At 25.3% G+C, this 115,343-nt stretch carries 127 protein-coding genes and 1 riboswitch (2 of these 128 only partly in view); of the genes, 13 read left to right on the top strand and 114 right to left on the bottom strand.

Annotation, left to right across the window (positions count from 1 at the left end):
- The 4 genes from NBW53_RS04545 to NBW53_RS04530 all read right to left on the bottom strand — a co-directional run.
- Nucleotides 1–761, bottom strand: the 5' portion of a protein-coding gene (locus tag NBW53_RS04545) for a DNA polymerase III subunit (protein ID WP_250278901.1). 220 nt of this gene lie to the left of the window's left edge; the window shows 761 of its 981 coding nt (coding positions 1–761); it begins with the start codon at nucleotides 759–761; its stop codon lies beyond the left edge, outside the window.
- A gap of 1 nt (nucleotide 762) precedes the next feature.
- Entirely contained in the window at nucleotides 763–1,203 is a 441-nt protein-coding gene (locus tag NBW53_RS04540; RefSeq protein WP_250278900.1) for a YaaR family protein, read from the bottom strand.
- Between the two features lie 93 nt (nucleotides 1,204–1,296).
- A complete protein-coding gene (gene tmk / locus NBW53_RS04535) occupies nucleotides 1,297–1,917 on the bottom strand; it encodes a dTMP kinase (RefSeq protein WP_250278899.1) in 621 nt (206 codons plus the stop codon).
- A 66-nt stretch (nucleotides 1,918–1,983) separates the two neighbouring features.
- Nucleotides 1,984–2,658: a YoaK family protein gene (locus NBW53_RS04530; protein ID WP_250278898.1), complete on the bottom strand. Its 675-nt coding sequence runs from the start codon at nucleotides 2,656–2,658 to the stop codon at nucleotides 1,984–1,986.
- A 185-nt stretch (nucleotides 2,659–2,843) separates the two neighbouring features.
- Between NBW53_RS04530 and trhA the strand changes: the two genes are divergently transcribed.
- Complete coding sequence (gene trhA, locus NBW53_RS04525) at nucleotides 2,844–3,494, top strand: PAQR family membrane homeostasis protein TrhA (RefSeq protein WP_250278897.1); 651 nt, start codon at nucleotides 2,844–2,846, stop codon at nucleotides 3,492–3,494.
- 56 nt (nucleotides 3,495–3,550) lie between these two features.
- Here trhA and NBW53_RS04520 read toward each other — a convergent pair whose 3' ends face one another.
- From NBW53_RS04520 to NBW53_RS04395, 26 genes are all read right to left on the bottom strand, one after another.
- Nucleotides 3,551–4,087 carry a putative phage tail protein gene (locus NBW53_RS04520; RefSeq protein WP_250278896.1) on the bottom strand — a complete coding sequence of 179 codons (537 nt, stop codon included), beginning with the start codon at nucleotides 4,085–4,087 and terminating at the stop codon, nucleotides 3,551–3,553.
- The gene (locus NBW53_RS04515; RefSeq protein ID WP_250278895.1) at nucleotides 4,077–5,171 is read right to left on the bottom strand and encodes a baseplate J/gp47 family protein; all 1,095 of its coding nucleotides are present in this window, start codon (nucleotides 5,169–5,171) and stop codon (nucleotides 4,077–4,079) included. Before NBW53_RS04515 ends, NBW53_RS04520 begins: the two co-directional genes overlap by 11 nt.
- 2 nt (nucleotides 5,172–5,173) lie before the next feature.
- Nucleotides 5,174–5,572, bottom strand: a complete 399-nt coding sequence (locus NBW53_RS04510) for a DUF2634 domain-containing protein (RefSeq protein WP_250278894.1) — start codon at nucleotides 5,570–5,572, stop codon at nucleotides 5,174–5,176.
- Nucleotides 5,559–5,846 carry a DUF2577 family protein gene (locus tag NBW53_RS04505; RefSeq protein WP_250278893.1) on the bottom strand — a complete coding sequence of 96 codons (288 nt, stop codon included), beginning with the start codon at nucleotides 5,844–5,846 and terminating at the stop codon, nucleotides 5,559–5,561. Before NBW53_RS04505 ends, NBW53_RS04510 begins: the two co-directional genes overlap by 14 nt.
- Before the next feature lie 8 nt (nucleotides 5,847–5,854).
- A complete protein-coding gene (locus NBW53_RS04500; protein WP_250278892.1) occupies nucleotides 5,855–6,748 on the bottom strand; it encodes an XkdQ/YqbQ family protein in 894 nt (297 codons plus the stop codon).
- 78 nt (nucleotides 6,749–6,826) lie between these two features.
- Nucleotides 6,827–7,435, bottom strand: coding sequence for a LysM peptidoglycan-binding domain-containing protein (locus NBW53_RS04495; protein ID WP_250278891.1), 609 nt, complete (start codon nucleotides 7,433–7,435; stop codon nucleotides 6,827–6,829).
- Nucleotides 7,436–8,313: 878 nt separating this feature from the next.
- Nucleotides 8,314–8,469: a hypothetical protein gene (locus NBW53_RS04490; RefSeq protein ID WP_250278890.1), complete on the bottom strand. Its 156-nt coding sequence runs from the start codon at nucleotides 8,467–8,469 to the stop codon at nucleotides 8,314–8,316.
- The gene (locus NBW53_RS04485; RefSeq protein ID WP_250278889.1) at nucleotides 8,469–8,879 is read right to left on the bottom strand and encodes a phage tail assembly chaperone; all 411 of its coding nucleotides are present in this window, start codon (nucleotides 8,877–8,879) and stop codon (nucleotides 8,469–8,471) included. The genes NBW53_RS04490 and NBW53_RS04485 overlap by 1 nt, the downstream gene beginning before the upstream one ends.
- Nucleotides 8,880–8,891: 12 nt before the next feature.
- Nucleotides 8,892–9,356 carry a phage tail tube protein gene (locus NBW53_RS04480; protein WP_250278888.1) on the bottom strand — a complete coding sequence of 155 codons (465 nt, stop codon included), beginning with the start codon at nucleotides 9,354–9,356 and terminating at the stop codon, nucleotides 8,892–8,894.
- A gap of 11 nt (nucleotides 9,357–9,367) precedes the next feature.
- Nucleotides 9,368–10,657, bottom strand: a complete 1,290-nt coding sequence (locus NBW53_RS04475; protein ID WP_250278887.1) for a phage tail sheath family protein — start codon at nucleotides 10,655–10,657, stop codon at nucleotides 9,368–9,370.
- A complete protein-coding gene (locus NBW53_RS04470; RefSeq protein ID WP_250278886.1) occupies nucleotides 10,657–10,818 on the bottom strand; it encodes a hypothetical protein in 162 nt (53 codons plus the stop codon). The genes NBW53_RS04475 and NBW53_RS04470 overlap by 1 nt, the downstream gene beginning before the upstream one ends.
- A 9-nt stretch (nucleotides 10,819–10,827) precedes the next feature.
- Nucleotides 10,828–11,187: a phage tail terminator family protein gene (locus NBW53_RS04465; RefSeq protein WP_250278885.1), complete on the bottom strand. Its 360-nt coding sequence runs from the start codon at nucleotides 11,185–11,187 to the stop codon at nucleotides 10,828–10,830.
- Between the two features lie 65 nt (nucleotides 11,188–11,252).
- A complete protein-coding gene (locus NBW53_RS04460) occupies nucleotides 11,253–11,627 on the bottom strand; it encodes a hypothetical protein (protein WP_250278884.1) in 375 nt (124 codons plus the stop codon).
- A complete protein-coding gene (locus tag NBW53_RS04455) occupies nucleotides 11,628–12,008 on the bottom strand; it encodes a hypothetical protein (protein WP_250278883.1) in 381 nt (126 codons plus the stop codon).
- Nucleotides 12,009–12,018: 10 nt separating this feature from the next.
- On the bottom strand, nucleotides 12,019–13,056 hold the full coding sequence (locus NBW53_RS04450) for a major capsid protein (protein WP_250278882.1): 1,038 nt from the start codon (nucleotides 13,054–13,056) through the stop codon (nucleotides 12,019–12,021).
- A gap of 11 nt (nucleotides 13,057–13,067) precedes the next feature.
- On the bottom strand, nucleotides 13,068–13,499 hold the full coding sequence (locus NBW53_RS04445) for a phage scaffolding protein (RefSeq protein WP_250278881.1): 432 nt from the start codon (nucleotides 13,497–13,499) through the stop codon (nucleotides 13,068–13,070).
- 60 nt (nucleotides 13,500–13,559) lie between these two features.
- Nucleotides 13,560–14,957: a phage portal protein gene (locus tag NBW53_RS04440; RefSeq protein WP_250278880.1), complete on the bottom strand. Its 1,398-nt coding sequence runs from the start codon at nucleotides 14,955–14,957 to the stop codon at nucleotides 13,560–13,562.
- Nucleotides 14,958–14,976: 19 nt separating this feature from the next.
- A complete protein-coding gene (locus NBW53_RS04435) occupies nucleotides 14,977–16,221 on the bottom strand; it encodes a PBSX family phage terminase large subunit (RefSeq protein WP_250278879.1) in 1,245 nt (414 codons plus the stop codon).
- 6 nt (nucleotides 16,222–16,227) lie between these two features.
- Nucleotides 16,228–16,620 (bottom strand): terminase small subunit, encoded by a 393-nt coding sequence (locus NBW53_RS04430; RefSeq protein WP_250278878.1) that lies wholly within the window; start codon nucleotides 16,618–16,620, stop codon nucleotides 16,228–16,230.
- Nucleotides 16,621–16,712: 92 nt separating this feature from the next.
- Nucleotides 16,713–17,105, bottom strand: coding sequence for a hypothetical protein (locus NBW53_RS04425; protein ID WP_250278877.1), 393 nt, complete (start codon nucleotides 17,103–17,105; stop codon nucleotides 16,713–16,715).
- A 20-nt stretch (nucleotides 17,106–17,125) separates the two neighbouring features.
- Nucleotides 17,126–17,314, bottom strand: coding sequence for a helix-turn-helix transcriptional regulator (locus tag NBW53_RS04420; RefSeq protein WP_250278876.1), 189 nt, complete (start codon nucleotides 17,312–17,314; stop codon nucleotides 17,126–17,128).
- Between the two features lie 593 nt (nucleotides 17,315–17,907).
- Nucleotides 17,908–18,153 carry a hypothetical protein gene (locus NBW53_RS04415; RefSeq protein WP_250278875.1) on the bottom strand — a complete coding sequence of 82 codons (246 nt, stop codon included), beginning with the start codon at nucleotides 18,151–18,153 and terminating at the stop codon, nucleotides 17,908–17,910.
- 1 nt (nucleotide 18,154) lies between these two features.
- Nucleotides 18,155–18,616 (bottom strand): NUDIX hydrolase, encoded by a 462-nt coding sequence (locus NBW53_RS04410; RefSeq protein ID WP_250278874.1) that lies wholly within the window; start codon nucleotides 18,614–18,616, stop codon nucleotides 18,155–18,157.
- Nucleotides 18,617–18,801: 185 nt separating this feature from the next.
- Nucleotides 18,802–19,479: a PrsW family intramembrane metalloprotease gene (locus tag NBW53_RS04405; protein WP_250278873.1), complete on the bottom strand. Its 678-nt coding sequence runs from the start codon at nucleotides 19,477–19,479 to the stop codon at nucleotides 18,802–18,804.
- Nucleotides 19,480–19,532: 53 nt separating this feature from the next.
- The gene (locus tag NBW53_RS04400; RefSeq protein WP_250278872.1) at nucleotides 19,533–20,534 is read right to left on the bottom strand and encodes an ATP-binding protein; all 1,002 of its coding nucleotides are present in this window, start codon (nucleotides 20,532–20,534) and stop codon (nucleotides 19,533–19,535) included.
- Nucleotides 20,527–21,597, bottom strand: coding sequence for a DnaD domain protein (locus tag NBW53_RS04395; RefSeq protein ID WP_250278871.1), 1,071 nt, complete (start codon nucleotides 21,595–21,597; stop codon nucleotides 20,527–20,529). Before NBW53_RS04395 ends, NBW53_RS04400 begins: the two co-directional genes overlap by 8 nt.
- A 131-nt stretch (nucleotides 21,598–21,728) precedes the next feature.
- Here NBW53_RS04395 and NBW53_RS04390 point away from each other — a divergent pair, with 131 nt between their 5' ends.
- The 4 genes from NBW53_RS04390 to rpoD all read left to right on the top strand — a co-directional run bounded on the left by NBW53_RS04390 (nucleotide 21,729) and on the right by rpoD (nucleotide 26,332).
- Nucleotides 21,729–22,298, top strand: a complete 570-nt coding sequence (locus NBW53_RS04390) for a manganese efflux pump MntP (protein ID WP_250278870.1) — start codon at nucleotides 21,729–21,731, stop codon at nucleotides 22,296–22,298.
- A 56-nt stretch (nucleotides 22,299–22,354) separates the two neighbouring features.
- Nucleotides 22,355–23,344, top strand: a complete 990-nt coding sequence (locus NBW53_RS04385; protein ID WP_250278869.1) for a deoxyguanosinetriphosphate triphosphohydrolase — start codon at nucleotides 22,355–22,357, stop codon at nucleotides 23,342–23,344.
- 64 nt (nucleotides 23,345–23,408) lie between these two features.
- A complete protein-coding gene (dnaG, locus tag NBW53_RS04380) occupies nucleotides 23,409–25,178 on the top strand; it encodes a DNA primase (protein WP_250278868.1) in 1,770 nt (589 codons plus the stop codon).
- 29 nt (nucleotides 25,179–25,207) lie between these two features.
- The gene (rpoD, locus tag NBW53_RS04375; protein ID WP_250279001.1) at nucleotides 25,208–26,332 is read left to right on the top strand and encodes an RNA polymerase sigma factor RpoD; all 1,125 of its coding nucleotides are present in this window, start codon (nucleotides 25,208–25,210) and stop codon (nucleotides 26,330–26,332) included.
- Nucleotides 26,333–26,415: 83 nt separating this feature from the next.
- Here rpoD and NBW53_RS04370 read toward each other — a convergent pair whose 3' ends face one another.
- The 7 genes from NBW53_RS04370 to nrdD form a co-directional block, all read right to left on the bottom strand.
- Nucleotides 26,416–30,192 carry an EAL domain-containing protein gene (locus tag NBW53_RS04370; protein ID WP_250278867.1) on the bottom strand — a complete coding sequence of 1,259 codons (3,777 nt, stop codon included), beginning with the start codon at nucleotides 30,190–30,192 and terminating at the stop codon, nucleotides 26,416–26,418.
- Nucleotides 30,193–30,202: 10 nt separating this feature from the next.
- Complete coding sequence (gene proC / locus NBW53_RS04365) at nucleotides 30,203–31,009, bottom strand: pyrroline-5-carboxylate reductase (protein ID WP_250278866.1); 807 nt, start codon at nucleotides 31,007–31,009, stop codon at nucleotides 30,203–30,205.
- Between the two features lie 81 nt (nucleotides 31,010–31,090).
- On the bottom strand, nucleotides 31,091–31,330 hold the full coding sequence (locus tag NBW53_RS04360; protein ID WP_250278865.1) for an RNA-binding S4 domain-containing protein: 240 nt from the start codon (nucleotides 31,328–31,330) through the stop codon (nucleotides 31,091–31,093).
- Between the two features lie 139 nt (nucleotides 31,331–31,469).
- A complete protein-coding gene (locus NBW53_RS04355; protein ID WP_250278864.1) occupies nucleotides 31,470–31,748 on the bottom strand; it encodes an HU family DNA-binding protein in 279 nt (92 codons plus the stop codon).
- A gap of 150 nt (nucleotides 31,749–31,898) precedes the next feature.
- Nucleotides 31,899–32,411 (bottom strand): dUTP diphosphatase, encoded by a 513-nt coding sequence (locus tag NBW53_RS04350; protein ID WP_250278863.1) that lies wholly within the window; start codon nucleotides 32,409–32,411, stop codon nucleotides 31,899–31,901.
- A 9-nt stretch (nucleotides 32,412–32,420) separates the two neighbouring features.
- Complete coding sequence (gene nrdG / locus NBW53_RS04345) at nucleotides 32,421–32,909, bottom strand: anaerobic ribonucleoside-triphosphate reductase activating protein (RefSeq protein WP_250278862.1); 489 nt, start codon at nucleotides 32,907–32,909, stop codon at nucleotides 32,421–32,423.
- Nucleotides 32,910–32,920: 11 nt separating this feature from the next.
- Nucleotides 32,921–35,071 carry an anaerobic ribonucleoside-triphosphate reductase gene (nrdD, locus tag NBW53_RS04340; protein ID WP_250278861.1) on the bottom strand — a complete coding sequence of 717 codons (2,151 nt, stop codon included), beginning with the start codon at nucleotides 35,069–35,071 and terminating at the stop codon, nucleotides 32,921–32,923.
- A gap of 423 nt (nucleotides 35,072–35,494) precedes the next feature.
- On the opposite strand from nrdD, the gene nifJ reads away from it, so the two are divergent.
- A complete protein-coding gene (gene nifJ / locus NBW53_RS04335; protein WP_250278860.1) occupies nucleotides 35,495–39,001 on the top strand; it encodes a pyruvate:ferredoxin (flavodoxin) oxidoreductase in 3,507 nt (1,168 codons plus the stop codon).
- A gap of 43 nt (nucleotides 39,002–39,044) precedes the next feature.
- Here nifJ and galE read toward each other — a convergent pair whose 3' ends face one another.
- The 8 genes from galE to NBW53_RS04295 form a co-directional block, all read right to left on the bottom strand.
- On the bottom strand, nucleotides 39,045–40,061 hold the full coding sequence (galE, locus tag NBW53_RS04330) for a UDP-glucose 4-epimerase GalE (protein ID WP_250278859.1): 1,017 nt from the start codon (nucleotides 40,059–40,061) through the stop codon (nucleotides 39,045–39,047).
- An 11-nt stretch (nucleotides 40,062–40,072) separates the two neighbouring features.
- Nucleotides 40,073–41,566, bottom strand: coding sequence for a UDP-glucose--hexose-1-phosphate uridylyltransferase (gene galT / locus NBW53_RS04325; RefSeq protein WP_250278858.1), 1,494 nt, complete (start codon nucleotides 41,564–41,566; stop codon nucleotides 40,073–40,075).
- Nucleotides 41,567–41,575: 9 nt separating this feature from the next.
- Nucleotides 41,576–42,748, bottom strand: a complete 1,173-nt coding sequence (locus tag NBW53_RS04320; protein ID WP_250278857.1) for a galactokinase — start codon at nucleotides 42,746–42,748, stop codon at nucleotides 41,576–41,578.
- A 92-nt stretch (nucleotides 42,749–42,840) separates the two neighbouring features.
- Complete coding sequence (gene gtfA, locus NBW53_RS04315; RefSeq protein WP_250278856.1) at nucleotides 42,841–44,292, bottom strand: sucrose phosphorylase; 1,452 nt, start codon at nucleotides 44,290–44,292, stop codon at nucleotides 42,841–42,843.
- Between the two features lie 3 nt (nucleotides 44,293–44,295).
- Nucleotides 44,296–46,491 (bottom strand): alpha-galactosidase, encoded by a 2,196-nt coding sequence (locus tag NBW53_RS04310; RefSeq protein ID WP_250278855.1) that lies wholly within the window; start codon nucleotides 46,489–46,491, stop codon nucleotides 44,296–44,298.
- Nucleotides 46,492–46,503: 12 nt separating this feature from the next.
- On the bottom strand, nucleotides 46,504–47,328 hold the full coding sequence (locus NBW53_RS04305) for a carbohydrate ABC transporter permease (protein ID WP_250278854.1): 825 nt from the start codon (nucleotides 47,326–47,328) through the stop codon (nucleotides 46,504–46,506).
- Nucleotides 47,329–47,343: 15 nt separating this feature from the next.
- On the bottom strand, nucleotides 47,344–48,237 hold the full coding sequence (locus tag NBW53_RS04300) for a carbohydrate ABC transporter permease (RefSeq protein WP_250278853.1): 894 nt from the start codon (nucleotides 48,235–48,237) through the stop codon (nucleotides 47,344–47,346).
- A gap of 84 nt (nucleotides 48,238–48,321) precedes the next feature.
- Complete coding sequence (locus NBW53_RS04295; RefSeq protein ID WP_250278852.1) at nucleotides 48,322–49,581, bottom strand: ABC transporter substrate-binding protein; 1,260 nt, start codon at nucleotides 49,579–49,581, stop codon at nucleotides 48,322–48,324.
- Between the two features lie 227 nt (nucleotides 49,582–49,808).
- On the opposite strand from NBW53_RS04295, the gene NBW53_RS04290 reads away from it, so the two are divergent.
- On the top strand, nucleotides 49,809–50,657 hold the full coding sequence (locus NBW53_RS04290) for an AraC family transcriptional regulator (RefSeq protein ID WP_250278851.1): 849 nt from the start codon (nucleotides 49,809–49,811) through the stop codon (nucleotides 50,655–50,657).
- Between the two features lie 298 nt (nucleotides 50,658–50,955).
- On the opposite strand, the gene NBW53_RS04285 is transcribed toward NBW53_RS04290, so the two are convergent.
- The 27 genes from NBW53_RS04285 to NBW53_RS04155 all read right to left on the bottom strand — a co-directional run bounded on the left by NBW53_RS04285 (nucleotide 50,956) and on the right by NBW53_RS04155 (nucleotide 72,802).
- Nucleotides 50,956–51,183 (bottom strand): KH domain-containing protein, encoded by a 228-nt coding sequence (locus tag NBW53_RS04285; RefSeq protein ID WP_250278850.1) that lies wholly within the window; start codon nucleotides 51,181–51,183, stop codon nucleotides 50,956–50,958.
- A gap of 27 nt (nucleotides 51,184–51,210) precedes the next feature.
- Nucleotides 51,211–51,453 (bottom strand): 30S ribosomal protein S16, encoded by a 243-nt coding sequence (rpsP, locus tag NBW53_RS04280; protein WP_250278849.1) that lies wholly within the window; start codon nucleotides 51,451–51,453, stop codon nucleotides 51,211–51,213.
- A gap of 37 nt (nucleotides 51,454–51,490) precedes the next feature.
- The gene (gene ffh / locus NBW53_RS04275) at nucleotides 51,491–52,831 is read right to left on the bottom strand and encodes a signal recognition particle protein (RefSeq protein WP_250278848.1); all 1,341 of its coding nucleotides are present in this window, start codon (nucleotides 52,829–52,831) and stop codon (nucleotides 51,491–51,493) included.
- 13 nt (nucleotides 52,832–52,844) lie between these two features.
- Nucleotides 52,845–53,198: a YlxM family DNA-binding protein gene (gene ylxM, locus NBW53_RS04270; protein ID WP_250278847.1), complete on the bottom strand. Its 354-nt coding sequence runs from the start codon at nucleotides 53,196–53,198 to the stop codon at nucleotides 52,845–52,847.
- A 120-nt stretch (nucleotides 53,199–53,318) separates the two neighbouring features.
- Nucleotides 53,319–54,251, bottom strand: a complete 933-nt coding sequence (locus NBW53_RS04265; RefSeq protein WP_330651639.1) for an alpha/beta hydrolase — start codon at nucleotides 54,249–54,251, stop codon at nucleotides 53,319–53,321.
- A gap of 40 nt (nucleotides 54,252–54,291) precedes the next feature.
- Nucleotides 54,292–55,359 carry a peptide chain release factor 1 gene (gene prfA, locus NBW53_RS04260; protein WP_250278846.1) on the bottom strand — a complete coding sequence of 356 codons (1,068 nt, stop codon included), beginning with the start codon at nucleotides 55,357–55,359 and terminating at the stop codon, nucleotides 54,292–54,294.
- Between the two features lie 29 nt (nucleotides 55,360–55,388).
- The gene (prmC, locus tag NBW53_RS04255; protein WP_250278845.1) at nucleotides 55,389–56,237 is read right to left on the bottom strand and encodes a peptide chain release factor N(5)-glutamine methyltransferase; all 849 of its coding nucleotides are present in this window, start codon (nucleotides 56,235–56,237) and stop codon (nucleotides 55,389–55,391) included.
- Nucleotides 56,230–57,186, bottom strand: coding sequence for a DUF1385 domain-containing protein (locus NBW53_RS04250; RefSeq protein WP_250278844.1), 957 nt, complete (start codon nucleotides 57,184–57,186; stop codon nucleotides 56,230–56,232). Before NBW53_RS04250 ends, prmC begins: the two co-directional genes overlap by 8 nt.
- A gap of 163 nt (nucleotides 57,187–57,349) precedes the next feature.
- Nucleotides 57,350–58,900 (bottom strand): cardiolipin synthase, encoded by a 1,551-nt coding sequence (gene cls, locus NBW53_RS04245; RefSeq protein ID WP_250278843.1) that lies wholly within the window; start codon nucleotides 58,898–58,900, stop codon nucleotides 57,350–57,352.
- A 92-nt stretch (nucleotides 58,901–58,992) separates the two neighbouring features.
- Nucleotides 58,993–59,148 carry a hypothetical protein gene (locus NBW53_RS04240; RefSeq protein WP_250278842.1) on the bottom strand — a complete coding sequence of 52 codons (156 nt, stop codon included), beginning with the start codon at nucleotides 59,146–59,148 and terminating at the stop codon, nucleotides 58,993–58,995.
- A gap of 246 nt (nucleotides 59,149–59,394) precedes the next feature.
- A complete protein-coding gene (locus NBW53_RS04235; RefSeq protein ID WP_250278841.1) occupies nucleotides 59,395–59,868 on the bottom strand; it encodes a cupin domain-containing protein in 474 nt (157 codons plus the stop codon).
- Nucleotides 59,869–59,878: 10 nt separating this feature from the next.
- Nucleotides 59,879–60,967 carry an ethanolamine utilization protein EutH gene (eutH, locus tag NBW53_RS04230; RefSeq protein WP_250278840.1) on the bottom strand — a complete coding sequence of 363 codons (1,089 nt, stop codon included), beginning with the start codon at nucleotides 60,965–60,967 and terminating at the stop codon, nucleotides 59,879–59,881.
- 15 nt (nucleotides 60,968–60,982) lie between these two features.
- The gene (locus NBW53_RS04225) at nucleotides 60,983–61,531 is read right to left on the bottom strand and encodes a BMC domain-containing protein (protein WP_250278839.1); all 549 of its coding nucleotides are present in this window, start codon (nucleotides 61,529–61,531) and stop codon (nucleotides 60,983–60,985) included.
- Complete coding sequence (locus NBW53_RS04220) at nucleotides 61,528–61,794, bottom strand: EutN/CcmL family microcompartment protein (RefSeq protein WP_250278838.1); 267 nt, start codon at nucleotides 61,792–61,794, stop codon at nucleotides 61,528–61,530. The genes NBW53_RS04225 and NBW53_RS04220 overlap by 4 nt, the downstream gene beginning before the upstream one ends.
- Nucleotides 61,795–61,798: 4 nt before the next feature.
- Complete coding sequence (locus NBW53_RS04215; protein WP_250278837.1) at nucleotides 61,799–62,383, bottom strand: hypothetical protein; 585 nt, start codon at nucleotides 62,381–62,383, stop codon at nucleotides 61,799–61,801.
- A gap of 15 nt (nucleotides 62,384–62,398) precedes the next feature.
- A complete protein-coding gene (gene eutD / locus NBW53_RS04210) occupies nucleotides 62,399–63,022 on the bottom strand; it encodes an ethanolamine utilization phosphate acetyltransferase EutD (RefSeq protein WP_250278836.1) in 624 nt (207 codons plus the stop codon).
- A gap of 11 nt (nucleotides 63,023–63,033) precedes the next feature.
- Nucleotides 63,034–63,822, bottom strand: a complete 789-nt coding sequence (locus tag NBW53_RS04205; RefSeq protein WP_250278835.1) for a cobalamin adenosyltransferase — start codon at nucleotides 63,820–63,822, stop codon at nucleotides 63,034–63,036.
- Between the two features lie 318 nt (nucleotides 63,823–64,140).
- Complete coding sequence (locus NBW53_RS04200; RefSeq protein WP_250278834.1) at nucleotides 64,141–64,431, bottom strand: BMC domain-containing protein; 291 nt, start codon at nucleotides 64,429–64,431, stop codon at nucleotides 64,141–64,143.
- 31 nt (nucleotides 64,432–64,462) lie between these two features.
- Nucleotides 64,463–65,929, bottom strand: a complete 1,467-nt coding sequence (locus tag NBW53_RS04195; RefSeq protein WP_250278833.1) for an acetaldehyde dehydrogenase (acetylating) — start codon at nucleotides 65,927–65,929, stop codon at nucleotides 64,463–64,465.
- Nucleotides 65,930–65,939: 10 nt separating this feature from the next.
- A complete protein-coding gene (locus NBW53_RS04190) occupies nucleotides 65,940–66,467 on the bottom strand; it encodes a BMC domain-containing protein (protein ID WP_250278832.1) in 528 nt (175 codons plus the stop codon).
- A 24-nt stretch (nucleotides 66,468–66,491) separates the two neighbouring features.
- Nucleotides 66,492–67,145, bottom strand: coding sequence for an ethanolamine utilization microcompartment protein EutL (gene eutL / locus NBW53_RS04185; protein WP_250278831.1), 654 nt, complete (start codon nucleotides 67,143–67,145; stop codon nucleotides 66,492–66,494).
- Nucleotides 67,146–67,155: 10 nt separating this feature from the next.
- Complete coding sequence (gene eutC, locus NBW53_RS04180) at nucleotides 67,156–68,043, bottom strand: ethanolamine ammonia-lyase subunit EutC (protein ID WP_250278830.1); 888 nt, start codon at nucleotides 68,041–68,043, stop codon at nucleotides 67,156–67,158.
- Nucleotides 68,044–68,064: 21 nt separating this feature from the next.
- Nucleotides 68,065–69,426, bottom strand: coding sequence for an ethanolamine ammonia-lyase subunit EutB (locus NBW53_RS04175; RefSeq protein ID WP_250278829.1), 1,362 nt, complete (start codon nucleotides 69,424–69,426; stop codon nucleotides 68,065–68,067).
- 18 nt (nucleotides 69,427–69,444) lie between these two features.
- A complete protein-coding gene (gene eutA / locus NBW53_RS04170) occupies nucleotides 69,445–70,875 on the bottom strand; it encodes an ethanolamine ammonia-lyase reactivating factor EutA (protein ID WP_250278828.1) in 1,431 nt (476 codons plus the stop codon).
- A gap of 7 nt (nucleotides 70,876–70,882) precedes the next feature.
- A complete protein-coding gene (locus NBW53_RS04165; protein ID WP_250278827.1) occupies nucleotides 70,883–71,311 on the bottom strand; it encodes a EutP/PduV family microcompartment system protein in 429 nt (142 codons plus the stop codon).
- A 17-nt stretch (nucleotides 71,312–71,328) separates the two neighbouring features.
- The gene (locus NBW53_RS04160) at nucleotides 71,329–71,670 is read right to left on the bottom strand and encodes a BMC domain-containing protein (RefSeq protein ID WP_250278826.1); all 342 of its coding nucleotides are present in this window, start codon (nucleotides 71,668–71,670) and stop codon (nucleotides 71,329–71,331) included.
- A gap of 1 nt (nucleotide 71,671) precedes the next feature.
- Complete coding sequence (locus tag NBW53_RS04155) at nucleotides 71,672–72,802, bottom strand: 1-propanol dehydrogenase PduQ (RefSeq protein ID WP_250278825.1); 1,131 nt, start codon at nucleotides 72,800–72,802, stop codon at nucleotides 71,672–71,674.
- A gap of 214 nt (nucleotides 72,803–73,016) precedes the next feature.
- Nucleotides 73,017–73,193, top strand: a riboswitch (cobalamin riboswitch).
- Between the two features lie 593 nt (nucleotides 73,194–73,786).
- Here NBW53_RS04155 and NBW53_RS04150 point away from each other — a divergent pair.
- The gene (locus tag NBW53_RS04150; protein ID WP_250278824.1) at nucleotides 73,787–74,548 is read left to right on the top strand and encodes an ABC transporter ATP-binding protein; all 762 of its coding nucleotides are present in this window, start codon (nucleotides 73,787–73,789) and stop codon (nucleotides 74,546–74,548) included.
- Between the two features lie 71 nt (nucleotides 74,549–74,619).
- On the opposite strand, the gene NBW53_RS04145 is transcribed toward NBW53_RS04150, so the two are convergent.
- The 11 genes from NBW53_RS04145 to NBW53_RS04095 all read right to left on the bottom strand — a co-directional run bounded on the left by NBW53_RS04145 (nucleotide 74,620) and on the right by NBW53_RS04095 (nucleotide 86,473).
- Nucleotides 74,620–75,105 carry a hypothetical protein gene (locus tag NBW53_RS04145; RefSeq protein ID WP_250278823.1) on the bottom strand — a complete coding sequence of 162 codons (486 nt, stop codon included), beginning with the start codon at nucleotides 75,103–75,105 and terminating at the stop codon, nucleotides 74,620–74,622.
- Between the two features lie 553 nt (nucleotides 75,106–75,658).
- Nucleotides 75,659–77,557 (bottom strand): ABC transporter ATP-binding protein, encoded by a 1,899-nt coding sequence (locus NBW53_RS04140; RefSeq protein WP_250278822.1) that lies wholly within the window; start codon nucleotides 77,555–77,557, stop codon nucleotides 75,659–75,661.
- Entirely contained in the window at nucleotides 77,550–79,283 is a 1,734-nt protein-coding gene (locus NBW53_RS04135) for an ABC transporter ATP-binding protein (RefSeq protein WP_250278821.1), read from the bottom strand. Before NBW53_RS04135 ends, NBW53_RS04140 begins: the two co-directional genes overlap by 8 nt.
- Nucleotides 79,284–79,568: 285 nt before the next feature.
- Nucleotides 79,569–80,528 carry a tRNA dihydrouridine synthase DusB gene (dusB, locus tag NBW53_RS04130; protein WP_250278820.1) on the bottom strand — a complete coding sequence of 320 codons (960 nt, stop codon included), beginning with the start codon at nucleotides 80,526–80,528 and terminating at the stop codon, nucleotides 79,569–79,571.
- Nucleotides 80,529–80,543: 15 nt separating this feature from the next.
- A complete protein-coding gene (locus tag NBW53_RS04125; RefSeq protein WP_250278819.1) occupies nucleotides 80,544–80,867 on the bottom strand; it encodes a DUF6145 family protein in 324 nt (107 codons plus the stop codon).
- A gap of 11 nt (nucleotides 80,868–80,878) precedes the next feature.
- The gene (locus NBW53_RS04120) at nucleotides 80,879–81,859 is read right to left on the bottom strand and encodes a biotin--[acetyl-CoA-carboxylase] ligase (protein WP_250278818.1); all 981 of its coding nucleotides are present in this window, start codon (nucleotides 81,857–81,859) and stop codon (nucleotides 80,879–80,881) included.
- Nucleotides 81,860–81,873: 14 nt separating this feature from the next.
- On the bottom strand, nucleotides 81,874–82,416 hold the full coding sequence (locus tag NBW53_RS04115) for a hypothetical protein (protein ID WP_250278817.1): 543 nt from the start codon (nucleotides 82,414–82,416) through the stop codon (nucleotides 81,874–81,876).
- 22 nt (nucleotides 82,417–82,438) lie between these two features.
- Nucleotides 82,439–83,596, bottom strand: a complete 1,158-nt coding sequence (locus NBW53_RS04110) for a murein hydrolase activator EnvC family protein (protein WP_250278816.1) — start codon at nucleotides 83,594–83,596, stop codon at nucleotides 82,439–82,441.
- A gap of 17 nt (nucleotides 83,597–83,613) precedes the next feature.
- A complete protein-coding gene (locus NBW53_RS04105) occupies nucleotides 83,614–84,684 on the bottom strand; it encodes a permease-like cell division protein FtsX (RefSeq protein WP_250278815.1) in 1,071 nt (356 codons plus the stop codon).
- Nucleotides 84,674–85,357 carry a cell division ATP-binding protein FtsE gene (ftsE, locus tag NBW53_RS04100; protein WP_250278814.1) on the bottom strand — a complete coding sequence of 228 codons (684 nt, stop codon included), beginning with the start codon at nucleotides 85,355–85,357 and terminating at the stop codon, nucleotides 84,674–84,676. The genes NBW53_RS04105 and ftsE overlap by 11 nt, the downstream gene beginning before the upstream one ends.
- Before the next feature lie 24 nt (nucleotides 85,358–85,381).
- Nucleotides 85,382–86,473 carry a PucR family transcriptional regulator gene (locus tag NBW53_RS04095; RefSeq protein WP_250278813.1) on the bottom strand — a complete coding sequence of 364 codons (1,092 nt, stop codon included), beginning with the start codon at nucleotides 86,471–86,473 and terminating at the stop codon, nucleotides 85,382–85,384.
- Between the two features lie 267 nt (nucleotides 86,474–86,740).
- Between NBW53_RS04095 and zapA the strand changes: the two genes are divergently transcribed.
- The 4 genes from zapA (at nucleotide 86,741) to NBW53_RS04075 (ending at nucleotide 93,428) form a co-directional block, all read left to right on the top strand.
- Nucleotides 86,741–88,090, top strand: coding sequence for a cell division protein ZapA (zapA, locus tag NBW53_RS04090; RefSeq protein ID WP_250278812.1), 1,350 nt, complete (start codon nucleotides 86,741–86,743; stop codon nucleotides 88,088–88,090).
- A gap of 181 nt (nucleotides 88,091–88,271) precedes the next feature.
- Nucleotides 88,272–90,656: a U32 family peptidase gene (locus NBW53_RS04085; protein WP_250278811.1), complete on the top strand. Its 2,385-nt coding sequence runs from the start codon at nucleotides 88,272–88,274 to the stop codon at nucleotides 90,654–90,656.
- Between the two features lie 9 nt (nucleotides 90,657–90,665).
- Complete coding sequence (locus NBW53_RS04080) at nucleotides 90,666–92,012, top strand: FtsW/RodA/SpoVE family cell cycle protein (RefSeq protein ID WP_250278810.1); 1,347 nt, start codon at nucleotides 90,666–90,668, stop codon at nucleotides 92,010–92,012.
- Nucleotides 92,013–92,048: 36 nt separating this feature from the next.
- Nucleotides 92,049–93,428 (top strand): peptidoglycan D,D-transpeptidase FtsI family protein, encoded by a 1,380-nt coding sequence (locus tag NBW53_RS04075; protein WP_250278809.1) that lies wholly within the window; start codon nucleotides 92,049–92,051, stop codon nucleotides 93,426–93,428.
- Between the two features lie 267 nt (nucleotides 93,429–93,695).
- On the opposite strand, the gene NBW53_RS04070 is transcribed toward NBW53_RS04075, so the two are convergent.
- The 14 genes from NBW53_RS04070 to NBW53_RS04005 are packed head-to-tail and all read right to left on the bottom strand — an operon-like array spanning nucleotide 93,696 to nucleotide 103,234.
- The gene (locus tag NBW53_RS04070; RefSeq protein ID WP_250278808.1) at nucleotides 93,696–94,181 is read right to left on the bottom strand and encodes a phage holin family protein; all 486 of its coding nucleotides are present in this window, start codon (nucleotides 94,179–94,181) and stop codon (nucleotides 93,696–93,698) included.
- An 8-nt stretch (nucleotides 94,182–94,189) separates the two neighbouring features.
- Complete coding sequence (locus NBW53_RS04065; protein WP_250278807.1) at nucleotides 94,190–94,990, bottom strand: M15 family metallopeptidase; 801 nt, start codon at nucleotides 94,988–94,990, stop codon at nucleotides 94,190–94,192.
- An 11-nt stretch (nucleotides 94,991–95,001) separates the two neighbouring features.
- Nucleotides 95,002–95,241, bottom strand: a complete 240-nt coding sequence (locus tag NBW53_RS04060) for a phage holin (protein WP_250278806.1) — start codon at nucleotides 95,239–95,241, stop codon at nucleotides 95,002–95,004.
- A gap of 14 nt (nucleotides 95,242–95,255) precedes the next feature.
- Nucleotides 95,256–95,399 (bottom strand): hypothetical protein, encoded by a 144-nt coding sequence (locus tag NBW53_RS04055; RefSeq protein WP_250277201.1) that lies wholly within the window; start codon nucleotides 95,397–95,399, stop codon nucleotides 95,256–95,258.
- Between the two features lie 2 nt (nucleotides 95,400–95,401).
- Nucleotides 95,402–95,683, bottom strand: coding sequence for a hypothetical protein (locus tag NBW53_RS04050; protein WP_250278805.1), 282 nt, complete (start codon nucleotides 95,681–95,683; stop codon nucleotides 95,402–95,404).
- Between the two features lie 16 nt (nucleotides 95,684–95,699).
- The gene (locus NBW53_RS04045) at nucleotides 95,700–96,398 is read right to left on the bottom strand and encodes a hypothetical protein (RefSeq protein ID WP_250278804.1); all 699 of its coding nucleotides are present in this window, start codon (nucleotides 96,396–96,398) and stop codon (nucleotides 95,700–95,702) included.
- Nucleotides 96,399–96,411: 13 nt separating this feature from the next.
- A complete protein-coding gene (locus NBW53_RS04040) occupies nucleotides 96,412–96,792 on the bottom strand; it encodes a phage tail-collar fiber domain-containing protein (protein ID WP_250278803.1) in 381 nt (126 codons plus the stop codon).
- Complete coding sequence (locus NBW53_RS04035) at nucleotides 96,792–97,625, bottom strand: phage tail protein (RefSeq protein WP_250278802.1); 834 nt, start codon at nucleotides 97,623–97,625, stop codon at nucleotides 96,792–96,794. Before NBW53_RS04035 ends, NBW53_RS04040 begins: the two co-directional genes overlap by 1 nt.
- A gap of 5 nt (nucleotides 97,626–97,630) precedes the next feature.
- Nucleotides 97,631–98,746: a baseplate J/gp47 family protein gene (locus tag NBW53_RS04030; protein WP_250278801.1), complete on the bottom strand. Its 1,116-nt coding sequence runs from the start codon at nucleotides 98,744–98,746 to the stop codon at nucleotides 97,631–97,633.
- Between the two features lie 15 nt (nucleotides 98,747–98,761).
- A complete protein-coding gene (locus NBW53_RS04025) occupies nucleotides 98,762–99,142 on the bottom strand; it encodes a DUF2634 domain-containing protein (RefSeq protein WP_250278800.1) in 381 nt (126 codons plus the stop codon).
- Between the two features lies 1 nt (nucleotide 99,143).
- The gene (locus tag NBW53_RS04020) at nucleotides 99,144–99,431 is read right to left on the bottom strand and encodes a hypothetical protein (protein ID WP_250278799.1); all 288 of its coding nucleotides are present in this window, start codon (nucleotides 99,429–99,431) and stop codon (nucleotides 99,144–99,146) included.
- Between the two features lie 4 nt (nucleotides 99,432–99,435).
- The gene (locus tag NBW53_RS04015) at nucleotides 99,436–100,191 is read right to left on the bottom strand and encodes a hypothetical protein (RefSeq protein WP_250278798.1); all 756 of its coding nucleotides are present in this window, start codon (nucleotides 100,189–100,191) and stop codon (nucleotides 99,436–99,438) included.
- Nucleotides 100,192–100,193: 2 nt separating this feature from the next.
- Nucleotides 100,194–100,847, bottom strand: a complete 654-nt coding sequence (locus tag NBW53_RS04010) for a hypothetical protein (protein WP_250278797.1) — start codon at nucleotides 100,845–100,847, stop codon at nucleotides 100,194–100,196.
- An 11-nt stretch (nucleotides 100,848–100,858) separates the two neighbouring features.
- Nucleotides 100,859–103,234: a phage tail tape measure protein gene (locus tag NBW53_RS04005; protein WP_250278796.1), complete on the bottom strand. Its 2,376-nt coding sequence runs from the start codon at nucleotides 103,232–103,234 to the stop codon at nucleotides 100,859–100,861.
- An 86-nt stretch (nucleotides 103,235–103,320) separates the two neighbouring features.
- On the opposite strand from NBW53_RS04005, the gene NBW53_RS04000 reads away from it, so the two are divergent.
- The gene (locus NBW53_RS04000; protein ID WP_250278795.1) at nucleotides 103,321–103,587 is read left to right on the top strand and encodes a hypothetical protein; all 267 of its coding nucleotides are present in this window, start codon (nucleotides 103,321–103,323) and stop codon (nucleotides 103,585–103,587) included.
- A 25-nt stretch (nucleotides 103,588–103,612) separates the two neighbouring features.
- On the opposite strand, the gene NBW53_RS03995 is transcribed toward NBW53_RS04000, so the two are convergent.
- The 17 genes from NBW53_RS03995 to NBW53_RS03920 all read right to left on the bottom strand — a co-directional run.
- Complete coding sequence (locus NBW53_RS03995) at nucleotides 103,613–103,756, bottom strand: hypothetical protein (RefSeq protein WP_250278794.1); 144 nt, start codon at nucleotides 103,754–103,756, stop codon at nucleotides 103,613–103,615.
- 59 nt (nucleotides 103,757–103,815) lie between these two features.
- Nucleotides 103,816–104,166 (bottom strand): DUF6848 family protein, encoded by a 351-nt coding sequence (locus NBW53_RS03990; protein ID WP_250278793.1) that lies wholly within the window; start codon nucleotides 104,164–104,166, stop codon nucleotides 103,816–103,818.
- Between the two features lie 29 nt (nucleotides 104,167–104,195).
- Entirely contained in the window at nucleotides 104,196–104,633 is a 438-nt protein-coding gene (locus NBW53_RS03985; RefSeq protein WP_250278792.1) for a hypothetical protein, read from the bottom strand.
- An 8-nt stretch (nucleotides 104,634–104,641) separates the two neighbouring features.
- Nucleotides 104,642–106,018 carry a DUF2586 family protein gene (locus NBW53_RS03980; protein WP_250278791.1) on the bottom strand — a complete coding sequence of 459 codons (1,377 nt, stop codon included), beginning with the start codon at nucleotides 106,016–106,018 and terminating at the stop codon, nucleotides 104,642–104,644.
- A 12-nt stretch (nucleotides 106,019–106,030) separates the two neighbouring features.
- A complete protein-coding gene (locus tag NBW53_RS03975; RefSeq protein ID WP_250278790.1) occupies nucleotides 106,031–106,246 on the bottom strand; it encodes a hypothetical protein in 216 nt (71 codons plus the stop codon).
- The gene (locus NBW53_RS03970; protein ID WP_250278789.1) at nucleotides 106,227–106,721 is read right to left on the bottom strand and encodes a hypothetical protein; all 495 of its coding nucleotides are present in this window, start codon (nucleotides 106,719–106,721) and stop codon (nucleotides 106,227–106,229) included. Before NBW53_RS03970 ends, NBW53_RS03975 begins: the two co-directional genes overlap by 20 nt.
- Before the next feature lie 6 nt (nucleotides 106,722–106,727).
- The gene (locus NBW53_RS03965) at nucleotides 106,728–107,219 is read right to left on the bottom strand and encodes a phage virion morphogenesis protein (RefSeq protein ID WP_250278788.1); all 492 of its coding nucleotides are present in this window, start codon (nucleotides 107,217–107,219) and stop codon (nucleotides 106,728–106,730) included.
- Entirely contained in the window at nucleotides 107,219–107,698 is a 480-nt protein-coding gene (locus tag NBW53_RS03960; RefSeq protein WP_250278787.1) for a DUF1320 domain-containing protein, read from the bottom strand. Before NBW53_RS03960 ends, NBW53_RS03965 begins: the two co-directional genes overlap by 1 nt.
- Before the next feature lie 11 nt (nucleotides 107,699–107,709).
- Nucleotides 107,710–108,093 carry a Mu-like prophage major head subunit gpT family protein gene (locus NBW53_RS10115; protein ID WP_330651638.1) on the bottom strand — a complete coding sequence of 128 codons (384 nt, stop codon included), beginning with the start codon at nucleotides 108,091–108,093 and terminating at the stop codon, nucleotides 107,710–107,712.
- A gap of 32 nt (nucleotides 108,094–108,125) precedes the next feature.
- Nucleotides 108,126–108,584, bottom strand: coding sequence for a Mu-like prophage major head subunit gpT family protein (locus NBW53_RS10110; RefSeq protein WP_330651637.1), 459 nt, complete (start codon nucleotides 108,582–108,584; stop codon nucleotides 108,126–108,128).
- A 103-nt stretch (nucleotides 108,585–108,687) separates the two neighbouring features.
- Nucleotides 108,688–109,050, bottom strand: a complete 363-nt coding sequence (locus tag NBW53_RS03950) for a hypothetical protein (RefSeq protein WP_250278786.1) — start codon at nucleotides 109,048–109,050, stop codon at nucleotides 108,688–108,690.
- A gap of 2 nt (nucleotides 109,051–109,052) precedes the next feature.
- Nucleotides 109,053–110,075: a phage protease gene (locus tag NBW53_RS03945; RefSeq protein ID WP_250278785.1), complete on the bottom strand. Its 1,023-nt coding sequence runs from the start codon at nucleotides 110,073–110,075 to the stop codon at nucleotides 109,053–109,055.
- Between the two features lie 111 nt (nucleotides 110,076–110,186).
- Nucleotides 110,187–110,897, bottom strand: a complete 711-nt coding sequence (locus NBW53_RS03940; protein ID WP_250278784.1) for a phage head morphogenesis protein — start codon at nucleotides 110,895–110,897, stop codon at nucleotides 110,187–110,189.
- Nucleotides 110,890–112,380 (bottom strand): DUF935 domain-containing protein, encoded by a 1,491-nt coding sequence (locus tag NBW53_RS03935; RefSeq protein WP_250278783.1) that lies wholly within the window; start codon nucleotides 112,378–112,380, stop codon nucleotides 110,890–110,892. Before NBW53_RS03935 ends, NBW53_RS03940 begins: the two co-directional genes overlap by 8 nt.
- A 2-nt stretch (nucleotides 112,381–112,382) precedes the next feature.
- Nucleotides 112,383–114,122 (bottom strand): phage terminase large subunit, encoded by a 1,740-nt coding sequence (gene terL, locus NBW53_RS03930; RefSeq protein ID WP_250278782.1) that lies wholly within the window; start codon nucleotides 114,120–114,122, stop codon nucleotides 112,383–112,385.
- Nucleotides 114,115–114,675: a phage protein Gp27 family protein gene (locus NBW53_RS03925; RefSeq protein WP_250278781.1), complete on the bottom strand. Its 561-nt coding sequence runs from the start codon at nucleotides 114,673–114,675 to the stop codon at nucleotides 114,115–114,117. The genes terL and NBW53_RS03925 overlap by 8 nt, the downstream gene beginning before the upstream one ends.
- A 21-nt stretch (nucleotides 114,676–114,696) precedes the next feature.
- Nucleotides 114,697–115,343: the 3' portion of a DNA adenine methylase gene (locus NBW53_RS03920; RefSeq protein WP_250278780.1), read on the bottom strand. Its footprint extends 109 nt past the window's final position; only the last 647 of its 756 coding nucleotides appear in the window; the start codon falls outside the window, past its right edge; it ends in the stop codon at nucleotides 114,697–114,699.

Below are 115,343 nucleotides of genomic sequence, written 5' to 3'. Positions count from 1 at the left end.
AAATATATATCTAAAATTTCAAATATATTTTCCTTCATATTTTCATATTTATCAATTAGATTATACATTTGTATAAGGTCTAATCCATCTAATTTTTCTACATCATTTATTATATCTTGTCTAAAAGCAAAAAATTTTTCAGAATGTGCTATATCAAAAGCTCTACCTATGCTACCTCTAGAATATGTTGCATAAAATTTTGCTATAGTTTCATTTATACCATTAGTTATTAAAAATTTTTCTATTAAATTTGGTGACAAGGGCTTTATTCTAAATAAAATACACCTTGATAAAATAGTAGGTAAAAAACTTTTATAGTTTTTAGATAACAATATAATAATTACAAAACTAGGTGGTTCTTCTAAAGTTTTTAATAATGCATTTTGTGCTTGAAAAGTCATATTATGTGCATCTTTTATAATAAAAACTTTATATTTATATTTAAAAGGCTTTGTTTCTATATTTTTTATAATTTTATCTCTAATATCTGATATACCCAGATTCTTTTTATCACTTTCTATAAAAAAGAAATCTGGGTTATTACCACTTTCAAAACTAATACAAGATGAACATTTTAAACAAGGCTCTGTTTTACTATTTTCACATAATAAAAGTTTAGCAAATGTCTTTGAGATTAGTTGTTTACCAGACTTTTCTTTACCATCTAAAATATAAGCATGTAATACAGTGTCATTTTTATTTGATGTTATTAAACTATTAATTATATGTCCATTACCAATTATATTTTGAAACTTATACATTTTATATTATAAGGTCTAATAAAAGACCTCTTATTTCTCCCGTTTTATCTAATATTGCTATATGATTTTTTTCAGTTTTTATTAATTCTTGAGCTAATTCATCTAACTCTTTATTTACTAGCTTTACTATACCATATACTCTATGTCTACCTCTTCTATCTAAAAAATTTTCTCTAGAAAACTGGTGGCTATTAGTTACAACTTCATTCATAAATTCTGTTATAAGGCTTCTATATTTTTTCATATCTTTTATATCCATATGTTCAGATATTTTTTTACCTTGAACAGTTATTTCATCTATTAATCCATTTAATTTTTGCATAAGGTTATCAGTTTCAACCTTATTTAATGTAAATTTAAAATCTTCGGTTTCTTGAACATCCTTTTTAGGTTCTACAGTAGGTAAATTTTCTAACCTTACATCACTTACCTTTAAATCCATATTATTTCTCCTTCTATCATTTAATTTTCACATTAAAATTTTATAGTAATTGTTAAAATATGTTTAAGTATAAAATTAAGTTATTTATCGTAATTAAATAAATAATTGTTCAATATATTTTATTATTTTTGCATGAATTTCTTCAATAGATAAAGTTGCATCTATAACTTTTATTCTTTCACTATTTTGTTTTATTAATGTTTTATATCCATTATAAACTTTTTTGTAAAAATAATCTTTTTCACTTTCTATTCTATCTAATTGTTTTTGTTCTTTTTTTCTTTCAATAGCTTTTTCAGGAGATAAATCTAAAAAAAATGTTATATCTGGTATTAATCCACCTGTAGCAATATTATTTATTTTTTTTATTACTTCTGTTCCAATATTTCTGCCAATTCCTTGATATACAATACTAGAATCTACAAATCTATCACAAATAACAATGTCTCCTTTTTTTAACTTAGGTACAATAATTTCATTTACTAACTGAGCTCTAGATGATGCATATAATAATGCTTCTGTCATATAATGCATTTCTTTATTTTCTATATCTAAAATAATTTCTCTTATTTTTTCACTAATTTTAGTTCCTCCTGGCTCTCTAACAAAAACAACATTAAATCCTTTTTTTTCAAGATAATCTTTTAAAAGGGTTAACTGTGTGCTTTTACCAGCTCCATCTGTACCTTCCATAGTAATAAATAGTCCTGACATATTTTCTCCTAAATTAAATTATTTTATTTTAATTATATCATAAAAAAATATATTTTAAAAGTACAATTATATTTTGTCAAAATTCTTATGATATATAATTATTAATAGTACAGATATAAATAATATTGTACATATGTATATAGATGATATACGAAAATAATTTACTAATATAATACCTAAAGATACACCTAACATAAAAGTAATAATTATAAATAAATATTTTAAAACAACTTTTTTTGCACTTTTTTCTTTATATATAGTCCATTTACAAAAAAATTCCATTAATGACCTTAAGTTTCCTGTGCACATAATAGGAGCAAATACATCTCCTTTAGACTTTTTAAATGTTGCTATCATTAAAGAGCATATAAAAGATATTAAACATATAATTATTACCATATAATCTTTTAATAATCCTAATCCTATTATAGCAGTACATACTATATTTATAGATAATACTATATTTATCCACTTTTTATTTTTATTAAACTTATATATTAAAATTTGAGCTATAATAATACCTAAACAAAAAGAAATTATTGGCAAAAGTCTTAAAAAAGCATTATAAAATTCCCCTTCAACTAAAAATATAGAAAAAAATATTATATTTCCTGTTTGTGTATTGGCAAATATTTTATCATATAAAACATAAGTATACGAATCTAAAAAACCACCTATAAAAGTTAAAATTAAGCTAATATAAATGTTTTCTTCTATGTGGCAAGCTTTTTTATTTGTCATAATAAATCCTTTCTAAAAATAAATATTATTTATGATATTATCATATTTTTTTTAATTTTGTCAACATTTTAGTATTAACATATAATATATATGTAATATTAATAAAAATATTGCGCTCATAATATTTTTATGTTATTATATTAATATATTATTATATAGTTTTTGAAACTAGATAGGAGGTTTTTATGAATATTTTTAAATCTTGGCGTGAACCTGTAAACGCTCTTACTCATCTTATTGCTTTCTTATTTATATGCCCTATTACTATGTTTTTATCTTATATTAGCTATATTAAAGGAGGGTTACAACATTTAATACCATTTTTTATATTTAGTCTATCTATATGTTTATTATATATATCTAGTACAATATACCATATGCTACCTGTTAAAGAAAATATAATAAAAATACTAAAAAAAATTGACCATATTATGATATTTATATTAATAGCAGGAACATATACACCTATATGTTTAATAAAACTAAATAATTCATTTGGATATACTATTTTAACTATTATTTGGATAATAGCATTATTAGGTATTATTTTAAAAATTTTTTGGATAAATGCACCTAGGTGGTTTTCCACATTAATTTATGTAGGTATGGGTTGGCTATCTTTATCAGCTTTTTTTCCTTTAATACAGAGTATCCAATTTAATGGTATATTACTTCTTATATTAGGTGGTATTATATATACTATTGGTGCTATTATTTATGCTACAAAATCTCCTAAATTTTCATTTAAGTTTTTTGGCTTTCATGAAATTTTTCATCTATTTGTTATTGGAGGTAGTATTTGTCATATAATTTTTATGTTTAAATATGTTTTATAAATTTCTATATAAAAAGCCCAATTAATCTAATTTTAATTGAGCTTTTTATATATTTTTTATTTTATTTCTTGACTTTCTTTTATATCACACCATTTATATTTTTTAATATCTTTCCATTTAAATTTATTTAAATCTTTCCATACATTATAATCTATACTAAGATTTATTATTAAATTCATAGGTACAATACGTTCTAATAAGTTATTAACTACTTCAAATAATTCTTTTTTATTTAAAGCTAATATTATGTTTAATATAAACTTATCATATATCATGTTAATACTATAATTTTTTTCACCGCATATAGAATCTAAGCTATTTTGTAAATTTTCAAGTGTAAATGGTAAAGTTTGATTATATATAGCTAATATATCATATTGCCTTTTTTCTATACTATCAGTTAATTTAGGAGTTATTTCTAACATTTTTTCATAATGCTTTGTAGCTATTTTACTCGAACCTATAATAAAAAAATCATTTAAAATACTTTCTATATCTTGGTTTAAATAATTAACTTCTTCTTCAGTAACAAACATTATAGACTTAATTTCTTCTATATCTTGCATAAACTGAGGTAAATAATTAATTAACATTTATTTCACCTCTTAATGGTATAGAAAACTCATCTAAAATAAAATTTTTATTACTATTATTTATTTTAGTATTTTTTACATCTTCTACCCCAAAAATATTTAATATACTGCTTTCTATATGGCTTATTCTAACAACAATATTATTACCCTCTTCCCAAGTTTTACAAAGCTCTTCAAGATATTTTGATATGCTTTCTTCTATATATTCTTTTACATCATTTACTTCATATCCAGATTTTAATTCTATTTCTGTATCTATATTTATTTTAATACATTTTGCAGGCTCAACAGTTACAAAATGTCCTATAGGAGCAATTCCCACCCCTTCTCCTGTGTGTTCTAAAGGGTCAATTTTTTGTTGTACTATGTTTAATAATTCTTTTGTAGGTTCGTTATAGCTATTATTAGTTATAAGTATTTTAACAGTTCCTCCACCATTAGGTACACGATATACTTTTATACCACCTATACCACCATTTGATATAACATTTTCATCTTCATTTAATAGCTTTACTTTTTCTATATAATCTGCTTTATTTCCTCCAAAAGCCTGACTTTTAAAGCTTTTAAAATATCTTTTTCTAAAACTTTCTGTTTCTTCTTCATCAATACCAGATATATATATTTTATGTATCTTAGCTTTTTTTAAGTTAGGTATATTGTCTATAGGCATTAAATCTCCATATGAAATATTACCTACACTACCTAGTTGTTCACATTTTAATTTATAATAATTTTCTTCTTTCTCTCCAGTATAAAAAAAGTTCACTTCTTTATCCGTAGAAAATCTTTCTCCACCTTTTAAATTAATATCTCCTTCAAAACTAGCTAAAATGGTTGAATATGTAGCACTAAAAGGTTTTAAACCTCTTTCCATAGCTCTTTTTATAAGGTAATATCTACTGGAAGTGTCTGCAAACCCCTCTTTTAAAACTCTGTCTAGTTCAATATATGCTTGTGCTAGTTCTGCACATATAGGAGCTAAAGCATCATATATAACAGAGCCTTGCCTTTTATCAAAATTATCCGAAACTTTTCCCATAGCTCTTTTTAATATATTATAAAATGTCATCTCTTCATACATAATTACACCTCCAATCTAAAATCAAAGTTGCCAAAAATAGATTTAACAATAAATTTAACACCCAAACTACACTTGTCATTATGTATATCAAAAAATTCAAAATTATATACATCTTTTATTCTATCATCTATAGATAAAGCATCTATTATACGATTTTCTATTTCTATTTTTACATATTCTTTAGGCATTCCTATTAAATCATCTATTTCCATACCATAGTTCCAATCGTATATTTCATATTTATACCTTTTAGTTAATAATATTTTATATATAGCTTGTTTTAAAGATTTTATTTCATCAAATAATCCTTCTGCTCTATTTTTACCAAAATCTATTCTATATGTTTTAGAAGGCATTGTTAAAATTTTAATATCTTCAATATTGTTTCTAATAGGTAACATTTTCCCTCCTTATATCTTCATTATCTAATATAGTGTCTATGATGAAAAATCTTTGACCACCACTTTCTCTTAATATAAGTAAATTTGTCCCTCTTTTAATATTTCCGTTAAACCTGCTTGTTCTCACTATTTCATTTTCTGTAATAAATAATTTTTCATCTAACTTTATTTTTAAACTATCTTCTTCAATAACTTCTCCTATATAAATATCTACAAATTTTAATGATTGTATTGTATGCAAAATGCTAGGCTTTATTATATCTAAAAAGTTCATATTCCCTCCTAAATATTTCTTAAACTAATTTTCATTGTATGTTCATCATTTTTTATTGTGTGAGTACATTCTTCAACAATCATTGTTTTAATTTTTTTATTTATACATACATTTATTAAGTTTCCAGATGATACTGTTTTATCACCAAAACATATAATTTCTATTTTTTCATTAATTTTATTATAACTATCAAGAACATTTTTAGCATAATTTTTTGCCTGAACCATATTAAAATCATTAGGCAAACGTTCAAATTTTCTAAGAGTACCCCATTTTTTCTTATTTTCATTATTTTCCATTAAATATGTAGATATAACTTTTGTTTTTCTATTTTTTACAGAAACTTTTACAGAATTATAAACATTTTTATCTATAGATGTTGTACTACAATAACTAATAATAGATTTATCACAATCTATCAAAATAGGTAATTTCATATTTTCATAACTTTTTAAAGATATCTTTCCAAAATCATCAAAGAGTATATATCTTTTATTATTAAAATTTTTTGTCAAATCAAGTGCAGTATATATAATATCTAATATACTTTGATTTTCTTCTATTCTATATGGTATAATATATCCTGTTTCTTCTATATTTCCTGTTTTTAATCCAAAATCAGAACAAATCATTTTTAATATCTGGCTTGCTGTTTTATTTTTGTATATATATGTATCTCTAGTCATAAAATATCTTATAGAGTTATAAGCTACTATATTAATAATCTCATTATCCACTACCTTTATAGTAAATATATATCCAAAAAAGATATTATGTTTATCAAGTTTTATACAGATATTATCTCCTTCATAAAATTTAATTTTATTATCTAATAATATACTTAATTGTAGCTTAGTTGGTTGATATTTATAACTACTTTTTATAACTATTTTGTCTATCACTCTATTTGTTATATCAATAATACTATCTTTAGAATATATAACTATCTCTATAAAAATCTAACCTCCTCTATTTAAGATTTAAGGTAACTTTAAAATGCTCCCAACTTTTAAATTTTTAGCATCTGTTATATTGTTTATTTTCATTATTTCATTATATTTTTTTTCATCATTAAGCTCTCTTTTAGCTATTTTCCATAAAGTATCTCCAGCTTTAACTGTATATACTTTAGGTGTATCTTTAACAGTTCTGTTGGTATTAACTGTAAAAGTATTATTGTTTTCATTTACAGAAGTTAAAACTTTTTCATTTATGTTTATATATTCTCTAAATGTTAAATCAACTAAAAAATCTCCCTCTTCTCCAGCATTTTCATATACTATATATTCTTCTAAAGTTACATTTATATTTCCTTTAAATATTTCTTCTCCACTAGATAAAGTTCTTGTTATTAAAAGCATTAAAGGTTTTTTGTTTGCTTTAAATTCTCTAAATTTAGATAAATATAATATAGGTTTTCCAATAATAACATTAGGAGAATATTTAGGTTGAACAAAAGGTAAAGATAAATCGTTAGGTAATAAAATAGACATTGTTATTTCTCTAAGCCCAATTCCCTTAATGATATTTACTTCTCCCATTCCAATACTATTATATCTTTTGTTAGTATTAAAAGATTTTGTTATCATTTTTTCTGGTGGAATGGGTAACTGATATATTTCTTGTTGGTGTTCATACTTTAATAAATATGTGTATATATAATCACCTCCTATTTAATACCACATATAAAAACTATATCTTCTAAAATCATTTCTTTTAATCTTTCAAATATATATTCATAATCCAAATTTTTAGTTTGCTCTAAAATTTCTTGATATATATTTTTATAGGTATTTTTACTTTTTTCTATATGTTTTCTTTCTGTTAAAGTTTTATTTTCTATATTTTTTATATGTTGTATATATTTTGATATATATCTAAAATCATTTTCTTTGTTAAATAATATATCTATATTAGTTAAATTTTTATTATCTAGTTTTATCCCATTATAAAAATTAGTTAAATAACCCTTTATTTTAATATATTTTTTATTTAAAGTATAAAAATCTAAATATTCATTATTTTTTAAATTTATTATATGTTTTGTTTTAAAATCTTTAAAATTTTTAATTTTTTTATTGTATATATAGCGATTATAAATATTATCTAAATTTTTAAAATTTAATATATTATTATCTAAATATTTTACATTTTTATAATATTTGCTATTTAATATATTATTTGATATATCAATATTTTTATTATTTACATATATTTTTTTATACTTTATATTTTTATAATAAATAATGTTTTTTCTACTGTATTCTTTTAGATAATTATTATATATTCCATGGTTATTATTAAAATATCTATTTAATATATTAAAAAAATATTTTTTATTGTTAAATGTTTTATTATAAAGATATATATTTTTATATAAATTTATATTTCCAATATTATAAAAAGAAAAAAATTTTGCTTTAAAACTATAAAAATTTATATAAACCCACCTCCCACCTCATATTAATTATTCTAGTTCTTTTTGTTCATCTATAAACTTATCTATAAAAGCTATTATTAAAGCTTTTTCTCTAATGTCCATCAAAGTAAATTCTTTTGGTTTAATGTTTAGTTTAAAAAGGGCAAAGTAAGCATAATTAAGCTCTGCATCACCCTTTTTCATTAGTTTTTTATATCACAAACCAACTCATCAATACTTTCTATAAACCCACTTATATTAAGTATTTCTTTTATAAGCCTGTCAATTTCTCCAGCTAATAATACTTTATTTAAATATTGTTCAGGTGTATTCACATTTAATTTTTCCATACTTTTAATATCTTTAAAAGTAGGCTCTAAGGTAGCTTCAATAATACAAAGTGTATTTAACTTTCCTTCATCTATTATAACTTGTCCATTTTTATCTATAAAAGTAGCTTTTTTCTTTAATCGATTTAAATCCTCAAATAAAATTGGTTTTATTTTAAATTTAATATTATTTCCATTTTCATCTTTCAAACGATTAGATATTTCAACATAATGAGTTATATTATCAACTATGTTAAGGTTAAGTATTTCTTGTAAACTAGACATATATACTCCTTTCTATTCACCAACAACTGGTTTAAAACTTTCTAATATATCTAAATCATTAAAAGTAAATGTCATTTCTTCGTCAAGCTCAGTGCTGTTAATATCAAGCTTTGCCATAGTTATATTATCTATATTTACTTGTTTTAAGGCTATGCTTTGTCTTTGAATATCACTAGAAGGGTCATTATTTTCTATTATTATTTCAAAATAGGTATCTTTTCCTTCTTTTATATACTTAAGCATAAGCTCTCTAAATTTAGATGTAGAGTAATAAACAGTCATTTTGCCAGTCCCGCTCCAACCACTAGCTTTATGTTTAGTTCCAGTCTGACCCAAAACTTTTATTTCTCTTTTAGTTTTTTTTATTTTTGCTTCTATATTTTTTAAATATAAAATTTCTTCTTTTTTTCCATCAATATTAACATAACAAGTGCCTAAAGCACCATTTATGGTGTCCCAAGCTTTTAAAGTAGCCATAAATTTACCTCCTATTCAATAATGCATTTCATATAAATTTTATCCATACTAGCCACAGGCTCTATCATTAAATCTACTATAACATCACCTTTTTCAGTTCCCTTTTTAATTTTTATATCATTAGCAGAAAAATTATCAATAGCTCTTATAGCTTGTAATTGATTAAAATAACTTATAAGTTCAGATTTAAATATATCTCTACCTAAAGCATCATTTTGCATTTTACCAAGATAATAGTTATTAAAAATTCTAGCAATATCATTAGCGGTAGAATCTAATACACGTATAATTTGATTATTACTAAAATCTGAATTTTTATCTGTAGAAAAACTAACAAAGGTATTAATATCTTTCAAAACTCTTATATCTAAATTGTCATAGTAAAATACAAATTCACCATTTTCTATAGCTTCTTTTAGCTCACTGTTAGAATATTTAGCTTCAAATGCATATTCACCATCATACACCTTGTTTGTGACACTTTGGTTTATTTCAGCTCCAGCCAAAACTCCACCAACCCAATATACAAGGTTTTTATCATTTTTAACACTAATTATACCTTCAAAGTCTGCTTTTTTATAGTTGTATAAAACAGTACATATTTTTACACCCTCATCATCTCTAAGTCTTTTTGTAAAACTTTCAAAAAGTCCTTTTGTTTGTTCATCTTCTCCATCATAAATAAGAACATTAAAACTTTCCTTTTCTACAAGAGATAAAAATTTACTATATTCAAGGTTTGTTACATTGCCCTCTGTTCCTCCTGTAAGGCTAGTTCCAGCGTTTTCTTCTAAAGCTCCAGTTCCAGAAAAGCTAACAAATTTATTTTCTTTTAATTCATCTATGCTACTAGCTATTACTTCATCTACCATAATATTTTCTATATATGTATAAACTGTAAAGTTTTCTTTGTCCACATTAGAAGCTATCTTTATTTTTATGTCATTTCCTCTGCTACCAGAATACTTAGCAATAACATTTAATCTACCAATTGTAGCTTTTGCTTTTTCACCAGTTCCTAATCTATAAAATTTTATTTCTTTTGCATTTTTAAACACTTCTCTAAACGGTTTTAATTTTTCGCTTGTATAATCATATCCTAATATATCTAAAGAATTTTTTTGAAAATCTTCATTTGTTATGCTAACTATTTTGTTTTCAACACCCCAATTATTTTTTAAAGCCATTGCCATAACACCTCTGTCGGCAATAGTTCCTAAAGCTCTTGCTTTAGATACAAAGTTTATATAAGCTCCAGGTAAAACTTTATTATAAGTTAAAAATTTTCCTCCTTTTGCCATTACAAAATTACCTCCAAATATTTTTTAATTATTTCTTCAACTTGATTTTTGCTATAAATTTCATTATCTTTTAATAATGCACTTACTAAATCTTTTTTATTTTTATATTCATCACTTTTTAAAAATTGCTCTTTATAAAATTTTTTAACTTTTTCACTCATAATATCTCCTTAAATATATAACTTTTGCATTTTACTTGTTTCTTCTCTTTTAAAAACGTAAAAATTATATTCTATATAAAATTTTAAAATGCCATTTTCTATAAACCCTTTTAAATTTTCTCCTTTTATAAACCCTTTTTCAAATTTTAACATTAAAAACTTATTATATAATAAATCAAGTATTTTATTACACTCTTCGTTTATATTATCAGCTTTTTTAGGTAAATATGTTATTTCTATCTTATTAAAAAGTTTGAATCTATTAGATATACAAGCTTTTTCTTGTGTTTCAATACACCTTATACAAAAACAGGGCAATAAAAATCCCTGTTTTATGTGTTCTGCATATATGTTACATTTTCCAAACACATTGTATAATTGATTACTAATAGCATTTATAATCTTAATTTTGATAAATATCCCTCCTAAATAAGTTATCCTATATCGTCAAATATATCTAACATTATTTCTTGATGGCTTGTATATATAACGGGTTCTCCACTATTTTTATACTTAGTTGTTTTTCCATTTTGAGTAACAATAATTACAGACCCAGCCTTTATTTTTATATTATTTTCTAAAAAAATTTTTACTTTTTGAGTGATAATATTATTAAATAAATTTTCTTTAGATGCTACAATATTAGCACTATTGTTATAATAAGATACTCTACAAGGTATATTTTCATATTTAATAATAGATTTTTGCTTAGTTATATAGCTTTTTTCATCTATAAAACTTTCATATTCATATATATCACAAAAACCGGTATATAATTTTTTAATTATATTTTTATTATTTATAAACATCTACCATACAACCTTTTTATAATTATAAAGTAATCTTTTTTTGTCTAAAAAATAATTAATAACATTATCAAAGCTTTTGTCTTTATTTTCAAAATATGTTATAGACACATCACCTTCTTTGATAGACTTTATAAAATTATCCAAAGAAATATCATTTTTTAAGTTAGATGATTTAATAAGTAATAAATATTCACCTATAACAGTATCAATAAAAATATCTTTTATACTATAAAAATCAATAAAAGGGTTTATCTCGGATTTAATAAAATTTTTAATAGAATTAATAGCAATAAGAATAATTTTTTTAGATAAATTATTATCTTCAATAGAAAGATTTAAATAATTGAGCTTATTAGTTATTTCTTCAATAAGATTATCCATATGATACCTCTTAACCTTTAGATATAACTCTTGCAATAGGTATAGCTTTGTCTTCAATATATACACCTTTTTCATTATCCATTACTAAAGACCAATTTTTACCATTTGCAAGTTCTTCATCTGTTGGTGATAAGCTAGCTTGTTGTTTTTTAAGATATGATATACCAAAAGGTGCAAAACATTTTCTAGTTCTTGCATATAAGGTATCTTGTCCACCATTAGTTTTTGGGTCTCGGTTTATTTCATAAGGCACTTTAACACCAATATCTTCAAAATCAATAGCACCTTTTCCTAATATGTATGTTGTATATAATTTACTACCGCTATCACCATCTTCAACAGGCATACTGTCATCAATTAAAACTATTTTTCCATTTAGCGTAGCAAGTCCTAAATCTCTTTGTATACCATTTTTGTCTGTATATTTTAAATAATTAAGTAAATTTATATTTTCTAAATTAGTTGCAACAACACTGTGCATAATAACAATATCAAACTTACTTTTATTGTCACCACAGGCTTGCTGTATAGCAGTATTAATAGTAGTAACATCTATTTTAGAATTTTCAAGAGAAGATATATTATAAGTATGATTTGTTACAAATTCGCCATTTTTACCACCAGTCATAGAAAAAATACCTTTTAAGATAGAAAGTAATGTTTTTTGGTCAACTTCATCAAAATATTCTTTTATTTGTTTTGCCACATTAGACATAAATCCAACGCCACCAGTTATATCTTCAGAAAAATCATCTTCAATCCAAGCATTAGCTCTACCAACTACAACGACACCTCTTTCAAAAGTTTTTGTAGCACTAGGTACAATGTCAGTTTTTCCATCATAATTTAATGCGCTACCCTCTATTCTTCCATACATAGGTAAAATAGCATATCCTGTTCCACCTTGATAAGAAAAAGCTCTTCTTATCTCTGCATTAGGCTTAAGTATATTAAATTTAATTAACTCATTTTTTCTAACATTAGGTAAACTTTCAATATATTTTCCAAAAGCTACCTGATTAAAACTCTTATGATTAAATTCTCCCATTATTATACCTCCTAAAAAATACCTTTTTCATAATGTCTACAAAGTTCTTCATAGCTCATTTGTCTATTTATTGTATTGTTGTTTAAATTTGTTTCTAATGGTTTAAACCCTTTTAATTGTAGATTATTTTGTTCAAAAAATAAAAATTTAGTTTCCTCATTATTTTTAAGTTCTTTTATCATTTCATTAATAAGATTTTCATCAATATTTTTGTTGTTAAGTTTATCAAAATCTATTAAAGCTTTAGTGGCCTTAATATTTTTAGCTCCAGCCATAAATAACTGTCTTTCAACAATAATATTAAGCTCTAAATCTAAAATTTTATTTTCATATTCTTTAGTTTTATTTTTAACTTCCTCAAAAATATATTTTTGAATTTTACTATAAATTTGTTTAGCTTTATCTTCATCTAAACCAAAATTAACTAATTGTTTAACGTCCATAATTAGACCTCCTTTATATATTTTTCTCCCACCATCCCAAGTCCCAACCTTTAAAATTATTTATTGTTTATTAATTTTGTTTAATTCTTGTTTTATATTAGATACCCACGGGTGTTGACTAATAATAGTCTCTTTAGATATAATATCCATAGATTTTATACAATTATTAATAGCTTCTGTTTCATTTATTAAAATATCTTTATTAAAAATAACTTCTATATTAATATTATTAAAATCTTTTTTTAGTATGTAGCTAAAATATTTTTTAATAAACCAAAATAACATTTCAAATGATGCTTGAAATTCAGTTTCCATAAGGCTAGCATCAAGGTCAATATCGGCATATACACTTTGGATATTCATTTGATTAGGATTTTGTCCTATTTTTTCGTCTTTACAATCATATCCTCTAGCATTTTCTATTATAGCCTTTTTAAATGCTTTAGCTAACACCTCATAGTTGTTGCTATCTATATTTATTTTTAATGTTTCAACGCCACCTTCACTGCCGTCTATTGTTTTAACTTTTACAACGCCATATTCAGATAAATTTTTTCTAAATTCAGCTAAATTAGTTCCGTCATAATTTTTTAAAATTAAAATAGTGTTTCTAGCATCTTCTTGCATATTATTCATAAAATCACTTCTTATGGTATTTAAAGAATCTTGTAAAGTTTTTACTCTTTTTATAAGTGGAATTTCTTTAGAATTAAATTTAAAAGATATCACAGGGATTTTATCCCAAGATAACGGAAAGTTATAAGAATTATATATATAAGGTTTAAATCCTTTAGAAGTATCTAATATTAATTTTTGATTATGTAAAATATAGTATTGTATCCCTGTTTTTGTGTATAACTCAACTTGTGTTACTATATTTATTTTATTTTGTTCATATTTTTCTATGTCATATATTCTAAGTAAATATTCTAAAACAGTGTGCTCTTCATCGGCCCAAATAGGCAATATTTCATAAGGCTTAAATTTTTTAAACTTTATATTTCCTATTTCATCAAAAAATATATAAATCCAACTTATACCACAGTTAATAGCATCTTCTCCTATATTTTTTATAAGCCTATAAAAAGATTTATCAAATATTTTTTCTATGTTTTTAATAAATAACTCATCTTCACAATAAAAAGTTATGGGCTTTGATAATAAATAACTATTTTTTTGGTCTACAACTCTGGCATATTGATTATCTACAATTTTATTGTTAGGTAAATTGTCTATTATTTCTTTATTTCCATCACTACCTATTATAGTACGATTTCTTTTTAAAATATCATGATTACCAAAATAATATTGTTCACCAACTATCATATTTTTTCTTTCTTCAGAGTTTAAAAAGTTTATTATATTTCTCTCTAAAAAATCAATAAAAGACTTTTCATTACCAAATTTATATATTATTTTGTTTATTTCATCTGTTTCAAAATTATATTCAAGGTTCATAAAAACCTCCTTTATAAAATCATTTAAAGCTAAATCTATCATAATTTTTTATAGATTGTATAGCATAACGCATAGCATCTAATAAATGGTTAAAATCATCTATAGGCCTGTTTATAGGTTTACCAAATTCATTCTTACTCCAAGTATAATTACATATTTCATTTAAAAAGTTTTTGCATTTAGGATGTATAATTATTTTAAATCCTTGTATATATTGTATACCATTGTTTAAGCTATCTTTTCCTTTTTTAGCTGGTCTTATTCTATTTATTCCAAGCTCTCTAAGTTCTTCTATACTTTTAGGCTCTGCCGAATCTGCTATAATAGTTTCTTTAACATATCCCATATTTAATATTTCATTATATATATCAAAATTTGTTAAAGATTTTTTATAAAGTTCGTCAAAAACATAAATTTCTTTAAGACTAATATCTACTAACCCACAAAATAAAGCTGTAGGGTCATTAGTATATCCAAAATCTAAGCCAAAAATAGCAAATACATTATTTCTTTTTTTAATTTCTTGAATATTAAATGATAATTCAATAAAATTTTCATATACAAGTCCATCACTAACTCCCCACTCTCCAAGCCCAGCTACTTGATACCTTCGTGGATTGTTTTTTTTCATACTTTCAAACATTTTTATATCTGCTTCATCAAGCCATTCATTAATTAAATAATTAGTAGTAATAGCTAATATATCCTTATCTTTTTCACAATCAAAAAACCTTTTTTTTAACCAATGTTTTTCATTCCAAGGATTAAATGTTAATGTAATCTGTTTAAAAAGCCCTTCTGGTACATTACCTCTAATGCTCTCTTGTAAAACTTCAAAATCTTCTTCTTTGTCTATTTCATAGGCTTCTTCTATCCATAGCCAACATAAAACACCTTTTTGAGTTGTAATAGATGTTATTTTTAAAGGGTCATCTAAGCCTCTAAAATATATTTTTTGATTAGTAGGTAAATATGTAATTTCAAGTGGATATGTTCTACATTCCCAAAATTTGGTAACACCAAGAGTGTTAATGGCCCAGCTAAGTTCAGCAAAGCAACTGTCTTTAAGAGTAGCATAAGTTTTTCTAACTACTAAAAGATTTGCATCTTTATATTTCATCATTCTAACAATAAAGTTTAATGCAGTTGTTTTAGATTTTTTACTTGCTCTAGAGCCTTTACATACTCTAAATCTCCCTTTAAAGTTCCAATAAGATTTATATCCTTTTCCTACTATTTTAGGTAAATAAATTTTTTTATCCATATATTTTTATTCTTCAATAAGATTATCTCCTAAAATATAAACTGTTTGCTCCTCACATTTTTCTTGTTTAGGAGAAAATATAGAATACATTTTTCCAAGTAACTCTGCCGCCTTTAGTTTTTCTTTAACAGATATTCCTTTTGATGATTTATTATCTAAATTATCATTTTCTTCTCCACGCATTATTTTAGTAAGACATTCTATAATTTCATTAGATTTAGCTATATTTTTGTTTTCAGTGTTACTCTCTTTTGTGCTTTGTTCAATATAAGTTTTAATTTTTTCATTTTTCAATAACTTTATTCCAGTTTTTTCCATATATCCTGCCTTTTTAGCGGCAATTTTAACATCACTTGTTTCTATATAATATTCACAAAATAATTTTTGTTTTTCATTCAAAGTTTCACCTCCAATTAATAAATAATAATTTTAAAGGATAATTATATTATACATAAACTAATAAATAATAAATGTAAAAAAAATGTAACCCACTAAACTTCTTGTAATATTTTGTTTATTACAAAGTTTTTTATATTAAAGCATTGTCTAAGGCTAATATGTACTTTTAAAGCAATAGATTGCCAACTATTTTTATAAATATATCTAAGTTTTATGATATCTTTTTGATATTCTTCTAATCCATCTATGATGTCATCTATAAATTTATACTCATAAATTGTATTTTTAAGTTTTTCTAGCTTTTCATTTACAACACTATTATATATACTGACAATATCATTTTTATTATCAATTTGTATATTTTCAAAAATATTATTCTCTTTTCTTATTTTGTTTATTTCCATTTGTAAATTTTCTATATCTAAAATCCCTTGTCCCCATTTTCTAAGATAATTTTCTCCTTTTTTTCTTTTTTCTTTATCCATAACAACCTCCTTTTTATTAATTAACCTAAAAATATATTTTCCATTTCAATATTATAAATTTCACTTAAAACTTTTAAAGGTGCATAACCAACATTTGTTTTTCCTTTTTCCCAGTTTATAATAGTGTGTTTACTTACTTTTAATTTGTCTGCTACTTCTTGTTGAGTTAAGTTAGCATTTACTCTAGCTGCTTTTAAAGATATTTTCATATTTTTTCACCCCTTTCAAATCAAAGTATAGTCTACTTTTTATGTACTGTCAATACTTTTTGTTTTTTTTTTTTTTGAGAATAATTGAATTTTTTTAATTTTAAATGTATAATAATACCTGAAGTGAAAAAATTTTACTACCATTTTTTTACATTTTTATTGCATTTTTTATAACAAAATTTATTATTTAAAAACAAAATAAAATAAATAACTTAATTTTAATAAAAACAAAATTTTTTAATTTAAAAATATTTTAAGTATATATAAAAATTTATTTTTTATTAAAATTTAATAATATGATTAAATACTATAAGATTTAATTCTATATAAAAATAGCCACCTTAATTGGTGACTACTTGAGATAAAAAATAAAATATTTTTAAATTAATTTTAATATATTTTTATATTTTTGTTAAACTCCTAATTACAAGTTAATTTTTTTGATTTATATAAAATGATATTTTTAAACCTTACATACTAAAATTATCCTTTTTCATTTAGTTTAAATTTTATATTTTTAAAGTGTATTTATAAGTTTTATAACCTAAAGTGGCCACCTTAATATGGTGGCTACTTTTAGTGATAATAAATAATTATTCCTCACTATCTTCATAATCTAAAGCATAGTAATCTTCGTAGAAATCATCTTCGTCATAATAAAAATCATCTTCGTCTGCTAATAGCTCTGCTCTATTTTTAACTTTTATAAATAAAAATATAACACTAACTAATGCTATTACAAACCCCAATATAATAAATAATGCTGTTCTATTACTTATTTTTTTTGAAAACTTTTCTAATTCTCTTTTTAATTCTTGAACTGAATATTGTGTTTTCATATTAAACCCTCCTTATATGATTTTTATTTTTGGTAAAAAATCTTTTTCTATGCTCCATATATTCAGCATAAGCACGCTTCATAATCTGCCTTTCATCATTAAACTTAAGCAAATAATATGCCTCATGCTCTTTGTAGTATCCTGCATCAACAAAAAATTCTTCTGCTTGTGGCTTGCAATAAAAAGAATCTGTAGTCATAAGATACCAATGTACTGTTTTATTTATAATATCTGAGCCACCTCTAAAGGTATAAACGGTTTTGCCAATATATTTAATAATTTTAGCAGAAACACCTGTTTCTTCTTTCACTTCTCTAAGTGCTGTCTGTTTAAAAGTTTCGCCTTCTTCAACAGTACCTTTTGGCATAACCCAACCCATATATCGCCCATTTTGATTTTTATAGAGCAATAAGACTTTTCCACGATGAATTACAACACCTCCGCAACTAATAGCTTCTATCACAATTAATTCCTCCGATGTTATAGCATTGGTAGCATAGCTAATTAATTATCATAGATAATTAAAAATTATGTTTATGTTTCTATGCTTATAAAATTAGTTAATGAACTTTTAAGCTCTTAGTAAAAGTATACTCCTTTTACAACAATTTTTCAATAAAAAATTTATAATTTTAAAAATATTTTATTTTATAAAGATATATTTTTAAAAGGTGAAATTTTTATATATTCATTAACTCTTTTTAAACTTATAATAACTATATAACAAAAAAATATTATAAAAAATATATTACTATATTTAATATCGGTAAATAACAATAAATCATATAAACCGTGTATGAGTATAGGCACTAATATAGAAAACATTTTTATTTTAAATTTAAAAAATTTTTCTTTTGATAAATAATATCCCATATACACACCAAATATAGCATGGGCTGGTATAGAAAAAATAGCTCTAGATATAGCTGTATACATACCTCCTATTACTGGATTAAATACATATAGAATATTTTCAATAGTTGCAAACCCAAGAGAAATATATACAGCATATAAAATACCATCAAAAGGTTCATTATAATTGTTATTTTTCCATATTAAAAATTTTAATATAATATATTTATATGTTTCTTCTACAAATGATGCTACTATAAATGATATATAAAAAGGATAATATATAGATGTTGGTTGTGGTGCAAAATTTAAAATATATTTTTCACTAAAAGTTATAGGTATAGATATTATAATACCATATAATGTACCTGTTAATGCTAATTTAACTGGTTCTTTTTCATATTTATCTTTAACATATATAGTTAATAAAATTATAACTATAGGAGCAAGTGCTATATATATTAATTTTTCCATTTTTTCTCCTTAAAAATAATTGTATAACTATATAATTGTTATTTTTATATTTTTTATACATTCTTTTTTATTTTTTTCATTATTCTTATATCATCACCCAAAAATTCAAACATATCATATTCTCCATATAATCTAGAAATAATTCTTCCCGAATAATTTGACATAAGACCATCTGGAGATAAATTAGTTGATATTATTGTATGCTTTTTATTTAATATACGGCTATTTATAATATCAAAAAGCTCTGTTGTAGAAAGTGATGTAATAAATTCTGTTCCTAAATCGTCTATTATTAATAAATCTGCATTTCTCGTAAAATTTAAAATTTCCTTATTTATATCTTCACTATTTTTATTAAATTTTTCTTTTTCAAATATAGTAAATAAATTAAATGCTGTAACGTATAAAACAGTTTTTCCTTTATCTAAAATATCTTTAGCTATAGACCTACATAAAAATGTTTTTCCAAGTCCAGTTTCTCCATAAAAAACCATATTTCTAAATTCTTCATCAAATTCTTCTACAAATAAAGTACATCTTTTTATTATTAATTTCATATTTTCATAAGGTGAAATTCCATTTTTTTCGTCTAAATCTTTAGAGTAATAATCTAAACTAAATTTAGAAAAATTTTCAGTTTTTATTATTTCAGATAAATTAGACATATTATAGGCTTTGTTTATCAGCTTTTGTTTAAAACAATCACACTTTTCATTATTTACAAATCCAGTATCTTTACATTTTCTACACTCAAAAATATCATCAAAATATTCTTTAGAAAACCCATTTTCTACCATAAGCCTTTCTTTTTCTTTTTTTAGATTTTCTGTTAACAGTTTTATTTCTTCTATATATTCTTTCTTTTCTTCTTTTTTTGCATTTATAATAGCTTTAGATATTTTAATAGCTGTCATATTAAGTTCTTCATCTATTTCTTTTATACGATGACACTTTTTATAGCATATATTTTTTCTTATCTCTAGTTTTTTTTTAGATTCATCGCTTAATTTTTCATATTCTGATAATATTTCCTTATGCATCATTTGGCTAATCATTACTTCCAACCTCTTCTCTTAATGCCTTTAATTGTATTTTTTTAAGTAGTTCATAATCTGGTTCTTTTTGTTTATAATTTACAAATTTATTAGTTTTATAGTTATTAAAATTATTATTTGAAGATATCTTATTTTTGTATATTTGTTCTAATTTTTTTTGTTTTTCTTCTTCTTTTGCCTTCAAAGAATTTTCATAATCACTATCTAATCTTTTAACTTCTTCTAAGGAAGTAATATTTTTATCTTTCCAATCTTTTAATATAGAATTTGCATATTCAAAGCTAACTTTACCAGTTTTTAATACTGTTCTTGTACAAGCTTCTTCTATAAGTTTCATAGGCATTTTATAATCTATAAGCCATATCTTCATAATATCTTCTTCTTTTTTTATAGGAGTTCTGTTAGATTGACCAAAAAATCCCATTATAGTTTTAAAATCATTATTATATACTTTTAAATAAGCTTCTACTTTTTCTATAGAATCTATGTTATTCTCACACCAATCAATAGCAACTTTTTCTATATATTTAAGATTAGTTTTTCCATTTTCTATACAATATGTAAATAAAACAGCTAAAATCTCTATTGACATACCATAATTTTCATATAAACTTATTAATATTTCTCTATCTTGATATGAAAGTGTTTTAGCAAATTTTTTTTCTGCTAATCTAAAAATTTTTTGAATATCTTCTTTTTGACTATTAATAGTAATTTCATCTTCTTTATAATTTAAATTTTGTGATTTTTTTAAATTATTTTCATTAATTTCGTCATTTTTAAAGGGAAAAAATAATATTTCTACTTTATTTTGCATTTGTTTATATGATATAATATTTTCAGATTTCCAATAATCTAACGCTTTTATAATATCTGATGCTAATATATTTAGTTTAGCTGATACTTTATCTAAATATATATCCTCTTTATTAATATAACATTTTAATAAAAAAATATATATTACAACAAAGCTTGAATTTGCTTTTATCATATATTTTTCTATAAAATCATTATATAGAGGTACAAAAGAAAAATAACTATTTATATTTTCAAATTTATTCATAATATTTACCTCTTTTACAAATACTAATATAAATATAATAACATCTATAAAGATAGTTTTCAATATTTTTATGTATAAATAACAGGTAATATAGATAAATTTAATAAATATGAAAATTAAAGGAGAAAAAAATGAGTACTTTAGAAATTATATTTATATCTATTAGTTTAGCTATGGATGCTTTTGCTGTTTCCATATCAAATGGTATACTATTAAATAAAATTAAAATAAAATATGCCATAAAATTTGGTATATTTTTTGGAACATTCCAATTTATTATGCCTATAATAGGATATTATTTAACTAATTTATTAGGAGATGCTATACTAGCTTTTGATCATTGGATAGCTTTTATATTATTAAATATAATAGGATTTAAAATGATAATAGAAACGTTTAAAAAAGATGAAGAAAATAAAATATGTGACGATAAAAATATCTTATCTATAAAAAATTTAACAATTTTATCAATAGCTACTAGTATAGATGCATTAGCTATTGGTGTTAGTTTTTCTTTAATAAAAGTTAATATAATAAGCTCTTCATTAATAATTGGATTCATAGCTTTTGTATTTTCTTTTTTAGGAGTTTTAATTGGTAAAAAACTTGGAAATTTATTATCTAAAAATGCTGAAAGATTTGGTGGTTTAATCCTTATTTTTATAGGATTTAAAATTTTAATACAACATTTAACAAGTTAATATTATTTTATAATAATGATAATATTAAATACAAAAAATTATTTTGGAGGTGTTTTATGAATATTAGGTTAAAGAAAGAACTTTTAGAAGATAAAAATTTAAGCGCCTTTGCAACTAAAAGCAAAAATAGTTTAGGACGTTATAATATAGAAAAAGAATGTGATATAAGAACTTGTTTTCAAAGAGATAGAGATAGAATAATACATAGTAAAGCGTTTAGACGATTAATGCATAAAACACAAGTATTTATATCTCCAGAAGGAGATCACTTTAGAACAAGAATAACGCATACTTTAGAAGTTTCTCAAATAGCTAGAACAATAGCAAGTTCGTTATTTTTAAATGAAGATCTTACTGAAGCAATAGCACTAGGACACGACTTAGGTCATACACCATTTGGCCATTTAGGTGAAGAGGTTTTAAATGAAATTTTAAAAGATGGATTTAATCATAATGAGCAAAGTGTTAGAGTAGTACAAAAAATAGAAAAAAATGGTAATGGGTTAAATTTAACTAAAGAAGTTTTAGATGGTATTTTAAATCATAGAGGTAGATGTAATCCTTCTACATTAGAAGGAAAAATTGTTCAAATTTCTGATAAAATAGCATATATAAACCATGACATAGATGATGCTATAAGAGCTGGCATATTAAAAAAATCTGATTTACCTAGAGAATGTCTTGATACATTAGGAGAAACACCTAGAGAAATAATAAACTTTTTAATAAGAGATATAATAAAAAATAGTGCTAATAAAAATGATATTATTATGGATAAATATGTTAAGTCTTGTATGTATAAACTTAGAAAATTTTTATTTGATAATGTTTATACATCTGGTGTATTAGCAGAAGAAAGAAAAAATTATAAGTTTATGCTAAAAGAAATTTATGAATATTATTATAATAATTTTGATAAAGTTCCACAAGAATTTACAAATATTTGTAATACAGGAGAAAGTAAAGAACGCGCTATATGTGACTATATAGCTGGCATGACTGATAGATATGCTATAAAAATATATGAAAAATTAATTATAAAATAATAATATTTATTTTATAAAAGGATTTTTTAAAACATTGTCGAATAAGTATATATAAAGAGTATAAATGGAGATAATAGATTTTATGAGATATTCTGATGATATTATAGAAGATATTAGATTTGGTAATGATATAGTTGAAATTATAAATAGCTATACTCCCTTAAAGCAAAGAGGTAATTCATATGTAGGTTTATGTCCTTTTCATAAGGAGAGTACCCCCTCTTTTTCTGTTAGTGCCGATAAACAGCTTTACCATTGCTTTGGTTGTGGAGCTTCTGGCACTGTATTTAACTTTATTATGGATATAGAAAATTATGATTTTATAGATGCTTTAAAATATCTAGCAGATAGAATAAATTATACCTTACCAGAAGATAACGGTTCATTTGATAATAAACTGTCAGAAGAAAAGCAAGTTTTATACGAAATTCATAAAATAGTAGCGAAAAAATTTTATGAAAATTTAGCTAATCCACAAGCTAAAATAGCAAATGATTATCTAGACTTTCGTGGTATAAAACAAAATGCTAGGATAAAGTTTGGTCTTGGATATTCTTTGTTTAAAAAAAACGATATTTACATATTTTTAAAAGAAAAAGGATATAATGATGATATAATTTTAAAAAGTGGACTTGTTGTAAAAAATAAAGATAATACTTATTTTGATAGATTTTTTGGGCGACTTATGTTCCCTATAATAGATGTTCAAGGTAGAGTTATTGGATTTGGTGGAAGAGATTTAACAAATAATAAAAATACAGCTAAATATTTAAATTCACCTGATACTCCTATATTTAATAAAAGTTATAATTTATATAGTATGAATATTGCTAAAAACAATAAAAATAAAGAGTTAATATTAGTTGAAGGTTATATCGATGTTATTTCTCTTTATCAAATAGGTATAACAAATGTTGTAGCTTCTTTGGGTACTGCTTTTAATGAAAACCACATAAAATTATTAAAAAAATATGCTAATAAAGTTATTACATTATTTGATAGTGATGATGCAGGTATAAAAGCAACTCTTAGAGCTATCCCTATATTAATACAAAATGGTATATATGTAAAAGTTGCTCAGGTAAAAGATGCTAAAGATCCAGATGAATATATAGCAAAATTTGGTTATAATAATTTTATTAAATTTTTAAATAATGCAAAAAGCTACATATCTTTTCAAATTCAAGAAAAACTTAAAGAATATAACTTAAATGACCCTATACAAAAAGTAGAATTTACTAAACAAGTATCAACCATTATCTCATCTTTATCTAGCCCTGTGGAAAGAGATGTATTTATTAACGAAGCTAGTCAAATAACCTCAATTTCTAAAGAAGCTATATCTCAAGAAATAACTCTTATTTTATCATCTAATAATAATATACAAAAGCTATCTAGTAAAACACCAAAACAAGTTGTTCAAAATAATAAATTAGATGAAGCACGACAAAGTATATTATATATTTTAGCTACAAATATTAATCTATATAATAAAATAAAAAAATATATTACACCAGAAAATTTTTTGGATAATTTATATGTAAAACTTGCTAAAATTATATTTGAATATAATGAAAATAATAAACCTATATACCCTGCCGAACTAACTTTAAAATTTAATTTACCAGATGAGCAAAAAAAAATCTCTAAAGTTTTTATGCTAAAAATCGATTTTTCTAATAGTGATAAATTAGAAAAAATTATAAATGACCAAATTAAAATTATAAAAAAAGCCTATTTCGATAAAGTTATATTAGAAGATACAAATCCAGAAAATATCCAAAAAGCTTTAAAAGAAAAGAAAATATTTGATAATTTATATATTAATATTTAATTTTGAAAGGAAGAAAAAAATTGAAAACTATAGATGAAACTTTGTTTACAAAAAAAATAAAAGAACTTGTTTCTTTAGGTAAAAAACATAAAGGTGTTATAAAATATAAAGAGATGATGAAAATTTTGTCTGATATAGAACTAGAGCCTGAACATTTAGATAAAATATATGAATATTTAGAAGTTCAAAATATAGAAGTTATAGATATAGAATTAATGGAAGATAATAAAGATGATATTATCACAGGACTAGACGATATAGATTCTTTAGATTCTCTAGAAAATTTAGAAAAAGATATAGATTTATCTTTAATAGATGCTAGTATAAATATTGATGACCATGTTAGAATGTACTTAAAAGAAATAGGAAAAGTTGATTTATTAAGTCCAGATGAAGAAATGGAACTAGCAAGAAAAATGGCAGAAGGAGATGAAATGGCTAAAAAGAGATTAGCCGAAGCAAATCTTAGGTTAGTAGTAAGTATTGCTAAAAGATATGTTGGTAGAGGTATGCTATTTTTAGACCTTATTCAAGAAGGTAACTTAGGGCTTATTAAAGCCGTTGAAAAGTTTGATTATAAAAAAGGCTTTAAATTTAGTACCTATGCAACGTGGTGGATAAGACAAGCTATAACAAGAGCTATAGCCGATCAAGCAAGAACTATAAGAATACCTGTGCATATGGTAGAAACAATAAATAAACTTATACGTGTGTCTAGACAACTATTACAAGAGCTTGGTAGAGAACCTTCAGATGAAGAATTAGCAAAAGAAATGGATATGCCTGTAGAAAAAGTTCGAGAAATAAGAAAAATAGCACAAGAACCTGTTTCACTAGAAACTCCTATTGGTGAAGAAGAAGATAGTCATCTTGGTGATTTCATACCAGATGAAGATATACCAGCTCCTTCTGATGCAGCTGCTTTTACTTTATTAAAAGAGCAATTAATAGAAGTTTTAGACACTTTGACAGAGCGTGAAGAAAAAGTTTTAAGGTTAAGATTTGGTCTAGATGATGGTAGAGCAAGAACTCTAGAAGAAGTAGGTAAAGAATTTAACGTTACTAGAGAAAGAATAAGACAAATCGAGGCAAAAGCTTTAAGAAAACTTAGACATCCTAGTAGAAGTAAAAAACTTAGAGACTATTTAGAATAATTAATTATAATACTAATTGTTTGTTAGTAAATATTAATTTTATATTTTTAATATTTACCAACAAACAATTTTTTATTTAAAACTTAATTGTTATAGTAAAGGTTTAAAAATTCATTAACAGGTAAAGGCTTAGAATGTAAATAACCTTGTGAAATATCACAATTCATTTTTTCCAAAATATTTTTTTGTTCAATTGTTTCTACACCTTCAGCAATAGTTTTAATATTTAAATCTTTACACATGCATATTATATTTTTCATTATAATTTCATTTGTAGTATTTTCGCCTAAATTTTTAACCATACTTTTATCTAATTTCAAACCATGAAAATTAATATCTGACAAAATTGAAAGATTACTGTATTTAACTCCAAAGTCATCTAAAAGAATGCTTATACCTATATTTTCTATTTCTTTTAATACTTTACATATAGCTTGTTTTTCTAAATTTTCAATACTTTCTGTAACTTCTATTTCAATATATTTTAAATCTATATTATGTTTATTTTTTATATCTAATATTGATTTAACAATGTCATCTTCCTTTAAAGTATTTCTAGAAAAGTTTAAAGAAATAGGTATTAAATTTTTATTTTGACTTTTTAAAATTTCAAGGACTTTAAAAACTTCTTCTAAAACAAATAAATCTATATATTGTATTAAATAATGATGTTCCAATATAGGTATAAATTTGTCTGGGGGTACATATCCACCTTCACTATTTCTTTTACGTATCAATGCTTCTGCACCACATAAACTATTATCGGTTAAAGATATTTTAGGTTGTAAAAATATTTCATATTCTTTACTTTCTATATCTAACATTAATTGAGTCAATAATGTATTTCGTTTATATAGATTGTTATTATTAACAAGCTGCTTGTTTTTTTGATTTTTCATTTTTCTAAAATAAATTGCGGAGTTAACAAGGTAATTTAACTCTTTTTCATCACTACTCCAAGCTTTTCCGTAAATAATTGATAAACCTACATTTTCTAATTTCTTTATTAGCTTTTCTATTTCTTTTATAAAATTTTCATAATCAATATTTTCCATAATAACTAAAAACTCATTACCATTTAGCCTAAATATTAATTTATCAAAAAAATGATTTTTCAATATTTCTACTAAATTTAATAAAACATTGTCTCCAGCTAATATGCCAATACTGTGATTAACGCTATTTAACTCATTTACTGATAAGCATAATACACCAATATTTTTTATCTTGTCTGCATCATAAGAATTTTCATAGCTTCTATAAGAATCTCTGTTTAATACCCCTGTTAAACTATCATAATTTTTTTCTAAATCAAGTTCTTTTTTAATATTGTTTTTAATAATCTCTTCACCTATCAAATAAGCTATATTATATAAATATTCTTTAAAATTATTATTTTCAATGTATTGTTCAAAATTGTTATTGTTTATACACACTATATAACCTATAATGTTATTTTTGTTTTTTATAGGTACTATAATCATATTTAATAGATGATATTTAGACATAAGATTATATAAATTATACGATATAGTTATAACTTCTTGCTCACATCTAAAATATTTAATTTTATCAACATTAGAAAATATAAATTCATCTAAAACTATTTTTTCTAACTCCTCTTTCAACTTATTATTTGAAAAAGAATTATTAATAGAATGTGTAATAATTGAATTATCTGTATCTAATTCAAAAACAAATGCAAATTTAGATTGATGAAAAGAGCTTATTAATTCTAATATAAAACCAATATTGTTTTCATAGCTATATCTTTTAGTTAAATGATACATAATATTTCTCATAATTTTACTTATGTCTTCTTTTACAAATGTACTTTTTTTCTTATCATTTAAAGAAATATTAGTTGCTAATGTAAGCATACATTTTTTATTATTAAATGAGATTAATTTGTTTTTTAATAAAAAATCTTTTTCTAAAAATTTATTATATTGTTTCCAAACAAAAAAATCTTTTGAATTCCAAAACATATTTTTACAAAAACTACAAGGTTTATTCTTGTTATGTATAACTTTATAGCATTCTCTCCCTAAACATTCCTCCTTGGTTTTGTTTAAAACTTTAAAGAAATTTTCATTAGCATCTAAAATTTTATAATTAAAAGCATCTATAACGTATGAAAATAAGTCTACTTCATTTAATAATATTTCATCAATACTTGTATAAGTCTTACTAAATTGTTTATCTATTTCTAAACTTTTTGAATTATCATTTAAATAAATCTTTCTTAATTCTTTATCTTTAATATTAAATAAATTATTACTACAATTAGTATATAAGTCTATATAGCTACCTTTATCTGATATATAATATGCTATATCACAAGAAATTTCTATTTTATCAAATTCTTTAATTCTCAAAGAAAATTCATAAATTTTATTTTCTACATCTTTTTTACTGTCAATTTTAAAAAATATTACAAATTCACATTCATTAGTTCTAGATATTATTGCATTTTCATCAAATATATATCTTGATAAATGACCAATATACTTTAAGGTTTCGTCCCATAAATAATTTATATTTTCAAAGTTTTCTATTTTTATTAAAATCATACTAAATAAATTATTTTCTTTATTTTCTTTTAGTATACTATCAACTTGTTTTTGAATATATGATTTATTAAATAATCCTGTTAAGTTATCTTTCATATTTTTGTCATTTAATAGTAATTCTTCTCTTTTTTTACTATCAATATCTTTTAAATATAAAAGTCCCAATATATCTTTTTTGTATGGATTTTGAAATAAATTTATAGTAAGTTCTAACCATTTTATATTATCATCTGGCATAATTCTTCTAACTTCGCATTTTAATGTAGTTATACCCTCATCATATGCTTTTAATAACTTTTTATGGTCTAAAATTTCCTCATATTTTTTTCTATCTTCAAGATATATAAATTTATATATATTTCTTTGCATTATTTCAGTAATAGTTAATTTATTAAAAATATTATTATATTCTGTCCATATACCACCAACAGATAATAATTTATTTTCGGTAATATTAGCTTCTCCATAAGCTATCATTTCTTGTAAAATAGATTTATAAAATTTAGAGCCTATGACATAAGATATTTCTAGTTGTTTTAAATTGTTTATATCTTCCAAAGTGCCAATTACTATACCTGATGATAAATAATTAGCCTCTTTTGATAAAATCATTCTAAACCATATATATTCGCCATTTTTATTTTTCATTTTAAGCTCACAAAATGATTTTTTACTTCCTTTATTAACTCTCTCAAAAGTTTCTAAATATAAATCTTTAAAATCTTTGTGTACTATTTTGTTATCTATCCAAACTTGTGGAAAATTTTCAATATTTACTTTGTCTTCATACAATTGTTTATATTCTGTACGTATATAAGCTGTTTTACTATCTTGATACCATTCAAACACTTCATTTTCTGTTTTAGGTAAATCAATTTTCATTTGTTCTAAATCATATATATTTTGGTGATAACCTTCTATAACTACTATACCATTATTATTACTAATAAATTTACCAGAACACCTTACATTTATATCACCTTTTTGTGGATGTTTCCATATATATTGAATTTCGATTAGTTTATCAGTAGTTCCTATTTTTTGTATAGCGTTTTCAACATAAGAATAATATCCTTTATGAATTCTAGAATACCAAAATTCAAAAACTTTTTCAGGAGAAATTAAAGTTTCAATACCCATTAATTGCATCATTATATCGTTACAATACATTCTATTTATACCAGTATTATTGTCTATTTCTATACTCCATAAACCAATTTTACTATTTTCTAATATATCTATAATATTAATGTTATTAAAAACTTCACTAAATTTACTTTTCTCCATATAACTCTCCTTAAGATTTTTTCTTTAATAATATATCCTTTTTAATACTATTTTCTACTGCTTTAACTACAGCTTGTTGAAAATTATTTTCTTCTAATGTACAAATACCTTCAATAGTTGTTCCTCCTGGTGAACAAACAGCATCTATAAGCTCCCACGGGTGTTTTTTGCTATGTTTTAACATTTTAGCACTTCCAATTAATGTATCTATTGCTATATCTAAAGCCTCTTTTTTATTTAGGCCCATTTTTTGAGCACCTTTTGCTAAAGAATCTAAAAATAAATAAATATAAGCGGGAGAACAACCAGCTATTGCCGTAAATATATTAAATTTATTTTCAGGAATATAAAATACTGTACCTATTTTTCTAAATAAATCTAAAACTTTATTAACACTTTCTTCTTCTAAGTTTCTATAACAATATGCAGATGTAGATAAATTAATTTCTGCATTAATATTAGGCATAATTCTAACTATACCTATTTCTGGATTATTTATTATATTAGATATACTATCTAATTCTACACCAGCAGCAATAGACACAACAATAGGTTTATATAAATTAATATAACTTCTAGTTTCTGATATAACATTTAATATAACATCTGGTTTAATAGCAAAAATTAATAAATCTGATGCTGAAATTAAACTTTCATAATTATCACAAATATTAATATTGTAAATACTTTGTAGGCTTTTGCATTTCTCTATATCTAAATCATATATATATACATTTTTACTACTTAACCCACTATTTAAAACACCTTTTAATATGGCACTCCCCATATTACCTGTACCTATAAATCCTATTTTCATTTCATCACCCTTTTTAATATCTTAATATATTATATATAAAAACTTACAATAAGTCAATTTTTATAATTTAACTATATTAGTTTATAACCTTTCATATAATGTGTTAGCTTCATCTTTTTTAACCACTTCTTTAACTATCAAAACTCTTATTTTTATAGTGTTATTTCCTAAATTAACTTGTATAATATCCCCTACTTTTACATCTAAAGATGCTTTAGCAACTTTATCATTAACTAACACTCTTCCAGCATCACAAGCTTCGTTAGCAATAGTTCTTCTTTTTATTATTCTAGATACTTTTAAATATTTATCTAACCTCATATCGTATCTCCTTTGTTATATTATTTTTATAACTATATTATAGCAAATTAAATGTATTTAGTATATATTATTATTAAATATAAATTTATATATTTATAAAATAAAATCTCTCTTTATAAAAAGAGAGATTTTATTTTTGTTACTTTTTATTCACTGCGTCTTTTAATGCTTTTCCAGCTTTAAATCTTGGTGCTGTAGAAGCAGGTATTTTCATAGGCTCTTTAGTTTGAGGGTTTCTTCCCATATGTTCTGCTCTTTCTATAACATCAAAAGTACCAAAGCCAACTAATCTAACTTCACCTTTTTTAGAAAGTTCTTCTGTAACTACCTCTTCAAAAGCTTTTAATGCTTTTTCTGCATCTTTTTTTGTTAACTCTGATTTTTCAGCAATTGCTGCAACAAATTCTGCTTTATTCATATTTAAAGCCTCCTAAAAAATATTTGACACAATAAATGTATCTCTATCTATTTATAACCGTTAAAAAGCAATTTGTCAAGAATATTTTAATGTTTATATGTAAATTTTAAAAATATTTCTATAAAATATACAAAAATTAATAAAAAAATTTTATTTTCCACTACTTCCTAACTTTCCACTTCCTCTTTTAGAAGGTATTTTTAAAACATCTTCATAAGTTATTTCGCATCTTTCTAGCTCATTATGAACACAATGAACAACCCCTTGAAAAAGGGCCTTATCATATGGATAAATAATATAAGCATTTTTTATAATATTTTTAATATTTTCATCTAATTCTTCAATATTTATTTTAGTTATTAATAAAGGTTTTTTATTTGCATTAGTTGTTGCTAAAAACCATTCACCTCTATAAGAGCTATCAATTACTCCAGCGCTATATTTTATACCTTTGCTTCCACTAGAGCCTCTCTCATGTATTTGTATATAATAATTAATAGGTATTGCACTTGCTATGCCTGTTGGCACAAGCTTAGTTTCACCAGGATTTATTATCATATATTCTTCATCAAAACAAGGATATATGTCAAGCCCTGCATTATATTCTTCTCTTGTAGGTATAATAGCTTCTTCTCTAATTTTTGCAAAATAAATTTTATCCATTTGTATCTCCTAACAATAATTTATAATTTTATTTTCTAATAATGACTTTTGTACATCTATAACTCTTTGGTTAGAAGAACCTCTCCACTCTAAATTTGTATTAGCCAGTTCTTCTATAAATCTTCCGTCAACTAATATATCAATATATTTAATAACATCTAAATTATTTATTTCTTCCCATATGTATCCTGTATATAACCAAATATCTTTTTTAGGAAATTTATTTTTTATTTCTTTTATGAGATTAAATATCTCTTCTCTATTTTTCTTATGTAGCGGGTCTCCACCACTAAATGTTATACCTTTTATATAATCTTTTTCTAATTCGGTAAATATTTCTTTTTTAGCTTCTTCATCAAATATTAATCCACTATTAATATCCCAAGTTATTTTATTATGACAATTATGACATTTATGTTCACAACCAGATACCCATAAAACAACTCTAAGTCCCATTCCATTTAGCATATCATCGTGCGTAATATTATGATATCTCATTTTTATCCCTCTTACATACTTATTCTATCTTTTATTTCATACATTTTAGCTTCATTTAATCTTGTATCACCGTTTACTCTAGAATAACTTAAATAACCGTTCATTCTTTCTATTTTAGTTAAATTATTACTTCCACATTTAGGGCAAATATCCATATCTAATTGGCTATGTCCACATTTATTGCAGTATGATAAGCTAAGATTAACACCTTCATAAAATCCTAAATCCATAGCTCGTTTTACAAGGGTTTTAATAGCCTCTTTATTATATTCAATTGGATATTTTACATATTGTATTTTACCCCCGTTTAATAAATCCCAAAAACGCTTTTCTGTATCTTGCTTTTGTATTGGTGTAATATTTTCGCTAACGTGTGCGTGGAAAGAATTACTTACATATTCTCTATCCGATACATTTTCTATAATACCATATTTTTTTCTAAATTGCTCCACTTGTAAGCCACATAAACTTTCTGCTGGCGTTCCATATATAGCATACAATACTTTGTCTTCAGTTTTAAATTCATCTATTTTTTTGTTTATATATTTCATTACCTCAAGGGCAAATTCACCATCTTCATAAAGTGATTTTTTATTATGTAATTGTTGTAATTCATTTAATGCTGTTATACCAAAACTAGCTGTTACAGATTTTAAAATAGGTTTTATTTTATCCGATGGTTTCAAATTTCCACCATAAAATCCACCTTCACAATATGCAATAGGATTTGTAGATGCTTTCATTTCTCCTAAATAATCTAAAGTTTTTAAATGTATTTTTCTAATCATTTCTAAATAATAATCTAAAACTTCATAAAAAGGTTTACTTTCAGATTTTGCTTTTGCATATATCATAGGTAAATGTAAAGATACAGCGCCTATGTTAAATCTTCCAACAGTTACAGGCTTATCATTTTCATCTATAGGTTTCATGCCACCTTTTTCAAACCATAAACTTAAAAAAGCTCTACATCCCATAGGTGATATGACAGTGTTATATTTTTTATAAGCATTAGCAACATAGCTATCACCTGTTAAGCTTAAATAATCTGGATACATAGTTTTTTTAGAACATTCAATAGCTTCATCAAAAATATCTTCTAGCTCTTTTCCTTCACCGTGTAAATTTTCATCATATAAAAATACAATTTTAGGAAAAAGAACTGGTTTTTTGTTACCTTCTTTTCCTTGTCCACCTTTGTGTACTTTAAGTATAATTTTATTAGCCATTTTTGCAAATCTAGTTTTTCCAAGTCCTATAGTAAATGTAACAAAAGGATAATCTCCCCTAGATGAGCCTACAGAATTTAATTTATATTCTAATCCTTGAAACCCTTGTTCAAAATCCCTTTCTAATTTTTTAATTGCTTTTTCTTCTATATATTTCATATCTTCATCTGTTAAATTTGTACCTTTAGCAAAAGATATATATTCTTTTATTTCTTCTAGATACTTAACATAGCTTTTTTTAGCATATTTTTCTAAAATTTTATCAATTTCAGGTACTGTAAATCCTCCATATTGTTGAGATGCTGTAGATAAAATTATATCCCCTATTACATCAAAAGCAACAGAAAGAGTCTTAGGTTCATTATACCAAAGATTGCCCATTTCAAATCCATTTTCTAATACTCTGCCCATGTCAAATAAACAACAATTCATAGTATCTCGTCTTGCTGTCATATCGTGTATATATATATATCCATCATTACAAGCTTGTTTTTCTTCAGTAGTAAGAAAAAATTTTTTATATAACTCTTTATTAAGTTGGTTATATATCAAACTTCTTTTGGTTGCTACTAAAGCACTGTCTGTATTGCTGTTTTCTTTATCCCCAATATACATTATAGATTGTGCTTTTTGGTACACATCATCTAACATATGGACAAAATCTTGTTTATAGTTTCTATAATCTTTGTAACTTTTAGCAACACTTGGGTTTATAGTTTCTAACGCGCTTTCTACGAGATTATGCATAATCTCAATAGGTATTTGTTCTAACTGTTTTTTGTTTATTTCTTGTTTTATTATATTACAAATATTTTTATAATCTTCTTCATCAAAACAGTACATAACTCTATTTGCTGATTTTGATATAGCTTTAATTATTTTTCCTTCATCAAAATCTTCTAAAGTCCCATCTTTTTTCACAACCTTTGTCAATTTAAACCCTCCTAAAACTTTAAGCATAATATACATAATAGTATATAATTGGTATATCTAGTTGTTTTAATAATAATTATACACAACTTATAGTTTTAGTCAAGATATTATCTATCACCTTTTTTTAAATCCCAAATAAAATTAATACTAAAATTAATATAAATTGGTATACTATATTTGTTGTTACTCTATAGATATTAATAATATTTTAATTATTTATGCTACTATAACTATATGTTAATATGTTATATGTAAAAAAACTATTGTTAAAATAATATTTTTTATTTACTAAATAGTATAATATTGGTATAATGTTTATATAGTATACAAACTATAATTATTGTATTTAATTTTAATTATTATGTTTAATTAAATATTATTAAATTTAATTTAAGCTTTAATATTATAAAGGAGGACTATAAAATGTCTAAAATTATGAAAACTATGGATGGTAATCAAGCTGCTGCTGAGGTATCTTATCAATTTTCAGAAGTAGCTAACATATTTCCTATTACACCATCATCTCCTATGGCAGAACATGTAGATGAATGGGCTGCTAAAGGCAAAAAAAATATGTTTGGTCAAACTGTAAAAGTTGTAGAAATGCAATCTGAAGGTGGTGCAGCTGGTGCTCTTCATGGTGCTTTAGCTACTGGTGCTTTAGCTACTACATACACAGCATCTCAAGGTTTACTTCTTATGGTGCCTAATATGTATAAAATAGCTGGTGAGCTTTTACCTTGCGTAATTCATGTTAGTGCTCGTACAATAGCAGCACATGCGCTTAGTATTTTTGGTGACCATTCAGATGTTATGGCTTGTCGTCAAACTGGTTTTGCAATGCTTGCATCTTCAAATGTACAAGAGGTTATGGATTTATCTACAGTTTCTCACCTTTCTACTTTAAAAGCTAGAGTTCCATTTTTAAATTTCTTTGATGGATTTAGAACATCTCATGAAATACAAAAAATAGAAGTTTTAGATTTTGATAAAGTAAAAGAGCTTGTTGATATGGATGCAATAAAAAGATTTAAAGACAATGCTCTTAATCCACAAAGCCCTGTTACTAGAGGTACTGCTCAAAACCCTGATGTATTTTTCCAAGCAAGAGAAGCATCTAACAAATTTTATAATAATGTTCCTGCTATTGTAGAAGAATACTTAGGAGAAATAAATAAATTAACTGGTAGAGATTATAAATTATTTAATTATTATGGTGACCCAGAGGCAGAAAAAGTTATCATTGCTATTGGTTCTGTGTGTGATACAATCTCTGAAACAATTGACTTTTTACGTGCTAAAGGTGAAAAAGTTGGTTTAGTAAATGTACACTTATTTAGACCTTTTGTACAAGAAAAATTATTAGAAGCTATTCCTACTACTGCTAAAAAAATAGCTGTATTAGATAGAACAAAAGAACCGGGTGCTCTTGGCGAACCTTTATATCAAGATGTTTGTACAGCATTCTTTAATTCAGATAGAAAAGCTACTATCGTTGGTGGTAGATATGGTCTTAGCTCAAAAGATACTACACCTGCTCAAATTATAGCTGTATATGAAAATCTTGATTTAGACCAACCTAAAAATGGATTTACAGTAGGTATTAATGATGATGTTACTCACCTTTCATTAAAAGTTGGTAAAGAAATAGATGTTACAGATGAAGAAACAATTAGTTGTAAATTCTGGGGCTTAGGTGCAGATGGTACTGTTGGTGCTAATAAAAACTCTATTAAAATTATTGGTGACCATACAGATATGTATGCTCAAGCATATTTTGCATATGACTCTAAAAAATCTGGTGGTTTAACAACTTCTCACTTACGTTTTGGTAAAAAACTTATTCGTGCTCCATATCTTGTTACTACTGCAGATTTTATAGCTTGTCATCAACAATCATACCTTGACAAATATGATATATTAGAAGGTTTAAAAGAAGGCGGTAGTTTCTTATTAAACACTAAATGGAATGATGAGGAATTAGATAAAAACTTACCAGGCAACATAAAAAGATATATAGCAGAAAATAAAATTAATTTCTACACTATAGACGCTGTTGCTATTGCAAAAGAAATTGGTCTTGGCAAACGCTTTAATGCTGTTTTACAATCTGCTTTCTTTAAAATAGCAAATATTATTCCTGCTGATGAAGCTATCAAATATATGAAAGAAGCAATTGTTAAAGCATACGGCAAAAAAGGTGAAAAAGTTGTAGCAATGAACCAACAAGCTGTAGAAAAAGGTATGGAACTTGTTAGAAAAATAGAAGTTCCTAGTAGCTGGGCAAATGCTGAAGATACTAATAAAATTCAAACTAGCATTGATAAACCAGAGTTTATAACAAGAATATTAGAACCTATTAATAATATGAAAGGTGATTTATTACCTGTTTCTGCATTTGTAGGATATGAAGATGGTACATTTGAAAATGGTACAGCTGCTTATGAAAAACGTGGTGTTGCTATCGAGGTTCCAGAATGGAATATTGACAACTGTATACAATGTAACCAATGTTCTTATGTATGTCCTCATGCAGTTATTAGACCATTCCTTGTTAATGAAGATGAAGCAAAAAATGCTCCAGAAGGATTTAATACTAAAAAAGCTATTGGTAAAGGATTTGAAAACTATACTTATAGAATACAAGTATCCGTGCTAGATTGTACTGGTTGTGGCAACTGTGTAGAAATATGTCCTGCTAAAGAAAAAGCTATTGTTATGAAACCTATAGATACTCAAATGAATGAAGTTCCTAATTGGGAATATGCAGTATCTTTATCACCAAAAGAAAATCCTATGGATAAAAAATCTATTAAAGGTAGCCAGTTTGAACAACCATTATTCGAGTTTTCTGGAGCTTGTCCTGGTTGTGGTGAAACTCCTTATGCAAAACTTATTACTCAATTATTTGGAGATAGAATGTATATAGCTAATGCTACTGGTTGTTCATCTATTTGGGGTGGTTCTGCACCTAGCACACCTTATACTAAAAATCATAATGGACACGGTCCTGCTTGGGCAAACTCTTTATTTGAAGATAATGCTGAATTTGGTTTAGGTATGGCTATAAGCGTTTCTAAACAAAGACAAACTTTAAAAGAAAAAGCAGAAGAAATTATTAAAGCTACAAGTAACCAAGAATTAAAAGATACATTACAAGCTTGGATTGATACAATGTACAAAGGTGAAGAATCTAAAGCTACATCTGCTAATGTTATTAAAGCTCTTGAAAATGAAACTAGTGAAGAAGCTAAATATATATTAGAGCATAAAAAACATCTTGTTAAAAATTCTCAATGGATATTTGGTGGAGACGGTTGGGCTTATGACATTGGTTATGGCGGTTTAGACCACGCTCTTGCTTCTGGAGAAGATATCAACGTATTTGTATTTGATACTGAAATTTACTCTAATACTGGTGGTCAAGCTTCTAAATCTACACCAACTGCTGCTATAGCTAAATTTGCTGCTTCTGGTAAAAGAGTTCGTAAAAAAGATCTTGGTATGATGGCTATGAGCTATGGTTATGTATATGTTGCTCAAGTTTCTATGGGAGCTGATAAAAATCAAGTGTTAAAAGCTATTGTAGAGGCTGAAAGCTATCCAGGTCCATCATTAATCATTGCTTATGCGCCTTGTATAAGCCACGGTATTAATATGACTTACTCTTTAGAAGAAGCTAAAAAAGCTGTTGAATGTGGATATTGGCAATTATATAGATTTAACCCAACTCTTGAAGAAGAAGGTAAAAATCCATTTATATTAGATTCTAAAGAACCTACTGCTTCATTTAAAGACTTCTTATCTGGTGAAGTTCGTTATACATCTTTACAACGTGCTTTCCCTGAACTTGCAGAACAATTATTTGATTTATGTGAGCAAGATGCAAAAAAACGTTTAGATACTTACAAAAAACTTGCTGATGCTTAATTATAAATAAAAACGTTTGTGGTATAACCACAAACGTTTTTATTTATTCATCATATCCATTAGGATTATTAGTTTGCCATCTCCACGTATCTTCGCACATTTTTTCAAGACTTCTTTCAGCTTTCCATCCCATTTCTATTTCTGCTTTTTTAGGATTTGCATAATATTGTGCAATGTCTCCATTTCTACGTGGTTTAAATTCATAATTTATTTTTATATTACAAGCTTTTTCAAAAGCATTAACCATATCTAAAACGCTATATCCTATCCCTGTTCCTAAATTATATATTAAAACACCTTTGTCTGTTTCTAATTTTTTAAGTGCTTTAATATGTCCTATAGCTAAATCTACAACATGTATATAATCTCTAACTCCAGTCCCATCTTTTGTATTATAATCATTTCCAAAAATACCTAAACATTTTAATTTCCCAACTGCAACTTGTGATATATATGGCATAAGATTATTAGGTATCCCTTTAGGGTCTTCTCCTATAAGCCCACTTTCATGAGCTCCAACTGGATTAAAATATCTAAGCAAAACTACATTAAAAGTTGGGTCAGATACATTTATATCTGTTAAAATTTGCTCTATCATTGCTTTTGTTTGTCCATAAGGATTTGTTATTTTACCTTTTTTACACTCTTCTGTAATAGGTATAAATTCTGGTTCTCCATAAACAGTAGCAGATGAGCTAAAAACTATATTTTTTACATTAAATTGTTGCATTACTTCACATAAAATTATAGTTCCAGTTATATTATTATAGTAATATTTTAAAGGCTCTTTTACAGATTCGCCAACTGCTTTTAGCCCAGCAAAGTGTATAACTGCCTCTATTTTTTCTTTTTTAAATATATCTATAAGTTCATCTTTATTTAATAAATCTTCTTTATAAAATTTAACTTCCTTGCCTGTTATTTGTTTAACTCTATCTAAAGATTTTTTACTAGAATTACATAAATTATCAACTACGACTACATCATATCCTTGATTTAAAAGTTCAACACAAGTATGGCTACCTATATAACCTGATCCACCAGTAACTAAAATACTCATATTAATCCCTCCTAATTTAAACTATTTATAAATTTTTCAAATCCTTCTTTGCCTTTTTTATCTCTTTTAAATACTCCAGCATGCTCCAAAACAGTTAAAAAAGTTTTTCCTATTTCTATTTTTATTATTTCATCAATATTTTGCCTTGTTATTTCTTCATAATTACTTATAAATTTTTCTACCCATTTACTATGTTTTTTAATTTGTTCATTTTCTTCAATATTTTTATTTTCTAAAATATATTGTTTTAAAATTTCCATTTCTGTTTTTAATCTAGGAGGCAATATAGCAAGCCCCATAACTTCTATTAAACCTATATTTTCTTTTTTAATATTATGTAACTCTTGGTGTGGATGATATATCCCAAAAGGATATTCATCTGTTGTTATATTATTTCTTAAAACTAAATCTAACTCGAAAAAATCTCCTTTTTTTCTTGCAATAGGTGTTATAGTATTATGTGGTTCTTTACCTGTATATGCAAATATAAAATTTTCTTCATCTGTATATTCTCTCCATTTATTTAATATCCTATCTGCTAATTCTATCAATCTTTCAGAATTATTACTTATTAATCTTATAACAGACATAGGCCATTTTACAATACCTACTTCTATTTCTTCAAAATTTTTTATAATAAATTTTCTTTCAATAGGAGCTTTTTCCATAGCAAAAGTATAATTTCCACCTTGAAAATGGTCGTGTGATAATATAGACCCTCCTGTTATAGGTAAGTCTGCATTAGAACCTACAAAATAATGTGGAAATAGATTTAAAAAGTCTAACAATTTTGCAAAAGTACTTTTTTCTATTTTCATAGGTATATGTTCCCCACTAAATACTATACAATGTTCATTGTAATAAACATATGGTGAATATTGAAAAAACCACTCCGAATTATTTATTGTTATAGGTATTATTCTATGATTTTGTCTTGCTGGATGATTTAATCTTCCCATATACCCTTCATTTTCTTTACATAATAAACACTTTGGATAACTACTTGCTTTAATATTTTTTAAAAGTGCTATTTCTTTAGGGTCCTTTTCTGGTTTAGATAGATTTATACTAATATCTAGTGTACCATATTCTGTTTCAACATTCCATTTAATATCTTTTTTTATTCGGTATTCTCTTATATAGTCTGATGCTTGGCTTAATTTGTAGTAATAATCTGTTGCTTCTTTAGGGCTATTTTTATATTTTTCAAAAAAATTTTTTATAATATTACTTGGTCTATCTACTAAAATTCCCATTATTTTTGTATCAAATAAATCTCTTTCTGTTATAGTATTATTTATTATCCCATTTTCACAAGCATAATCTAAAATACATTTTAAAATATTTTCTAAATCTGTTTCTATAATTCCATTGCTTTCTTCTATTTCTGTTATTAACAATATTTCAGATATTTTATTTTTCATAAAATTAAAATCATCTTTATTTATAAGTTGCTTATCTACCGCATATGTAACTAAACTTTCAATAGCATCAAAAATCTTCATAGCAACACCTCATAATTCTATTTGTTTTGGAGTGTTTCCTATTTCTGCCACATAAAAATCTGCATCATATCCTATTTTTTCTCTATAAGACTTTCCTACATTTTTTATAAAATTTTGTACACAATCTTCTCTAACAATACTTACTGTACATCCTCCAAATCCTGCACCTGTCATTCGAGACCCTAAGACCCCATCTTGTTGATAGCTTATTTCTACAAGTGTATCTAACTCTTTTCCTGTTACTTCATAATCTTCTTTTAAAGATTTATGAGATAAATTTAAAAGTTCTCCAAACTTTTTAATATTATTTTCTTGCAAAAATTTATAAGCCTTTTTTGTCCTATCATTTTCATAAACAACGTGTTTAACTCTTTTTTGCCAAATTTCATTTTTTATAATATCTTTAATTTTTTCAAACTCATCTGGAGTTAAATCGGCTAATGTTTCTATATTATTTTTTATTTTTTTTATTTCTATAAGACTCTTTTCACATTCTTCTCTTCTTTCATTATATTTAGAATCTGCTAGTTCTCTTTTTTTATTTGTATTAGATATAACTATTTTCATATTTTCTAAATTTATAGGAGCATATTTATACTCTAAATTATTAGTATTTAAAAATATAGCATTATCTTTTTTAGCCATTGCTATGGCAAATTGGTCCATTATCCCACAGTTTACACCTATGAATTTATTTTCTGCAAATTGACTTATTAATGCTACCTCTATCATATCCATATTAAAGTTATTTAAATCTATTAATATTTTGCTTATTAATATCTCTAAAGATGCAGATGATGAAAGACCAGAACCATTAGGTATTGTTCCAAAACAAACAAAATCAAATCCAAACTCTATTTTATAACCTTTTTGATTAAAGGCCCAAATAACAGATTTTACATAATTTACCCAATTATCTTGTTCATTATAATTTAAATTTGTTATATCTACTTCTATAATTCCTTTATCTTGAAAATTTAAAGAATAACATCTTATTTTTTTATCATCACGCTTTCTAACAACACCATATGTACCTATTGTTAATGCACAAGGCAAAACAAATCCTCCATTATAGTCTATATGCTCCCCTATTAAATTAATCCTACCTGGTGCAAAAAATTTTAATATTTGCCCATCTTTTCCAAATAATTCATTAAACTTATTTATAACATTTTCTATCATTTTCACACCTCCTAAAACTTTAATCATTTTTATATAAATCTTATTAATATAAAATATTTTAATAATTAGGATTAATTATATTAAATTTTATATTATATAATAAGTTCTTTAATTTCTTTATTATTTATATCATAATAGTATATTTTAAAATCATATGTTTTTAAATCTGCTTTTAAATTAGCAAAATTTCCATCTTTTTCCCATCTAATATCAAGAATATTACTTTCTACATTTTCATTTATTTTTATATTCCCATTAAATGCATCATAAGTATTTCTAAATTTTAATAAATTTAAAAGTTTTTTAACAACTTCTCTTTCAGTTTCTTCCTTTATTTCATCTAAAGTGTAATAATGCCTATTTATATTTCTTCCAACTTTAGTTTCTTCTAACAATTCTATATCATTTTTTCCAGCTAAAAGTCCTACATAATATATTTGAGGTATTCCTGGAGTAAACATTTGTATCGCTCTTGATAACAAATATGATTTATCATTATTACCCAAAGCAGAATAATAAGTACAATTTATTTGATATATATCTAAATTATTATATGCCATTGTATTATATATTCTTTTTATATTTGCACCATTATCAAATAAATACTCTTTAGTAAACTCTATTTCTTCATCTGTTAAAATATCTTTTACATCTACTACCCCTATGCCGTCGTGTGTATCTAATGTTGTAAATTGTTTTCTTGGGCATATTTTTAACCAATTAATAAGCCTTTCATTTTTACCAGAATATAATGTATATAAAAGTAACATAGGTAATACAAAATCATAAACCCAATATCCTTTTTCTACAAGTTTTAATTGTATTGTATAATGTTCATGTATTTCTGGTAATATTTCTACATTATTTTTTTCTAATATTTCTTTACATTCATCTAATATATTATAAACATCTGGCTCTACAAAAAAACAATTTGTTCCTTTCTTTTTAGTTGCATAAGCAAAAGCATCTAACCTAATTATGCTTGCTCCATTATTAGCTAAAAACATTAAGTTTTCTTTTGTAAATTTTTTTGTTGTTTCGCTTTTTACATTTAAATCAACTTGTTCTTCATCAAATGTACACCAAAGTTTCTCTTTTGTACCATCTTTAAACTCTACCTCTATAAATGGGTCTCTAGGTTTTCTTTTATATACTTTTTCTAAATTATTTTTTTGTTCTTCTTCACTGTTCCAAAATTTATTATATCTTATAAATAAATCTTTATATTCAGATTTATCTTTATTTTCCTTAAAATCTTTAAAATACTTACTACTTGCAGATATATGGTTTATCATATAGTCATACATAAGGTAATAATCTTTTGCAATATTATTTATATCTTCCCAATTTCCAAAATCTTTTTCAACTTCTCTGTAAGTCATAGGAGCAAACCCTCTATCTGCAGATGATGGAAAAAAAGGCAATATATGCACTCCACTTATAGCTCCTTTAAAATACGTATCTAAAACATATTTTAAATCTTTCAAATCTTTTCCCAAGCTATCTGCATAAGTTATAAGCATTGCTTTATTTTCAAACTTCATATTTTACTCCTCCACTTCTTTTATATATATTTGATATGTTGGAAAATCTCCAAAAGGATTTTTTAAAACTATACCACCCTTCATAAGCATATCTCCTGTGTATATTTTATCATCATTTTCTATTTTATATTTTTTATTTTTATCAAGACCTTTTAATTTTATATTTAAATTTAATTTATTAGGTCCAACTTTTGTAACAACAATATTTAAAAGGCTTTCTTTTAAATCATCAGAAACAAATTGCCACGCTGTATACCAATCATTACTATTAGGTTTACTTAAACGATAATATAAACCATTATGTATGATAGGTTGATATTTTTTATAATCTCTAATTTGTTCTTTTACTTTTAACTTTTCTCCTTCACTTACTACACCTAAATCCATTTCATAGCCAAAGCTTCCAGACATAGCAACAATAGCTCTTGTATCTATATTTGTTTTTCTACCAGTTTGATGATTAGGTATAGCAGAAACATGAGACCCAACAGTAGATATAGGATATATAAATGATGTACCATACTGAATTTCCAATCTTTCAATAGCATCTGTATTATCACTACACCATATTTGTGGCGAATAATATAGCATACCCATATCAAACCTTCCACCACCACCGCTACATCCTTCTAATAAAATATTAGGATATTTTGTAATAATTCTTTCTAAAAGGTTATAAAGACCTAAAACATATTTATGATAAAACTCTCCTTGATTATCTTTTGCAAGATAAGCACTAAATGCATCACAAATACTTCTGTTCATATCCCATTTTATATATTCTATATTAGCATTATCTAATATAGTGGATATACATTCAAATAAATAATCTCTAACATCATCTCTAGACATGTCTAAAACTAATTGATTTCTTGATTTATTAGGACTTCTATTAGGCAATTTTACTGACCAGTCTGGATTTTTTCTAAATAAATCACTATCTTCAGATATCATCTCTGGCTCAAACCATATTCCAAATTTCATACCCATATTATTAATATTTTTAACTAAACTATCTAAACCATTTTTTAATTTATTTTTATTTACAAACCAATCTCCAAGCCCAGAATTGTCATCATTTCTTTTTCCAAACCAACCATCATCTAAAACAAACATTTCTATTCCTAAATCTGAGGCTTGTTTTGCAATATTTATTATTTTATCATCATCAAAATCAAAATAAGTTGCTTCCCAATTATTTATTAATATAGGTCGTCTTTCTAGCTTATATTTACCTCTACAAATATTGTTTCTTATAGCTTTATGAAAATTATGTGATAATTTAGATAAACCTTTATCACTAAATGTTATTAATACTTGAGGTGTTTCAAAAATTTCCCCTTTTTTTACTTCATATTGAAAATTTTCAGGATTTATACCTATATTTGCTCTTATTTGTTCTAACTGGTCTTTTTCAATTTCTATTAAAAAATTGCCACTATAAACTAAAGCCATTCCATAACAATTTCCAAAATCTTCTGTTGTATTTTTTTCACACAAAATTACACTTGGGTTATGTTGATGACTAGATGTTCCTCTTTTACTACTAATAGAAGTTATACCATGTGGTAATATTGTTCTTTCAGTTAACCTTTCCATAGCGTGTCTACCATGAAAATGTATTAGCTCCAAATCTTTATAATAAAAATCTAAACAAGAAGACATAATTTTATTTAATTTTATTGTGCTATTACTATTATTTTTTAATGTAGCCGACCTTGCTATAATATCCATTTCATAAAAAATAGTATAATTTAAAGTAATTTCTATATTTGTTACTTTATCTTTTAAGTATATTTCTAATGTTTTAGGCTTATCTCCATTGTCATAAATATAAGGCATTCCTTCTATTTCTTTTACGCCTTCTTTTATTTTATATCCACTATATTTAGGTTCAAATACATTACAACCATTTTCTTCAATTAAATTTATACTACTAATTCTGTAATCACCAATACCAACACTAGAATATTCTTGTGGTAAAACATCTAATGAAAAAGTTCTATCTTTTGCTTCTGCTGGATTTCCAGAAAAAGAAATATCTGTCTTAGTAATTAAATATTCCATATCTCCTTCTTCTATTTTTTCTCCATAATATGTATGGGTTAAAAAATCAAACTCATCAACTTTCATTTGATATGTAGAATTTTTTGTTTGTAAAGTAAACATATTTTTTTGTTCATTAAAAAATATAGACATATTTTTACCTCCTTATAGTTTACCACCAGATGTAGCAATACCTTCTATAAATTGTTTTTGGAATATTATATATATTATTATCATAGGTACACAAGCTAATAAAGAAGCCGCCATAAGCTGAGGATAATTATTACTATACTGCCCTTGCATTTTTGCTAAAGCAGATGCTAAAGGCATAACACTTTTATTTACTATAAGCGGCCACATTAAATCTTTATATGCAAAAAGTGCTGTAAATATAGATAAAGCTATCATAGCAGATCTTGTCAAAGGAGCCATTATATATAAAAATGTTTGACCTATATTACACCCATCTAAAAGTGCAGCTTCTTCAAGGTCTTTAGGTAAAGACATATATGCTTGCCTTAATAAAAATGTTCCAAAGGCAGTAACAAGTCCTGGAAAAACTAAAGCAAAAATAGTATTAAGCATATTCATTTTACTTACCATTACATATTGAGGAATTATAAATATTTGTGATGGTATCATCATTTGAAAAATAACTAAAGAAAATAATAAATTTTTAAATTTAAAATTTAACCTTGCAAAAGCATATCCTGCCATAGTAGAAGTTAAGACAGCACATATAACTCTTCCAACAATCATTAAAATTGTATTTAAATATAACTTTAAAAAGTCCATATTTTTTATAACAACTTTAAAATTATCTAATATAAATTTTTTAGGCAAAATAACAAAAGGGTCTACAGAAGTTGCCTCACTTACTGTTTTAAAAGAAGTTAACATCATCCATATAAATGGTACAAGCATAGTTATAGAAACTATTATTAAAAATGTATTTATTATTACACTATTTATTTTATTTGATTTATCCATAACATACCTCCTATACTAATTATAATGTACCCACTTTTTCTGAGCTTTCATCTGTACTAATGTTATAAACATTATTATTATAATAAGTAGAACAACAATAGCCGAACCAACTCCTCTATTATTTTCTACAAAAGAGTATTGATAAAATAAATATACTAAAGATTGCGTTTTATTTAACGCTGGATTTGTCTTATCTATAATCATAAATATTAAGTCAAATACTTGTAATGCTCCTATAACTCTTGTTATTGCAACAAAAAATATTGTTGGTGATAAAAGTGGTATTGTTATATTAAAAAATTGCCTTATAGGAGATGCTCCATCTATACTTGATGCTTCATAGTAATCTTTAGGTATTTCTTGTAGCCCTGATAAAAATAGTATCATATTGTATCCTATTATAGACCAAATACCTACTATTGCAAGTGAATAAATAGCTATATTAGGGTTTGATATCCAATTTATATTTAAATTAAATATATTATTTAATAAACCAAATTCAGAATTAAAGAGCCATTTCCAAACCATAGCAATAGCAGCAGGAGCAGCAACCATAGGTAAAAACATAATTGTTCTATATATAGATACTCCCTTTACTTTTCTATTTAATAAAACTGCTAAAACTAAAGATATAATTATAGATATAGGCACTTCTATTATTGTGTATTTAAATGTATTTATAATTGCTTGCCAAACATTTGAATCTAATAAAATTGTTTTATAATTTTCAAGCCCTACAAAAGTATTACCTTTGCCAAAATCTCCTACCTTAAAAAAACTTTGATATATTGTACTTATAGCTGGTATTATATTTAAAACAAACAAGCCTAATATTGTAGGAAAAACAAAAGCTAGCCCCCATATATTTTCCATCTTCTGCTTTTTGGACATTTTTACCCTACTTCTCATACTCTATCCTCCTTTTTAGATTTAAATATAACAAGATTGGTTTAAAACTAATCTTGTTATATTTAAAAATTAATTTACATTATATTATTGTTCATTCTTTAACATTTCGTTCATTTTTTCGGCAATTAAATTACAATTTTCTTCCATAGTTATATTACCACTCCAACTCTCTTTAAGTTGTTGTTGTAACATGTTTTCCCAAACTAAAGTATCTTTTGAATAAGGTCTTATAACAAGTTCTGCTTTATCTTCATCTAAAACATCTAAATATGCTTGTAAATTAAATGGTGCAGAATTCACCCAATTATCAGAAACTCCTTCATAAGCAGACATTGTAACGCCTAAATCTGCTTGTTTTCTTTGCATATTTTCACTTCCTAGCCATTCTACAAGTTTTAAAGCTCCTTCAGGATTTTTAGTGTTTGCAGAAACTGACCAACCTAAACCATTATATAAAGAAACTCTTTTGCCATCATTATTTTTAGGAATAATAGCAACATCACAATTTTGTACTATATATTCATTTTGTTTAAATGGAGCAACCATCCAAGACCCTTGTGTAAGCATAGCAATTTTTCCAGAGCTTAACAAAGTATCTGTTCCTGTTTCTGCCATAACATTTACTGGAGGCATAACAGTTTTTATCATTTCACCTACAAAATTCATTGCTTTTACAGTATTTTCACTATTAAATTCTGACTTAGTTTTATCATCAGATATTACACTTCCACCCATAGAATAAATGATATTATAATATCCATCTTGATTATTTGTTGTATTCATAGCTAAACCATATTGACTACCGTCTTCTTTCGTTAGCTTTTTAGCTACATCATAAAATGTTTCCCAAGTCCATGTTTCATCTGGATAAGGAATATTAGCTTCATCAAACATAGTTTTGTTATACCATAATGCTATAGTATCTATATCTTTTGGTATAGCATAAATTTTCCCTTCATATGTATACATATCTAAAATATCTTCTTTAAACTTATCTACATTTAAAATACTACTTTCATTTATCATAGACGTTAAGTCTAATAATATATCATTTTTCATATATTTTGTAGCTTGATTAGAATGCATCCAAAACACATCTGGCATATCTCCACCAGAAGCACCAGCTTCTAAAAGTGTCCAATAGCTATCCCAAGTTATTACTTGAAGTTCTGTTTCTATACCTGTTTCTTTTGTAAATTCATTTAATATTTCTCTTAATCCTGCTTCTTGTCCTTGGTCCCAAATAGTTACAGTTAATTTATTAGAACTTGTGTTACTTTTACAACCTGTAATAGATAATATTGTAACCACACAAATGAAAATAATAGATAAAATTTTTTTCATTAAAATCACTCCTTTGATTATTTTTAACTAAATATTTTTTATCCACTTTCATATTTTGTATTTTTTGTATAATTATTTATATATATACAATAACATATTGTAGATTTTTTTAAAATATATATAAACTATTAAAATATATATTTTTTATATTTTTTATAAAATATATTGAAATCATCTAGAATTTATATATATAATATAGAATATAAAATATAAAGGAGGATATAATTTTGAATGATTTATTTTTCCATATATTTAATGATAATAACTTTATAGATGTAAAAATTTATCAATATGGTTATGAAAAATGTAAACCTGCTCATTCTTTTGGACCAGCTATTAGACAACATTATTTATTTCATTATATAATTTCTGGAAAAGGTATACTTTTTTTAGAAAATTCTAATAAAACTAATAATACATACAATTTATCTTCTGGACAAGGATTTTTAATCCCTCCAAATAAATGTTGTCATTACATAGCTGATGAAAAATATCCTTGGGAATACATATGGATTGAATTTAGTGGTTTAAAAATTGATGAATTTATAAAAATTAGTGGCTTGTCTTGTGATAACCCTATTTATAAATCAGATAATAAATCAAATATAAAATTAAAGAATAAAATGTTTGATATTTTAAATTCTGATAAAGACGACCCCTTAGAGGCTATGGGCCATTTATACTTATTTTTATTTTTATTAAAAAATTCTAACCAAAATAGAATGAAACCTACCTATGGAGACTTAAAAAATTTTTATGTAAGAGAGGCTATAAACTATATAGAAAACAACTATCAAAATAATATTACAATAGAAGAAATTTCTCTTTTTTTAGGTCTTAATAAAAGTTATTTTGGTAAAATTTTTAAAGAAGTTATTAATAGTAATCCTCAAGAGTTTTTAATACAATATAGAATGTCCAAAGCTTGTGAGCTACTAAAAACTTCTAATCTTTCTATTAAAGAAATTGGAGAAAAAGTTGGATATATAAATCCTCTTCACTTTTCTAAAGTATTTAAAAATACATTTAATATATCTCCTAGAGAGTGGAAATTAAAAAACCAATACAAAAGTTAAAATTATTAACGATTATTTGTCAAAACTAGTGATAAATTTTTTAAATTTATAAATATAACTAAACCATAATTTAATTTACAAGTATCTAAGTTATTTATTATAAAAACATATATACAATTTATAACTTTTTAGTAGTAATTTTCTATTTTTTATTACTAAAATATTTTAATTGTTTATATTTTTTCTATCACTAAAAACGGTAAACAACCTTTTTAATTTTTTTTAGAATTTTTAAATACTAAAAAAGGTTATAAATTGCTTTTTGTTATTACAAGCAGTTTATAACCTAAATATATTATTATAAAATTTTAACTATAACTTTTTTATTTTGATATGATGCACAAGATTTTATAACTGTTCTAATGGCTTTAGCTATCTTTCCTTGTTTTCCAATAACTTTACCAACATCATCATCTGAAACAATTAATTCTAAAATAGTAACATCATTTTCTTCAATTTCAGTTATTTTTATAGCTTCTTTATTATCTACGAGATTTTTAACAATTACATTTAAGAGTTCTTTCATAAATGTTACCTCTTTCTAAAATAAAGACTATTCGATAGCACCAGATTTTTTTAATAATGCACGAACAGTGTCTGTAGGTTGAGCACCATTACCAAGCCATTTTTTAGCATTTTCAACATCAACTTTTAAAATAGCTGGTTCTTTAGTAGGGTCATAATAACCTATTTCATCAATAGCTTTACCACCTCTAGGTGTTTTAGAATCTGCTACAACTATTCTATAAAAAGGTGCTTTTTTTGCTCCTAATCTTTTTAATCTAATTTTTACCATTTTTTGTTCCTCCTAAAATTAAAAATTTACTAAATATTTATTTGAAAAAAGGAAGATTAAATTTCCCTTTTTTTCCTTTCATCATACCATTCATCATTTTCATAGCATTTTTAGCATTTTCAAAATCTTTAAGAAGCTTATTAACTTCTTGAACTGTCCTTCCAGACCCCTTAGCTATACGTTTTTTTCTAGAGCCATTAATAATGTTTGGTTTTTGCCTTTCCTCTTTTGTCATAGAACTAATAATAGCTTCAACATGAGAAATTGTTTTATCATTTAGATTAACATCATCTAAATTTATTTTATTCATACCAGGTAAAGGAATCATACCTAAAATATCTTTTATAGACCCCATTTTTTTAACTTGTTGCATTTGATTTAAAAAGTCATTTAAATCAAAATCTAAGTTACGCATTTTCTTTTCAAGTTCTAAAACTTCTTTTTCATCATAAACTTGTTGAGCTTTTTCTATTAAAGTTAAAACATCACCCATACCTAATATACGAGATACCATTCTATCTGGGTGGAATGCTTCTAAATCTTCTAACTTTTCACCCATACCAACATATTTTATAGGTTTTTTAGTAACAGCTCTAACAGATAAAGCTGCACCACCACGAGTATCACCGTCTAGTTTAGTTATTATCGTTCCATCTATACCAAGTCTTTCATCAAAAGATGATGCAACATTAACGGCATCTTGACCTGTCATAGCATCTAATACAAGTAAAATTTCTTGAGGTCGAACTTCTTGTTTTATTTGAGATAATTCATCCATAAGCTCTTCATTTATGTGAAGCCTTCCAGCAGTGTCTATAATTACAATATCATTACCATTTTCTTTGGCATATTTAATAGAAGATTTAGCTATATTAATAGGATTTTCTTGACCTATAGAAAAAACAGGTATATTATATGTTTTACCTACTACTTCTAATTGTTTAATTGCCGCTGGTCTATATATATCACACGCAACTAATAGAGGTTGTTTTCCTTGTTTTCTCAAAAGGCCTGCTAATTTTCCACTTGTAGTAGTTTTACCAGCCCCTTGTAAACCAACCATCATATAAATAGTTGGAGACTTAGAAGAAAATGTTAATATACTTTGCGTTGTTCCTAATAAATCTATAAGCTCATCTTTAACAACTTTTATAACTTGTTGCCCTGGGTTTAAGCCTTCTAAAACTTCAACACCAATAGCTTTTTCTGTAACATTAGATATAAATTCTTTTACGATTTTAAAGTTTACATCTGCTTCTAAAAGAGCTAATTTTACTTCTCTTAGGGCAGCTTTTACATCTTTTTCAGAAAGTTTACCTTTACCAGTAAGATTTTTAAAAACATCTTGTAGTTTTGAAGATAGATTTTCAAAAGCCATATTTTAAGCCTCCTTAGTCTAACAAAGTGCTTAAAGATTCTTTTATCTCATTTAATAATGAAACATAAAATAAATCTAAACTATTGCTAGATAATATATTTTCTATATTATTAATTGTTTTATCAATAATTTTTTTTTGGTTTAAATGTTTTTCAATTAAGGAAAGCTTTTCTTCATAATGCAATAAAGTTTTTTCTGTTCGCTTAATACTATCCAAAACAGCTTGACGGCTAATATTGTATTGAGAGCTAATCTCATAAAGAGATAAATCATTAAGATGATATAGCTCAAAAATTTCTTTTTGTTTATCTGTTAAAAGCTCTCCATAAAAATCATATAGCATTGTAAGAAATAATATTTTATCCATAAGACACCTTCCTGTAAAGGCAATATACTTTACAATAAAATATTCTATACTAATTTTTACTATATGTCAATCATTTTTTTATAAAAATAAAATTTTATGTAAAATAATTATTATATATTTTTATTTTAAAATTTTTATTATCCAATTTAAAATATCGTTGTATACTTCTTTTTTTCCTATTTCATTTAAAATTTCGTGTCTAAACCCTTCATATAGCTTACATTCAACATTTTTCATTCCTATTTTTTTAAATGTTTTAAAAACACTCAACACACTTTTTCCAAAATTACCCACAGGGTCTTTATCTCCAGAAACAAATAAAATAGGTAAATCTTTAGGCATCTTATTTAAATAGTTTTTATTAGATAATTTTTCTATTCCATATAATAAATTGTAATATCCATTTAATGTAAATATAAAATTGCATCTTTTATCTTCAATATATTTTTGTATTATTTTTTCATCTCTAGTTAGCCACTCTTTACCTGTTTTGGAAGGTTCAAATTTTTTATTAAATCCTGCAAAAACAGCCTTGTCAATAAATTCACTTCTATATCTCCAACCTTTTTGAGAAGCTATCTTATTTATTAATGCAATGCCACCTTTTATATGTAGTGTATATTCATTTCCTGTTCCCATAATAATTGCGCCATCTATTTCATTTCCATATTCACATAAATATTGTCTTAATAAAAATGAACCCATACTATGCCCTAAAAAAATATAAGGTAAATTTGGATATTTTTCTTTTGTAATTTTTGTTAAATAATACATATCTTTTATTACATTATTGTTTCCATTTTTTTCAGAAAAATATCCAAAATTTTCCTCACAACTAATCGATTTTCCGTGTCCTAAATGGTCATTACCTACAACTAATATTCCGTAATTATTCAAAAATTTAGCAAAATCTTCATATCTTTCAATATGCTCAACCATTCCGTGAGCAATTTGTAAAATACATTTAATTTCATTAGCTATCCAATTTACACAATGTATATTTGTTAATTCGTCTGATGATTTGTAGTAAAATTCATCTTTTTTAATAAACATTTAGTCACCTTCTATCTTAATGCACAGTTAATATACAGTTTTATTCTGTTCCTTCTTTTAATTTTTCTGCTTGTTCCGTTGTAATAAGTGTATCCATTATCTCATCTAAATCTCCATCTATAATAGAATCTAAACGGTGTAATGTAAGCCCTACTCTATGGTCTGTAACTCTTCCTTGAGGGAAATTATATGTTCTTATTCTTTCATTTCTATTACCACGGCCTACTTGACTTTTTCTTTCTGCAGAAAGCTCTGCGTGTTGCTTTTCAAGCTCCATATCATAAAGTCTACTTGCAAGTACTTTTAATGCTTTTTCTTTATTTTTAAGCTGACTTTTTTCATCTTGACAAGATACAACTATACCAGTTGGTACATGTGTTGCACGAACTGCCGAATCTGTTGTATTAACACATTGTCCACCATTACCAGAAGCTCTAAATACGTCTATACGTACGTCATTTAAATCTAATTTAAAATCTATGTCTTCAACTTCCGGTAAAACTGCTACTGTAACAGTAGATGTGTGTATCCTTCCACTAGATTCAGTATCGGGTACTCTTTGTACTCTATGAACTCCACTTTCATATTTAAGTCTAGAATAAGCTCCTTGGCCCATTATCATAAACGATATTTCTTTAAATCCACCCATATCACTAGGTGTAGAGCTCATGATTTCTGTTTTCCATCTTCTTCTTTCTGCATATCGGTTGTACATTCTGTATAAATCACCAGCAAAAATGTTAGCTTCATCTCCACCAGCTCCGCCTCTTATTTCTACAATAACATTTTTATCATCATTTGGGTCTTTTGGTATTAAAAGTATTTTTAATTCTTCTTTTATTTGTTCAATCTTTTCGTTATTTTCATTAAGCTCTTCTTTTGCAAGTTGACGCATTTCTTCATCACTTTCATTAAGCATTTCTTTTGCATCTTCTATTGCTTGTTTTGTTTGTTCATATTCCTTATATTTATTAACAATAGGACTAATATCGCTATGCTCTTTCATTAACTTTCGCCATTCTTCATTATTGCTTATAACTTCTGGGTCATTTATTTTATCTGATAATTCAATATACCTTTTTTCTAAATCTATTAGTTTGTCAAACATTATTTGCCTCCTAAAAACTTTTATATTAATTATATTAATTTTATATTTCCTAATATAACTCTGTCAAGACCTGATAAATCTTTTAATATGTCTATATTAATAAAATTATGGTTTGTCATAATTTTTTTTACATCTTCAGCTTGGTCATGTCCTATTTCAAATAATAAATATCCTCCTTTATTAAGATATTTATTTGCATTATTAACTATTTTTTCATAAAAAATAAGTCCACTTTCCCCACCATCTAAAGCCAATATTGGTTCATAGTCTTTAACATTTTTATCTAAAGTTTCTATTACTTTAGTTTTTATATATGGCGGATTAGATACTATAATATCATATTTTTTATTTATATTTTCAAAAATATCACTTTTAATAAAGTTAATATTTTTTATATTATTTAAATTTGCATTTTTTTTAGCAATTTCTAAAGCTTTATTATTTATATCTATTGCATCTACATTAATATCACAATATTTAGCTAAAGATATTGCAATAGCTCCACTACCAGTTCCTATATCTATTACATTTTTTAGTTTATTTTCATTAATAATTTCTATTGCCTTTTCAACTAAAATTTCTGTGTCTGGCCTTGGTATAAGTGTGTTTCTATCTAATAAAAATTCAAGCCCCATAAACTCACATTTTCCAATTATATAAGCTATAGGTTCATTTTTTAATCTTCTATTAAAAAAACTCTCAAACTTTTCAAATTCTTCAGGTTTTAATATATAGTCTAAGTTTAAGTAAAGCTTTGTTTTACTAAATTGTGTAACATTCATCAATAATACTTCTACATCTAAAGAATAAGTATCAAAGTTATTTTCTTTTAGTATTTTTTTATAATGTATAAGTATATCTTTTACTTTTTTACTCATTATTAGTACCTTCTTCTTCTAAAACTCCTTTTAAAGATAAAATAGCCGTTTCTATCATTTCATCTTCTGGCTCTTTTGTTGTAATTTTTTGTAAAGCCATTCCGGGAGCACTAATTATTTTTACAAAAAGATTATCACATCTACCAGCTATTTTTATTACCTCATAACTTATGCCGGCAATAAATGGAACTAATATAACCCTTGATAAAACTCTAAGTGTTACATTATCTGTTCTTAAAAACATAAAAACTATCATACTAATAATCATTACAATAATAAGAAAACTTGTTCCACATCTTTTATGTAATCTTGTATGTTTTCTTACATTTTCTATAGTAAGCTCATCTCCACTTTCAAAACAATTTATAGTTTTATGCTCTGCTCCGTGATATTTAAAAAGCCTCTGAATATCTTCCATTTTTGATATTAATAAAATATATGCTAAAAATATTAAAATCCTAACTATTCCTTCTACAATACCTATTCCCCAAAGGCTAACATTAAAAATTTTAGTAATAAAACTACTTATCCAAACAGGTAAAACCATAAATATCGCAATAGATAATATAACAGAAATAAAAACACTAAAATATATAATATAATCTGCCAGTTTTTCTCCAAATTTTTTTTCAAGCCATATGTCTAGCTTGCTTTTTTTCTCATTTTCATCACCTTCATCTAAACCAGATAATGTAGCAGACCTCATTATTATTTTTGTACCCAAAACTAAGCTATCAACAAAACTTAATATTCCTCTAAAAAAAGGTATTTTTAACATTTTATCTTTATTAACTGAACGGTTTATTTCATTTTTTTCAACCGTAATTTCTTTAGTATTAATATTTCTAACAGCCATACAGTATATAGATTTGCCACGCATCATAACACCTTCTATAACAGCTTGGCCACCAATAGATTTAGCTATTAATTTACAATCTTTATCTGACAATAATATCACCTCTCTAAATTTTTAATATTAATCTATACTATTTTAACATAGTATTTTATACAAGTCTATAAAATAATTTTTAATATTTTTAAAATTAAAAACAAAGATAAGATTAATTTGTTATAGTCTTATCTTTGTAATAATATTTATTTAATATAAAAAATTATAATAATGGTGCAAATATTTGTAATATAGACCTAAATAACTTTCTTATAGCAGATACTTGATAACATTCATCTAAAGTGTATATTTTACATTTTTCTAATGTGTTTAAATAATCTTCTTTCATATCTAATATAGTCTTAGATTTATACATCCAAACACCACATTCAAAATGTAAATATAAACTTCTATAATCTAGATTTATAGTTCCTATAACGGCATATTTATCATCTACAACAAAACTTTTAGCGTGAATAAATCCTGGTTTATATTCATACACTTTTACTCCACTTTCTATAAGTGTTTGATAATTTGACCTGGTTACTTCAAAAACAGTTTTCTTATCTGGTATAAAAGGTGTAACTATTTTAACATCAACACCTCTTTTAGCCGCCATACACAAAGTAGACATCATTTCATAATCTATAATTAAATAAGGTGTATTTATATATATATATTCTGTGGCACTATTTATAAGATTTACAAAAACATTACTACTAACTATTTCTCTATCTAAAGGGCTATCACTAAATGGTATTATATATCCATCATATTCTTCTGCGTCTTCTTTGTATTCAAATTCTCCTTTATATAATAAAAAGTTTTCGTCTACTTTCCTTAAAAATTTCCACATATTTAAAAACATTATTGTAAAGCCCCAAACACCTTCACCTTTTATCATTATTCCAGTATCTTTCCAGTGTCCAAAACGCTCTATTTCATTTATATATTCATCTGCAAGATTAAATCCACCTGTAAATGCTACTTTACCATCTATTACAGTTATTTTTCTATGCGTCCTGTTATTGTATATAACAGTAAAGATTAAATTTGCAGGGTTAAATACGCTACATTTTATACCAAGTGTTTCAAGGTATTTATCATAATTTTTAGGCAATGTCATTATACAGCCAAAATCGTCATATATTAGGCGAACTTCTACTCCCTCAGCAACTTTTCTTTTTAATACTTCTAATATACTATCCCACATTTTACCTTCAGATATTATAAAATATTCCATAAATATAAATTTTTCAGCTTTTTCAAGCTCTTCTAAAAATACTTTATAATATTCCTCACCTACTTTAAAATAGTTACTTTGTCTATTTTTAAATACTTGACTTTCGCCGTAATCTATAAGATATTTAGCTTGTCGCATAGCTACAATATCTTCTTCTTCTAGTTTGTTTAAAATTTTTTTATCTTTTAATATTACTTTGGATAAATCATCTATATGCTTAGCATAATACTTTTTTTGTTTTTTCTTTGTTACTTTGCTAAATCTACCACTGCTAAATAATGCATAAAATATCCAACCTAACTGTGGAAAAAGCATTATAGGTATAATCCAAGCTATTTTATATGATGGGTTCATATTACTATTAATTAAAAATAATAATATCATTATACTAAATAAAATGCCTATAAGATAAAAATAGAAAAAATATTCTTGAAATTTTACTACTACGAATAATATTAAAGCTATTTGTACAAAAAAAGCCAATAATAATATCACTGCTCTACCAAAAAGTACATCTATAATTTTTTTCATATGTTAATCTCCCTTATGTTATGTAACCAAATTATAATATATTTATTAAAAAAAATCAACTTTTTTAAATAATTTTGAAATAATAATTCCCTCTATAATTTATATTTTAATATTTTTTGTTGTATGTTGTTACACTCTTGTTGTCTACAAAAATCGTAAACCTTTAAAGCTATAATACATTCTTCTCTAACTCTATCATTAAGTGGTGCTGCTGCTCCACATTCATTTTCAATTTCAAAAGCACTCATTTTAAAATCCTCCTCAAAATAAATATAATTATAATTTTTTATATGTTTCTTTTGTTTTTTAACTCCTTAATATATATTATTATACTTTTATATTTTTGTTACATTTTTTGTATACAATATTTTATAAATAATCAATTTTTTAAATACTTTGTATTCAAAAATAGAGTTATACTTTAATTGTATTTAAATAAAAATAACGTTAATAGTAATATTTATATTTAAAATAACTACTAACGTTATATATTATTAATTTTGATTATTCCAATCTGCTGGATACGTTATATATAAAAATCTAGCATAATTGGGCACAGAAAATTTTATAGTACTACCTTTTGGGATAAAAATCATTTCGCCTTTATCTGCAGAAACTTTTTCCCCATTAATTATAATATCTAAATGCCCATCTATAATATAATCTATTTCATCGTAATTTAATGTCCAATCAAAAGTTGTTTTTTTCATTTCCATTATACCAGCACCAAGCCTAGAACTTTCTTCTAATGTTAAAACATCTTTTGTATATACAATATCGGATAATTTTCCTGTGTCTAATCTATTTTCTTCAGAAACTTTAACAGTATCTAATTTAACAGAAATAACTCCACTTTTATTTTCTTTTACAAAATCTATATTTTGTGTTGTGAGGCTTGAAAGTTTTTCTTCAACAACTTGTCTTAGTATAGTTTCTAATAAATTTTTATCTATGTTTTTAAAATCCATATTTTACCTCCTATTTGCCTTTTGAAAGAGTTTTGTTAGCCATAATAATAGCTACAAATATAGCTGTAACTCCTCCTACAAGCTTACCAACAATCATAGGAAAAATCATGTCTTTATTAAATCCAGCCGTAAAGCCTAAGTGGTCTCCAAATACAAATGCGGCAGAAACAGCAAAAGCAACATTTATTATTTTCCCTCTATTATCCATATCTTTTAACATTTGAAACATGGGTATGCTATTAGCAAGACTAGCAATAAGACCAGCTGCCGCAACATCGTTCATTTTTAATATTTGACCTAATTTTAATAATGGTTTCTTAAATACTTTTGTAATAACATAAACTAGCGGAAATGCTCCTGCCAAAACAATAGCAATATCTCCAACAATGGTAATGCCTTCTTCTATTGGGTTTAAGCCTTTTATTATAACTATTCCAGTTAATTTTTCAATAATAGCTAAAACTAAACCTATTGTTATAATAATAACTACTGCTTTACCAAAAATAGTAAAAGCTTTTAACATAAAGTCTTCAAATAAAAATAACAATACTGCTATTAAAATAGCAAAAATAATTATAGGTATAAGGTTTTTAAATACCATCATAAAATCAAATCCTGCAACTAATCCTCCAACAAAAGCACCAATAGGTATTGTTATTACCCCCGATAAAACACCTGTTGCAAGATATTTTTGGTCTTCTTTTTCAATAATCCCAAGAGCAACTGGAATAGTAAAAACAATAGTAGGCCCCATCATAGCACCAACTATAAGCCCACCAAAAAGGCCTGCTTCTGGTGTGTTTGCAAGCTCGATAGCAAGAGGTGCTCCACCCATATCGTTGGCTAAAAGGCTACCAGCAAACATAGCAGGGTCTGCTCCTAATAAATTAAAGATAGGAACAACAATAGGTCTTAAAATATTAGCAAGAACAGGCGCAAGACATATAACCCCAACCATTGATAATGCTAAAGCACCCATAGTTATTATTCCTTCTTCAAATTTTTCACCAACACCAAATTTATTTCCGATACATTTATCTATAGCCCCTAAGACCATAAATATAACCATTATATATAAAATAATTTCATTAATGCTCAATTTACCACCTCTAAATTAAATTTTTTCCATAATTTCTTTACAAGCAAAAGGAATAATAGCTGTATTTAAAATTTCTTTTTTATCTAACAATTCTTTAACATTATAAATAGCATTTTCAACACTACTTACTGAACCAGTTATTAAAAATACAAATTTACCACCTATAGCAAAGGCTAATTGTATTTTAAAAAGATTTACATCACTAGATTTTAAGGCATAGTCTAATGCTTTTATACCAGAACAAATTTTTAATGTTTCTACTATACCAAAGCAAAGTCCTTCTATATCTTTGGATATATACTTACCTTTTAAGCCCTCTATAATTTGATTGTGTACTTTATTAATAATAAATGATTCTATTAAAAAGTTATCATCAAGGCTTTCACCTAAACATACTGCCTCTTTAACATCTTGTGAATCACCAGAAAAAATTATCACAAACTTTCCAGGACAAACACTTTTTGAATAAATAATTTCTATATTATTTTGCTTTAAAATTTCATTAGAAACTTCTATTCCTTTACATATACTTTTAAATTCTAAAGAACCAATACTTTTATTCATAAATTAAACTCCATTGAATCTATTATTCCTATAATTGCACAATCAATAGGTATATTAGAATTTCCTATTTTTCTTGCACTACTACCTTCTGTTAATAAAACTAAATCACCATTTCCAGCTCCAATTCTATCACAAGCTACAAAAAGTTCATCTTTAAAAATATCTTCTTCTTTCAATATTTTTACAATAAGAAATTTTTCTCCACTTAAATTTTCATCTTTTCTTGTTGCCCATAAATTCCCAACAACTTTTCCTATTCTCATAAAATTATCTTCTTTCTAAAATAATATTATTTTCTTTTATAAAGTCTTTTGCCAAAGGTGAAATTATTTTATCATTGTTTAAAATAAGCTTATTACCTTTAATATGATTTTTTATATTGTTTAAACATATTAAACGTTCATTTTTAATCACATCTTCTTTAACTTCGTTTATAAATTTTATATTATAAGATTTTAATATATTTTCAAAAGATAAATATTTTTTATAAACTTCTTTAGGTAATGTATTTATATATTTTTTATACTCAATACCATTTTTAAAAATATAAATATTTTTTCCTTTTGCCAAAAATTCTAAAATAAATTCTTCTTCTTTAGATATTGGAAGTAAATTAGCCAATGAAGATAACATAGTTAAAGAAAGAAATGTTATATAAATAGCATTAATCTCATCTGTATTTACTAAATCATTAAATTTAACTACTTCAAAATTTTTATTGAAAAAGCTACTTTGATTACCAAAAACAATAATTTTGTTTCTATGTTTATTTATTAAAGATTGATTAATATTTTGAATTTTTTTTAAAATTTCTTCATAAATTTCATCTATTAATCTTTCTTTATTTTTCAATAAAAACACCTCCAATTATTTTATAATTATTCCGAAGGTGCCATTTTTAAAAGCACAAGCATTTGCTTCATCAAAATCTATATGCATATAAGTTTTAAAATTAGGACTAATTCTAACAACTACATCATCAAATATTAATGGTCTATTAGAGAATACTTTTACTTTAACTATTTCTCCATCAAAAACATTAAATTTGTCTTTATCTTTTTCTTCAATATGAATATGCCTTTGTGCTACAATAATTCCTTTATCTTTTTCTATAATCCCTTTTTCAGATTTTATTTTAATACCTGGAGTATTATCAATATCTCCACTTTGACGTATAGGCACATCTATGCCTAATAATCTAGCATCTGTTAAAGAAACCTCAACCTGTGTTTCTTTTCTTACAGGTCCTAAAACAACAACATTTTTTATTGTATTTTTAGGTCCTATTATATCAACTCTTTCTTGACATACATATTGTCCTGGTTGAGAAAGCTCTTTAACTTTATTTAAAATATACCCTTTTCCAAAAAGTTTTTCCAAATCTTCTTGGCTTAAATGAATATGCCTTCCAGATGCCTCTATCTCTATAAGATGAGTATTTTTTATTTCTTTTACAATTTCATTTACAATACTATTTAATACTTCTTTCATAAATTATTCTCCTAATCGTATTGTCCAAGCCTTATTTTAAACATAATTATCCAACAAACTGAAGAAAGTCTATTTAAAGCCTTAATAATATCTTCTCTAGAAACATTACCATATTCATCTTTAAAAGCTTGATAAGCTGAAAGCTCAACTTCTCTAACAAGCGTTCTGATAGAATTAATATAAATAGCTAAATCGCCCATTCTATAATCTGGAAACTCGTGTCCTATATTAAAATATTTTTTAGGATTATGAGACATATCTCTTATTTGTTGTTCATTTAACCCTAATAGTTTTATTTCTTCAAGTTTAGTATCTAAAACTTCTGCTTTTGTTATATTTCTAACAAAAATAAGAATTTCTTGTAAATCATCAACAAGTTTATTTTTATTTTTACAAAAAATTTGAGTTTCTAAAATTTTAGCTTCTAAGCTATCCATTTTTCCTCTAAAAATAATTTGTTTATGGTCTTTAAAAACAAGAAGACTTCCTCTTAAATGTGTCATATGTTCTGGCTTATAATCTAGTTTTGCTCCAAAACTAGTTATAAATTTATATTTATATTCATTTTCAGTATCTTTGTTAGCAATTTTTTCTTTAAATACAATATTTTTTTGTTCTTTAAAATCTACATTTTCTGGATTTTTTATAACTTTTGTATCTTCATAAGTTATCTTTATTTTATTTTTTTCAATAAATTCTTTTGCTAAAGGTGTAATAATATCTGTTTTTTTTAAAATAACATTTTCTACTTTTTCATCTTTTAATAATTCTTTTAAAATGTTTTCAGTTATAAGAGCCATAATATAAAACTCCTTTTTGAATATAAATTAAATATAAAAATAAATTTATATCTTTTTTATTTAAAGTAGGAAAATTAAATTCAGACTGTAGACAAAAATAAAATTTATGCAAAAAGCCAAGAGTATGATAACAAAGAGTTCTCATCTTACGAGGATTTGCCTCAGATACGTAAAGCTAAGTTTAACCCTTGTGTGTAAAAACCTTGCTTTTTTAATATATTACCTCAAAAAAATAACCTTGTTATTTTTTTGAAAGGATGTATACAAAGTCGACAACCTCAATTAAATTATCTTCCTACTTTAAATAATATATATTTATTATTCTGCACTATTAGCTTTTGGTAATATAGCATCTACCTCAAAATGTGGTCTTGGTATTACATGGACAGAAATAAGCTCACCAACTCTTTCTGCAGCCATAGCACCAGCATCTGTTGCTGCCTTAACAGCTCCAACGTCTCCTCTAACCATAACTGTTACTAAACCACCTCCAACTTGTTCTTTACCAACTAACTGAACATTAGCCGCTTTAACCATTGCATCTGCTGCTTCTATTGCACCAACAAGACCTTTTGTTTCTACCATTCCTAAAGCATTAGTATTTGCCATAATTTTTTTCCTCCATTAAATTAAATATTTTTTATTTTTTTAATTCTTCTAAAAGTTTGTTTAAAATTATTGTTACAAGCTCATTTGAGCCATTTGTATTGCATTCACAAGGTAAATTAGCTTGTTTTCTAATTTCTTCTATTTCTATTTTACCTTTTGCAACTTTTTTAATATTAATTAAATCTAAAGGCCCTACATTATTAGAAGTTGAACTTCCACCAATAGCTCCACAACCAAGAGTTAGAGCTGGTATAAGGTCAACACTTGCACCAATTCCACCAAATGTTGAAGGCGTATTTACCGCTATTCTAGAAACTGGCATAGCAAGAGAAAATCTTTCTATTATGTTATCATCATAACAATGTATGCTAAATGTATGACCAGACCCTTCATTTAAAAGTATTTCTCTACATTTTTCTAAAACAGAGTCTACATTTTCTTCTACATAAAATGCAAGTATAGGTGCAAGCTTTTCTCTAGAATAAGGATACTTATGCCCAACATTTGTTTCTCTTGCTACCAAAACTCTTGTATTTAAAGGTATATTTGCTAAGTTTGCAAGTTTTGCTATTTCTTGAACACTTTTACCAACAATTTGAGGGTTCATTGTGCCATTATCTCTCATAATAAATTTTCCCAATTTTTCTTTTTCTTCATCATTTAAGATATAAGCACCTTGATTTTTAAGCTCTTGTGTTACAACATTTTCCATACATTTTTCAACAATAACTGATTGTTCTGATGCACAAATTGTACCATTATCAAATGTTTTAGAGTCCATAATTCTTTTGATAGCAAGTTTAACATCTGCACTTTTATCTATAAATGAAGGTCCATTTCCAGGTCCTACACCGATAGCTGGATTACCAGAAGAATATGCTGCACGAACCATAGCTTCTCCACCTGTTGCCAAAATAATTGATGTGTCTCTATTTTTCATAAGCTCATTTGTTGCCTGTAATGTTGGTATTGTTATACAACCAATAGCACCTTTAGGACAACCTGCTTTTTCGGCTTTTTTTATAATATATTCAACTGTTTTTAAAATACAGTTTTTTGCATTTGGGTGTGGAGAAATTACTATGGAATTTCCACCTTTTAAAGCAATCATAACTTTATAAATAACAGTTGATGTAGGGTTAGTTGAAGGTATAAGGCCTGCAACAACTCCCATAGGACAAGCTATATCCATTGTTTCTGCTTGTGTATCTTTAGATATAATACCTATTGTTTTTAAATCTTTAACCGCATCATAAACTGTTTTAGCTGCAAAAATATTTTTTATAACTTTATCTTCCCATTTTCCAAAGCCTGTTTCTTGTTGAGCCATTTTTGCTAGCTCTTCAGCATTTTCTAAACCTGCTTCAGAAACTGCCTTTACTATTTTATCAATTTGGCATTGACTCATTTTAGCAAGTTCTTTTTGGGCACTTTTAGCCTCTTTTATTAATGTTCTTACTTGTTGTGTAGAAAGTAAATCTTTATCTAAAAGTTCCATTGTATCCTCCTTATTGTTGTCTTATTTTATTAATAATTTCTTCTTTTCTCATTTTTTTAGCTTGTGTATAAGTAAACTTTTTAGATTTAATAAGTATTTCTATAAGTTCCTTAACTGTTTTTTCTTCTAATCCATCTGATTTATTTTCAACCTTTATTTCTTCAATAGGTAAGTTTTGTTTTACTTCTTCTGTTTGTTTTAAAATCTCATCTGCATTGCTATCAATTGATTTTTCATTATCTAATTTTTCTTTTTTATTAGTTTTATTGAAAAAGTTGTTAGATTTATCATTTAAAATATTTAAAGCATAATTATCTATATTAGGAATAACAGAAGTAGCAATAATTTTTTCATTTCTTTTAACTAAGTCAATAGCACTTGTTACGGCTCCAATATCACCTGTTATTTTGACTGTTGCAAGACCACTTGAAACTTTTTCAATGCCAATTAAATTAATGTTAGATGTTTTTAAACATTCATCTGCAAGTGTTATAGCTTCTATTAATCCAAATACTTCAACCATACCAATAGCACTCAATTAAATCCCACCTTTATAATAATATTAAATATAAAATGGATTTTCTGCCACTTGTTGTACGGCCTCTGCAAAAGCATCACAAGCCGCTTTACAAGCAGACTGACTACCGGTTAATAATGCACCACCAAAGTTTGTTTCTGTTGGTGGTTCAAACAATTGACATAGTTTTACATCTGCCGATTTTAAAGCCGCATCTAAACCGTACATAGCTTCTAATGGAGGTGCTATAAGATATGCAAGGCTTTCTCCTTCTTTTATATTAGCTTGTTTAGAAAGGTAAGTACCTGTTCTAGATACACATTGTGCATAATAAACTATACTATCATCTGCATTAGCACTTTTAAAACTAACACCTGTTTTTATAAAATTATTTATAGATGCAATTCCACTTTTAACTTCTGCAGGGCTAGGACCTGCTATAATACCTAATACTTCACCTGCAAGCTTAGTAGAGGCATTTCCTGCTCCAGCATACATTGATTTAGCATAAACAACTTCTACTTGAGCATCTTTTGTTGCTTCATCTAAAGCAGTATATAATACATCATCACAATCACAAGTTATAAGCCCCAAACTTTTATAATTATTTTTAATATTAAAATGCTTAAGCATTTCATCATTAACATTTGATATAATTTTTGTACTAAGAATATTAACTTTTATACTATCATTTTTCATAGCTATCCCCCTATTTTAAATCTATACCAGACGCTTTTTTATCTAACATAATTTTTACTAATTCTGCAATATGAGCTCCTGCCTCAACTGGAATTGTACCACCTTCATGAATGTTAGAAATAACTGTTCTTTTAGCTTCTGCCATACCAATAGTCGGTTTATATGCAATATAGGCAGACATAGATTTGGCAGTAACAAGCCCTGGTCTTTCACCAATTAAAAGAACAATTACTTCTGCTCCTGTTATTTCTCCTAAATGGTCCATAGCTGCAACACGACAATGTTTAACAAAAGGTATAGTATCTGCACATTCTATACCATACATTTTAAACCCTTGTTTAATAGAAGGTATAATATCTTCTATATTAGCCTCAATAGCTGCCGAAGAAAGTCCATCACCAACCATAATTAATACTTTATGTCCTGTTCCAATAGCTTTTTTTAACTCTTCTGCTGTTTCATTTGAAAACTTTCTTCCTAAGTCTGGTCTTGTTAAATATGTGTCTTTATTTTTACACAAAGTTTCAACTGGAAAAAATCCATTTTTTCTAACAAATTCTTCATCTACATAAGAAAATACAGAGTCTTGAGCTGCGGCGTGGTCTGCTCTAAACCTTAATGTAGAAATAGTTTTATATCTTGTTCCACATTTACCTATCCCAAGTCTTGCGGGAGTTCTTTTTTTCATATCAAGATAATTTTCTCTATTAAAAGGGTTATCTATTAAAAGGGTTGTTTTTAAATCAATCTTTGTTATATCTTCTATTTCTCCATCAGAATAAATTTCTTTTTTAGGTTCATTAAAGTTATTTTTATTTAAATTTTGACTTATATTTTCACCTTTAACCATTTTTTCCAAAAGCTCAGAAACCATAAGTTTTATGTCATTTTCATTCATAATAAAAATTCCTCCCATTAATTAAAGTAAAACAGAAGCATCGCCAGCTTTTTCTGTTAGTTTGCCGTCTTTAACAAATCCCATTTCTTCAAGCCAAGTTTGAAATTCTTCAATAGCCGTTAAATTAAACATTTCTCTTAATGTAGCAGTTTCGTGGTATCCTGTTGTTTGATAATTAAGCATTACATCATCACCGTGAGGTATACCCATAAAATAAGTACAACCTGCCGCCGTTAAAAGTACCGCTAAATCTTCTATATCATTTTGGTCCGTTTTCATATGGTTTGTATAGCAAGCATCACACCCCATTGGTAGACCGTGTAATTTACCCATAAAATGGTCTTCTAATCCAGCTCTAATAACCTGTTTTCCATCGTATAAATACTCTGGCCCAATAAATCCAACAACTGTATTTACTAAAAATGGTTTAAAATGTCTAGCAAATCCATAGCATCTAGCCTCCATGACAACTTGGTCTACACCATGATGAGCTTCAGAAGATAATTCAGAGCCTTGTCCTGTTTCAAAATACATAACGTTTGGACCGCAAGCCGTTCCTTGTTTTAAAGCTAAATCCATAGCATCTTGTATTGTTTGTGCATTAAATCCAAAGGCTTCGTTACCTTTTTCACTACCTGCAATAGATTGAAAAATAAGGTCTGTAGGAGCACCCTGGCGTATAGCTTCCATTTGTGTAGTAACATGTGCTAAAACACAATTTTGTGTAGGTATTTTAAATTTTTGTTTTATTTCTTCAAATCTTTTTAAAACTTTAACAACACTTTCTACAGAATCATCTACTGGGTTAAGACCTATAACGGCATCTCCTATACCATAAGTTAAACCTTCTAATAAAGAAGCTAATATACCATCTGGGTCATCTGTTGGGTGGTTTGGTTGTAACCTAACAGAAAGAGTACCTTTTTTTCCTATTGTAGTGTTACAATGTGCAGTAACTTCTATTTTTTTAGCAGCGCATATAAGGTCCATATTAGACATAAGTTTACATACTGCGGCTATCATTTCAGATGTTAAACCTTTAGATATTCTTTTTATATGAAAAGAAGTTGTTTTATGGTCTAAAAGCCATTCTCTAAGGTCTGAAACAGTCCAATCTTTAATTTCTTCATATATTTTTTCATTAATATCATCTTGTATAATTCTTGTAACTTCATCTATTTCATAAGGTACAGCTGGGTTTTCTCTTATTTCAGAAAGTTTTATATAAGATAAAACTACTTTAGCCGCAACACGTTCTTCAGAGTTTTCTGCAGCAATACCTGCCAAAACATCTCCTGCCTTTTTTTCATTAGCTTTAGCCATAACATCATATAAGCCTTTAAATTCATAAGTATGTCCAAAAAGTTTTGTTTTTAAAATCATAAAAAATTTCCTCCTAAATTAATTAAATACTAATGTTTTTATGACAACTGGTAAAACTCTATTTTCTGAAATAGGCTTTCCTATATCAATATAATCTCCATTTAATACACTAATATTATCTATACAAATAATTTCTTTTTGAAAATTTAACAAACAATTTATAGTCTGTCCCAAAACTTTTGCCATATCATTTTCAACAATAATTATTATAGGCAAATTTTTAGATATTATTTCATTCATCCCCCCAATAAGTCCATTTGCATACATATTAATATCTTTAAAACTTGGATTTTTTTTACCATCTATTGCAATAGCTATTTTTTGAAGCTCGTTTTCTAGCTTAAACCAACTAATTTTTTCTTTTATAGCCTTTTCTATTAATTCTTGGCTTTCTTCCTCTTCTTTTAATATTTTTAATATAGGTAAATTTTTTATAGGAAAATTTTCCTTTGTAAAAGTTATTGTACTACCACTTATTTCTGTTGTATGGCTACCAGCTCCAACAACGGTTGCCCTAATTGTTTCTAAAGGTTTTATAAGTTTTATTTTGTTAAAAAATGTTTTAGAATTTTTAATACTTTCTCCTAAAATAATGCCAATATCATTAAATTTAAAATAATCTGTTATAGGTTCTTCGTTATAAATATAATCTGCAACTCCACCAGAAAAAGAAATATATTTTATTTCGTGATTGCTAGAAATATTTTTATTAGTTATTGCTATATCTAAAAGATTAGTTTTTAATTTTGTACCTATGCTTTCTTCTAAAATATCTGTCATAATATTTGCTACTTGTTTTATTTTTTCGTAAGTTGCAATTTCACCAATATTTAGCAATATATTTTTTTCTTTAAGAATTTTTTGTATTTTATCGGAAATATAAATTATTTTTTTATTCTCATCTAATTTTATTAGCCTTCCGCCTATATCAAGGCAACCTGTTTCTTTTACTTCGCCATTTTTAAATACTGATATATTACTAGTTCCTCCACCTATATCAATATTTGCAACTGTTGTAAAATTTTCTTTTGAAAAAATATGAGCTCCTGCACCTTTTCCTGCTATAATCCCTTCCAAATCTGCTCCCGCAGTTGCAACAACAAAATCACCAGAAAATCCACTTAAATTTTGAAGTACATCATTAGCATTTTCTTTTCTTGCAGTCTCTCCTGTAATAATAATAGCACCTGTTGCTATTTCATCTTTTTTAACATTAGCCATTTCATATTCTTTTTCAACAATTTCTTTAATTTTAGCTCCATCTATTTTATTTTGAGATATAAGAGGAGTAAAGTAAACCTTGCTTTTATAAAAAACTTCTTTTTCAACAATGGAAATTCTAGGAACTGAAAAACCTGATGCTGTATTTTCTACTGTTAAATTAGAAAATATTAATTGAGTTGTACTAGTTCCAATATCTATCCCAACACTTATAATTTTTTCTTTCATAATTCACCTAGCTTTCCAAATAATCTCTAAGTTCTGATATTCCTATATCATATATAGTATCTATTTTAAAAATCTTATTTACTAAAGCATTTTTTAAAATAATCTCTGCTTTTTCAATTTGTTCGTTAGTTGCTAAATTTATTTTTGTTATAATTCCTATCGTTTCTTTTGCAAACATACTAGCAAAATTAGGTGCTATAAAATTTTCACAAACCGTTGGGTCATAAATAATAGCAATAATATCTGCCTCTGCCGAGGTTACAGAAAGTGCAGAATAAAATCTTCTATTTTCAAGATATTCTCCTGGTGTATCTATTGAATTTTCATATGTTTCTACAGATTGAGTTTTTTTATATTTAATATCTAATTCATCTAACTTTTGACAAAGAGTTGTTTTACCTGCTCCTGTTTTACCAATAAAAATAACTTTTTTCATAAAATTACCTCTTTTGTTTAAGTTCTAGTAATAATAGCAGAGCTAAATTTTAACTTATTGCCAAGTACATCTAATACTTCGTTTAATGCCGATTCAACTGAGCTTACATCTCCAGTAAAAACAACCGAACCACTAAATCTGTCAATAAATGCAATTTTTATATCCGATGCTTTTGTTGCAACATCTGATGCAATGATAGATGCTTCAGACGGAGTTATTGTTAAAATACCAATAGCATCTTTTACTTCTTCTACTATACCTAGTTTAGTGTAAATATCTTTTGTAGGACTTGCTATAATATGCGCTAATGTAACTTGCTTTCCTGGTACGTATTCTTGAATAATTCTTTGTTTATCCATATTAACCTTTTACCTTTTCTAAAATTTTTATAATATCTTCTTTTGTTGGCAAAATAGGGTTAGTTATTGTACACTTATCTTCTAATGCTATTTTAGCCATTTCTTCTTTTATCAATTCAAAATTAGATAAATCAATTTTTGTTTCTTTTAATGTTTTTGGAATATTTAAATTCTTTTGAAGTGTTAAAATTTTATTTATTAAGTACCTAACATTGCTTCTTGTATTATTTGCTGTGCTTCCAATAAATTTTGCTATTTCGCTATATCTAATTGCAGTTTTAGAAAAAGAATTTTCATACCCAATAATATTAGAGTTAAATTCTATAATATATGGTAATAAAATAGCATTTGCTCTCCCGTGTGGTATGTGATATTTACCTCCTAGAATATGAGCTATACTATGGTTAATTCCAAGAGATGCACTATTAAAAGCCATTCCAGCAAGACAAGAGGCTATATGCATTTTTTCTCTAGCTTTTATATTATTTCCATCTTTATAGCATAATTCTAAATTTTCAAATACTAGTAAAATTGATTTTATAGCAAGTGCATCTGAAAAGTCATTTGCATTTTTAGAAACATAAGCTTCTATAGAATGTGTCAATACATCCATACCAGTATCGGCCGTTATATGTTTAGGTACAGTTTTTGTAAGATTAGGCTCTAAAATTGCTATATCTGGCAACAGTTTATCTGACACTAAAGGATATTTAATCCCCTTTTCTTTATCTGTTATAACAGAAAAACTTGTAACTTCTGAACCTGTCCCACTTGTAGTTGGAATAGCAATAAGTAACACTTTATCAATATTTAATATGTTTTTTCCAAAATGTATAATAGCTTTTGTAGCATCTATAACAGAGCCGCCTCCTAAAGCTATAACAACATCTGGGATAAACCCTTTAAGACAATCTATACCACTTGAAACTATTTCAATAGTTGGGTCTGGAGCTACATCACTAAAAACTTTAATATTTTTATCAATAAGTTTTTCTTTTAATGTATCTAACATACCGTTTTCAATCATAAATTTATCCATTACAATAAATATATTTTTTCCAGAGATTGTTTTTAAATAATTTAAAGAATTTTCATCAAAATAAATTTCAGTTCCTATTTTAAAAAACTTCATATACGTCTCCTTATACATACATTTATTCATACTTTTTGCAAAATACATAAAATTATGCATAGCTTAAGATATTTTAATCATTGCCAAAAAATAAATAATTATAACTCTAATATTAAAATAATATTAATTTTTAAATCTAATTTATATTTATAATACTTTTAACTTTATTAGCATACTTGACAAAATTTTAATATGCTGGTATAATTACACCATTAATTATAGATTTCTATTTGGTGCGTTTTTAAAGATAATAGGGAATTAAGTGAAATTCTTAAACAGTCCTTGCTGCCGTAATGATGTAATTTACTTTTATTATGCCACTGAATTTTGGGAAGGCAAAAGTAAATGTTGATATCTTAGTCGGAATACCTGCCATTTAGTTATAATTATAAAATTTACAGGTTATTAAAGTTTATAATTCTTCTATAATATAAAATTTTTGTATATTATTTAAACTTAATTTTTATTTTTACTTAACTATTTATAAAGATTTTTTATATTATAGATTTAATTGTTAAAACTTTAGGTAATCTCTCCTAAAGTTTTTTATTTTTATAAAGTATAACTTATTTTAATTAAATACTACCTTTTAAAATTTAGATATATAAAATTAAGCTTTTTATGTATACTAATAGTAGTATAATAAACTATTATAATTTTTTCCTCCCCCAAACTATAATTAGTTATTAGATTACTTAAAATCCTTAATATAGCCTATTTTATACCCCAAATAAAATAATAAAATTAAAAATCAGACTATAGGTAAAATAAAATTTACGCAAAAGCGGAGAGTATGAGAACGAAGAATTATCATCTTAAATCGGATACGGGACTTTGCCTCGGATACGTAAAGCTAAGCTTTAAGGCGCTTTAGACCTTATAAGTAAAAACCTTGCTTTTTTCATAGGGTGCCTTAAAAATATAAATATGTCCAAAATATTAAGTTAAAAGCTTAGTATTTAATTTGTTTAAAAGGATATTAATATGATTAAATTAGAAAATGTTTCTGCTTATTATGGTAAAAAACAAGTGCTTAAAAATATTAACTTTGAAATTAAAAAAAATGAAAATTTTATCATAATAGGTCTTAATGGTTGTGGTAAAACAACCCTTTTAAAAACTATTTGCAATACAATCGAATTTACGGGAAATGTCTATATAAAAAATAAAAATGTAAAACATTATAAAAGAAAAGAATTAGCTAAGCAATTGTGTATGCTTGGCCAAATAAATAATATATATTTTAATTATACTGTTTTTGATACTGTTATGATGGGTAGATATATTTATAGTGATGCGTTTTCTATAAAAGAAAGTTTAAAAGATATAGAAATAGTAGAAAATGCTTTAAAAATTGTTAACTTATATAATATTAAAGACCAAAAAATAGATACTTTATCTGGTGGACAATTACAACGTGTTTTTCTAGCTAAAATAATTACTCAAAATCCACAAATTATACTTTTAGATGAACCTACTAACCATTTAGATTTACCTTATCAAATAGAACTCATTAATTTTTTAAAAAAATGGGGAAAAGAAGAAAATAAAACAATTATTGGTGTTTTACACGATATAAATTTAGCATTAAATTTAACTGATAATATATTAGCATTAGATAATGGCGAAATTAAATATTTTGGTAAATCTAAAGAATTTTTAAATTCTAATAAAATAAATGAAATTTATAAAATGGATATAAAAAATTATATGATACAAAATTTAAAAAAATGGGAAAATTTATAAATATATATTAAAAGTATATTAAATCTTAATAATAAATCCACTTTTAATATACTTTTAATATACTACTTTTATTAATGTTTTAATGAACTTATATTAGATGCATATTTATTATAATAATTAGGGCGTCTTATAGCAAAAATATCATTTAATAATAAACTTTCTACAGTAGATCTTAAAAGTCCCCATCTATCCCATTCTCTAAGATAATTGCCTGTTCGTTCATTTTTTGCTTCTCCTACTTGGTCTAATGTTTCTTCTGCTAAATTTATAACTCTATCTACCATTTGTGATATAGTTTCTCTATCTATTCCACTAATATTATAAATAGGGCTTCCTATAAACTCAAATTCATCTAAAACTTCTACAACAAAAGGATATAAAAAACTATTTATTTCAGAATATAATTTTCTCATAAGTGTTACTTCACGCTCTCTAATATAGCCTACATCTGAAGAATTTTCTTCTTTAAATTCTGTGTTATTTTCATTTGTATTATATTTAGGCTCCTCCATAATATTTACACTATTATTAAAAAAATCTTTTATACTATACTGCATAAAATTTTCCTCCAAATATATACATATGTATATTATATGCAACGAAAACATATTTAGTGCAAATTTATATATTTAATATTATAAAATAATACTTCTCATTCATATCCTAACAATTAAACATAGATAACATAAAAACTAAAAATTTATTTTAATATCTTTACAAATTAATATCTATATAAGGGTAAAGCAACTACACAAGATAGCTAGCCCTAAAGTATTCTTTTTATTATACCACCTTTCTCGCAACAGGATGGTTAGTTTTTCTTGCTTTTTTATATATGTAAGAAGTGTTAAAAGAAATATCCCACCTAAAAATAATAATTCTAAAAGTATCTTTTATATTCATATTAACGCACCTTTTAGTCTATTTTAGTAAAATAAAAATAAAGTGTCTAACTCTATGTTTAAAATTAAACACAACCCTTATGCAATTACCTTAAAAACATTATAAAAATTAATATATAAAAAGTCAAATAAATATTTTTAGTACCAAATTGGTACCCACAAAACAAAAAAATAACCCCTATATACCTTAATATATAGGGGTTTTGTATTAATCCATTTCTATTGCACCAGTATATAGCTGATAATATTTACCTTTTTGTTTAATAAGTTCATCATGATTTCCAGCCTCTATTATTTTACCCTTATCTAAAACAATTATTTTATCTGAATTTTGTATAGTAGATAATCTATGGGCAATAACAAAAACTGTTCTTCCTTGCATAAGCATATCCATACCTTTTTGAACTATAGCCTCTGTATGTGTATCTATACTAGATGTAGCTTCATCTAAAATCATAACTGGTGGGTCTGCAACTATTGCTCTAGCAATAGATAAAAGTTGTTTTTCACCTTGAGACAATCCTTCTCCACTACCAGATATTATAGTATTATATCCATCTTTTAGAAGCTCTATAAAATGATGAGCATTTGCTTTTTTTGCCGCTTCAATACATTCTTCATCTGTTGCATTAAGATTTCCATATCTTATATTATCAATAATTGTACCTGTAAAAAGATTTGTATCTTGCAATACAACGCCTAAAGAACGTCTTAAATCTTGTTTTTTAATTTTATTTATATTAATACCATCATACCTAATTTTACCATCTGCTATATCATAAAATCTATTTAAAAGGTTTGTAATAGTAGTTTTCCCAGCTCCTGTGGAACCAACAAAGGCTATTTTTTGTCCTTGCTTAGCATTTAAAGTAATATTATTAAGTACCAATTTATCTTCTGTATACCCAAAATCTACATTGTTAAGTTCAACTTCACCTGTAAGCTTAGTGTAAGTTAATTTACCATCATTATGTAGATGTTTCCATGCCCAAATACCTGTTTTCTCTTTTACTTCTATAATTTTTCCATCTTCATATTTAGCATTAACTAATGTTACGTATCCTTCATCTTCTTCCACTTTTTCATCTAAAAGCTCAAATATCCTTTTAGCTCCAGCTAAGCTCATAACTATAAAATTCATTTGTTGAGAAACTTGGCTTATTGGAGAATTAAAGTTCCTACTAAGCATTAAAAATGCAATAATAGTACCTATCGTCATACTTCCAATATTATTAATAGCCAATAATGCGCCAATAATAGCAATTAATATATATTGTAATATACCTAAATTATTCATCATTGGCATTATTATATTTGCAAATGTATTTGCTTTATAAGCATTTTCTCTAAGCTCTTTATTTTTATTATCAAATTCATATTTTGCCTCTTCTTCATAACAAAAAACTTTTACAACTTTTTGCCCATTTATCATTTCTTCTATATAACCATTAAGTTCTCCTAAAGCTCTTTGTTGCTCTACAAAATATTTTGAACTTTTACTTGCTACTATTTTAGCACAATATAATTGAAAAACTAAATATAAAATAACAAAGATAGTTAAATATATATTTGTATATATCATAGTTACAAATATACTAACAATACTTATAATTGCTCCAAATGTTTGTGGTACACTTTGTGATAAAGCTTGCCTTAAAGTGTCTACATCATTTGTATAATGGCTCATTATATCACCTTTAGCGTTTGTATCGAAATAACGTATAGGTAATTTTTGCATATGACAAAACATATCTTTACGTATTTTATTTAAAATGCCTTGAGCAATATCAACCATAGCTCTACTATAGGTAAAAGTTGCTATTACACCTAATACAAATATTATTCCTAATATGGTAATAAGTCTAATAATTCCATCAAAAGAAGGATTTGGATTACCTATTAAAGGTGTAATATAGTCATCTATTAATATTCTTATAGCAGTAGCACTAACTGCAGATATAAGTGATGACAATATAATACAAACTACAACTATTATAATCTTTAATTTATACTCTAACATATAGCTTAATAGTCTTTTTACAGTTTTTTTATCTATATTTTTTTTATTAGGTATATTTTTATACTCTGGCATCTTATTTTTATTCATTTTCTTCTCCTCCTTTCTGTTGTAATTTATAAATTTCACTATAAATTTCATTACTTTTTAAAAGCTCTTTATGATTTCCTATTGCATCTATTTTTCCTTCATTCATAACAATAATTTTATCAGCGTGTTGTATGGAAGATATTCTTTGAGCAATAATAATTTTAGTTATATTAGGTATTTTATTTTTTAACCCTTCTCTTATAGATGCATCTGTTTTTGTATCAACAGCACTTGTAGAATCATCTAAAATTAATATTTTAGGATTTTTAAGTAGTGCTCGTGCAATGCAAAGTCTTTGCTTTTGACCACCAGATACATTTGTACCACCTTGTTCTATATATGTGTCATATTTATATTCAAAATCTTGTATAAAATCGTGTGCACAAGCTAATTTACAAGCATTTTCAATTTCTTCATCTGTAGCATTTTTATTACCCCAACGCAAATTTTCTTTTATAGTACCAGAAAAAAGTGTATTTTTTTGTAAAACCATAGCAACATTTTTTCTAAGTGTTTCTAAATCATAATTTCTTACATCTTCTTCATCTACATATACTGTACCACTTAATACATCATATAATCGAGGTATAAGTTGCACTAATGTACTTTTTGAACTGCCTGTTGCACCAATTATACCAACTGTTTCTCCTTCTTTTATATCTAAGTTAATATTGTTAAGACAACATTTTTCTTTATCATTTGTATAGCTAAAATATACATTTTTAAAACTTATATTTCCAGATTTTATATCTTTTTTTGCTACGTTATTATTATTAATATCCGTTTTTTCTTCTAATATTTCTACTATTCTTTCTGCTGAAGCTCTAGATACAATTAACATAGCAAGTATCATAGATAACATCATTAAGCTCATTAAAATTTGGGTAGAATATGTTATAAGCGTAGTTAAATCACCTGTTTGCATATCTCCTCTAATTATATATTTAGCACTAAACCACGCTAAAAACATTAAAGAAATATTTACAGATAAATTCATTATAGGATTAGTAAGAGCAACAATTTTTTCAGCTTTTACATATTTATTAAATACTTCTGTTGCAACTTTTTTAAATTTATCTTCTTCAAAGTCTTCTCTAACATAAGATTTTACAACTCTTATACCTTGTAAATTTTCTTGTACAACATTATTTAATTTATCATATATTTTAAATATATTTTGGAAAATTGGATATGCATTTTTTAATATAACAGTTAAGCTTATACTAAGGATAACTATTGCTATTAAAAATATCATAGATAATTTAGCATTTATATAGAATGCCATAAAAAATGAAAAAAATAACATAACAGGGCTTCTTACAGCTACTCTAATAATCATTTGATATGAGTTTTGTACATTAGTTACATCTGTAGTAAGTCTTGTTATTATACTTGAGGTTGAAAATTTATCTATATTAGAAAATGAAAAATTTTGTATATTATAATACATATCTTTTCTTATATTTTTAGCAAATCCAGATGATGCCGATGATGCATATTTACCAGATAGCATACCACAAATTAAAGAAATAATACATAATATGGTAAGTAATAATCCCATTTTTAATATATATTGCATATTTTCTACTTGCATACCATCGTTTATAAGTTTTGCCATAAAAAATGGTATTAAAACTTCCATAGAAACTTCACCTATCATAAATATAGGAGCTAATATAGAATGTTTTTTATATTCTCTAACTGATTTTAACAATGTCTTTATCATAAATGTCCCCCTTTGTTAATGTTTCATTAATATCAATTTAAAGCCTATAAAAATAATATTTCTTTTATTGCTATTATATTACTTTTATAAACCTTAATGACTAGATTAAAATAAGTTTTTAAATATAAAATTTTTATTACCAACTTATATATTCTAGATAATATTATATTTAAAATAATTTATATTGTCAATAGTATGTAAATATATAAAAAGTTGGTTTTATAGGATATTTTCTCATAAAACCAACCTGTATACATTTCTAAAATTATTGTTAAATTTATATATTTATTGTTTCATGCTTATTAATAAATCTTCCATTTTTTTAGGTTCTTCTATACTATTTATTATAACTCGCATTTCTGAGCTTTTTGGCATACCTTTTATATACCAGCCTAAATGTTTTCTCATTTCTCTTATACCTATATACTCTCCTTTGCATTGTATAAGCATATTTAAATGTTTAATAGCTATATCTATTTTTTCATTTATTGAAGGTTTTTCTAAAATTTCACCTGTATTTAAGTAATGTACAACTCTTTTAAATATCCAAGGATTTCCTTGTGCTGCTCGTCCTATCATTATAGCATCACAACCTGTATATTCTAACATTTCTTTAGCTTTTTCTGGGCTAGTTATATCACCATTTCCTATAACAGATATATTAACACTTTCTTTAACCTTTTTTATTATGTCCCAGTCTGCTTTTCCAGAATAAAATTGTTCTCTTGTTCTACCATGTATAGCAATACCTGAAGCACCATTTTCCTCTGCTATTTTTGCTATTTCTACTGCATTTATACAGCTATCATCAAATCCTTTTCTTATCTTTATTGTTAATGGTTTATTAGTACTAGAAGAAACTGCTTTTACTATTTCTCCTATAGCTTTAGGATTTTTCATAAGGGCTGAACCATCTCCATTTTTTACTATTTTAGGTGCTGGACACCCCATATTAATATCAAAAAATCCTATATCATCATTATCATCTAATGTTCTAGCCATATCTGCTAAAACATTAGCATCTGAGCCAAAAAGTTGTACTGCAACTTTTCCTTCTCGCTTATCTATTTCTAATAATTTTTTAGTATTCTCGTTATTATACATAATTCCTTTAGCACTAACCATTTCAGAATATGTAAGTCCACAACCTTGCTCTTTGCATAATGTTCTAAACACAACATCTGTAACACCTGCCATAGGTGCTAAAAATACTTTATTATCTGGTTTAAAATTTCCTATTTTCATCTATTAACTCCATTTCTATTTTAAATTTGTACTATTAAATATTTTATACCATAAAGTTAAAGAAGATATAAGATTTTTATTTTCTCTTTTTATTTTTTCAATTTCTAGTTTAGCACCTATCTCATCACATAAAAAATCATCTTCTGAAAAGCTATATTCCATAAAAAAATCTCCATCATTATAAAATCCTAAAGTAAATATACCTCCTACCTTATTTACAAAATAAATCCCTATTTCCTTTATATTGTTTTTTATATCTGATGGTAATGTTTCTGCTATTTTATCAAAATAAAATTTTTGATTATAGCTAGAAGTTGCAAATATTATATTTTTATCCAAATAATCCCTCCTTAAATATACTCTCCATCAATATTTCTTAATGAAACCTCACCAGAAACTATTTTTAAAATATTATTATCTGTTTCAAATATAATTTCTCCTAAATTAGATATATCTAATACTTTACCTAATATTTCTTGCCCATTATAAATAACCTTAGCTTGCTTATCTAAGTTTATACAAAGGCTTTTATATTCTTCTAAAAATATAGAAAAATCTTTTTCTTTTTTATATATAAAATATTTATTTTCAAATTCTTTTAAAAGCATAGCTATTAACTTTTGTCTTTCAACATTTTTTCCAGTTTCTAAAAATATTGAAGTAGCTTTATTTTCAAGCTCATCACTAAATTTTTTATTATTAACGTTTATGCCTATTCCAAGTATAATATAAGAAACATTATCTACTTGTGCTGTAACTTCTGTTAATATACCACAAACTTTTTTATTATTTATGATAATATCATTAGGCCACTTTATTTTTGCATCAAGGTTTGTAACTTTTTTTATAGCATTACAAATACATATACCTGCTAATAGCGTTATTTGTACAATACTAAATAACTCTATATTAGGTCTTAATATTAATGATAAAAATATTCCTTCACCTTTGTTGCTTACCCAATTTCTATCTAATCTACCTTTTCCATTGGTTTGGCAATTAGCTACAACTAAAGCTCCCTCTTCTACTTTATCATCTGCTAATTTTTTTGCATATTCATTAGTAGAAGTTATTTCATCAAAAAAATATATATTTTTACCTAACACATATGTATTTATTTCTTTTTCTATCTCCATTTTGTTAAATAAAGAGCTATCTTTTACAAGTAAATAACCTTTATTAGTAACAGATATAATGTTATATCCCATATTTTTTAATTTAGATATATTTTTCCAAACGCCTGCTCTACTAATATTTAAACTTCGTGCAATCTTTTCTCCAGATATAAAATCACTACTATTTTTTAGTATATCTAATATTTTTTCAGTCATTTTATCCCCCAAATTTATTTTTTATTGCTCCAACTAAATCCTTTTAAATATTCATCAATACTATGTACATCAGAATTATTGTTATAATCTTCTTCATTAGGTGTTTTAATAGTAACATCTGTCAAAAGGCTATCTAAATTTACTTGTTCTATATTATCACCAAAATTTTGTCTTAAAGTTTGTAGTATAGCATTTTTTATATAGTCGTCTCCACCTTTTTTTATAATTGATTGATAATCTAACTGTTTTATTGTTTCTTTAGTTAATAATTGTACTTGTTCCATATTTAGCTTATTTAGATTTTTACTTTTACCACTTAATGTAATTTTTACAGAAAGCTGGTGATTTTCTTTGCCAGAAGAAAGGGTAACATCTACTGGCTTTAAAGTAACATATCCTGTTTTTGTACTGTTTAAAAATACTTGATATGTAATACCAAAAATAGATATAAAGGCTATAAATACTAATATTGATATAGTTATTATATAACTTTTTCTTTCTTGTTTATATTCTAATTTTTTATTATTTATATTTTTTTCAATTTTTTGTTTAGCCATATTTCCCCTTCCTCTCTACTATCTAACTTAAATATGGTGCTGGATTAGTATGTTTACCATTTATTCTAACTTCAAAATGAGCATGTACACCTGTGGAATATCCAGTAGAACCTGCTTTTGCAATAACTTGTCCTCTTTTAACTTGTTGTCCTACACTTACTAATAACTGTGAATTATGAGCATATAATGTTGTCATACCTCCGCCATGGTCTATAATAACAGTTTTGCCATATCCCCCTCTGTTACCTGAATATATAACTGTTCCTGTTTCTGCCGCTACAATTTCTGAACCATATGTAGCTTTTAAATCTAAACCAGAATGAAGTTCTTTTTTACCACTAATAGGGTTTATTCTATATCCATAAACATCATTATAAGGTCTTCCGGCATATTGAGGCACTGGATGAGCTAATCTTCCATTTGTACTAGGATAAACTTTATTTTTACTATTTGATGTAGCTTTAATTTTAGCTTGATTTATAAGATTAGTTATCTCTTTATCTTCTTTTTCAAGGTCTTTTATTTGTTGCTCTAAAGTGGCTTGCTGTTTATTTAAATTAATAACCATTTGTTGTTTTGTTGCAATATTTTTTTCTACTTCTTTCTTTTTCGTTTCTGTTTGTTTTGTTAAAACTTCTAAATTCTGTTTTTCAACTTTTATTTGTTCTACTTTTAATGATATAAACTCTTCTGTTTCTAGATACCTTTCAAAAAGTTTATTATCATATTCCATAATATAATTTATATATTCTATTCGTTTAAAAAAATCTGTAAATCCTTTAGCATCTAAAAGTATATCTACATAACCACTATCACCATATTCATATATAACTCTTATACGCTGTTTAAGACTTTTATATTGTTTTTCTTTTTTTATTTTAGCTTCTTCTAAATCTTTTTCTGACTTAACAAGGCTTTCTTTTGTTTTGTTTAAATTATTTTGTAAATTTTCAAGCTCTTTTTCTATTTTTTCTAAATTGTTATCCAAATTTTCTACTTCTTTTAATATATTACTTTTTTCTTGTTTGGACTTTTCTAACGTATTTTTAGAATTTTCTATTTTATTTTTAATATTGTTTTTTTCTTTATTAAGTTCACTAACACTTTTACCATAAATAATACTATTAAGAGAAAATATAAATATTATAGTTATTAACAATATATTTATTCTTTTTTTCATTTATTTCCCTCCTAATTTTATACGTTTAAATGTTTTTTTATAGAACTTACAGAACCTATAACTCCAAGCAATATTCCTAATATTACAGTAACTGGTGCTATTGCTAAAAACATTGAAAATGTATCTTGAAATTGAACATAATTTTCAATAAATGCCATTTTTTCATATATTAAACTAACAGCTTTACTATATCCAAAAATACATATAATAATAGATATGATAGACCCTATAATACCAATTATAATTCCTTCTATTACAAAAGGCCATCTTATAAACCAGTCGGTTGCCCCCACATATTTCATAATATTTATTTCTGTTCTTCTTATATAAACGGCAAGCTTTATTGTGTTTATAATAATCGTAACAGATATTACGGCTAAAATTAATATTATTATAATACTTGATATTCTAATGGCATTATTAATAGCTAAAAGTATATCCGATTCTTTTTGAGAATGTCTTATTTTTTCAATCCCTATATATTTATAGTCTTCATCACCTATGTTTGGTTCTTGTTTATCTTCTTGTTTAGTTTGTTCTTTATTTTGAGCTTTTGTTGTAGATTCTGATAAAGGATTTTCAATAATATTTTTTATTTCTTCATTTTCTTTTTTTCTGCTTTCTAAAAGTTGTATTTCAAATTCTCTTTGCAAATTTGTAACATCTTTTATAACTTGTTTTTGATTTTTTGCTCCATCTATTGATATTTCAAAGGACCTTGGAAATGGGTTATCATCTTCAAGTCCAGATAATATATTTTGGTCGTCTTGCCACTCCTTTTTAGCCCAATTAAGCGCATCTTCTTTAGACATATAATCAACTTGTATTACATTTGGTATATTAGATAATTTATCAAAAAGTACCTTTATCTCTTCATCTTTAACATCATCTCCAAGATATAATGATACTCCTATACTTTCTTCTACTTTTTCTAAAGCTCTATCAAGATTTATAGCTATACATAATGATATTATAAGAATAAAAGAACAAGCAGCAACAGAAGCTATAGATGCAACTGACATTAAACCATTTTTTGTTATACTTTTAGCCCCTTGTTTTATATGATACTTAGCGCTTCTAATCTTCATAGCTATATCCTCCCTCTTTGTCGCTTAATATTACCCCTTTCTGAATAGTTATAACACGTTTTTTCATTTCATCTACTATATCTTTAGCGTGAGTTGCTATAACAACTGTTGTACCTTTAGCATTTATTTCTTTTAATAATTCCATTATCTCCCAAGCTGTTTCTGGGTCTAGATTACCTGTTGGCTCATCTGCCAATAATATAGGCGGTTTATTTATTATAGCTCTTGCCAATGCTACCCTTTGTTGTTCTCCACCAGATAATTCATTTGGATAAACTTTAGCCTTATGTGTTAATCCAACCATAGCAAGTATAGCTGGTACATTTCTTCTTATAGCCTTAGGTGGAGCTTCTGTAACTTGCAATGCAAATGCTATATTTTCAAAAACAGTTTTACTAGGCAATAATCTAAAGTCTTGAAATACAACCCCTATTTTTCTTCTTAAATATGGTATTTCTTTTCTTCGTATATTATTTATATTTGTTCCATCTATAATTATTTTACCCTCTGTTGGCTCTACCTCTTTTAAAAGCATTTTCATAAGCGTAGATTTTCCAGACCCAGATGACCCAATAACAAAAACAAATTCCCCCTTTTTTATGTCAATAGAAACATTATTTATAGCAACTGCTCCATTATCATAAATTTTTGTAACTTTGTCTACTTTTATCAATTTTATCGCCCTTTCAAAATTTTGTTAATATTTAAAGTTTTCTCTATATTGCATATATTTACTAACCATTAACATTATTTTAAAAATAATTGCATCATCAAAGTTTCTAAGGTCAAGCCCTGTCATTTTTTGTAATTTATCTAGTCTATAAACAAGTGTATTTCTATGTATGTATAATTGTCTTGAAGTTTCAGAAACATTTAAATTATTTTCAAAAAATTTAGCAACAGTAGCAAGAGTTTCTTCATCAAATGAGGCCATTGTTATGCCATCTAAAACTTCTCCTACAAACATTTTGCATAAATTGTTTGGTAGCTGATAAATAAGTCTTCCTATGCCTAATTGTTCATATTTTATAATATTTTTATCTTCTTCAAATATTTTTCCAACTTCTAAAGCCATTTTTGCCTCTTTAAAAGAAGACGATATATTTTTTAAATCATATACAATAGAACCGATAGATATTAAAACATTTTTATTAAGTTCTTCTGTTAATGTTCTGTGCATTTCGTTTGCGAATTGTTCTACTGTTTCCTTATCTTCTTTGTCTTTAAGTTCTTTAACTAATATTATAGTTTTTTCATCTACTGCCGTTACAAAATCTTTACCTTTTATAGGAAATATACTTCTAACTACTTCAACAGTGTTAAGTTCTTTATCTACTTCTGTTTCTATAAGATATACTATCCTTCTAACATCATTTTCTATATGTAATTTTTTTGCTCTAGAATATATATCTACAAGTAACAAATTGTCTAATAATAAGTTTTTTATAAAATTATCTCTATCATATCTCTCTTTATACGCTATTAAAAGACTTTGTATTTGAAATGTTGCTATTTTACCTATTTGATATATTTCTTCATCTTCACCTTTTGCTAAAACTATATATTCTGTATTACCATTGTCTAAAACTTTAAAATATTGATAACCTTGTACAAGTTGATTTTCAGCTGGACTATTAATAAAAAAATCTATCCCATCTATTATTGCATTAACTAATTCTATTTCAGTAGTAACAACTACTTTACCTTCTCTATCAACTATACTAAACTCTCGCCTTGTAATATTTTTTAATCCGTCTATTGTACTCTGTAATATTTGATTTGAAATCATAATTAAAAGCAACTCCTTTTTATTATTTAATTTATATGATTTTATTTTAATTTCATTAACATCTCTATATATTTTATATCAAAAATAAGAAAAATAAAAGTCTATTTTATATAAAATGTTAAATTTTTTTATTAAAATCTAATTATATAGATTTATTTTTTCATTATTATACATTTTAAACTAATAATTTTAATAAAGTTTATTAAAACAATTGATATATTTTATATATATGATATAATTATTATATTATTTTTTGAGGTGAATTATATGAATATAGAAAATAATAATAATAATCAAACAAATAAACATACTATATCTGTAAAGATTGGTAACATAAATTATAATCTTTCAACAAATGAAAATGATGAATATATAACTGGTATTGCTAAATATGTTAATACTAAAATGGAAGAATTATCTTCTATATATGAAAATTTAAATAAAAATTCTACATCTTTTTTATTAGTTTTAGCTCTTAATATTGCAGATGACCTTTTTAAACAACGTCAATTATTTAATAAAAATAATAAATTAATTAACGAATTAGAAAATAAATTAAATTTATTATCAAAAAAAAATACTGAGCTAGATAATGAGTTAAAAAATAGTTTATCACTTTGTGAAAGTAAAGAAAACTCAATTATATATCTTGAAGATAAAATTAAAAATATTTCTAATGAAAAAGATGATATAATATCTAATTTAGAATTAAAAATTTCAACCTTAATGGAAGAAAAAAATCAAATTATATCTCAATTAAAAAATGAAATTGATGAACTTTTATCTGATAAAGATAACATTAACTCTAAATTAGAAGATTTATCTAATAAAGATAATATTATTTCTGAGCTTGAATACAAACTTCAAAACTCTTTAACTGATAAAGATAATGCTATTTCTCAGCTTGAATATAAGCTTGAAAATACTTTAGCTGATAAAAATAATACTATTTCTCAACTTAAAAGCACTTTATCCGACAAAGATAATATCATTTCTCAGCTTGAATATAAGCTTGAAAATACTTTGACTGATAAGGATAATACTATTTCTCAGCTTGAGTATAAACTTCAAAATGCTTTATCCGATAAGGATAATACTATTTCTCAACTTGAATATAAACTTAAAAATACTTTAGCTGATAAAGATAATACTATCTCTCAACTTAAGTATAAACTTGAAAACGCTTTATCTAATAATAAAAATATACAATCTCAAGTAGAATTTAATTTTAAAAATTCATTAAATGAAAAAAGTTCTATTATATCTAATCTTGAACAAAAGTTAAAAAATGCTCTAGATGAAAATAAAAATCTTCATTTTGAGTTAGAAGATAAAATAAATAAAGCTTCTTCTCAAAAAGATATAATTATTTCGGAACTAAAAAATAATCTTGATAAAGCATTAAATGATAAAGATAATACTATATCTATGCTAAAAGCCTCTTTATCTGAAAAAGATAACATAATAAATAGTCTAAAAGATAATCTTAATGAAGCTACAATAAAACTATCTAGCATAAAAGATATAGAAGAACTTGAGATAGAAAAAGACCTTCAAATATTAGATTTAGAAGAAGAAATAGAAAATCTCAAAGCTCAATTAGAAAAATTACAATAAATTTAATTTTACTAATTTATTGTAAAATATAACTAATTTTAATATATAATTATCCATATATATTGTTTACTTATATAGACAATTAATTTTTAAAATTTAATTATTTATATATATTTTAACAATTTTTGTACAATTTGTCCATAACTTTAATAAATTTTATTTTAGAAATTAGGTGAATATTTTGAATAACAAAAGAGTTGAACTTTTATCACCAGTTGGCTCAATGGAAAGTATGATATCTGCTGTAAATAACGGTTGTGATGCAATTTATTTAGGTGGTAAAAGCTTTAATGCTAGACAAAGTGCTAATAATTTTAATGATGAAGAGTTAAACTATATTATAGATTATTGTCATCTTAGAGGAGTTAAAGTTAATTTAACATTAAATATTCTTTATAAAGAAGAAGAAGTACAAAATGTATTAAATTTTGTCTCTAATGTTTATTCTTATGGTATAGATGCAATTATAGTACAAGATATTGGTATATTTAATCTTATAAGAAATAACTTTAAAAATGTTGCATTGCACGCTAGCACACAAATGACTATACATAACATAGAAGGTGTTAAATTTTTACAAGATTTAGGATTTAATAGAGTTGTTTTAAGTAGAGAACTTACACTTAAAGAAATTGAAAACATAACTCATAATACAGATATAGAAATAGAGGCATTTGTTCACGGTGCAATATGTGTATCTTATTCTGGCAGGTGTCTTATGAGTAGCCTTATAGGCGAACGAAGTGGTAATAGAGGAAGATGTGCTCAGCCTTGCCGTATGGAATATAAACTTATAAAAAATGATAAAATATACGCAAATGATTATTTATTATCTCCAAAAGATACCTCTACCTTACCTATAATAGATAAGCTAGTAAAATCTGGTATACATACCTTTAAAATAGAAGGAAGAATGAAAAGCCCAGAATATGTAGCAAGTGTAACTTCCAATTATAGAAAATATATAGATAAAGTTAATAATAATACATTTGATGAAATTGAAAATAATGATTTAAAAGAACTTACGCAAATATTTAATCGTGGTGGTAGCTCTATAACAGGTTATTATGAAAAATGGTCTAATAAATCTATGATTAGCCCTTCACCTAAAAGTAGTGGGCTAGAAATAGGTATAGTAGAAAGTTACAACAAAAAAACTAAAAAATGTGTAATAAAACTTAATGAACCTGTGGTTTGTGGTGATGGAATAGAAATTTGGACAAGAACTAAACCACATTGTGGAACAAATATATCTAAACAAGCTGGTGTTGGTGATTTAATAAACCTAACTATATGTGGTAATATAAATAAAGGTGATTTAGTTTTTCGCTCTTTTGATAAAGCTTTAGATAATAAACTAAAAAAATTATATTCTAAAGACACTAGAAAACAAGAAATAAAAGTAGATGTAATAGCTAAATTAAATAAACCTCTTACATTAAAATTATATGTTAATAATATAGAAATTATAGAAGAAGGATATGTAGTAGAACAAGCTAAAAATTCTTGTGTTACAGAAGATACTCTTATCGAAAAATTGTCTAAAACTGGAGATACACCTTTTTATTTTATTTTTAATAGTATAGATGTAGATGAAAATATTTATATACCTTTAAGTGCTATAAATGCACTTAGAAGAAATGCTACTGAAAATTTACAAGAAAAAATTATAAAAAGTTTTAAACGAAAAAAAATAAATGTTGAATATATACCTAAAGTAAAAGTAGCTAATAATAAATATTTAACTACTTTAGTACAAAACAAAGAACAATTTGATGCTTGTATAGAAACTAACCTTATAAAAAGAATATATGTAGAGCTTAACCAAGATAATCTAAATAATTTAAATTATTATATTGAAAATAGTCATAAAAATAATATAGAAATATATATAGCTTTACTTTGGATATTAAGAGAGCCTATGGCTGAAGACTTTTACAATATGCTATCAATATTAGAACAATCTAACATTGACGGATATTTATTAAGAAATTATATAAATTTAAATACCAATAAAAAAGTTATAGCAGATTATACTTTTAACATATTTAATAATGCCTCTATAGATAAATTATTATCATTATTTAATACTGTAACTTTATCTCCTGAGCTTAATATTTCAGAAATAAAGTCTTTAACGAGTGAAAATACTGAAATTTTAGTATATGGTAAACTACCATTAATGACTACCCATCAATGCCCTGTAGGTTTATATGTTGGTAATAAAGGCAATAATAGATTTTGTAAAATGAAAAATAACTGTGATTCTTTTTATTTAAAAGATAGAACTGGAGCTTGTTTTCCTATAAAAAATGATTGTTTTAATTGTGTAACAACTATTATAAATAAGTCTCCCCTATTTGTCTTAAATAAATATGAAGAAATAAATAAACTTTCTAACCAATATTTTCGCATTAGTTTTGTAGATGAAAATAAAGAAGAAATAAAAAATATTATAACATATTACAGCAAAACTTTAATTAATAAAGAACACTTTAATATAAAAAATAGTCCATTTAAAAATTTAGACTATACTAATGGTCATTTTTTTAGAGGTGTTTTATAGGAGATTTTTATGTATGAAATTATAGTAAATATTTCTAGATACATTTTTCTTATATATATATGCTTATTTTTATTACTTGGTTTTTTAATTTGTATAGGAGAAAAAAATATTATCTGCATAAATAATAAGGTTTACTTATTAATACAAAGGTTAATTATTTTTTTCTTCCATACCTCTGCATTTACAATATTATCTTTTAATAAAGAAACTAGAAATATCGATTTTTCTATCGTTCCATTTTTTATATTAACACTTATTTTTATTATTTTTGGTAATTTTGTAGCTTCTTTATTTTATAAAAATAGTTGTCATTTAATATGGAATGGTATTTTTTTCTTAATGTCTATAGGTATCACTACTTTATATAGACTTAACCATAATCTTGCTAAAAGACAATTTGCTTGGTTTATTTTAGGATTTTGTGTATGTTTAGCTATTCCTATATTGTTAAACATACTACCTCGATTAAATTTATTTAAGTACTTATATTTATTTATGGGGCTTTCTTTATTACTTGCTACATTATTAGTTGGTATAGAAGATGGTGGTGCTAAAAATTGGATATCTATAAAAGGTATTACCTTTCAACCGTCCGAATTAGTAAAGCTTTTATTTATTTTTTATTTATCCTCTTGTTTTTCAAGCTCTAATTTAAAAATAAAAAACTTAATCTTTCCATCTATAATGTCGCTTATATTTATTGTTTGTTTAGTTTTTCAAACAGACCTAGGAAGTGCATTAATATTTTTTATGACATACTTAGTTATGTTATATATTTCAACTTCTAAAACTTGGCTCATTTTACTAGGTATTTTTCTAGCGTATTTAGGCTCTATGTTAGGATATAATCTTTTTAACCATGTAAGAGTAAGAGTAGAAATATGGCTAAATCCTTGGTCAGATATATCAAATAAAGGATATCAAATAGCTCAATCATTATTTGCAATAGGTACTTATGGATTTATGGGAAGTGGCCTTAATATGGGTATGCCTCAATCTATACCTGTTGTAGAAAGAGATTTAATTTTTTCTGCTATATGTGAAGAATTCGGCTTATTTTTTGGTATTGGGCTAATATTAATTTTTATAATGATTTTTTATAGAAGTGTTAAAATTTCTTTAAATAGTCAAAATAAATTTTTAAGTCTTTTATCATCTGGTATGACAAGTTTAATGTGTTTTCAAACATTTCTTATAATAGGTGGTGCTACAAAGCTAATTCCTTTAACTGGCGTAACTCTTCCTTTTATAAGTTATGGTGGTAGTTCTATAATAATAAGCTTTACAATAATCGGTATTCTACAATGGGTATCAATAAGAAATACTAAATATAACATATTAACAGAAGAAGAATAGATATATTATAATAGTAAAAATTTAGTAGGTGATATTATGCGTTCTAATATAAAGAAAGTATTTTGGTTTTATTTTTTATTATTTTTTATACTTATTATTTATTTATTATTATTTACAATATTTAAAAGTAAACAAATAATTGGTAATCCATATAATCCAAGAATAAATAACAACAAAGATATAATAAGAGGTAATATTCTAGATAGAAATCTTAATATTTTAGCAAAAACGGATAATAAAAGAATATATATTTATTATAATACCTTTGCACATACAGTAGGATTTATAGATAAAGGTGGATACGGTATAGAATCTAAATATAACTTTGATTTACAAACTTTAAATAATGATTTATTACAAAGGATAGCAAAAGAATTTAACGAAAATAAGTCTCTTCAAGGAAATGGTTTAGTTTTAACTCTAGATAAAAATTTACAAGAATATTGCTATAATAAACTAAAGAATAAAACTGGAGCAATAATTGTTATGGATAGTACAACTGGTAAAATTTTATCTATGGTTTCTTCTCCTAGTTTTAATCCAAACAATATAACAAAAGATTGGTCAAACCTAGTTAATGATACCAAAAATAATCCTTTTTTAAATAGAGCAACGCAAGGTTTATATCCTCCTGCCTCTGTTTTTAAAATAATTACCTCTGCTACTTTTATAGAAAATTATCCAAATTGGGAAAACTATACCTATACTTGTAATGGTTATGAAATACAACAAGGTATTAAAATATCTTGTGCTAATAAAAAATCTCACGGAAATATAAACTTAGAAAAAGCCTTAGCTTTATCTTGTAATAGCTTTTTCTCTCATTTAGCTACAATTATTACTCCAGAACAAATTTACCAAACAGCTGAAAAAGTTCTTTTTAATAATAACTTAGATTTTTCTTTAGACTATAACAAAAGTAGCTTTGTCCTAAATAATAATTCTTCTATTGATGAAATAATGCAAACATATATAGGCCAAGGAAAAACTTTAGTTACTCCACTTCATATAGCACTTATTGGTTGTAGTATAGCAAATAATGGTATAATGATGAAGCCTTATATAGTAGATAGTAATATTGACTATAAAGGTAAAATTATAAATAAAACTATTCCTAAAAAACTTACTAATGCTTTTTCCATACAAACTGCTCAAACTTTAAAAAATATGCTTCAAAAAGTTGTTACAGAAGGTACTGGCAAAAAAGCGCAAATTAAGGATATATCTATATCTGCAAAAACTGGCACTGCACAAATAGAAGGTAAAGAAGAACATACTTGGTTTTTAGGTATGGCTCCAACTGAAAATCCTAATATTGTAATTTCTATAATATTAGAAAATTCTGGAGAAAATAGTAATATTGTAGAAATAGCTAGAGACATAATTAATTTTACTTATAACAATATTATAAATTAATAATTATATATACCATTTATCAATTTTTTAAAGTTTTGATTAAAATAAAAATACAATATAAACAAGATACAATAAATTAGTAATAAATTATTGTATCTTGTTTATATTGTATTATAATATTATTAATTATTATATCAAATTTATCCTCAAATAATTATTTTATCTTTTTGTAAGCAACTAAAATTTATGTCCTATTTTTGCAAAATTTATGTCCTAAAATTATATATATAAATTATAAATTTTGCATATTTATAAAAAAGAGAGTGTCTATTCACTCTCTTTTTCTTCTAAGTTATTAATTACTTCATTAACATTTCTATCAATCATTTGATTAGCAACTTCAAGACCTTTAATTAACCATTTAGGAACAAGATAACCTTTATCAAGTTCTACCATATTTTCTAAAATACTTCTAAATTCATTTATTATACAATGAGCAAGTATAAACCAACCAATAGATAACATTATATGTAAATTTACACCTATCACTTCACCTATTTTTTGAAAAGTAATACCAAGACCAAACCCCATAGCTATTAGACACCATATTAAAAACTTTTTAATAAAGCCTTTCATTGCTTGTCTTGAGCTTTCTTTTTTTAGGTATCTAGCTTTCATTACTCCAGTTGTATAGTCTATTATATTTAAGCCTAGTAAAAATATAAATAAAAACCAAAAATCACCTAAAATAGCCGATAATATACCTGTTATTGTAGATATTATATAATTTACTTTTGTTTCAAAAATATTCATACTAACACCTACTTTTTAAATATTTTATCTAAAATAGATTGTTTTAGTTTAAAAAATATACTGTTATTAGTTTCATTATATCCTGTTTCAAAACCTAAAAACTCTGCTAAGTCTCTAACTTTTACAAAGTTAAAGCCACCACTATTTATAGCTTTAACAGTAGATTTTTTGTTATTTACTTCTACACTAACATTTTGTAATATATCTTCTAAATTAGTTATTTTTGTTTTATCATCATATTTAATATTTTTATTTAAAAGTTCGGCTAAGTCTCTTATTTTTATAAAGTTTTCACCTTTTTCATTTATTACAGTAAATGCTTTTGTTTTACCATTATAGCTATAATTTCTAGTTACAAACATATATTTATCAACTTCCTTCCAAGTTTTTTTGAAATTTTCTGGTGTTCCATATTTTTTAGCAAGAGTTGTTGTATTTCCATATTTAGTAAACTCTATATGTGGTTTGTCGGGAAAGCCTTTCCAATTTCCACCCCATTCAAACCCTAATTTAACGGCTACACTTCCTACCTTTGCAAACCAATTGTCTGTATCATTATATATACCTTTTCCATCATTTCTGTAAATATCAAAAGCCATACCCCAGTTATGATTACTATATGGATATTTAGCATTTGTTACTATATTACCTGGCTTTGTTATACCTTGTGCATATAGGTCATTTTGCTCTTTTTCTGTCCTAAAAGTTTGACTAATTCCAACTATCAACCCATTTTTTTTACATTCTTCTAAAAATTTAGGTATTATAGCTTGTACTTCAGGGTGTAGTAATGTTATATCTCTACTCATATTAACTCTCCTTAATCTGTTATCCCTTTAGTTACTGGATTAATAATATTATTCCATAAAGATACTAAGACAAGTCCTAAAACATAAGGATTTTTTAAAGCATTTAATACTAAATTAAATAGGCTTTCCCAAGTTGTTAAATCTTGTCCATTCATACCAAAATATGCAAGTATAGGTGTAGCAATAGCTAATAATGTATTTACCCAAAATATAGGATTTTTAAAGCGTTTTTTCCAATTAATTTTACTCATATAAATTTCTCCTTTTAATTCATCAAATTTACAAGTTCTGTATATTGTTCTAAAGTTATTCTTTTAAAATTTAAAAACAAATCAAGTCTTTTTAGCATATCTTCTTTTTCATATTTACCAGATTGAATTATTATTTTTGAACTTTCATATGTACTCATTATTAGTTACCGCCTTTCATTGAGTTTATTTCTTGTAAACAAGTTAAATAATTTAACTCATTTAAAATTTGTGCGTTTGTTTGTACTTGTGAAGATATTTGAGTTTCAGTGTTTAATTCTTTAAAAATATCTAGCCATTTTTTTTGATGAATATCATATTTTCTATTGATTAAATTAGGGTCATAATTGTTAATCTTTATTATTCTTGAATTTTCTTCTAATTCTTCCGATAAACTACCTATTGTATAACAAAAATTATCTTCATCTAAATATGCGTAATACATATTCAATCCTCCTTATTTAATTAAATTCTATGACTTGAACGAAATATTTAGTAGGTGTAAAGTCATTACCCCAACCATAAAGACAATTAAATCTTAATGTACTTGCATTATACAAATATGCAATTATTTCTGTATTATCATTATTTGTTGTGTCATTTGACAAACAGTTGGTTAATACTAATGTTTTATTAACATCAACAGAATTAATGGTTATTGATTTAGAGTCCATATCTCTTCTATTAGAAAAACTACCGTTAAATACTTGAATTTTTTTAACGCTACTTAAATCATTGAATTTTTTTCCTAAATTACCAACTTGTGTTGATATTTCTGTTACTTTATTTTGTAAGTCTTGTGTACTAGTGTTAAGCTTCTGTAAGTTTGTTGTGTTGTTATTAATTGCACCTGGTAACCTATTTACTCTATCCGATATTTCTGTAACTTTATTTTCAATTTTATACTTTTCTGTTTCTTTTGCTACATTATTTATTTTTCCTTCAAAATCTATGTTAGCAATATATTCATTATGTTTATGATTTATATTTGAATATGTATTATCGTGATTATGTTTCTCTAATTCATTTTTTAAAGCAACATCATTATTTATTAGCTGTTCAAAACGTTTATTAGGAGTGTCTGCGTGTACTTTATCGGTTTCTTTAATTTTTTCTAAGTTAGAATTAAATTTTGCTTCATTTGTTTCAAAGTAGTTCATAACATTCTCCTTCCTAAAATTCATCTTCTATAAAAAATCTTAATTGCATATCATTATCTTTATATTTAGGCTTAAAATTTTTTATAGCTATAATATCGTTTTCTTCATCTATTAAAGCTACTTCTGTTATTTTTTCATTAATAAATTCATTTTCTAATAAAGTACAGAAATATTCACATTTATTATAATCTGTTATTTTATAACCATCTATATTTTTTCTTCCTATTTCATTGTTTAGTGTAGCTTTATCAAAATCTATTTCTAAAGGTTCATTTAATTCATTTGTACCACCATTTCCAAAAGCCATCTTAATTACTTTAGGTAAAGGCTTTTCTCCACATCTGGCTTTTATTAATTTTTCTTTAGCTATTTTTGTTGTTATGCTTGTTGCCATTATAATTCCTCCTTTGTTCCACCAGATATATATGAAATATATCCATTATATAAATAATCTCCGTTATATTTATAATCTCCGTTATATTTATAATCTGATATTGTTTGTAAACTAATTCTATTTTTTATATTATTTTTAAAATTTATTTTTAAATCTATCTTTTTTAAATTTATTTCTTGTAAATTTGATAAAAGATATTCTCCATAATCATAGTCTCCGTTATATTCTATCTGCCCATTATAATATATTTTTTTATTTATAACTTTACCAAAATTAATATTAAATACTATATCTGTCTTATATATAAATTTTTCACTAATAGTATTGTTTATAATATACTTATAAGCATAGTTAGGTTTACTTGAAGCCTGTTTCACTTCCATTACAGTATTTTTTATGATTCTAAAGTTATAATTACTATTATCTATATCTTCAATAATAATTACATAAAATTCTGCCCAACGTTCTTTATCATATAAATAACAAGGCTCTATTTCTACATCATAACCAAGCGAGTTTAAAGCAAGTATTATTCCTTGTTTTGTTCCAGATTTTTTCATTACTTCGGCTTTAAGAATAAGTCTTTTTCTTAACTGAGTATCTTCTTCATTTTCAAATCTAAACATATTTCTATCTATTGCCAACTTATCTAAGTAAATATCTGTTGCTGTGTTTATATTACTTTGTTTTGATACTTCTAAAATTTTATTTTTTATATCATCATATTGTAAACCTATAACTTTAAATAAAATATAAATTTTACTTTTTTCTTTTAGTACTTTAAGTGGATAATGTACCAAACTAAACATATAATCACTAAATTTTTCAAACATACATATCACACTCTTTCTATACTAACATTTACCCTATTAAGTATAATAATTTTGTGTTTTTCTAGCTTAACATCTGTTGAGGGCTCTAGTATTTTTATAGCTGTTATTTCATCATCTAAATTTTTTCTTACATAAAATATAAGCTCTGATAAATATAAAGTATTAAGCTCTCTCTTGTTACTTATTTCAAAATATTCTTTTACGTAAGTTATTGCTCTTTCTTTTAAACCTTCTTCTGATGCACTATAATCTATATATAAAATTAAATTTATATCTATAGATACTGTTTCTGCTGATTTAACAAGAACATTATCATAAACACCTTTTATACTTTCTATAGCTTCTCCAACATCTTTTAACAGTTTTTCTCCTGCTGTCCCATTATAACTAGCCACTACTATATCAACTGTACCTTGTCCTCGTGGGTGCATATCATTAACAATTACATATAATACCCCTTCTACACTTTCTGCTACGTTTTTATATTTTAACGCTGTTGAATATGTTGCAAGTTCTGACCAAGTATTTAAAGTTCTTTTTCTGAAGCTTTCATCAATTTCTATATCTGAACCTTCTTTTATAATCCAATCTTCTTCATTAGATAAATACTTTATATTTTCTATATGTACTAAAGACTGTCTTATACTATTTGCCACTACATTATATTTAGAACCTGTTTCTTCTGCTATTATAAGTATCTTCCCTGTTTCTTCATTAGCTTTTATTACTGTTTTTTCTGCTGATATAAACCTATATTCTTTACCTGCAAGACTAGACAATGTTTTAAATACATACCCTTTAGGTATTATTAATTCTTTTTCTTTATCTATTTTTTGAATAGTTAAATAGCCTTCTGTTTTTGTAGCCTGTTTTCTATATTTACCATAATCTTCTGCCTTATTGTCAAGCCATTCTTCATTAGCATATTTTACAAACATACCCATATATATTTTTCTAATCAATATTGAAATCTCAATTTTTATTCTTAAAAAAATCATTATTATAGTACCTACAACTGAACAGTTTTCAAAGTTTTTAATTCCAAAATCTTCTCGCTCTAATTGTTCTATTAACTGTTCTTTTTCTTCATCAATAGTTTTTATAGGTATTAGCTTATCCAAAGTATCCTTATTAATTTATATCACCTCCACTTTTACTCTATCAAGTAATAAAGTTATTTCAGAAAAATATTCATTTATATAAAAGCTAATATTAAATATAAGTTTATCTATCTTTTCTTTAGTTTCTATATTAATACTACTAGAATCTACATAATCTCTTTTTGATAATTTTGTAATTATTCTATGCTTTATTTCATTTATTAGCATTTCATCTATTTCTCTATGTAAAAAATCATATAGTGAATAACCAAACTCTAAATCATAAAATACATCTCCTTCGTTAGTAACCATTTCAATTTTTATATTTTGAATTATTTCTTCATTTTCTTCAATTTTAATAATATCATCATTTTTTATAATAATGGAATTATTAAAATCAACTTTTATGTCTTGCATTTTATCCCAACTTTCGTATTATAATAGGATATTCTAATTCGCCATTTATAAAATTAAGAACAACTATATCATCTACTTCTACTGTTATATCTGTATATATATTTGCAAGTTCTGGATAGTTATCATCTTCTTTTTTGTTTACATCTAAAATTTTAAGATTTACTTTGTTTCCTTCTACTTTAGTTGTTTTAGCTAATAAACAAGGTGGTATAAAAATGTGTTGAAAATTTTCAAATATAAATTTTTTAATGTTATTATTAATAGCCTTTTTAAAGTTATCATTACTCATAAAATCACTCCTTAATAGTTATTTTAGTTCTTATAAATCCATAGTCATTAACTATAAAATTTATTTTATCTACTTTAAAAGAACCTTTTAGCTTATAGTGTTCTATATAAATATTATCTAGTAAATTTAATTTAGGCATTGATATAGTTTCAATTTCCCAAACTTTAGGACATAAATTTTGTAAATTTAATATGTTCTTACCATAAATAAGTTCATATATTTTTTGTTGCTTTTCTTTATCATTATAAAAAAATTTATCATTTTTAAAGAAAAAAGTACTATCTTTTATATTAAATTTTTGTTCTAAATATTTAATTGCCTCAAGTCCATTTTTATTCCTTATACTTATTAAATTTTTAATAACTGTGTCATTATTTTTAATAGTCATTTCTTTTATATTAGATTGATTTAATATAAATTTTAATATTTCATCAAAAGTAGCATTTGTAAAACTTTTATTTATATTTGTATTAACTAAATTTAAAAATCTATTTTTAGCTACAATTTCAAAATCTTTAACATCTGTTACATTTCCTGTAAATATTTTCTCAAACTCATTGTTGTAACCAAGTTGTATAACTACTTCATCATTTTTGTTTATTGCTATTTCATCCAATATTTTTTCAGAAAATCTTATAATGACAAAATCAAAGTTTTTGTCTATATCTAGTTTTAAATTTAATGTTATATATTTTGAAAATGTATAACTACCCACATTAACTAAAACTTCTGGAGAAAAATATTCATTTTCTTTATACATATTTACCCCCTTTTATTTTTAAAATATGGACTAATAGGAGAGTTTTTAAAAGGGTCTGTTCTTCCTTTATTTGTATTATTTTTAGTAGGACTTGTTCCCCTACTTCCATTAAGATATTTACCCCAATCATCATCACTAATAGTTAAATTATTAGAATTACTAATAATATTAATCTTGTTAGTAGCATTTTTATTACTTGTTACTTTTTTATTTGTTGTTGTAGTTACTTTTTTAGAATTACTAGCTTTAATAGTTATTGCTTCGTATTCTCTAAGGCTTAAACTAACTGATATTTCACTTTTATTATTAGCTATTTTACTAGAAAAATCTTTTATTATAACTTTATATATACCCCTTTGATTTATATACTTATTTACAATATCATAAATATTAGGTACTTTTTGATTTTTAGATTTAAAAATATCTTGTATAACTTGTAACTTTTCTTCTTTAGTTTTACCTTGTATATCATCTAGTAATATTAATTCTATATTTATACTACTATCATCAAATCCTGTAGCTTGAATAGGCTTTTTACCTTTACCTTCAACTTCTAATTCTTCAATAATAGCACTACCTTTTATTTCTAAGGACTTTATAATACCCGTAAGCAATTTTCCATTTACCTTAATGTCATTGTCATCTATAACACCCATATAGCACCACCTTAAGCTGTTTCTTTTTCTGCTTCTTCTGTAATTTCTTCTACTAAAGACATTACTTTTTTTAAGTCTTCTAAATCTTTAACATTAAACTGTATATTAATATTATTAGTTACATATTTTTTAGTTTCTGTATTGTTAGATTGACTATTACTTTCTGTTTTTGAAATAATTTCTTTAAGGTTAACTGTTTTAGGCTTGTTTAAATCTGTACTTTCTAAACCATTTATATTTTTAAAGTCATAAAAATCTATAATGTTACTTACATTTGTAAAACTATCATTTATTATTTTTGCTGGTATATTTTTCGTTTTGTTCATACCTTCTGCAATAGTTGTATTTATTCTACTACCAGATAAAGTTAAATCTGATAAAGGACCTTCTTTTGCATCGGAAAATGGTAAGTATTGTCTTACTTTTGAAAAACCATTTTTTATAGCATTAACTGGAGCCATAACTTTGCTTTTTATACCTTCTGCAATAGTTGTCATTATTTTTTTACCACTTTCTAAAAGATTAGGTATAAAGTTTGTAAAAAAGTTATTAAAACTTTCTTTTATATTATTCCAAATATTTGAAAACCCTTCTTTTAAAGTATCCCAATTTTTTATAATTAATAATGGTAGCCCAATAAAAGGCATAAAAGCTGATAAAACAACTAATAACCAGTTAGGCGTGTCTTCTAATATTCCTTTTAACCATTCCCAACCTGCCACAACACCATTTACAATATTATTCCACGTGTCTTTAAGCCAAATACTAACTTTATCCCAGTTTGTCCATAATAGAATAATAACTCCTATAAGTGCTATTATTGCTATTACTATCCAAGTAATAGGGTTAGCTAAAAGTGCTGTTGTAAAACTCCAACAACTAGATATTAAGGCTGGTAACTGTGTTGTTGCCGTTATAAATGCTTGTTTTCCAAAAGATACAATACCTTTTCCTACTGCCTTTAAAGGTGTAGTTAATAAATTTAAACCATTTTTAATCTTACCAGTAGATGATTTTAAAACATCTCCTGTATACATTCCATATATTCTAACTGTATCCATTGTATCTTTAACTTTTTTCATACCATTATTAAAACTAGCAAACACTTTTATACTTGTTGTTACTGCCCCACCTACTAATCCAAAACTAAGTTTCAGTACTCCTATTGTTGTAACTAAGCCTGTTATACTTACTACTACTATTCCTATATCTCCAACTAAGTCTCCATTTTTAGAAATCCAGTCATTTATATGTTCAAGTATAACTGCACCTTTATCAAGCCAAGTATTAACTACTGGTAGCATATTGTTACCTATTTCTTCTACTACGTTTTGTATACGTTGTTTTAACAATATAAATTTTTGACCATCATCAACAGAAGTCATAGTATCAACCATACCACTAGCAACACTTGTGCCTTGCCCCATTGTGTCATATAAAGTTAATATATTACTTTGTAAATCTCCTGTTTTATTGTAAAGTAAATCTATAAGTTTAACTGCTTCTTCTGTTCCAAAAGCTTCTTGTAATTGTAATTTTTCACTTACATCAAGGGTTTCTCCAAATTTCTTTTTAATTTCTTCTAATATTTGTGGCATAGATAATAGTCTATTATTTGCATCTGTAAAGTTTAATCCTAGTTTTTGCCCTGCCTTACCTGCACTATTTAAAAAGGCTGTATATTTTGTACCTGCTTCACCACCACTCATTGTAGCTTGTAACATTCCTAAAATAGCTAACTGCTCTTCTAGTGGTACGTTTGCACTTGTAGCTGTTCCTCCAAGTCTTTCTATTGCACTAGCCATTTCAGAACCTGTTGTTTTAAATTGCTGTACCGATTTTGATATACCAGCACTAAACATTTCACCAAATTCAATATCTGATAAGTTGCTATAATAATCTTTATATATACCATAACCTGTAGCAAAAAGGCTTGTCATTTCTTCAATAGTAGATTTTGTAGCTTTTGCTGTTAAACCTGCTAGTTTAGTAAATTCTGCTACACCTTCATCTGTTAAACCAGCAATACCACTTTTTATATCATAAGAAGCTGTTATAAACTGTGCTTTTGTTGTTCCTGCAAACTCATTTGAAAAAGCTTTTGCTCTATTTTCTATTAGTTGTAAATCTTCATATCCTAAACTTGCAAGCTCTCCTAGTGCCTTTTTAGTTTCATAAGTAGCTTTTACTGGTGTTAATAAAGATTTTGCAATAACAGTTCCTGTACCTATCATTAAAAAGCCTGTTTTTGACATTTCTTTAAATTTATTATTTAACCCATCTAAACCAGTTTTTAAAACTTGTAAACTACCATTTACTTGTTTACTTACACCAGTCATATTATCAATCATATTTACTATAACTGATAACTTGAAAATAGACTCCATATTTCCCCTCCTTTCATCTATAACAGTTTACTTTTGTTAAAATCTATAGTATAATTAAGTATATAATTTTTTAAGAAGGTGTTATTATGAGTATATTCTCTATTATATATTTTATATTGCTTATAGTTTTAGGTATTGTAGCTATATGTTGCATTCCACTTCTAATAGCTATTTTTATAGGCTTTTTAATTCATTTATATAATATACCATTTTATATATATTGTTATTTTGTGTTATCAAAAAAAGATTATGATTTAATAAGTAATATTAATTTTATTAAAAGAAGTTCTTTAGCTACTAAATGCTATTTTTATTTATTAACACTTAGAAAACCTAAGTTTAATTTTGAGTAGGACTAAAAGTCCTACTCTATTTTAATTATTCTTCACTAAAAGCTTTAACTATTGCATTTTGCATAGTTATCATTTCCATTTCTCTTGCCTTTTTAGATAGGCTATATAAGTTAAATAACTCTTCTAAATTTATTGTATATAAATCATTTTTTATGTACTGTTTTGGCAAATATTTATATATATGTAATATTATTTCATCTAAAAAAGTTATATCATCTTCTAACTCTTCTAAAGCTTTTTTGCTGTAATATTATCTGTAAAACCGAACATTTCTAATATTTTTGCTGTAACCATTTGTGAAACGCCCACATAGTTTTCAACAACATTTTTAAATTTTTCTTTCTGTTCTTCAATAACATTTTCTTGTGAAAAATCAATACCAGCTTGTAACTGTTTTTTACTAGCATTTCTTACATACCTACTAAAACTTGCTGTGTTAGGTGCTTTAAAATAAAATGTTAAATCTTCCCCCATTTCTTCAAGCTCCACATTAATTTTAATTACCCTACCATATTTTTCTTTTAATTCATTTTCATTTATTAAATCTTTTTTTACTTCTTGACTTTTGTTTTCTTGCATTTTTAATTCCTCCATATAATATAAAACTTTTAAATAGGTTTAACACCATTCATCACTATTTCACCAAAAACTATAAACTCTACATCAACAAGTATACTTTTATCTCCTTGTTTACCACCACTACTTCTTTTTGTTGGCGTAACTTTTGTTATAGTATCTATAATAATAGGCTCACCATCATCTGCATAACTAACTACTATTTTATCTATAACTAAACTATAAAAGCTAATACCTTTACTTTTACAATAATTAACTAATTCTTCATAGTCTTCTCTCAAAAATGAAATTTTTAAGTTAAGTTTATAATTACCTGTTCCATAACCTCGTGGCTTATTTCCAAGTCCATAAACTTGTTCTTTTTCTAGCTCATCATCATAAGTTATTTCCTGTGCTTCAATTAATAAACCATCTATATTTAAGTCTATTGAAGCCCAATCATAGTATTTTCCATTTACTTTTTGCACCATAACACCTCCTAAATATTATTTTCAAAGCCCATATCAATTTCAATTTCTCTTAATATTCCAATAGGAATAGCTCTTATTTTAAATTTAAAATTACTTGTAGCTAGTATATCTTGCCCTTTTGGTATAATTACCCTTGCTGAAGATAATTCTTTATTTTCAACCATTCTTTCAACTGGTACATTTATAAATTCAGTTATTTGCTTTAAGCTAACTTCTGGATTTGACATATCTACTTGACTATGTAATTTTAAAGTAGCTGTTATAAGAGTTTCTCTAACTGCTTTATACATTGTTCTAGTACGTTCTACAAACTCATAGTCTGAACCTACTTTTGCAAAAGTCCTAGCATTATTTATATAAGTACCTTCTACACCTGCATAAGTTATAGCTACGGTATAACCTAAATCATCTAGTTCAGAGTTTATATTTTCCATACCTTTTGGCATTAGTTCAAGTACACCTTTTATGTCAAAACTATCAACTTGTCCTATACTCTGCTGTACATTAGATTTTGCATATAAACCCATTATTTTAGACGCTAAATTTTCTTCTACTTTTTTTCCATCTCTCATATAAGTAGCTCTTGATACAACAACCTGTAAACCTCTTGATATAATTCCTTTACTTTCATTTCTAAGGTATTCGGCATACTGGTCAATAGTTTCTTCATCCCCTATTTTTCTTGCTTCACAAACAAAAATACAAGGCTTTTTATATTTATTAAAAAAGTTTTGTTCTTCTACAACTAAACTTGACCAGACTTCTTTTTCACTTTCCCCTAAAATATGTACAAATTCAAAGTTTAAATTAGATTTTTTTACATATTCAAGGGCTTCTAAAATATTTGATATATTAGTTTTAGGTCTTGTTGTATAAACTTCTATAAACTCGTCTTTTACAAAATTATCCCCTGTAAATTTTATATTTACACCATATCCGTCTACTGAATATGTACTATTTTGAGGTATAGTCAATTCATCACTTTCTAAATCATTTAAGTAATACTTAAATATACCTTCATTTAAAGCTCCACTATTGACTATAACTACTTTTAATTTAAAAGCATTTGTTGGGTTACCTTCTACTGTAATAGTACCTGTTGTTAATTTTTTAGATTTTTCTTTTATAGTTCCATTTTCTGATATTTTAACTGGCATTGCATATATAGTTCTACAACCACTTGATAAGCTATCTATTAAACTATCTGCAAGTGGACTATTGCCAACTTTTTCCCTAATATCATCATTAGTCATATTGTCGGTAATAGTTATAGGTATAGTGCTTTCTATGTTAGATACACCTATTTTTATATGCAAGCCCTCACCCTTTGTAACACTAGAACCTATACCAAAATCTGTAATAGTATGTTTTACATTTGATAGCAATTTTTACACCTCCTATATTGATTTATTTAAAAAGCTTAAAAGTGCTTCTTCTAATTCTTCTTTAGATAGCATCTTACCTTTTCGCCAACCTTTCATAGTCATAATACCAGCTAATATAGTTTGTTTTATTTCTAATTCTTTAGATAAAACTTCAATAGATTTTAGTTCTTCTTTTAAATTTTCTTTTATTTTTTCTTGCAAAACTTCTTCAGTATGATTCTTTGGCATATTCTCCATCACCTCCCCAACTTATATCTTTAAATAGATAATCTTTATATATTAATTCTGTAAATGTAATATCTATTTGTAATGTAATTTCACTTTTTAAAATAGTGTCTTTTTTGTCTATATATTCTGCTTTACCAAACTCTATAAAAGAAATATCTCCATTTTCTAATATTAACTTATCATCTATTTCGGACATAAATTTTGTAAATAATCTTTCAACTTTTAATGTATTTATATCTCCTATTAATAATTGAAAATTTATTTTTCTTTTAAATTTTTCTATACGTCTAAATTTTTGATTATTTTTATAAACAATACTTTTTCCATAAGATTTTTCTAAATCTTCATTTGCTACAAAAATAGCTGTAAATTCAATTTTATTGCTTGTTTCTAACTCTTTTAAATTTGTATAAAATATTTTAGCACCTGCATTATTAAGACATTTTTTCAAGTAACTTGTATAAACTTCTATCATTTTTTATTAACCTTTTATTGCCTTTTCAACATAATACTCTAATACATCTTTTATTTCTTTTTTGTCTTCTTCAGATATACCTAAAAATTGTCTAGCTGGTATATTTACAGTAACTTCTTTTGTGCTTATCCATTTGTTATCTATTCTAAATTTTAATAATTTACAATTTCGAGCTTTTATTCTTTTATTTTTAGCTCCAAATTGATGAGTAGAAGCATATTTTAGGTTAGTTCCTACTGTGGCTATTTTATTATCCGCTTTAGCTTTTATACTATTTCTCAAAGTACTTGTGTCTTTTAAAAGTTTTTTTCTACTATTACCATATTTTCTTTTTTCCCACTTTTTATTGTCTGGACTTTGTTCTTTTTTAAATCTTTCTAAAGTAGACTTTCTAAGCCCTACTGCAATATTTTTATTAATAGTTTTAAAATTAGTATCTTCTAAGTTTTTTAGCGTTTTACTCAGTCTTCTTATTTCAATATCAAGCCTAACACTCATTACATACCACCTAAATTTGCTCTACCAAACAATTTTTTAGAAGACTTTATTTTTATACCTATTCTATTGTTTTGTATATCTTCTCCAACTTCTGTATTGTCATCTGGAGTTAAATCAATAGTCCCTTTTGCTACATTTTCTAAAAATTTTATAGCATTTTTATATCTTAAATAATAGTTATTTTCCCTGTTATCTTCATCATTACCACTTCTTGATAATATGTTATAAAGGGCAATATCTTTGCAAAATTTATTTATAGCTTTGCTTTTCTTTAAGAAACTTATAGGATATTTTTTAAGTAAATATCCATTTATTTCAGCAGAGGCGTCATCTATTGCCCCTGCTATAATCTTTTTAATTTCTTCAAGCTTTGTTTCTTCATCTACTTCTTCATAACCATTTGTAAAGTTGTCTGATAAAGCTATTTCTAAAAAATCAATTTTAGAGTTTTTAAATATTTCTTCAATAGTACAATACATTTAACCACCTTCTAAGCTGTACCTGTAGAACCATAAGCCATTTGCCAAAAGCCATACCCTGCATTTCCCCTAGCTTCAACACTATATAAATAATTTCCTTTCATAAATACAGTTTCGTCTGTGTCGTTTGTTAGACTTAAAAATTTAGCTTTTTGTCTTTCTTGATAAATAATAGGCTTTATAGCTTTTTTAGTATCTAATAAATACCAGCCTGTTTCGGAAGTTAACTCTGTTGATACAAGTATTTCTGCTGTACCTTTATATGTATTACTCGTACCATTTATAAAATCTGCTTTTAAAATATTCATTGCTTCTTTTTCTAAACAAGGTGGTACTACCAGTAAATCTGGTATTATTCTAAGAGATTTACCTTCTTCATTTTTTAAACTCATCATACTTTCTCTTGCACTTATGTAGTTTTCTAAAGTTAACTTTTTATCTGTAAAGTTTTTATAAGTTTTTTACCAACTTTATGAGTACCAAAAAATGAAACGCCATCATAACACTTTTGTATAAACCCTGCTTCTAATGTTTCAAATACTAATTGTTCTGGATGCAATTTTGCACTTTGTGCCAAACTTTCCACTTGTGGCTTATAAATACCTAAGTTATTATCTTGCATATCAAATTTGCTAATAGATATTGTAGCTTCAAAAGGCTCATTTTTAATTGTATATTCGTGTTCTTGTATGTTTTTTACAACCTTGTCCCCTATCCATTTTCTAAGTGTTGGTAAATCACCTAGCCAATGATAACTTTCAATTTTATTATTTGAAGGAACAACTGTTGCTATCCTTTCAAACAATGTTGAGGTTTCTTCAAAAACTTTATTAAATATTGTTTTAAATCCTATATTTGCTTTATTTATAGTTTGTTGCACTAACATATTTACCTCCTAGCTAAACTTTACTTCTTTTTGTAACAACTCTAAAATTTTTTTTAATTTTTTATAAAATTTATTAAATATTTTTTCTAACATATTTTACCTCCTACTTAAACTCTACTTTTACTTGTCCATCTTCAAAACCTATAACTTTACCAGCAATGCTTGTTGTTGTGCTATCTGCTGTAACAGTAGTAGAGTCTTTAATATAACATTCTTTTAATATATGTGTTTCATTAAGCGGGTTATCTGTATCATTTTCATACAAAAATACACCTCGTTTAGCATTTATAAATCCACCTTTAACTGTTTCTTCTGCTCTACCAACTATAACTAAACTTTCTTTTTTGCTAGCTGGTACTGCCTTACCATTTTCAAGTGCTACTATATGTCCTTGATATATTGTAGTATTAGTTTTTACTTCTAAATACAACATATCACTATAAGTTTCTGCTGTGTTTCTTTGCATTATTAATCTTCCTTTCTATAATATTTTTTATAATCTTCTTCTGTTAGCCCAAAATCTTTACAAGCTTGTAATTCTATACCCTCTAACTCTTTTTTACCTTCTTCTGTTAATTTATCTGAATAAGTAACACCAATAGGACTAACTATTTTTTGATTTTTCATTATTTCGTCAAAGGTATTTCTATCTGACAATGCTAATTTCATAAAACTGTCCCTTTGTGCTGGTACAATTTTACCAATCTTTAATGCTTCATCTAAAATATTATTTATTTCTTTTTTAGCCATTTCTTCTTTTAAAGCTAAAAATTCTGTTTTTGAAACAGTATTATTTTTTAAGTTTAATAAAGCATTATTTATTTCTTCATTTGTTGCATTTTCTTTTAAACCTAAAATACTAATTACTTCTTTATTACTAGATAATTGTATTTCATTATTTAAATTTTCTTTAGCTATTTCATTATCTTTTAATTCTTCTATTTTTTTAATCACTTCTTCTTCAGTTGCATTTTCATTAAGTCCTAAAAAATCTAATATTTTTTTAATATCCATTTTTATATCATCTCCTTCTAATTCTATTTTTAAGTCTTCACTTAAAAATAATGGATACATATTGTCAATAGCTGGTGTATTTGTCAAGGCAACAGAGTGTAACCTTATAGGCTTACCGTTTTTTAAAAATACCGTTGGCGATAAATATTTATATTGTTTGTTTTCTATTTCTTGTTTTGCAACATCTGTAAACTCTACTTTAGCTACAACACAATTATCTTTTATATAAAAGTCTTTAATCCAACCACCAGCTAAAGCCTTTTTATCACTAAGGCTTTGGTGTTCATAGTCAACTACTATATCAAGCCCTCGCCTTTTAAAATATTCTTTCATAGCATTTACACTCTGCTCATCTACATAAAAATTTCCTTTAGTAGTTTTTACTTCTCCTAAGGGTAATATTTTTATTTCTTCTAAATCTGTTATTTCAAATTTTGAAGAACATATAATTAACTGATTTTTTTTAATAATTACCAACTCCTTAATTTTTTTATTTTATATTTTGTTATAACCTACTTGCAAACGCCTTGCATTGCCTTTTAATTTGTTTTTATAGTATAATTTTACCTTTTATCATTTAAAAGCTATTTAAGGCGAATTTAAAGCATTTTGATTTTCATATACTTTCTTTAACATTTTAGGTAAATTATCTACTTCAAAATCATAAGTTTTTAAAGCTGGATTATAATTAAAATCTTTGTCTGGCAATATTTTTATATCTTCCCCTTTTTTTATACTTAAACCTTTTCTTTCTACATCTTTTCTACTAAGTGATTTAACAGTACATCTACACCTATGTCCATTAGGTGGATACCAAGTCTTCCAAAAAGGGTCATCTGCTTTAAATACAAGCCCATCTAAAGCTTTATGCTCTGGTCTTGTGTCATCATCTTCTATAGCATCATATTGCCAATATGGTCTATATTCTAGTACATCTGAGTCTGTTAACATTTCATAATGTCCTACTTGATAAGCTGTTTGTATGTTGTTTCTATAAATTAAATCTATTTTATAATCATTTTCTTTGTCATAGCCCCAATCTTCTAAACAATCATTTAATAAATTTTTAAAAGTGTTAAGACTTTCACCTTCTTCAATAGTCGTTAATAATAACTGAAATATTTCATTTAAAAGATTTATATTGCTATAATTAGCTATTGTAAAAGCTAAATTTTTATATTTATCATCTAACTTTTTATAGTCTTCTTTTGTTATAGGTATTTTTTTATTAAAGTATTTAATAGCATCTTCAAATTTAAAACCATCTATTTTTATTTTGCTATCTATTAAACTACTCATCTTCATACCTCCCAACTAAATTAGATAATATAAGCCCACCTTTTAAACTTTCTTTATTGAAACTATCATTCATAGACTTTAATATCTTATTTAATCTTTTTTCATCTTTAAATATTTCTTTAACTTCATCAAGTGTTGTAGCCTTTGATATTTCTTTTTTGAAAATATTTAAACTAGATTTAAAGTTAGATACACCATTTTCTTTTAATTCTTCAACTATTTTATCTATTTCTTTCTGATTATTTTTTGTGTTTTCTTTTAAAATTTTTATATCTTCAATATAATTTTCTGGCTTTGGTATTTTAAATTTTTCGTATAAATGTTCTGTATCTATATTTAAACCTAATTCATTTTTCAACTTTGAGTATACTTCAACAGTTTTTAATAAATCTTCTGCTTCTTCAAAATCAAAAACAAAATCTGGTATATTACATTCTTCTCCAAAATTTAAAGTTACAATCGGTCTAATTAAATACTCTTTTAATGTATTAGCTAATGCTTTACAATCGGCACTTGTTAAATCTCTCCTAACTTCATTATGTGTTTTTGATTGTGCATAGCTACCACCACTATCACTTGTTAGTGTTTGTCCTAAAATAGCTTTACTTATTTGTTCATCACAAAATCTAGCCATCCTCTCAAATATATCTGCACTACTTCTTTTTTCATTATCTATAACATTTACTTTTGTATTCTTATTTATTATTCCTGCTGAATCTGTACCTATATTTATAAGTGCATCTGTTAATGCATCTTTATCTGCTTCAGAAGAAGACTCGTCATACTCTCCTAACAATATAGGCATACCATATTTTTCAATAAATGTTATCCAGTCTTTTAATGTATAATTTTTAAATAAGTACATCCAAGCAATAACTCTAAGTAAACCTGCTCTTGATTCGTGTCCACTTCTTGCTTTATATTTATGTATTATAAATTTATTTTCCTGTATATCTCCTATATATACACCTGTTAAGTTATCTTTTGTTATTATTTTTAGTTTTTCTTCCTCCCAATATATATGTTTAGGGTGTATATAAGAAAGTTCTTTTACTTTTAAAAACCCTTTATCAATTACCCAATTTATTTCTAAAAATGAAATACCTTTACCTATTGCATCTAATAAATCAAGCAATGAGTTGTCAAAATCTTTTATATTTTTTATAACATCTTTTACAAACTCTGCTATTTGCTTATCTTTTTCATCTTCTGAAAATGCTATTATTTCCCAATCTAAACCAACAACTGCATTTTTCCTAGTTTGTAATTGTGAAAACAAGTGGGTGTCTTTTTCTTCCATTTCCTCAAACAGTTCCATTTGTCTAGTAGTATAACCAGCATCTGCTTCTCTAAAAATTTTAGTTAATTTAGTTGGCGTTAAATTTGAAGAAGGGTAACTTGAAGTCCCTAAAAATGTTGGCATATGTATTTTTGAAAGTATTCTTCCTAATTCTTTTGTTTTTTTCTTAAATATATTAAACATTTTTAATAAGCTCCCTTCCTAAAATTTAAACTTCTTCTTATTACTGTTTTATAATCTGGTTTATTTGAATAACTACTATTTATAGCTAATTTAACTACCATTTCTAAAGCATCTGCTCCATCATCATATTTTGCAAGTGGAAATTGCTCTAACTGTTGAAGTAATGTTTTATCATCTTTATTAAATTTTACATAGCCATTTTTTATATAAGGTTGTAAACTTTCTATCCTAACATTTTTATTTGTTGTATTTTTTACACCTTCAACATTTAAATATATTTTTCTTTTTAAACATTCTTTTTTTAATACATCTTTAAAAAATGATTGAAACTGTACTTCTTCTACTCCAAATAAACTAAACCCTTTGCCATAATCATTAATTAACTTTTTATGTATATTTATAATGTCTTCTATTATTACATCTGGCTTTCTTCTTTCTATACTAGCCTTTAAAATATATAAATAACCATTTTTTATATTTTTCGCTAATATAACAATAGCTGAGGTATCTGAATTTTTATTTTTAGCAAGTGATGGGTCTACTGCTCCAAAAAATATAAAATCTTTATTTTTAAAGTCTACTTGTTCTTTGTTGTAATATTCAAACCATTCTGGATTAAATAAACAATCTTCTGGATTTATAGGTTCATTTTGTATCTCACTATTAAAAGAGTTAACGCCTTCTGATAATCTCATTACCATTAAATCATAGTAACTCCATTTTTCTTCCCATAAAACTTTTGTATCTTCTAGCATTTCATCTTTATTAGCTTCAAAAAATTCTTTAGCACTTTCTTCTCTATTATTATCTTCAAGGTTTGAATATATTTTTTCCCATATATTCCATAAACCTGTATTTTTAGCAAACTGTATAACCCCTTGATATTTAGCTACTTTATATGTAGGATTTTTCATTACTTTAGCAAGTAGGCTGTCATAATGTAAAAGTGTCCCTATATAACATATATCTGTATAAGTATCTCCTGCTTTTGATACTGCTTTATAAAACCAATTTTCTAATTTTTTTCTTTGGTCAAACGTATTAACATTTTCATCATTTTCTATATCATCTAGTACAATTAAATCTGGTCTAAAGTTTCTATGTCTTCTACCCCTTATTTTTTTACCAGAACCTATTGCTTCTACTTTTACATTATTAGATAAAACTATTACACTTGTATTCCATACTTTGCCTATCATATTCCCAAAATCTTTTTTTATAAGCTCATTTTCTTCAAGTTCTGTTTTTATATCATCTAAAAAGCCTTCTGCCTGTTCTGTACTATCTGATAATATTAAAATATAATTTTTATACTTATATAAACAAGCGTGTAAAGTATCTTTAAATGTAAAGTTTGTAGACTTTGCGTGTCCACGTGGTGCTGTTATTGTAACTTTACTACCTTGCAACTTGTTTACTTCTTCATTTTCTATTAACACATTTTTATTTTTAATAACATTTTCTACCCAAATCTTATCAAGTTCTTTATGAAATTTAGGTGTTTCTCTTGTAAAATAATGTGGTAAATAAGCTTTTGCAAAATACTCTAAATCAACGGCTGATAATTCTTTTCTTAAAGTATTTATACTTATACCTTTTTCATATCTTTTTATAATAGTATTTTTAAAAGGACTATCATTTTTATAAAGGTAAGTTTCAAACAATTCAATATCTTTTTTATTACTTTTTTGTATTTGTCTTTCTTCTTCTAAAAACTGTAATTGTCTGGTTATTTTATTCATTATTTAAAAACCTACCTTTCAACTTACTTAAAAATTTAAAAGCATCTGTTTCAAGTTCTTTGTCTCCTTTTATTAAGGATAATATTTCTTCTTCATAAGCCTCATAAGCTAGCTCTCGTTTAGATTTTATTTCACTTTCTGCCCTAGTTTTTTGTTTTTTTACTCTTGATAAATTTCCAAGTAACTTAACTATATCATTAACATCAAGGTCATCAAAATCTTCTCTAGCTTCTGCTAATTTTTTAGTAAGTTCTGCTGTTGCTATTTGTATACCTGCTTCAGTATAATCTGTGCTTTCACTTTCTTTTATAACTTTAGATAATATTCTAGCTTGTTCTTGTGCTTGCATAATTTTATCTAAAATTTTATCTCTATTTAAAGCATATCTACCTATAGCACCTAAAGAAATAGAAAACCCTTGACTATTTAAAAATCTTTTAACATCTAAATATGTATTATTCTTATCACTAAGCATTTCGTCAACTTTTTCAACTATTTCTTTTGGAAAAGTGTCTATTTTAAAATGTTTTCTTGTTTTTTTAAATTTAGTCAAGTAGCTTTCTCCTTTCTTTAATTAATAGTTTTTAATTATAAGCTCTCTATAGTTTTTATCTTTATTTTTATATCTAGCCATTAAATTGTTATGTCTTTCTATTTCTTCAATATTAAAATCTTTGTAAAGTTCTCTTATTTCTTCACAATCATTGTAAGATAATAAAAATTTACCCTTTATATTTTTAAGTACATCCCTAAGCCTTTTATGGTCTTCTGTTTTAAAGTCTACATTTTTATAATAGGCTTCTGTATTAAAATATGGTGGGTCTAAATAAAATAAAGTTTCTTCTTTGTCATACTTTTTAATACATCTTTCAAAGTCTAAATTTTCTATTACAACTTTTGATAACCTTTCATTTATTTTTCTTATATAATTAAGAGAATTTAATTTATCTGTTGTTCTAGAGCCATAAGTTTTTAAATCACTACCATAACTATATTTAATTAACATATAAAAATTAGAAGCTCTTTGAATATCTGTTAAGTTTTTTCTTGTATAATTTTCTTTATACTCATCTAATAGCTCTTTAGAATTACATAAAAATTCACACTCTTTTATAAATTCTTCTGGATGGTATTTAACTACCTTAAATAAATTTACAAGCTCACTATTTAAGTCATTATATATTTCCTTTCCACCTTTTTCTTTGTGAAATAATACCCAAC

Source organism: [Clostridium] colinum (genome assembly GCF_940677205.1).
Lineage (GTDB): Bacteria > Bacillota > Clostridia > Lachnospirales > CAG-274 > Tyzzerella > Tyzzerella colina.
Note: the sequence above shows the minus strand (reverse complement) of the source record. Positions and strands in the feature narration are given on the sequence as shown.

Bases quoted from the DNA above. Each gene is read 5' to 3' on its own strand.
- NBW53_RS04025 (WP_250278800.1), bottom strand. From the start codon at position 99,142: ATGCAAGACATAAAAGTTGATTTTAATAATTCCATTATTATAAAAAAT.
- NBW53_RS03935 (WP_250278783.1), bottom strand. From the start codon at position 112,380: ATGTTTAATATATTTAAGAAAAAAACAAAAGAATTAGGAAGAATACTT.
- NBW53_RS04310 (WP_250278855.1), bottom strand. From the start codon at position 46,491: ATGTCTATATTTTTTAATGAACAAAAAAATATGTTTACTTTACAAACA.
- ffh (WP_250278848.1), bottom strand. From the start codon at position 52,831: ATGGCTTTTGAAAATCTATCTTCAAAACTACAAGATGTTTTTAAAAAT.
- NBW53_RS04265 (WP_330651639.1), bottom strand. From the start codon at position 54,251: ATGTTTATTAAAAAAGATGAATTTTACTACAAATCATCAGACGAATTA.
- NBW53_RS04300 (WP_250278853.1), bottom strand. From the start codon at position 48,237: ATGAGAAGTAGGGTAAAAATGTCCAAAAAGCAGAAGATGGAAAATATA.
- NBW53_RS04520 (WP_250278896.1), bottom strand. From the start codon at position 4,087: ATGTTAATTAATTATTTACCTCAGTTTATGCAAGATATAGAAGAAATT.
- NBW53_RS10115 (WP_330651638.1), bottom strand. From the start codon at position 108,093: ATGATGAGTTTAAAAAATGAAGAAGGTAAATCTCTTAGAATAATACCA.
- NBW53_RS04390 (WP_250278870.1), top strand. From the start codon at position 21,729: ATGAGTACTTTAGAAATTATATTTATATCTATTAGTTTAGCTATGGAT.
- NBW53_RS04150 (WP_250278824.1), top strand. From the start codon at position 73,787: ATGATTAAATTAGAAAATGTTTCTGCTTATTATGGTAAAAAACAAGTG.
- NBW53_RS04480 (WP_250278888.1), bottom strand. From the start codon at position 9,356: ATGGCTACTTTAAAAGCTTGGGACACCATAAATGGTGCTTTAGGCACT.
- NBW53_RS04040 (WP_250278803.1), bottom strand. From the start codon at position 96,792: ATGGCAACAAGCATAACAACAAAAATAGCTAAAGAAAAATTAATAAAA.
- NBW53_RS04205 (WP_250278835.1), bottom strand. From the start codon at position 63,822: ATGGCTCTTATAACTGAAAACATTTTAAAAGAATTATTAAAAGATGAA.
- NBW53_RS03985 (WP_250278792.1), bottom strand. From the start codon at position 104,633: ATGGTGCAAAAAGTAAATGGAAAATACTATGATTGGGCTTCAATAGAC.
- NBW53_RS04485 (WP_250278889.1), bottom strand. From the start codon at position 8,879: ATGTCTAGTTTACAAGAAATACTTAACCTTAACATAGTTGATAATATA.
- cls (WP_250278843.1), bottom strand. From the start codon at position 58,900: ATGAAAAAAATTATAGATGTACTTTTTGGTAGAGCAGTGATATTATTA.
- NBW53_RS04455 (WP_250278883.1), bottom strand. From the start codon at position 12,008: ATGGATAATCTTATTGAAGAAATAACTAATAAGCTCAATTATTTAAAT.
- NBW53_RS04070 (WP_250278808.1), bottom strand. From the start codon at position 94,181: ATGAATATTTTTGAAACAAAAGTAAATTATATAATATCTACAATAACA.
- NBW53_RS04460 (WP_250278884.1), bottom strand. From the start codon at position 11,627: ATGTTTATAAATAATAAAAATATAATTAAAAAATTATATACCGGTTTT.
- NBW53_RS04495 (WP_250278891.1), bottom strand. From the start codon at position 7,435: ATGATAACAAAATCTTTTAATACTAACAAAAGATATAATAGTATTGGA.
- eutD (WP_250278836.1), bottom strand. From the start codon at position 63,022: ATGAAAGAAGTATTAAATAGTATTGTAAATGAAATTGTAAAAGAAATA.
- ylxM (WP_250278847.1), bottom strand. From the start codon at position 53,198: ATGGATAAAATATTATTTCTTACAATGCTATATGATTTTTATGGAGAG.
- NBW53_RS04160 (WP_250278826.1), bottom strand. From the start codon at position 71,670: ATGGATAAACAAAGAATTATTCAAGAATACGTACCAGGAAAGCAAGTT.
- dusB (WP_250278820.1), bottom strand. From the start codon at position 80,528: ATGAAAATAGGAAATTTTAAACCAGATAATAAAGTATTTTTAGCACCT.
- prmC (WP_250278845.1), bottom strand. From the start codon at position 56,237: ATGAGTAAAAAAGTAAAAGATATACTTATACATTATAAAAAAATACTA.
- NBW53_RS04195 (WP_250278833.1), bottom strand. From the start codon at position 65,929: ATGGAACTTTTAGATAAAGATTTACTTTCTACACAACAAGTAAGAACA.
- NBW53_RS04045 (WP_250278804.1), bottom strand. From the start codon at position 96,398: ATGAACTACTTTGAAACAAATGAAGCAAAATTTAATTCTAACTTAGAA.
- NBW53_RS04320 (WP_250278857.1), bottom strand. From the start codon at position 42,748: ATGATAGAAAATGTTATAAATAAGTTTAATGAATTATTTGGAAAAGAT.
- NBW53_RS04510 (WP_250278894.1), bottom strand. From the start codon at position 5,572: ATGTTACCTATTAGAAACAATATTGAAGATATTAAAATTTTAACAATG.
- NBW53_RS04475 (WP_250278887.1), bottom strand. From the start codon at position 10,657: ATGGCAAAAGGAGGAAAATTTTTAACTTATAATAAAGTTTTACCTGGA.
- NBW53_RS03970 (WP_250278789.1), bottom strand. From the start codon at position 106,721: ATGATAGAAGTTTATACAAGTTACTTGAAAAAATGTCTTAATAATGCA.
- terL (WP_250278782.1), bottom strand. From the start codon at position 114,122: ATGAATAAAATAACCAGACAATTACAGTTTTTAGAAGAAGAAAGACAA.
- NBW53_RS04155 (WP_250278825.1), bottom strand. From the start codon at position 72,802: ATGAAGTTTTTTAAAATAGGAACTGAAATTTATTTTGATGAAAATTCT.
- NBW53_RS04060 (WP_250278806.1), bottom strand. From the start codon at position 95,241: ATGAGTAAAATTAATTGGAAAAAACGCTTTAAAAATCCTATATTTTGG.
- NBW53_RS04490 (WP_250278890.1), bottom strand. From the start codon at position 8,469: ATGAAAAAGGGTGATGCAGAGCTTAATTATGCTTACTTTGCCCTTTTT.
- NBW53_RS04425 (WP_250278877.1), bottom strand. From the start codon at position 17,105: ATGGATAAAGAAAAAAGAAAAAAAGGAGAAAATTATCTTAGAAAATGG.
- NBW53_RS04020 (WP_250278799.1), bottom strand. From the start codon at position 99,431: ATGAGTAATGATAACTTTAAAAAGGCTATTAATAATAACATTAAAAAA.
- NBW53_RS04350 (WP_250278863.1), bottom strand. From the start codon at position 32,411: ATGGATAAAATTTATTTTGCAAAAATTAGAGAAGAAGCTATTATACCT.
- eutA (WP_250278828.1), bottom strand. From the start codon at position 70,875: ATGAAAGAAAAAATTATAAGTGTTGGGATAGATATTGGAACTAGTACA.
- NBW53_RS04015 (WP_250278798.1), bottom strand. From the start codon at position 100,191: ATGTATAAAGAAAATGAATATTTTTCTCCAGAAGTTTTAGTTAATGTG.
- NBW53_RS04240 (WP_250278842.1), bottom strand. From the start codon at position 59,148: ATGAGTGCTTTTGAAATTGAAAATGAATGTGGAGCAGCAGCACCACTT.
- NBW53_RS04065 (WP_250278807.1), bottom strand. From the start codon at position 94,990: ATGAGTAGAGATATAACATTACTACACCCTGAAGTACAAGCTATAATA.
- NBW53_RS04055 (WP_250277201.1), bottom strand. From the start codon at position 95,399: ATGAGTACATATGAAAGTTCAAAAATAATAATTCAATCTGGTAAATAT.
- NBW53_RS04075 (WP_250278809.1), top strand. From the start codon at position 92,049: ATGCGTTCTAATATAAAGAAAGTATTTTGGTTTTATTTTTTATTATTT.
- NBW53_RS04420 (WP_250278876.1), bottom strand. From the start codon at position 17,314: ATGAAAATATCTTTAAAAGCAGCTAGAGTAAATGCTAACTTAACTCAA.
- NBW53_RS04440 (WP_250278880.1), bottom strand. From the start codon at position 14,957: ATGAACCTTGAATATAATTTTGAAACAGATGAAATAAACAAAATAATA.
- NBW53_RS04355 (WP_250278864.1), bottom strand. From the start codon at position 31,748: ATGAATAAAGCAGAATTTGTTGCAGCAATTGCTGAAAAATCAGAGTTA.
- NBW53_RS04360 (WP_250278865.1), bottom strand. From the start codon at position 31,330: ATGAGGTTAGATAAATATTTAAAAGTATCTAGAATAATAAAAAGAAGA.
- tmk (WP_250278899.1), bottom strand. From the start codon at position 1,917: ATGTCAGGACTATTTATTACTATGGAAGGTACAGATGGAGCTGGTAAA.
- NBW53_RS04435 (WP_250278879.1), bottom strand. From the start codon at position 16,221: ATGGATAAAAAAATTTATTTACCTAAAATAGTAGGAAAAGGATATAAA.
- NBW53_RS04285 (WP_250278850.1), bottom strand. From the start codon at position 51,183: ATGAAAGAACTCTTAAATGTAATTGTTAAAAATCTCGTAGATAATAAA.
- gtfA (WP_250278856.1), bottom strand. From the start codon at position 44,292: ATGAAGTTTGAAAATAAAGCAATGCTTATAACTTATGCAGATAGCTTG.
- prfA (WP_250278846.1), bottom strand. From the start codon at position 55,359: ATGTTTGACAAACTAATAGATTTAGAAAAAAGGTATATTGAATTATCA.
- NBW53_RS03940 (WP_250278784.1), bottom strand. From the start codon at position 110,897: ATGAGTAGTTTAATAGATAGCAAAATAAAAATAGATGGTTTTAAATTT.
- dnaG (WP_250278868.1), top strand. From the start codon at position 23,409: ATGGAGATAATAGATTTTATGAGATATTCTGATGATATTATAGAAGAT.
- eutC (WP_250278830.1), bottom strand. From the start codon at position 68,043: ATGAATGAAAATGACATAAAACTTATGGTTTCTGAGCTTTTGGAAAAA.
- NBW53_RS04515 (WP_250278895.1), bottom strand. From the start codon at position 5,171: ATGTATGAAGAGATGACATTTTATAATATATTAAAAAGAGCTATGGGA.
- NBW53_RS04010 (WP_250278797.1), bottom strand. From the start codon at position 100,847: ATGGGTGTTATAGATGACAATGACATTAAGGTAAATGGAAAATTGCTT.
- NBW53_RS04450 (WP_250278882.1), bottom strand. From the start codon at position 13,056: ATGGGAGAATTTAATCATAAGAGTTTTAATCAGGTAGCTTTTGGAAAA.
- NBW53_RS04095 (WP_250278813.1), bottom strand. From the start codon at position 86,473: ATGATTTCAAATCAAATATTACAGAGTACAATAGACGGATTAAAAAAT.
- NBW53_RS04080 (WP_250278810.1), top strand. From the start codon at position 90,666: ATGTATGAAATTATAGTAAATATTTCTAGATACATTTTTCTTATATAT.
- trhA (WP_250278897.1), top strand. From the start codon at position 2,844: ATGAATATTTTTAAATCTTGGCGTGAACCTGTAAACGCTCTTACTCAT.
- NBW53_RS04050 (WP_250278805.1), bottom strand. From the start codon at position 95,683: ATGTATTACGCATATTTAGATGAAGATAATTTTTGTTATACAATAGGT.
- NBW53_RS04295 (WP_250278852.1), bottom strand. From the start codon at position 49,581: ATGAAAAAAATTTTATCTATTATTTTCATTTGTGTGGTTACAATATTA.
- NBW53_RS04225 (WP_250278839.1), bottom strand. From the start codon at position 61,531: ATGAATAAAAGTATTGGTTCTTTAGAATTTAAAAGTATATGTAAAGGA.
- galT (WP_250278858.1), bottom strand. From the start codon at position 41,566: ATGAAGATTTTTGATGCTATTGAAAGTTTAGTTACATATGCGGTAGAT.
- NBW53_RS04400 (WP_250278872.1), bottom strand. From the start codon at position 20,534: ATGATTAGCCAAATGATGCATAAGGAAATATTATCAGAATATGAAAAA.
- NBW53_RS03960 (WP_250278787.1), bottom strand. From the start codon at position 107,698: ATGTATTGTACTATTGAAGAAATATTTAAAAACTCTAAAATTGATTTT.
- NBW53_RS03965 (WP_250278788.1), bottom strand. From the start codon at position 107,219: ATGAGTGTTAGGCTTGATATTGAAATAAGAAGACTGAGTAAAACGCTA.
- NBW53_RS04110 (WP_250278816.1), bottom strand. From the start codon at position 83,596: ATGAAAAAAAGAATAAATATATTGTTAATAACTATAATATTTATATTT.
- NBW53_RS04385 (WP_250278869.1), top strand. From the start codon at position 22,355: ATGAATATTAGGTTAAAGAAAGAACTTTTAGAAGATAAAAATTTAAGC.
- NBW53_RS04005 (WP_250278796.1), bottom strand. From the start codon at position 103,234: ATGGAGTCTATTTTCAAGTTATCAGTTATAGTAAATATGATTGATAAT.
- NBW53_RS10110 (WP_330651637.1), bottom strand. From the start codon at position 108,584: ATGTTAGTGCAACAAACTATAAATAAAGCAAATATAGGATTTAAAACA.
- NBW53_RS04305 (WP_250278854.1), bottom strand. From the start codon at position 47,328: ATGGATAAATCAAATAAAATAAATAGTGTAATAATAAATACATTTTTA.
- proC (WP_250278866.1), bottom strand. From the start codon at position 31,009: ATGAAAATAGGATTTATAGGTACAGGTAATATGGGGAGTGCCATATTA.
- NBW53_RS04115 (WP_250278817.1), bottom strand. From the start codon at position 82,416: ATGGCTAAACAAAAAATTGAAAAAAATATAAATAATAAAAAATTAGAA.
- NBW53_RS04530 (WP_250278898.1), bottom strand. From the start codon at position 2,658: ATGACAAATAAAAAAGCTTGCCACATAGAAGAAAACATTTATATTAGC.
- NBW53_RS04395 (WP_250278871.1), bottom strand. From the start codon at position 21,597: ATGAATAAATTTGAAAATATAAATAGTTATTTTTCTTTTGTACCTCTA.
- NBW53_RS04000 (WP_250278795.1), top strand. From the start codon at position 103,321: ATGAGTATATTCTCTATTATATATTTTATATTGCTTATAGTTTTAGGT.
- zapA (WP_250278812.1), top strand. From the start codon at position 86,741: ATGAATATAGAAAATAATAATAATAATCAAACAAATAAACATACTATA.
- eutL (WP_250278831.1), bottom strand. From the start codon at position 67,145: ATGAAAAATGATAGTATAAAAGTTAATATTCTTAGTACAAAAATTATA.
- NBW53_RS04540 (WP_250278900.1), bottom strand. From the start codon at position 1,203: ATGGATTTAAAGGTAAGTGATGTAAGGTTAGAAAATTTACCTACTGTA.
- NBW53_RS04145 (WP_250278823.1), bottom strand. From the start codon at position 75,105: ATGCAGTATAGTATAAAAGATTTTTTTAATAATAGTGTAAATATTATG.
- NBW53_RS04120 (WP_250278818.1), bottom strand. From the start codon at position 81,859: ATGACTGAAAAAATATTAGATATACTAAAAAATAGTAGTGATTTTATA.
- nifJ (WP_250278860.1), top strand. From the start codon at position 35,495: ATGTCTAAAATTATGAAAACTATGGATGGTAATCAAGCTGCTGCTGAG.
- NBW53_RS03990 (WP_250278793.1), bottom strand. From the start codon at position 104,166: ATGCAAGAAAACAAAAGTCAAGAAGTAAAAAAAGATTTAATAAATGAA.
- NBW53_RS04140 (WP_250278822.1), bottom strand. From the start codon at position 77,557: ATGAATAAAAATAAGATGCCAGAGTATAAAAATATACCTAATAAAAAA.
- rpsP (WP_250278849.1), bottom strand. From the start codon at position 51,453: ATGGTAAAAATTAGATTAAAAAGATTAGGAGCAAAAAAAGCACCTTTT.
- nrdG (WP_250278862.1), bottom strand. From the start codon at position 32,909: ATGAGATATCATAATATTACGCACGATGATATGCTAAATGGAATGGGA.
- NBW53_RS04175 (WP_250278829.1), bottom strand. From the start codon at position 69,426: ATGATTTTAAAAACAAAACTTTTTGGACATACTTATGAATTTAAAGGC.
- NBW53_RS04135 (WP_250278821.1), bottom strand. From the start codon at position 79,283: ATGATAAAGACATTGTTAAAATCAGTTAGAGAATATAAAAAACATTCT.
- NBW53_RS04105 (WP_250278815.1), bottom strand. From the start codon at position 84,684: ATGAAGATTAGAAGCGCTAAGTATCATATAAAACAAGGGGCTAAAAGT.
- NBW53_RS04370 (WP_250278867.1), bottom strand. From the start codon at position 30,192: ATGGAGAAAAGTAAATTTAGTGAAGTTTTTAATAACATTAATATTATA.
- NBW53_RS04405 (WP_250278873.1), bottom strand. From the start codon at position 19,479: ATGGAAAAATTAATATATATAGCACTTGCTCCTATAGTTATAATTTTA.
- NBW53_RS04505 (WP_250278893.1), bottom strand. From the start codon at position 5,846: ATGAACTTTTTAGATATAATAAAGCCTAGCATTTTGCATACAATACAA.
- NBW53_RS04235 (WP_250278841.1), bottom strand. From the start codon at position 59,868: ATGGATTTTAAAAACATAGATAAAAATTTATTAGAAACTATACTAAGA.
- NBW53_RS04470 (WP_250278886.1), bottom strand. From the start codon at position 10,818: ATGAGTGAAAAAGTTAAAAAATTTTATAAAGAGCAATTTTTAAAAAGT.
- NBW53_RS04035 (WP_250278802.1), bottom strand. From the start codon at position 97,625: ATGTTTGAAAAATTTAGTGATTATATGTTTAGTTTGGTACATTATCCA.
- NBW53_RS04200 (WP_250278834.1), bottom strand. From the start codon at position 64,431: ATGGCAAATACTAATGCTTTAGGAATGGTAGAAACAAAAGGTCTTGTT.
- NBW53_RS03975 (WP_250278790.1), bottom strand. From the start codon at position 106,246: ATGCCAAAGAATCATACTGAAGAAGTTTTGCAAGAAAAAATAAAAGAA.
- NBW53_RS04445 (WP_250278881.1), bottom strand. From the start codon at position 13,499: ATGGACGTTAAACAATTAGTTAATTTTGGTTTAGATGAAGATAAAGCT.
- NBW53_RS04415 (WP_250278875.1), bottom strand. From the start codon at position 18,153: ATGAAAACACAATATTCAGTTCAAGAATTAAAAAGAGAATTAGAAAAG.
- NBW53_RS03950 (WP_250278786.1), bottom strand. From the start codon at position 109,050: ATGCAAAGAAACACAGCAGAAACTTATAGTGATATGTTGTATTTAGAA.
- NBW53_RS04165 (WP_250278827.1), bottom strand. From the start codon at position 71,311: ATGAAAAAAGTTATTTTTATTGGTAAAACAGGAGCAGGTAAAACAACT.
- NBW53_RS04220 (WP_250278838.1), bottom strand. From the start codon at position 61,794: ATGAGAATAGGAAAAGTTGTTGGGAATTTATGGGCAACAAGAAAAGAT.
- galE (WP_250278859.1), bottom strand. From the start codon at position 40,061: ATGAGTATTTTAGTTACTGGTGGATCAGGTTATATAGGTAGCCATACT.